Origin of the sequence: Methylobacterium sp. ap11 (assembly GCF_900110515.1) — a bacterium.
In the GTDB taxonomy this organism is placed as follows: Bacteria; Pseudomonadota; Alphaproteobacteria; order Rhizobiales; family Beijerinckiaceae; genus Methylobacterium; species Methylobacterium ajmalii.
This window is the reverse complement of sequence record NZ_FOEB01000010.1, coordinates 1-114,477: the sequence shown is the minus strand read 5'-3', so window position 1 is coordinate 114,477 and position 114,477 is coordinate 1. Positions and strand designations below refer to the sequence as shown.

Genomic DNA, 114,477 nt, shown 5'->3' with positions numbered 1-114,477 from the left:
GGCCGCGGCGATCATCTCGCCGTCGAGTTGCGACAGCCCTGCGAGGAAGAGCACCAGGCAGAAGGCCACCTGCGCCCACAGCGCGGCCGCGATGATGCCGAAGGTGACGAAGGTCTCGTTCGACAGGATCGCTGGCGCTGGCAGGCCGATCGCCCTGAAGGCGATCGCCAGGATGCCGAAGCTTGGATCGTAGAACCACGTGAAGACGACGCCGATGATGACGTGCGCGAGCACCAGCGGCATGAAAAAAAGCGACTTGATCAGCCGCATCTCGGCAAGGTTCTGGTTCAGGAACAGCGCGAGGGCGAGCCCTATCACCGGCGCCAGAAGAAAGAGAATCAACCAGATCACGTTGTTCTTCAGGGAGACGTAGAATTGCGGATCACTGAAGAGTTCGCTGTAATTGCCCAAGCCGACCCACTTTGCCGGACCCGTGCCGTCCCAATCGTAGAGGCTGATCGCGATGCTCTGCACGATCGGCCCGATGATCAGCAGCAGGAAGAGGCCGAACGGCAGGGCGAGCAGGAGGGCGGGCGTGAGCCAGTCGCCGCCCGCAGCCTCCTGTTGCCGGGTCTGGACCGGCAGCCGAACCTTGCGGGCGATCGACTGGATGGCGTTCGATCGGATGCTCATTTGAAGATCCGCGCCCGTGCCGCTTCGAGCCTTTGCAGGATGGCCTCGGACCGATCGGGATTGGCGAGGAATTCCTGGAAGCCCTTCATGCCGACTTGCGCCATCTCCGGATCGGTGTCCCGATCGTAGAACTGAGACGAGCCCTTAGCGGCCTTGGCCAGTTCGACCTGTGAGGCCGAGAACGGATCGTCCAAGGCGACGTCCGTGCGGGCCGGCAGCACTGCGCCGGCTTTGGCGAAGGCCGCGATGTTGTCAGGCTGAGCCAGGAAGGCGAGGAACTGACGGGCGAGCGCCTTGTTCTTGGCTCCGCTCGGAATGGCAACGCCGTTGACGGACAATTCCTCGTAGTTCGGCACCGCGAGATTGACCTTGGGGAATGGGAAGAAGCCGATCTTGTCGTGCAACTCGGCGGGAAGCGACGTCAGGACGTAGGGTCCGAGCAGGTACATCGCCGCCCGGCCCTGGGACAGAAGCGGGATCGCCTCCTGCCAGCCGTAGGAGCTGGCATTCTCCAGAAAATAGCCCTTCGCAACGGGCTCGGCCCAGAGCGAGAAGACCTTCTTGACGCGTGGATCGGTGTAGGATTCCTTCCCGTCCATGAGCCGCATGTGGAAATCGAGCCCGTTCTCGCGCAGGTCGAGATAGTCGAACCAGAGATCATTCGCCCACAGATCACGCGTGCCAATCGTGAACGGGATGAGGCCGGCCGCTTTCAGCTTGGCGGCGGCGGCCATGAGATCGACCCAGGTCTTGGGCGGCTCGACGCCGACTTTCTTGAAGAGCTCCTTGTTGTAGTAGAAACCCCAGGTCGTGAAGTTCGTCGGCATCATCATGCGCTTGTCGCCGTCCGATACGGCGGCGAGAAACGGCTTCATCGGCTCGTTGAGCTTCTGCTCGGCGAAGAACCCGGTCAGGTCATCGAACAGATTGCGCTTGGTGAAAGTGCGCATGCGGGCGCCGGTGAACCAAAAGGCGACATCCGGCGGCGTCGTGACCAGGAAGTTCCGAATCGACGTCTTGTAGGACTCGACGTCGCTGAAATTGATCGCGACCTTGACGCCGGGATTCTTGGCCTCGAACTCGGACGCGATCTTCGTCATCGCCGCCTTCTGGCCGGCGCCGCTGCGATCCGTGTTGATCGTCAACGTCTGAGACTGCGCCGAGGCGGAGTGACTGCCTATCAGGCCGATGGCCGCGGTCAGAGCAAGGGCTGCCGCCAGTCGGCTCAGCCGACGGCCTGCGCCGCGCCGTGTCTCGAACCACTCGCCGGTCATCGTTCCATCCCCTGAGATTTGGTTGCGGCGCGAGGACGGACCGGGCTCCGGATCGGCACTCGCCAGCCTCTAACGAGAACGCTAAACTTACTTGTCGATAAGTCAATAGACCTATCCCTGGAACGCTCCAAGGCGCCGTCCGTTCTCGGCGTCGAACAGGTGGACGAGGGCGGGATCGGCCGAGATGCTGATCCGCTCGCCCGGGCCGGCGCCGATCCGGTCGCGGAACACGCAGGCGATGTCGCGGGCGACCTCGTTGGCGATGGCCTGGGTGCCGCCGCCGGGCGGGCGCACCAGCACCATGGTCTCGGAGCCGGTCGGCTCCACCACCGCCACCTCGACCGGCACGCCGCCCTCGGCCAGGCGGACGTGCTCCGGCCGCAGGCCGTAGACCGCCGGCATGCCGTCGGCGGGGCGCGCGCCGCGGGTCGGCAGCGGCAGGGTCAGGCCGCTGTCGCTGCGGAACGAATCGCCCGCCACCTTGCCCTTCAGGAAGTTCATCGACGGCGAGCCGATGAAGCCGGCGACGAAGATGTTGTCGGGCCGGTCGTAGAGCTCGAGCGGCGCGCCGACCTGCTCGACCACGCCGTCATGCATCACCACGATCTTGTCGGCCATGGTCATGGCCTCGATCTGGTCGTGGGTGACGTAGACGGTGGTGGTGCGAAGCCGCTGGTGCAGTTCCTTGATCTCGGCCCGCATCGCCACGCGCAGCTTGGCGTCGAGGTTGGAGAGCGGCTCGTCGAACAGGAACACCTGCGGGTCGCGCACGATCGCCCGGCCCATCGCGACGCGCTGGCGCTGGCCGCCCGAGAGCTGGCGCGGATAGCGGTCGAGGAGTTTTTCCAGGCCCAGGATCGCCGCGGCGCGCCCGACCCGGCTCTCGATCTCCTCCTTGGCGGCCTTCCTCAGCTTGAGCGAGAAGGCCATGTTGTCCTTCACGGTCATGTGCGGGTAGAGCGCGTAATTCTGGAACACCATGGCGATGTCGCGCTCCTTGGGCGGCACCGCGTTGACGACGCGCGAGCCGATCCGGATCTCGCCCGCCGTGATGTTCTCCAGCCCCGCGATCATGCGCAGCAGGGTCGATTTCCCGCAGCCCGACGGGCCGACCAGGATCACGAACTCCCCGTCCTGAATGTCGATCGAGACGCCGCGGATGATCGGTGTCGCGCCGTACGATTTGCGGACCCCAACGATGCCGACCGTGGCCAAGCGCGCCTCCCTGATGGACGGACGAAGCCGTCCGTTTGTTCGTCGCCCCGTTCGGGGTGTTGCCACCTAAATAGGCGTTGACGCACACGAACGTCAACGCTCTAATTACTGATCGGCAAGTAAGGGAGAAGCGTGATGGAAGCCGCACTCGGGGGTATCGAGGGACGCCGGCTCGCACCGGGCGAGTACGGTTACGACGACCTGTCGCAGGGCGATTGGTACGAGACCGCCGGCGTCACGGTCACGGAGGCACACGTGGTCGGCTTCGCCGGGCTCTCGGGCGACCTGTTCGACGTGCATATGGACGATGAGTTCGCCCGGCGCGAAGGCTTTCCCGGGCGGATCGCGCACGGCCTTCTAGGCCTGTCGCTCGCGGACGGCTTGAAGACACGCTCGCCCGTCCGCCTCCTCGGCGTCGCCACGCTGAGCTGGAACTGGTCGTTTCGGGCCCCCCTCCTCATCGGCGACCGGATGTCCGTCCGGATCGCCGTCGCTGCCGTGCGCGCCACGAAGCGGCCGGAGCGCGGTATCGCCACCCTGGGGATGCGGATCGTCAAGCAGACCGGCGACACCGTGCAGGAGGGCGAGTCGATGCTGTTGATGTCAGGTCGCGCCCTCGCTTGACCGCCCTTCGGCATCGCCTCAAGTCTCCGGTCGAAACGATGGCAACCCGGGGGAAGCGATGCCGTCCACACCCAAGGTGCGAGCGCCGCTCGCCCGCACCGGCATGCGCGACAAGATCAAGAAGGTCGCGACGGAACTGCTGATCAAGCACGGATTCCACGGGATGAGTTTCCGTGACGTTGCCGAGCGCTGCGACATCACGACGACCAACATCCACTATCATTTCGGCAGCAAGCAGCAGCTGGTCGAGGAAATCGTCGCCGACTACGTCGAGGAGACCGGGGCTCGTCACCGGGCCATCTGGCTGGACGAGAACCGGTTGCTGCCGGACAAGCTGCGTAGCGTCGTGGCGTACAATCACGAGCGCTATCGCCGGTTCAACCGGGGAAAGGTGAGCGGGCGCCCATGGAGCCTGATCGGACGCCTTCGCCTCGACAGCGACGTGCTCAGCCCTGCCGCCCGGGCCAGCCTGGCGTCGTTCACCGTCACCGTCCACGCGGCCATCGATCAGGCTTTCGCGCATGCGGCCGCCACGGGCGAACTCGCGAAGGACGCGCCGCGGGAGGACCTCGCCCTGCTCGTGGTCAACCTCGTCAACAGCTCGTCCGTCTTCACCCAGGATGCCGGCAGCTTCGAGCGGCTGGAGCAGTTCTTCGGGGCCTTCGAGCGCGTGATGCTCGATCTCTACCTCGTGAAGCCGACGGCGCCGAACGCCCCACGATCGTTCCAAGCGAGCGCCCCTGCGCCGACGGCACCGACCTAATTCCGATCCTCTTGACTTATTAGTAAGTAAGGGTACCACTGGAGCCGATTGGTTGCGGACGGAAATTCCAGTGAAGGTCATCACGGCAAGCCAGGCCGCCGCGCTCGTTCGCGACGGGGACACGGTACTCATCGGCGGTTCGGGCTCGGGTCATGCCGTCCCGGAAGGCCTGATCGAGGCAGTCGAGCGTCGCTTCCTCGCGGAGCGCGCGCCACGCGACATCACCTCGATCCATCCGGTCGGTCTCGGGGATCGCGGCGAGCGTGGCGCTTCGCGCTTCGCGCATCCGGGCCTCCTCAAGCGGATCGTGTGCGGCACCATCGTCGACGCCCCCCCGGTCGCCGCCATGGCCGCTCGTAACGAAATCGAAGCCTACACGCTGCCGCAGGGCGCGCTGTCTCAGCTCACCCGCGAGATCGCGGCCGGGCGGCCGGGGCTCATCACGCATGTCGGGCTGCACACCTTCGTCGATCCGCGGCAGGCCGGCGGCCGGCAGAGCGCCCGGTCGACGGAGGACCTCGTCGAGCTCGTCGAGATGAAGGGCCGCGAGTGGCTCTACTACAAGCCGTTCCACGTCGACGTCGCGTTCCTGCGCGGCACGACGGCGGACGAGGACGGCAACATCTCGATGGAGCACGAAGCCATCTTCGGCGACATGCTGTCCATGGCGCAGGCAACGCGGGCTTGCGGCGGCTTGGTGATCGTCCAGGTCAAGCGGCTCGCGCGCCGCGGCACCCTGCCGGGCAAGGCCGTCAAGGTCCCGGGCATGCTCGTCGACGCCGTCGTCGTCGTGCCCGATCAGGCGCAGACCTATCAGACCTCGTACGATCCGAGCTTCGCGGGGGAAGTGCGCATCCCCCTCGACTCGTTTCCGAGCTTGCCGCTCGACGAGCGCAAGATCGTGGCTCGCCGCGCGGCAATGGAGCTTGCGCCCGGCGCGATCTGCAACATCGGTTCCGGGATCTGTACCGGCATTGGCCTGGTCGCGGCCGAGGAGGGAATCCTCGACGCCATCGTGCTCACCAACGAGCAGGGCCTGATCGGCGGTGCCCCGGCGAGCGGGCTCGACGCCGGCGCCGGGCGCAACTACTGGGCGATGATCGACCAACCCTACCAGTTCGACTTCTACGACGGCGGCGGGCTCGACATCGCGTTCCTCTCAGCCGTCGAGGTCGATCCGCAGGGCAGCGTGAATATCAGTCGGTTCGCGGGCCGGGTCGTCGGCATCGGCGGCTTCGTCAACATCAGTCAGAACGCCCGCAAGATGGTCTTCGGCGGCACGTTGACGGCGGGCGGCCTCAAGGTCGCGGCCGAGGACGGGCGTCTCGTGATCGTTCAGGAGGGCAAGCACCGCAAATTCGTCCCTGAGCTGGAGCAGGTCTCCTATAACGGCCGCTATGCGCGCGAGCGCGGCCAGACGACGATGTTCGTGACCGAACGAGCGGTGTTCCAGACGGGCGAACGTGGGCTGGAACTTATCGAGATCGCACCGGGCATCGATCTCGAGCGGGATGTTCTCGGCCAGATGAACTTCCGGCCCCATGTCGCGGACGATCTCCGGACGATGGACGCGCGGCTGTTCAGGCCCGGGCCGATGGGGCTCGCCGCGACGCTCGCGGGCCGCACCCGCGCGCCGCATCCGCGGCTGTTGCCGGAGGGCGGGGCCCCGGCGGGAACGGGAGCGGGCCGATGAGCATGGTGAGCAACGCCATGGACGCGCCGACGGTCCTGCTGCCCCGTCCGGATCGCAGCGTCGAGGCCTACCGGCTCTCGGGGCGCCCCGTTGCGCCGGTCCCGCCGCCCCGCGTGTTCAACCGCGTCGTGTACGCGGCGGCCCACGTGGTGGTCGATCCCCTCGCCGAGACCGATCCCTTCAATCGATCGCAGATCGACTGGGAGCGCACGCTCGCGTTCCGCGCATCCCTGTGGGACCTCGGGCTCGGGGTCGCGGAGGCGATGGATACCGCGCAGCGCGGCATGGGGCTCGACTGGCCGGACGCGCTCACCCTCATCCGGCGCTCAGCCGAGATCGCCCGGTCACGCCCGGACGCCCGACTGGCCTCCGGCTGCGGTACCGATCAGCTCGCGGTGCAGGATGTCCGCTCGGTGGACGACGTCGTTCGGGCCTACGAAGAGCAGGCCGAGGCGATCGAGGGCGCCGGCAGCCAGCTGATCGTCATGGCGTCGCGCGCGCTGGTCCGCGTCGCCCGCGGTCCGGACGATTACGCCGCGGTCTACGAGCGGCTGCTGCGGCAGGCCCGTGCACCCGTCGTGCTGCATTGGCTCGGGCCGATGTTCGACCCCGCCCTGGCCGGCTACTGGGGGCACGACGCCGTCGACGACGCGATGCAAGTCGCGCTGGACGTCATCAGCACGCATGCCGACAAGGTCGACGGCATCAAGATCTCGCTGCTCGACAAGGACAAGGAGATCGCCATGCGCCGTCGGCTCCCGGCGGGGGTCCGCATGTACACGGGCGACGACTTTAATTACCCCGAACTCATCGCGGGCGACGACGAGGGCCATTCGGATGCGCTGCTCGGTGCCTTCGCGGCGATCGCGCCGGTCGCGTCCGCCGCGTTCGTCCGGCTCGCCGAGGGTGACCGCGCGGGGTTCCTCGCGCAGCTCGCGCCGACGCTGCCTCTCGCGCGGCACATCTTCCGCAGCCCGACCCAGTATTACAAGACCGGCATCGTCTTCCTTGCCTACCTGAATGGTCATCAGGACCATTTCACTATGCTCGGGGCGCAGGAAGGTGCGCGCTCGACCCTTCACCTCGCCGAGGCGTTCCGCCTCGCCGACCAAGCGGGCCTGCTGCTCGACCCGGCACGGGCCGCGGCCCGGATGAGCGCGATCATGGCGGTCCGCGGTGTCGCCTGAATCCGTCGTGCCGGCAGCGCCCGGCCTGCCCTTGCCCCTCACGGGCGAGACGCGCCTTTTCGCGATCCTGGGCGATCCGATCGCCCAGGCCGGATCCCCAGCGCTGTTCAATGCCGAGTTCCGCCGCCGCAGCGCACCCTGCGTACTCGTTCCGATGCGGGTGCCGCCGGCTGACTTGGAGACGGCGTTCAAAGGACTGTGGACCGTCGCCAACCTCGACGGGCTCGTCCTCACGGTACCGCACAAGATCGATGTTCTGCGGTTCGTCGACGAACTCGGGCCGACTGCCCGTCGTATGGGGGCCATCAACGCCGTCCGCCGCCTGCCCGACGGTCGGCTCCTTGGTGAAAACTTCGATGGGGTCGGCTTCGTCGGCGGGCTGCATGGGCGCGGCTTCTCAATCGCCGGCCGTTCCATTCTGATCGTCGGATGTGGCGGCGCCGGCACCGCCATCGCGTTTGCCGTTGCCGATCAGCGTCCTGACGTACTGCACCTCTTCGACGTCAATCCCTTACGCGCATCGGATCTGGCTCGCCGCATCCGTGAGGCTCACCCAGACCTACCCATCCATGCCGGTGACCGCGATCCGACCGGCATGGATATGGTGGTCAACTGTACATCGCTCGGCATGAAGTCCGGAGATGCTTATCCGGTCGAAATGGACCGGATGGACAGCCGGACCGTCGCTGTTGATATCGTGCTCAAACCGGAAGTAACGCCCTTCCTAGCGCGGGCGGCTGCCCTCGGCTGCGCGACGCATTCCGGATCCCACATGCTGACCGCTCAAGTCGGCGCGATCTGCGACTTTTTCGAGCTCGACTCCATTTCTGTCCCTGACGAGATTCAAGATACGTAGCCACTCTCGACACCGCTCGACCGCTAGTAGAGCTGCGACCGGGAGCTGAAACTGTCGTGCTGGTCTTGTGATGCTCCAGGGCCGACGAGGCATTGAGGCAACGTGCATGAAGCAGGGCTTCCTTGCGCGCGCTGTACGGCGCTTCTAGCGCGTCAGTGCCGGGCGCCCTCCCCTACGCGGGTCATACAGGCACACCGACGCCCTTTGTTGCTGCCCGCTGCGGGCCCTGGACATCTCCTTGCGTTCGCGGCTCATGGTAGCACCATAGCCCTGGAAGGCTCTGAGCTATCGTCCACGTCGGTCAGAGCGCTGTGCAATCGGCTTGCAACGGCCAAGTTGTTTGGGACGTCGGCTGGGTGAAGGAGCCAGCGATGACCTCACCCTTGGTCCTCGATCTGCGTGAGCGTGTGGTGTCCGCTGTCATGGCGGGTGCGTCCTGCCGCCAGGCTTGCGAGCGGTTCGGTGTCAGCGCCGCCAGCGTCAGCCGCTGGCACGCCCGCCATCTACGGGACTGCCACGTCCGGCCCAAGCCGATGGGCGGAGGCCAGCGCTCGCCCGTCATCGAGGCCCACGCCCAGCGGGTCCAGAGGCTGTGTGAGAAGCGCGGCGACATCGTGCTGTCGGAACTGCGCGACGCCTTGGCCGAGCAGGGCGGCGCCTCCAGCACCAGCAGCCTGTCGCGATTCCTGGCCCGCCATCGCATCACCCGCAAAAAGGGGTCCTTCACGCTGCCGAGCAGGATCGTCCGGACGTAGCGGAGGCCCGCTAGGCGTGGTTCGAGGGTCAGCTCGGCCTCGATCTGGACCGTCTGGTGTTCGTCGACGAGACCGCCGCTTCGACCCGGATGGCGCGTCGACTTGGCTGGGCTCCACGCGGGCAACGTTGTCGCCCGCCGATGCCGTGCGGGCACGACAAGACCACCACCGTCACGGCGGCAATGCGCACGAGCAGCCTGACGGCGACGACCATCTTCGATGGAGCCACCAACGGCCGGCGCTTCCTGGACTACGTCACCGGCACCCTGGTCCCGCTGCTCCGACCGGGCGACACGGTGATCCTCGACAACCTCCAACCCATAAGGTGGCGGGCATGCGCGAGTCCATCGCGGCGGCTGGCGCGCGGGTGGTGTACCTGCCGTCATACAACTTTGAGTTTTTAATCCGATCGAGCAGGCCTTCGCCAAGCTCAAGACGTTGCGGTGCATTGCAGCCGCACGAACGGTCAAAGACCTGCATGCTGCGATTCGCCAAGCCTTCACTGCCTTCACCCCACAGGAGTGCTGCTATTACTTCGATATAGCTAGATACAAGACAGACCGCCACGTCTCAGTCTGATCGTGTAAAACTATAGAGTTTTTTCATTCTTGTAACTATTGTATTCGAAAATATTTTTGCCGCTCTTAATCGTCATAGCATGCGGTATCCGACACCTGCGTCCGAGCGCGCCACATGCTCCTGGCAAATTACATCTTGCATCTAAACTTCTGCGTTTGCAATAAAATCAACGTACGATTGTTCTCATCTGTGGGTTGCCTCGAAAATGCTGTGAGACGGGCCTGAGCAGCCGCTCCACCGATGGCATCAGGCGTATGCCCTCGCGGGTGAAAAGATGAACCTCCGATTCTTCGAACAAAGTCGCCTTCATCCTGGCGCAGCCCAGGATGCCGGCGGAGCATTCCTGCTCGACGCTGCGTCGTGCCAACAACGTCACGCCACCACCCGATAGGAGGTAACTTCGCAAAGCGGACAGCGAATTGGTCTCGAAGTTAGGCTCGAGCTTGACGCCCTCCAGGTATTCGGCGCTCTGCACCAGCTTCCTCAACCCATAGCCGGGGTACATCAATCCGACGGGATAAGTCGCGACATCTGCAAGGGTGAGCCCGTCCTGGTGGCGAAGCAGCGGGTGGCCAGCCGGGGCCACCAAGTCAACCGGTACCGGTTGACGGCCCCACAGCTTGAGACCATCCGCGGGCGCGGGATTGAAGGCCAAGCCGATGTCGATGCTTCCGCTCGTCAGGCCGACGATGATGTCGTCGACCGGCAAGGCGTCGACCCGTACGCGCACGCCCGGATGAGCGTCCATGAAGGTGCGTATCGGATGGGATACGAAGTCTGCGAGATAGCCTTCACCCACGCCCATGCGGACGAGGCCTGCCCTCGCACCGCGCATCGCCTCAAGCCGAGAACCGAGAGAGGACGCACTCTGAATACGCTCCTCGAAGTACTCGCTGATGGTCAGGGCCGCGGCCGTGGGAACCATGGATCGTCCGCGCCGCTCGAAGAGCGGCAGGCCAGTCTCGACCCCGGCCCGGGCCAAGTGGCGGCTGATCGCGGCTGGGTCGACCTTCATGATCTCCGCGGCCGCCCGTACGCCACCGTGCTTGACGACGTGGTGAACCGCCTCGGCGCGGAGATCATCGAGCATCGTTGGGTACCATCGTTGACTTCAAGGCAACAAACTAGGCCCGGACGGCCGTTGATTCCACCCAAGTTTGCTCCCTAGCATGCTCCTGTAGTCAGCTAATCGGCAGGGCGCGACGATCGGCAGGTCGTCAGTCCACAGGCGTGAACGGACAATTAGAGAATGCAACGTCGCTCTTTTCTCGCGCTCGCGGCTGCGTCCATGACTAGTTTTACCCGTCCAGCGCTGGCGCAGGCGCGGACCAATACCCTCCGCTTTGTACCTCAGACCGACCTGACGATCGTCGACCCCGTTGTGACCACCGCGTACGTAACGCGCAATCACGCGCTCCTGGTCTGGGATCAGCTCTACGGTCTCGACAGCCAGTTGCGGCCGCAGCCGCAGATGGTGGAGGGCCAGACCACCGAGGCAAACGGTCTTCTCTGGACCTTTACGTTGCGGGCAGGACTCAAGTTCCACGATGGGGAACCGGTGCGCGGTCGGGATTGCGTGGCCTCGATCCGTCGCTGGGCCGAGCGCAACGCCGAGGGCGCCACGCTGATGTCCCGCGTCGTGGAAATGACGGCGCCCACGGACAACAGCTTCGTTATCCGCCTGAGCAAGCCCTATCCCGGCATCCTCGGCACGCTCGCGCGCCTCGGCCCTCCGGCCCTGATGATCATGCCGGAGCGGCTGGCTAAGACGCCGTCCAGCGAGCAGGTCAAGGAGCTGATCGGCTCCGGCCCGTTCCGCTGGAAGCCGGATGAGCGGATCGTCGGCGCCAAGGTCGTCTACGAGCGGAACCGCGACTACCTCCCGCGCCCGGAGGGCGTGACGAGCTGGGCCGCGGGGCCCAAGATCGCGCATGTGGACCGGGTCGAGTGGACGATTATGCCCGATCCCGGTACCGCGCTCGCGGCGCTGCAGAACGGCGAAGTCGATTGGTGGGAAAACCCGCCGAACGACCTCTTGCCCATCATCGAACGTGCTCCGGGCCTGAAGATGGAGCGCGCGAGCCCGCTGGGCATCCTCGGCACCGGCATCTTCAACCACCTGCATCCTCCGTTCAACAACCCCGAGATCCGGCGCGTCGTCATGGAGGCTTTCTCGCAAGAGGACTACATGGCGGCGGCTGCCGGTGAGTCTAACATGTGGCGCGCCGGCGTTGGCGTCTTCCCGCCCGATACGCCGATGGCGAACGATGCTGGCCTGTCCGCGGTCACCGGACCGCGCGATGTGGCCGCCTCCAAGAAAGCGCTGGCAACCGCAGGCTACAAGGGCGAGCGGGTCGTCATTATGGCACCCAGCGACCATGCAGCTCTCGCGGCCATCGGTGAAGTTGCCAACGACGTTCTGCGCCGTCTCGGCATGAATGTCGAGTACGTAGTCTCGGACTGGGGAACACTCGTTCAGCGCCGTGCCAGCAAGGCGGCGCCCGACGCCGGCGGCTGGAGCATGTTCCACACCACATGGTTCGGGCTCGACATGGTCACTCCGGGCGTGAGCCAGATGTTGCGGGCGGGTGGAGGGCAGACCTATTTCGGCTGGCCTGACATTCCGGAACTCGAAACCCTCCGCAATTCCTGGATCGACGCTTCGGATCCCGCAGACCAGTCGAGGCTGGCCCGTGAGATGCAGGCCGTCGCGCTCCGCCGCGCCGCCTATATCCCGACCGGGCAATACTTCAGCAACACGGCCCACTCGTCGAAGCTGACCGACGTGCCCAACGGCCTGATTGCCTTCTGGGGCGCGCGCTTCGCGTAAGCCAGCCGGGCATGCCGGCGACCGGCCTGCCCCCGTCCCACACCTCGTTTCGGCCCCGTGCGGCGAGCGTATCGTCGCGAGAGGATCCCTTATGCGCATCGCCGTCGCACAGGTCTCGCACGAGACCAACACGTTTTCGAGCGAGCTGACTGACGAGACAGCCTTCACCGTCCGTTCCTGGATCGAGGGGGAGGAGATCCTGCGTCGCCACCGCGGCGTGCGCGACTACATCGGCGGCATGATCGACGAGGCGATGGCGACCGGCGGCATTGAGTTGCTTCCGACCTTTGCCGCCATCGCGAGCCCTTCGGGCTTCATCCGGGCCGAGACCTGGTCCGAGATCAAGCGGCGGGTCCTTGCTGGCCTCAAAGCCGTCGCGCCCTTCGACGCCATCTGCCTGGAACTGCATGGTGCCGGCGTCGCGGAGAGCACGGACGACATCGAGGGCGATCTCTTGCGGACCCTGCGCCTCGAATACGGCACCGACATGCCGATCGTCGCGACGCTGGACCTGCACGGGAACATCACCGAGCGGATGATCGACAATGCCGACATGCTGTTTGGCGTGAAGGAATACCCCCATATCGACATGTACGACCGCGGGCGGGACGCGATCAGGAACCTTGCCCTGATGCTGCGCGGCCAGTTGAAGCCGCGCATGACCCTGACGCGCCTGCCGATGATCATCCCGACCACGACGACCTTCCATGGGCCGTTGAAGGCTGTGAACGCCCGCTGCACGGACTGGGAGGCGAAGGCCGGCATGGTGCATTGTGCGGCCTATCACGGCTTTCCCTACGCGGATTCATCCGCCACCTGCGTCTCCGTCATCGCGATCGCTGACGGTGACGACGCCCTGGCCCGGCGCGCCACGCAGGACGTCGCCGACTTCATCTGGAGCCAGCGCGAGGTCTTTTCGGTCGCGCTTCCCGGTGCTGCCGAGGGACTCGAGCTAGCCTTGAGCGGTCCGGATGCCCCGGTCATCGTCAACGAGACCTCTGACAATCCCGGAGCCGGCGCGCCCGGGGACGGCACCGGGCTTCTCGCCGAACTCCTGCACCGCAACGTCGAGGGCACGTGCTTTGCCCACCTGGCGGACCCCGAGGTGGTGGCTATCGCCCACAGGGCCGGCGAGGGCGCGCAGATCCAGGTGCGGCTCGGCGGCAAGGTCGATCGCCTGCACGGCGATCCGCTCGACGTCGAGGCCGAGGTGGTGTTGAACACGCGGTGCCGGTTCGTTGCCAGCACGCCGATGGGACGCGGCGGCGAGAGGGATTACGGCCTGTCGACGCGGCTGCGGATCGGGAAAGTCGACGTCATCGTCACCGAGCTCAAGTCGCAGCTCCTCGACGACGAGATGCTCACGCTGCACGGCATGCCGATGGACCGCTACAAGGTCATCGCGATCAAATCCAGCCAGCACTTCCGGGCCTTCTTCGAGGCGGCGGCGGCCCGAATTGTGACTGTCGACACGCCCGGCATATCGACGTTCAACTTCGACAAGTTCCTGTTCAAGTCGTCGGCGAAGTACGCGTATCCGATCTGCTGAGATCGTTCGCTGAGCTGGGCGGCAGGCGCTGCGGCGAAGCCGCTCGGCCTTCCGCTCACGCAGCAAGATCGACCGCGAGCAGTCATCGACCGAGAACGACGGGTCAGGCGAGACTCCGGTGCCCAGCCCGAGCGCCGGGGCTGTGCATGGCCGCGACGCGACCGAGCGCGCTCTCGCCGCCCACTGGAGTTCCATCATGCTCGGCTACATCGGCAGACGCATCCTCGCCACCATCCCCGTCATGGCGGTGGTCGGGCTGTTCGTCTTCAGCCTCCTCTACTTCGCCCCCGGCGACCCGGCGGCGATGATTGCCGGCGACCAGGCCTCGCCGGCCGATATCGAGCGCATCCGCGCCACGCTGGGCCTCGATCGGCCGTTCTTGGTGCAGTTCAGCGAGTGGTCGTGGCAGATCGTCCACGGCGATCTCGGCACCTCGATCTTCACCAACCTGCCGGTCACCACGATGATCGGGCAGCGGGTGCAGCCCACCGTCTCCCTGATGCTCGTCACCCTGGTCCTCGCCATCGCGGTGGCGGTGCCGCTCGGCGTCGTCGCCGCCTGGAAGGCCGGCAGCCTGATCGACCGCCTGGTCATGGGGCTCGCCGTCACCGGCTTCTCGATGCCGGTCTTCGTGGTGGGCTACGTGCTGGCCTACATCTTTGCCCTCCAGCTCGGGTGGCTGCCCGTGCAGGGCTACACGCCGATCGAGCAGGGGGTGCTGCCCTGGCTGGCGAACCTGATCCTGCCGGCGGTGACCCTGGGCCTCGTCTACGTCGCGCTGATCGCCCGGGTAACCCGGGCTACCATGCTCGACGTGCTGAGCCAGGACTACGTGCGCACCGCCCGGGCCAAAGGGCTGTCGCAGGGCCCGATCCTGTTCGTCCACGCCCTCAAGAACGCCGCGGTGCCGATCGTCACCGTCATCGGCATCGGCATCGCGCTGCTGATCGGCGGCGCGGTGGTGACCGAAACGGTTTTCGCGATCCCCGGTCTTGGGCGCCTCACCGTCGATGCGATCCTGCGGCGCGATTACCCAGTCATCCAGGGCGTCGTGCTGCTGTTCAGCTTCATCTACGTGCTGGTGAACCTCGCCATCGACCTGCTCTACACCTTGCTCGACCCGAGGATACGCTATTGACCGCGACGGTCGCGCCTTTTTCTGATCGTGCCCTGCAGGCGGGCCTCCCGCCAAACGAAGCCGTCCCAGCGCTGCCGCCCGGCCTGGCCGTCGCGGCGTCCCTGCCGGACGTCATCCCGGTCCGAAAGCGCCGGGGCCGGGTCTGGTCCTACGTTCGCCGCAACCCGACCATCGCCGTCGGCGGTGTGCTGCTCCTCATCGTGTTCATGATGGCGCTGCTTGCGCCCGTTCTCGGCACGGTCGACCCGACCGCCCTGGCGCCCGCCAGGCGCACCCGGGTTCCCTCCCCCCAGTACTGGTTCGGCACCGACCTGCTCGGCCGCGACATCTACTCCCGGGTGATCTACGCCGCCCGGGTCTCGCTGCTGGTCGGCTTCTCGGTGGCGCTCCTCGCCTCGGTCGCCGGGCTCGCGGTCGGCGTCGTCTCCGGAATGGTGCGCTGGGCCGACGGGATCATCATGCGGGTGATCGACGGCCTGATGTCGATCCCGCCGATCCTGCTCGCCATCGCCCTGATGGCGCTGACCCGCGGCTCGATCGGGAACGTGATCCTGGCGATCACCATCGCGGAGATCCCCCGCGTCGCGCGGCTGGTGCGCGGCGTGGTGCTGAGCCTTCGCGAGCAGCCATATATCGAGGCGGCGGTGACCACCGGCACGCGGATGCCGATGATCATCTGGCGCCATATCCTGCCCAACACCCTCGCGCCGATGACCGTGCAGGCGACGTACATCTGCGCCTCCGCGATGATCGCCGAGGCAATCCTGTCGTTCATCGGCGCCGGCGTACCGCCCTCGACCCCGTCCTGGGGCAACATCATGGCCGAGGGCCGGGCGCTATGGCAGGTGAAGTTCTACATCGTCCTGTTCCCGTCGATCTTCCTGTCGCTCACCGTGCTCGCCGTGAACCTTGTCGGCGACGGGCTGCGCGACGCCCTCGACCCGCGGATGGCGAAAGATGTCTGAGAAGGAACGCGCGATGAGCACGGGCACGAGCGGCGCCCCCCTTCTGTCGATCGAGGATCTGCAGGTCCATTTCCGCACCCCCGACGGGGTCAACCGCGCGGTCGACGGCGTGTCATTCACCATTGGCTCCGGCGAGACCCTGGCGATCGTCGGCGAATCCGGCTGCGGCAAGTCGGTGACCTCGATGTCGATCCTGCGGCTCCTGCCCGAGCCCCCGGCCCGCATCGCCGGCGCCATCCGGTTCGAGGGGTGCAACCTTCTCGAACTCTCCGAGCGCGAGATCCGCCGCATCCGCGGCAACGCCATCAGCGTGATCTTTCAGGAGCCGATGACCTCGCTCAACCCGGTGCTGACCGTGGGCCGCCAGATCGGCGAGACCCTGCGCCTGCACCAGGGCCTGTCGAGAAAAGAAGCGGAGGAGCGGGCGGTGGAGATGCTGACGCTCGTCGGCATCCCCGAGCCGCGGCGCCGGGTGCGGGAATACCCGCACCAGCTCTCCGGCGGCATGCGACAGCGGGTGATGATCGCCATCGCGCTTGCCTGCTCGCCCAAGCTTCTCATCGCCGACGAGCCGACGACGGCGCTCGATGTCACGATCCAGGCCCAGATCCTCGATCTGATGCGCGACCTCAAGCGACGGGTCGGCGCCGCGATCATGCTGATCACCCACGATCTCGGCGTGGTGGCCGAGGTCGCCGACCGGGTGGTGGTGATGTATGCCGGGCGCAAGGTCGAGGAGACAGCAGTCCGCGATCTGTTCCGCAACCCCCGCCATCCCTATACCCGCGGACTGATGGGGGCGGTGCCGAAGCTCGGCGCCGTCGAGCGCGGCGCCGATGCACGTCTCGCCGAGATCCCCGGCATGGTGCCGAGCCTGAAGGATCGGATCGAGGGTTGCGTCTTCGCCGGGCGCTGCCCGGACGCGACCGACCTGTGCCGCGCCTACGCCCCGGCGCTGGAGCCGAAGGCGCCGGGCCACCTCGCCGCTTGCCACTACGCGCCCAAGGACGTCCTCGCGGCATGAGCCTGTCCCCTGCACCCGCCTCCCGCCCCCTGCTGGAAGTTGCCGATCTAAAAAAGCATTTCGCCCTCGGGGGCGGCCTCATTGGCCGCCAGGCCCGGGTGCTCAAGGCGGTGGATGGCCTGTCCTTCGCTGTGGCCCGGGGCGAGACCCTGTCGCTCGTCGGCGAGTCCGGGTGCGGCAAGTCAACCGTCGCCAAGGTGCTGATGCGCCTCTACACGCCCTCCGCCGGCCAGGTGGTGCTCGACGGCCGGCGCATCGACGACCTCTCGCCCGGAGCGCTCCGGCCCCTGCGCCGCCGCATCCAGATGGTGTTTCAGGACCCGTTCTCGTCCCTCAACCCGCGGATGCGGGTCCGGGCGATCCTGGCCGAGCCGATCCGCAACTTCGGGCTGGCCCGCGATGGCGCCGACCTCGAGAGCCGGCTCGCCGGCCTGATGGAGCGGGTCGGCCTGCCGCGCGAGGCTCTCGGCCGGTACCCGCACGAGTTCTCGGGCGGGCAGCGCCAGCGTATCGGCATCGCCCGGGCGCTCGCCGCCGAGCCGGACCTGATCGTCTGCGACGAGGCGGTCTCGGCGCTCGACGTCTCGGTGAAGGCGCAGATCGTCAACCTGCTGCGCGATCTCCAGCGCGAGCTCGACCTGGCGATGCTGTTCATCTCGCACGACCTCGCCATCGTCGAGCACATGACCCACCGGGTAGCGGTGATGTATCTCGGCAGGATTGTCGAGATCGGTCCACGCCGCAACATCTTCCTGGCCCCGAAGCACCCCTACACTCAGGCCTTGCTCTCGGCGGTGCCAATACCCGAGCCCGGGGCCGGGCGAACCCGGATCGTGCTCAAGGGCGACGTGCCAAGCCCGATCAACCCACCCGCAGGCTGCCGCTTCCATACCCGCTGCCCACACGCCTTCGACCGCTGCCGCGTCGAGGAGCCCCGCCTCGACCGCGTCGGCGTCGGCGTCGACCACTCTGCTGCCTGCCACCTCAACGACATCGCCGCGCCGGCCCGGGTGGCCTGATCCGACCCGATGCGGCGGGGCGCAAGCCGATACCCACCGTGACCAGCTCTTGCAACAGCGCCGCATGAACACGCGCGCATCAGCTTGAAAGTGGATCCTCACCTAATATTATAATGAAATCATGGAAAAACATCAAAAAACGCTCCAGAACGGTTCCCGATCAGCGCCAATCGGAACCCGTCCTGGAGTGATATTTTCGATTTATCTCCGGGGACTCACTTCTGATGCAGCCTGGGGCCCAATTCAACGTCGATCTATAACATACCGGCTGCTGCGCCGGGATGCTCTGCGACCGAAAGGCCGCCGAACCTCTCCCCCGAAGCGGGTGCGTGCTCGTCGAAGCCTGAACCCGGTCGCCAGTGCGACCGGGTCGGGAGCTTGACCGAGCAGCGCAGGCGACTTCCTCCCGAAGTTCCGCCTCGCCTCACGACGCGACCGAGACGAAGCGCTGCTGGCGGAACGCCATCACGCCCTCCTGGCCGCCCTCTAGACCGAAACCGCTGTCCTTCACGCCCCCGAACGGCGTTTCCGGGAACGACGCCGACCAGTGGTTGACCGCCAGAGTTCCCGCCTGGACCTCGCGGCCCAGGCGCTCGGCCGCCGCAAGGCTGCCGGTGAACGCGTAGGCGGCAAGTCCCAGGCTCAGGCGATTCGCCTCAGTGATCGCCGCGTCGAGACCGGCGCATGGCGCGAGGACCGCCAGGGGGCCGAACGGCTCCTCGTGCCAGGCCCGCGCGTCCGGTCCGAGATCCGTCAGCACGGCGGGCGCCTGCCAGAAGCCCGGTCCCTCGGGCGCGTTCCCCTCTCTCAGCGTCGCCCGCGGCCGGGCATCGGCCAGAAGGGCCCGGATCGCAGCGGCGCGGCGGGCATTCTGCACCGGGCCCATCTGCGTGCCCGTTGCGAAAGGATCGCCGACCTTCAGCGCAATCGCCGCGCCCACGAAGGCGTCGGCGAAGCGGCGATAGACGGGCGCCTCAACGAGGAAGCGGGTCGGGGAGGTGCAGACCTGGCCGCCATTGCGGTACTTCGCCGCCGCGCCGGCCCGGGCAACCGCCTCGACGTCGCAATCGGCCAGCACGATCACCGGCGCGTGCCCGCCGAGCTCCATCACCATCCGCTTCATCGTCGCGGCGCAGAGCGCGGCGAGCTCCTTGCCCACCGACGTGCCGCCGGTGAAGGAGAGCATCCGCAGGCGGGAATCCGTGGCGAGCCTCCGCCCGATGGCGGGCGGGTCCCCGAACACCAGGTTGAGGATGCCGGGCGGCAGGCCTGCCTCCGCGAAGGCGCGGGCGAGCATCAGCCCCGAGGCGGGCGTCGCCTCCGACGGCTTGAGGACGATCGAGCACCCAGCGCCGAGCGCACCGGCTATCTTGCGCGCCGGGGTGATCGCTGGCGCGTTCCAGCCCGCGATGGCGCCGACCGGCCCGACCGGCTCGGAGAATGCGGTCAGGCGCAGGCCGGACGTTCTTGGCGGGATGTCGCGGCCGTAGAGGCGGCGGCCCTCCTCGGCGGCCCACTCGATCATCTCGCAGGCCGTCTCGGCCTCCGCCTCGGCTTGCGCGAGCGGCTTGCCGAGTTCGAGCGCGATCAGCCCGGCCCAATCCCGCCTGTGCGCCCGCAGCCAGCCGGCGGCGGCGAGCAGGATGCGGCTGCGCGCGAGGGCCGGCGTGTCGCGCCAGCCCGGAAAGGCGTCGTGCGCGGCCTCGATGGCGCGGTCGAGATCGGCCTCGTCCGCCACCGGCAGATGCCCGAGCACCCGCTCGGTGCCCGGATCGACGACCGGGACGGTCGGGCGCTCCTCCGCCCCGATCCAGCGATCGCCAACGACGAGGGAAAGCGCCGGATAGGCCGCCTCGGCGTCGCGGCGGGCGCCCGGGCCCGGGCCCGGCGCGCCGGTCACGGCCGACGCTCCGACAGGATGCGCTCGAGCACCGGACGCAGATGGCTGAGGAAGCCCTCCGGGTCCTCGCTCATCGGGAAATGGCCGATCCCCGGCATGATCACCGCCTCCGAGCCTCGGATGCTGGCGGCGGCGGCCCGGGTATCGTCGGGGGTGCAACTGTAATCGTATTCCCCGGTCAGGAGGTGGACCGGGCAGCGCGCGGTGTCGATCTCCGACAGTCGCCCCCGGATGTCGCCGTCGACCTTGTAGAAGTAGAGGTCTCCCTTGAACACCCCCGGCCCCCCCTGCATGTAGTGCCAGAGTGTCTCCCAGCGGTTCTCGTCGCTGGCGGCCGGCCCGATCAGGCCCGAGACCACGGCGGCCGAGACCTCGCCGTGGACGTCGGGCCGGTAGAGCCACTGCGTGTCGTAGTAGGGCGCGACGTGGCCGCCCGATTGCAGGCCGATCACCGCCCCGAACCGCTCTGGATGCTCGAGGGCGAGGTGGAGCACGATGCGGCCGCCGATCGAGCAGCCCATTGCCACCGGCCGGTCGAGGCCGAGCGCGTCGGCGACGCCCAGGATGACGTCGGCGTAGTCGCGCGAGGTGAGGCGGTACTCCGTTTCCACATGCCAGCCCGCCGGCGGCGAGGACTTGCCGTGCCAGGGTAGGTCGAAGGCGATGACCCGGAATCGCGACAGGATCCCCGGATCGTTCATGACACCGCGCCACTGCCGGCTGTCGCTGCCCGCCGTATGGAGGCAGAGGAGCGGCACGCCCTCCCCGGCCTCCTCGATGTAGACCCGGTGCGGCTTGCCGAGGAGATCGACGCGCAGGTAACGGCCGGTGATCGGCTCGTAGATGGGCGCGCTCATGCGGGGCTCCTCAGCGCGCCGAGCACGCCCTTGAAGTAGAACAGGTTGGCCATGAAGGGGTGCATGTCGCCCTCGACCGCGAGGCGCCCGAACCGGATCATCGCGAAGAGGTCGTGGAAGCCCGGGGGCGGCGACGACGACCAGAAGGTCCGCCAGCTCTCGGCCGAGGCGCGCAGGGCGAAGGTCCAGCGCGCCATGACGAAGGGCCCTTTGCGCACCTCGTCGACGCGCCCGTCGCGGATGCGCACGAGCCAGCTCTCCTCCCCGATCCCGATGAGGAAGGTCGTATCGACGAAGCGGCCGCGATGGACGAGACGCGCATCCGCGTTCACCCGCTCGGCGAGGTGGTCGATCATGGTGTCTCCCCGGTCATCGGAACTCCGATCCTGGTGTCCTCACGTACCCGCACGACGGCGTCGACCGCGATGACGCCCTCGCCCATGCGCCGCACGACGAGCGGGTTGATCTCGGCCTCGACGATTTCGGGGCCGCAGGCCGAGAGGGCGACGAGTGCGTCCGCGAGGGCGTCGAGGTCGCCCCGCTCCCGGCCGCGATAGCCGGCGAGCGCCCGCAGCGCCTTGACCTCGTCGATCATGGCGACAGCCTCGCGGTGGTCGAGGGGACCGAGGCGCAGGCTGCGGTCCTGATGGATCTCCGCCAGGACCCCGCCGGCCGCCAGCATTACGACGAGGCCCGCATCCGCATCGCGGTGCACGCTCAGCAGTACCTCGCCGAGCCCGGAAGCCATCGTCTGGACCAGCAGCCGCTCGACCGCGAGGCCGGGGCGCGCCCGGGATACCCGCCCGGCGATGCCGGCGGCGGCGTCCCGGAAGGCGACGTCGTCGCGAATGCCGAGGGCGACGCCGCCGAGCTCGGTCTTGTGCAGCACCTCGGCCGAGAGCAGCTTGACCGCCACCGGATAGCCGATCGGCGAAGCCGTCGTCCCGGCCTCCACCACGGCGTGGGCGGCGACCGGGAGGCCGAGGCGGACGAGCACCGCGTAGCCCGCGGCCTCGTCGAGAAGGCGCGGCTCTCCGCTTGCCTGTCCTGCCTGCGGAGGAAGGGCCTTGGCGGGGCGCCGCCCGAACACCGCCGCGATCGCGTCGCCGCAGGCTTCGGGCGTGCGGAAGGACGGGATCCCCGCCTCGGCGAGATGCGCGAGCGCCTGCGGCGCGTCCGGGGCCGCGAAGGCCACGAGCGGGCGCACCGCAGCCGTCGCCGCCGCGGTGATCGCCGGCACCAGCAAGTCGGGCTGGAAGCGGGCCGAGGAGCCGGCCACCGCGACCACGAGGTCGAATTCCGGCGCCGCCAGGACGGTCTCCAGTGCCGCCGACATGACCGCCGGGCGGGTGCCGGCGAGCGTGAGATCGAGGATCCGGCCGCGCGGCGCGACCACGCCGCGATCGGCCAGACGCACCATGGTGGCCTCGCTAGGCACGGCGGCCTCGATGCCGCGCAGGCCGAGCTGGTCGACCACCATCGCGGCACCGCCGCCGGTGGTCGTCACCACCGCCACCTTCGGCCGCAGCGGCCGCTCTGACACGCCGACCCGGCGGATCAGCGGGATGCCCTCGATCAGGCCCTCCAGGGTCTCGACCCGGGCGATGCCGCAATCGCGCAGGAAGGCGTCGGCGATCCCGTCCTCGCCCGCGATGGCGCCAGTATGGGATTGCGACAGCTCCGCCCCCTGCGCCGACCGGCCGAGCTTGTAGGCGATGACCGGCTTGCCCCGCGCCGCCGCGGCGACCGCGAAACGCCGGATGTCGGCGCCATGGACGATCGATTCGAGAAACAGCGCGTAGACCTCGATCGCCGGATCGTCGAGCGTCGCCGCGCAGATCTCGCCCAGGCTGAGATCGACCTCCGAGCCGGTCGAGACGAACCCCGCGAAGCCGAGGCCCCTGGCGAGCCCTCGCGACAGGATCGCGCCGATCATGCTGCCCGAATGCGAGGCGACGAACACGCTCCCGCGCCGGATCTCGGGCTCCGCGAAGGCGCCGTTGGCCGTCAGGCTCAGACCCGTCGCGACGTTGACGATACCGATGCTGTTCGGACCGAGAAGGCGGGTCGGCCCGCCGGCGAGGATGCGGCGCAACTCCGCCTCGCGGGCACGCCCCGCCTCGCCCTCCTCAGCAAAGCCCCCGGCGAGCACCGTGGCGAGCGGCACGCCGCGCGCCGCGCAGGCCGCCACCGCGTCGAGCGCGCCCTCGGTCGGGGTCAGGATGAAGGCGTGGTCGGGCACCTCCGGCAGGGCGTCGAGGGAGGGATAGGCGCGCACATCCTGCACCGTCCCGCGGCGGGGATTGACCGCGTAGACCGCGCCGGAGAACCCCGCCCGGCGCAGGTAGGCGAGCGGACGCCCGCCCGTTTTCGTTGGATCATCCGAGGCGCCGATGAGCGCCACGCTGCGCGGATGCAGCAGGGAGCGGCCGAGGCTCGGGCTCATGCGTCGCCCCCTACTCGGCCGCCTGCGCGGCGGGTCCCGGCCGGGGCGCGCGCTGGTCGAAGCGGCGGTCGAAGACGTGCTCGGCGATGCGGTTCTTCAGCATCTCGATCGAGCCGCCGGCGATCATCCAGCCGCGGGTGCGCCGCATGCAGTACTCGGCCAGCGCCTCGGTCGAGTAGCCGAGGCCGCCCATCACCTGCACGGCCTCGTTCGCCGCCTCGAAGCCGGCCTGGTTGCAGGCGAGCTTCGCCATTGCGGTGTCGGCGGCCGAGGGCAGCGCGCCCTCCCGGGTCGAGGCGGCCCGGTAGAGCAGGAGCTGCGCCGCGTCGAGCTTCACCGCGAGGTCGGCGAACTTCCACTGCAGGCCCTGGAACTCGCAGAGCGGCCGGCCGAACTGGCGCCGCTCCAGGGCGTGGTCGCGCGCCAGGGTGAAGGCGTAGCGGCCGAGCGCCAATGCCCGGGAGGAATTCCCGAGCCGCTCGACGTTGAAGCCGGCGATCTGGCGCTTGAAGCCGCCGGGCCCGAGCAGCACGTTCGCGGCCGGGATACGGCAGTTCTCGAAGTAGAGCTGCGACCATTCCTCCCCGCTCATGAAGGCGGAGGGCTTGCCGATGGTGAAGCCCGGCGTGCCGCGCTCGACGAGCACCGAGCCGATCCCGCCGACCCCAGGCCCGAACCGGACATAGACCAGGAAGACCGACGCATCCGGGCTGTGGGTCGAGAAGACCTTGGCACCGTCGATCACGTAATCGTCGCCGTCCTGGCGGGCGCGGGTCTCGAGGTCGGTCGCCGCCGAGCCGGCACCCGGCTCCGACATGCCAAGGCTGATCACGCTGCGCCCGGCCAGCAGGTCGGGCAGGAACCGCGCCTTCTGCCCGGGCGTGGCGTACTCGACGAAGGTGCGGATCGGCCCGAAATTGCCGGCCTGGATCACGTCGGCGCTGCGCGGGCAGACCGCCGCGACCTGCTCGATGGCGATCACCGCATCCATGAGCGTTCCGCCCTGGCCGCCCTCCTGGGGATCCATCGTGATCCCGAGGAGCCCCTGGCCGGCGAGGAGCTGCGCGACGTCGAACGGGAAACGCGGGTCGTGGGCGCGGGCGAGCGCGCCTGTCCGCAGGTGCTGCTCGGCGAAGCGCCGGACGGAATCTGCGAAGAGCGCCTGCTCTTCGGTCAGGGCGAAATCCATGGAATCCTCGCGTCGGCCCGGCGGGCGGGCGGCCGATGGCTCGGCGCAGTGGCGACGAGAGCCCCCTGCGATCGCGTCGCCATCGAAGGGGCCCCGGGGTCTGTGATCCGTCGGCATCGTCCGACGAAACGGTGCCCGCTTCCTCGGAAATGCTCTCGCGGGCCGCATCATCGCCGGAGCGGTTTGCTCCGCAATTGAGCAGGCGTTAACCTGGCATGAGTTTTACGCGGGCATCCCCGCCGTCCCGAGACCTGAGTTCGTTAAAGCCGCGATGTCGCGCCGCATGCCGCCCCTCAACCCGCTGCACGTCTTCGAGGTCGCGGCCCGGCTCGGCGGCTTCGGCCGCGCAGCCGGTGAGTTGAATGTCACGCAATCGGCGGTCAGCCGGCAGATCGCGGTGCTGGAGGGATTCCTCGGCGTGCGGCTGTTCCACCGCGAGCGGCACGGCGCGACCCTGACCGAGGCCGGCCGGCTCTACGCCGCCGAGATCAACGAGCCCTTCGCCCGGATCGCCGCCGCGACCGCGCGCCTGAGCGACGAGAAGGTGGCCGAGACCCTGCACGTGCGCGCCTATGCCACCTTCGCGACGAGGTGGCTGATCCCGCGCCTGCCCTCGTTCAAGGCCCGCTACCCGCGCCTCGACATCCGGCTCTCCAACATCGTGCGGCCGGTCGACTTCACCCGCGAGACGGTCGACGTCGCGATCCAGCTCGGCACCGGGCAATGGCCGGGGACGCGCTCGGCCCTGCTCCTGCCCGACGTGATCCAGCCGGTCTGCAGCCCGGCCCTCGCGGCCGGCCTCGCCGGGGGCGACCCGGAGCTGCTTCGGACGCGCCAGCTCCTCCACTCGTATTACCGGCGGCGGGACTGGCCGGACTGGCTCGCGGCGGCGGATGTGCGCGACGTCGATACCGGGCGCGGCATGGTGTTCGAGAGCTCGGTCCTCACCTACCAGGCGGCGGCCGAGGGGCTCGGCGTCGCCATGGGTCAGGTTCTTCTGCTCAAGGACGAGATCGCATCCGGCCGGCTGGTGCCGCTGTTCGACCGGCCGGTGCGGCGCGACCTCGGCCTCTACGCGGTCTGGCCGCTCGACCGGCCGCCCTCGCGCAAGCTCGACCTCTTCCTCGCCTGGCTCGAGGCGGAGGCCGGCCACGCCGCCTCCGCCGAGCCCACGGGCGCGACCGGCTGAGCCGCCGCGCCCCGCCGGAGAGGCCCGGGCGATTACTGCGTCGAGACCAGGGGACAGCCGCCCTCGGCGAGGGGCCGGAAAGCCTGCTCGCCGGGCACGGTCTCGAGCAGCTTGTAGTAGTCCCACGGATACTTCGATTCGGCCGGCGTCTTGACCTGGAACAGGTACATGTCCCGAATGACGCGGCCGTCGGCACGCAGGTGCGCGTTCTTGGTGTAGAAGTCGTCGATCGGGATCTCGCGCATCTTCGCCATTACCGTCTTGGCTTCGTCGGTGCCGGCGGCCTGGATCGCCTTGAGGTAGTGGCTCACCGCACCGTAGACTCCGGCCTGGAGGCTGCCGGGGGCGCGGCCGTCGAACCGCGCCATGAAGCGCTTCGACCAGGTCCGGGTCGCGTCGGTCATGTCCCAGTAGAAGCTGTCTGCGAGGAGCAGCCCCTTGGCGCTGTCGAGACCAAGGGCGCGGATGTCGGGCAGGTTGACGAGCAAGGCCGCCAGGCTCTGCCCGCCGCTCGTCAGCCCGAATTCGGCCGCCTGCTTCTGCGCGTTGATCATGTCGGTGCCCGCATTGGCGAGCCCGATCACGTCGGCGCCCGAGGCCTGCGCCTGGAGCAGGAAGGAGGAGAAGTCGGACGAGCCGAGGGGATGGCGCGCCGATCCGATCACCGCGCCGCCATTGGCCTTCACCACCCGGGCGGCCTGCGCCTCGAGCGCGTGGCCGAAGCTGTAATCGGCGGTGAGGAAGAACCACTTCTTCAAGCCGCGCCGCACCACGGCGCCGGCCACCACGTTGCCGAGCGCGTAGTTGTCGTAGGACCAGTGCAAGCCGAAGGGCGAGCAGGCCTTGCCGGTGAGATCCGGGGTGCCCGGGCCGGTCGCCAGGAAGATGCGGTCCTTGTCGCGGGAGATCTGCTGGACCGAGAGGGCGACCGCCGAGGACACGACCTCGGTGATCGCATCGACCTTGTCGACGTCGTACCACCGGCGGGCGATAGCCGAGCCGACATCGGTCTTGTTCTGGTGGTCGGCAGAGACGACCTCGACCGGCACGCCGGCGACGGTACCACCGAAATCCTCGACCGCCATTCGGGCCGCCAGGACGGCCCCGGCCCCGACATTGTCCGAGTACGGACCTCCCATGTCGGTGAGGACCCCGATCCGCACGACGCCATCGGACATGGCGGCGCGGGCCGGTCCGGCCAGTGCCAGGGCGACGAGGGCCGCCAGCGCGCAGCTCCGCATGATGATCACACCTCCCGAGAGGAACGGCCCGCATCGTCCGCGTGCCGGGGAGCTCGCATCTCGCGGGCGGGGCAGCGCGGTCCGGGCTTGGCGAGATGGGGGGCGTTTCGGCCGCGCGAGACAAGTTCGGATTTGGAATGACCGCGTGACCTGCGTTCACGCGGCGGTCTTCTGGTCCCGCGCGGCCGGCAATGGGCATCTGGGCGGGGTCGCCATCTCGGCGACGGACGGCGCCACAGGCCGGCCGATCGCTAGCCTGCCGCGGCACCGCCCCAGCGTTGAGGAGAGCCGCGCCTCATCCCTTCGTCGGGGTGCTGCTCGGCGCGACCCGAAGCTCTACCTGCTCCGGATGACTGATCGGCCCCACGAGGTGGTCCAAGTTCAAAGTTAGTGCAGTGTCGGCGGTTGCTCCGCGGGTAGCTTGGTCGGCGGAGCCGGTCGGGCAAGCGCAGCCGGCCAAGCGGGCAAGTCTTGCACGAACACCTCCGAGGCCGGGGGTCGGTAGCCCAGCGCGCCGTGCAGGCGCACCCCACCGCAGTGCCGTCGCCAGATCTCGATCATGATCTGCGCTTCCCTCAGCATGTAGAAGCTCTCACCCTTCAAGAGATCGCCTCCCAACTGTGCGTTGAAGGTCTTCACATACCCGTTATATTACAGTGAAACAGGCTCGATGTAGACAGTCCTTCTGTCGATCAAATCGATACAGACCTGTGAAGATTTGGAGCTGGACTCCGGACCATTGTGCGAGCGGATGCTCGTTGGCACGCCGCGCACGATGAACAGCTCGCCAGACACGTCGATTACATCGGCATCCTTCAGCTTGCGGGCCACACCAATCGCCAAGCATTCGCGAGCGAAATCGTCAACGACGTTTAGCATGCCGAACTTACGACCGTCATGCGTGCGCGCCTCGACGAAGTCGTAGTCCAAGACGTGGTTGCGATGCTCCGGTTGCAGCCGGAGAAACGACCCGTCTCCGTCCGAGAGCCGTCCGCGTTTGGGCTGCTCGGCTGGAACCTTCGGCCCTTCGCGCCGCCAGATCCGATCGACCCGCTTGTCGTTGACCGACCAGCCGGCAGCCTTCAGCGCTGCCCCGATCTTCCGGTAGCCGTAGCGCCCGTAGCGACGCGCCAGTTCGATCAGATCCGCAATCAGCGCCGCCTCGTCATCCCTGCCCCGCGGCACCATGCGCTGCGTCGAGCGATGTTGGCCGAGCGCCCGGCAGGAGCGGCGCTCGGAGACGTGCAGGACATCGCGCACCAACCTACGCTGGTCGTGGCTGTCTTGAGTCCAATGGATGAACTTGTCGCGGCTACGGTTGAGCTCGCCCTTCTGGATGAAAGGTGACACGCCGGCGAAATGACCATCGGGGCCGGGCTGCACGCGGCGTTGTCCAGGGCGCTCGCCAGCCCCTGGGTGCCACATCCGACATGCAAGACGACCATCTGGGCCACGTCGCTCGCCTGCCAGTAGTCGTGGGCAGCGCTCACGACTGGAGACGAGACGGCGTTAGCCTCCCACGGCCGGCCGGAAGCACGGGACGGGCGTCCCGTTCTGCGAGCGCTCGAACACCAGGGTCACGGCCTGTCCGACCGCTAGGGAACTTGCGTCGCACGAGACGAGGCTCGTCAGCATGATCGGCCCTTCCTCGAGGACCACATACGCTAGTGAGCGCGGAGGAGCCTCTCGAGCGAGCACCGTATAGCTGTACACCGTGCCACGCCCGGATGCCTCCTCCCAGGCGGTCTCGCCGAGGCAGAAGGGGCAGCGCGCCCGCGGATACCAGTGCGCCTTGCCGCAAGCGATGCAGCGTCGCAGCAGGAAGCGGCCCTCGCGCGCCGCCGCCACGAAGGCGGCGCTCTCCGGGCTCTCGGGCGGGTCCGGCCAGAGCCCGTCGCGACGATCGATACTCACCATCGCTCACTCCCTCCCAAGCACCAGGGTCGCGGCGCCGTGACGGCTGCCGAGCAGCCCACCAATCCCGGTCGCAACAGCAAGGTCGCAATTGCCGACCTGCACGGCCGGATGCGCCTCGCCGCGCAACTGGCGCACCGCCTCGATCACCTTGGTCATCCCGCCTCGATTGGCCGGGTGGTTATTGCACAGCCCGCCACCATCGGTGTTGAACGGCAGCCGCCCGCTCCCCGCGATGAGGTTGCCGTCGGCGACGAAGCGGCCGCCCTGCCCCTTCTCGCAGAAGCCCAAATCCTCGATCTGCATCAGCACCGTGATGGTGAAGCTGTCGTAGATCGAAGCGTACTTGATGTCGGCGGGAGTCACCCGCGCCTCGGCGAAGGCGGCCGGGCCGGAGCGGCGCGCCGCCGACCACGTCAGGTCGACCTCGCCGCCGCGCTGCCCCTTGGCGGCCTCCCCCGCGCCCATGACCCGCACCAGCGGGCGTTTCAGGCCCCGGGCGATCTCGGGCCGCACCACCACAAGGGCGCCACCCCCGTCGCTGACCACGCAGCAATCGAGGCGGTGGAGCGGATCGGCGATGACCGGCGAGGCCAGCACGTCGTCCACGCTCACAACGTCGCGCAGCATGGCGTGCGGGTTGTGCTGGGCGTGATGCGAGGCCGCGACCTTGATCCAGGCGAGCTGCTCAGGCGTGGTGCCGAACTCGTACATGTGTCGGCGGGCACACATCGCATAGAGGTTCACCGTCGTCGGGCCGAAAGGCGCCTCCCAGGGGCTGTCCGGCGCGTCGGCGATGACGGGCCGCGCCGCGGTGCCGGAATGGCCGGCGCTGCGGGGCCGGCCGGCGAGCGTGATCAGGGCGACGTTGCACTTGCCCATGGCGATCGCCTGGGCGGCGTGCGCCACGTGAGCGATATAGGAGCCGCCGCCCAGATCGGTGCTGTCGAGGTGGCGCAGGTCGAGGTTGAGGTAGTCGGCCATCGACAGCGGGCCGAGGCCGGGCGCGTCCCCGGCGCAGAAGTAGCCGTCGACGTCGTCCTTGGTGAGCCCCGCGTCAGCGAGTGCGCCGGCGGCGACCTCCGCGTGGAGCTGAGCCACGGACTTGTCAGGGGCCTTGCGGGTCGGGTGCTCGTAGGCCCCGGCGATGTAGGCGCGTCCGTTGATGCTCATGGTCAGACCGGGTCCCAGGAGAACACGTCGGGGCTGCGCTCGAGGGGTGCGAGGTGACCGCGCAGGGCCGGCAGGGCGTGCCCGGCGATCGTCTCCGGCGTCCAGCCTTCGGCCCGGTGCACGCCGCGCACCGGGCGCGGGTGATTGAAGACAAAGAGTTCGTTGTGCCGGGAGGCGAAGATCTGGCCGGTGACGTCCCGCGCCGCCTCCGATGCGAGGAAGACCGCGAGCGGGGCGTTCTTCTCCGGCCCCATCGCCTGGAGCTTGGCGACGCGGGCCTTCTGCTCGTCCGTCCCGGCGGGGATCGCGCTCGTCATCCGGCTCCAGGCGAAGGGAGCGATGCAGTTCGAGCGCACGCCGAAGCGTCCCATGTCGAGGGCGATCGACTTCGACAGGGCGGCGATGCCGAGCTTTGCCGCCGCGTAGTTCGCCTGGCCGGTATTGCCGATCAGCCCGGAGGTCGAGGTCATGTGGACGTAGGCGCCGGATTCCTGGCGCCGGAAATGCTCGGCCGCCGCCCGTGCGACGAAGAAGCTGCCGTTGAGGTGGACGTTGATCACCGAGAGCCACTCGTCCGGCGACATCTTGTGGAAGATCTGGTCGCGCAGGATCCCGGCGTTGTTCACCACGATGTCGATGCGCCCGAAGGCGTCCAGCGCCGTGGCGACGATGCGCTGTGCCGCCGCCCACTCCGCCACCGTCTCGGTGCTGAGGACGGCCTCGCCCCCGCGCTGCTCGATGATCCGGCAGGTCTGCTCGCCGGGCGTGGCGGAGGTCTCGCCGCATCCGCTCAGGCTCGCCCCGACGTCGTTGACCACCACCCGGGCGCCGGCGAGCGCCATGGCGAGCGCGATCTCCCGCCCGATGCCGCCCCCCGCCCCGGTGACGAGCGCGACCTTTCCCTCCAGCATCCCCATCGGGTCCCTCCCTGCCCTAGCGCCCCGTCCAGCGCGGCGGGCGCTTCTCCACGAAGGCACGCGGGCCCTCGCGATAATCCTCGGATGATTGGATCCGCGCGCGCGCCGCAGCGCTCGCCGCCTTGAGCGCGGCCTCGTCCGCGTCGGAGGCGAGACGGGCGACCGCGAGGCTCTCCCGCACTGCGAGCGGCGCATTCGCGGCGATGGTCAGCGCCAGCGCGACCGCCTCCTCCTGCGCGAGGCCTGCGGGCACCACCCGGTTGACGAGGCCGAACGCGTGGGCACGCGGCGCGTCGAGGGTAGCACCGGTCAGGATCATCTCCAGGGCGACGGCGCGCGGCAGCGCCCGCGGCAGGCGGTAGAGGCCGCCCGCCGCCGCGATCAGCCCGCGCCGCACCTCCGGCAGGCCGAAGTCGCTTCCCTCGCCGGCCACGATCAGGTCGCAGGCGAGGGCGATCTCGCAGCCCCCCGCGAGCGCCGCGCCGTCGACCGCGGCAATCCAGGGCTTTGCCCGCCGAGCATGGACGAAGCCGGCAAAGCCGCCCTCCGGCGTCCAGAGATCGTCCGCCCGGCCCGCCGCCACGACCTTGAGGTCGGCGCCGGCGCAGAAGACGCCGCAGGGCGCGCCCGCGAGCACCACCGCGCGGATCGCCACATCGGCCTCCGTGCGGGCGAGGGCCGAGGCGAGGCCGTGGGCCAGGGCCGGGTCGACGGCGTTGCGGGCTTGCGGCCGGTTCAGGGTGACGATCGCGACGTGATCACCGACGCGCTCGGTCAGGACGGGTGCCTCATCCATCAGGCGATCTCCCACTCGGGGAGCCCGTCCGACGCCTGGCGCAAGGTCCCGAGGAGGCCGACGGGGGAGCGGTCGAGGTCGGTGAGAGCTGCGAGCGTGGGGTGGTCGTCGGCCGGCACCCGCGCCAGGAGCCGCGCGCCGCCCTGGCGCAGCACCACCACCCCCTTCTGGGGGGTGCCCTCGCGGTCGAACAGCACGGTATGGGTCTCGACCACCGCACGACCCGCCTGCGTCTCGGCGACGGGCGGGACGGGACCGCGTCGCCGATCCGCCTCGTCTTGGACCGAAGCAGACTCGGTGCACGGGGGCAGCGGCCGGCTCGCGAGCACGAGGGCGTGGTGCTTGGTGACGAACTCGCCCTGGCCGTAGAGCAACCCGGCTTCGCCCGATGCCTCGCGCAGGCGCCGGACCATCGCGCAGGCCGCGTGCGCCATGTAGCCGTTGAGCGGGGCGCCGAAGAAGGTAAGACCGCCCGCGAGGGTGGGCACGGTCTCCGGCGGCAGGCCGAGGCTGCGTCGCGCCATCTTGGGCACGCAGGGAAAGCAGCTGTAGAGTTCGATCGCCGCGAGGTCCGCGGGCGCGAGGCCGGCCCGGTCGAGCACCCCGGCAAGCACCGCATCCTGGGCCGGGGCGTGGTCGAAGGCGTCGCGGGAAAGCCAGTCCCGCGGCTCGCTCGCCGCGGCGCCGGGACCGACATGGACCAGGCGGTGCTCGGGCAGGCCGGCTGCACGCGCACGCGCGAGACTCGCGACGATCACGGCCGCGCCCTGGTTCACCACCGGGTTCGCCACCATGAGCTTATGGTACGGCCAAGCGATGGGCCGGTTGCCGGGCGAGGGTTCGGCGATCCCCTCCGGGGTGATCGGGCGGCGCAGCCAGGCGCCGGAGTTTTGGGCCGCGACCCGGGACATCGCGGACCAGAGGACGGCGGATTCCGCTCGACCCTCCCGCGGGGTCTGGCCCCAGGCGGCCTGGCAAGCAGTCTCGTAGAGCGGGTAGACGAAGACCGGCTGCGACAGGCCGTGACGCAGGGCCTGGGGGTGTAGGTAGTCGCGCACCCGCGGATTGGTCCAGGCGGGGTCCGGCGGGGTCCAAGTCGGGAACGCGTCGCGCTCGGGCCGGAGGCCGTCGCGGCGTGCGGCCGCGGCACTGTACTCTGCTTCGCCGCTGCAGAAAGCTGCGACCTCGGCCTCCCCCCGGGCGATCCGCTGCGCGGCCTCGTGCAGGAAGCGCACGGGCGTCTCGCCCCCGACCGGGCCGTAGGCGAGGCGGGGGGGGCGGTAGCCGATCAGGTCGGCGACGCGGCCTGGCAGGTCGGCGTAGGGCCAAGACACCGCGTTGATCACATCGAGGGAGCCAAGGCGGCCGAGGAAGCCGCCGCCCGCATCGGCATCGGCGCGGCGCAGGGCTTGCGCCATCAGTGCGGCGGGCTCGGGGCCGAGCGGCCCCCGGCCCGGCGCATCCGGCCGATCCACGACCTCACCGATTCCGACGATGACCGGGATGCGCGCGGGGTCGCTCACGTCGCCGCTCCGATCTCGATCACCGCGTCGGCCGCGTAGGCGCCGTCGGGCAGCGCGAGGACCGGGTTGAGGTCGATCGCGGCCAAGTCCGGCCCCGCCGCGACGGCGACGACCGAGAGCCGTGCCAGCATCCGGGCGAGCGCCGCCACGTTACAGGGCGGGCGGCCGCGGGCCCCCAGCAGCAGCGGCGCCGCCCTGATCGAGCGGATCATCGCCTCGGCCACGTCCTCGCCGAACGGGCAGCGCCGGAAGACCACGTCGCGCATCACCTCGACGAAGACGCCGCCGAGGCCGACCATCGCGACCGGGCCGAAGACCGGGTCTCGCTGGATGCCCATGATGCATTCGACCGCGCCTTTGACCTGGCGGGCCACCAGAACGCCCTCGATCCGGGCGGACGGCGCGTGGCGGGCGGCGCGATCGATCAGGGTGGCGTAGCCGCGCCGGACCGTCTCGGCATCGGCGACGTCGAGGAGCACGCCGCCGATCTCGGTCTTGTGCAGGATGTCCGGCGACAGGATCTTCATCACGACCGGAAAGCCGAACGCCTCTGCCGCCGCGACCGCCGCCTCGGCATCGGAGCAGGCGGCCTCGGGCACCACCGCGATGCCCGCCGCCGCGAGCAGGCGCTTGGCCTCGGACTCGCTAGGCGTCGTCTCGGGCAGCGCGATCGCCGGTATCGTCCCGGGGACGGCAGGCTCTGCTTGCGCAAAGCTCGCGCCGAGGCGGCCCATCGCGTCGAGGGCGACCACGGCGCGGGCCGGATCCTCGTAGAGCAGGTAGCCGTCGGCCTCGTATTCGCGGTTGCGCTCCTGCGAGGCGAGGACCGAGAGGGCGTAGAGCCGGTCCGGATGGCGCGCCTTGACGGCGTTGAGCTGGGCGCGGATCGCCGGTGCCATGCTGGGGGCGCCGCCGATCTGGGTGAAGAAGGCGAGAATCGAGGAATAGCCCCCGTCGGCGATCATCGATTCGGTGAACCGGCCGATCAGCGACAGGTCGTTGAAGGCCTGCGCGGTGCAGTCGACCGGGTTGAGCGGCGAGGCGATCGGCAGGATCGCCTTGAGGCGGGCTTGCGCCTCCTCGGGCATCGGAGGCATCGGCAGGCCCACGGCCTCGGCGGCGTCCGAGATCAGGACGCCGGCGCCACCCGAAATGGTGATGACGCCGAGCGTATTGGGCACCGGGTAGATCCGCCGCGTCGCCGCGTAGGCGATGTCGATCAGTTCCTCCGTCGAGCGGGCCCGGATCGCGCCGTGCTCGGCGAGCACCGCGGAGAACACCGCGTCGTTGCCGGCGATCGAGGCGGTGTGCGACTGCGCCGCCGCGCTGCCGACCGCGCTGCGGCCGACCTTCATCACCACCACGGGTTTCTTCGCCCGCCGGGCCTCGGCAAGGGCGTCCGCGAACGCCGGCCCGTCCTTCACGCCCTCGGCGTAGGCCATGATGACGTCAAGGTCGTCGTCCCTTGTCATCCAGCCGATTGCGTCGGCGACCGACAGGTCGGCCTCGTTGCCGGTGGTGATCAGCATCCCGGTGCCGATGCCCCGAGCCCGGCAGGCGGCGAAGAGGTGGGTGCCGTAGGCGCCCGACTGGCTGGCGATGCCGATCCGTCCCGGCAGCGGCAGGCCGCCCTCGAGGGAGGCGGTGAAGATCGGGTAGAAGCCGGCTGCGGCGTTGAACAGGCCGAGGCAGTTGGGGCCGAGCAGCCGCATCCCGTGCCGCCGTGCCGCCGCGACGAGGGCGTCTTGCGCCGCCACCTCCCCGACCTCGGCGTAGCCCGCCGTGAACATCACGGCAAAGCGCGTGCCGCGCTCGGCCAGTTCCTCGACCGCCTTGAGCGCCGCCGGTCCCGGCACCGCGACCACCGCGACGTCGGGCACCTGCGGCAGGGCCGCGACGGACGGGTAGCTGGCAAGCCCCTGCACCTCGGCGCGGTTGGGATTCACCGGCAGGATCGCGCCCTGGAACCCGGCGCGCAGCATGTAGGCGATCGGCCGGCCGCCGATGCGGGTCGGATCGGCGGAGGCGCCGATGATCGCGACCGCGCCGGGCCGGACCAGGGAGGCCAGATCGGCGGGCTCAGTTCCGGACATACGGGCATCCGCCTTCGTTGAGGGGCCGAAAAGCCTCGTCGCCCGGGACCGTGGCGACGAGTTCGTAGAGGTCCCACTTGCCCTTCGACTGGGACGGCTTCTTGAAGCGCATCAGGTACATGTCGTGGACCATGCGGCCGTCGAGCCGGACCTTGCCGCCTTGCGCGAAGAAGTCGTTCACCGGCGTTTCGCGCATCTTCGCCATCACGGCGGCGGAATCGGTGGTGCCGGCGGCCTGCACCGCCTTGAGGTAATGGGTGAGCGCCGAGGTCACGCCAGCTTGATAGGCGGTCGGCATCGCTTTGCGGCGGGCGTAGAACCGCTCGGCATAGGCCCGGGTCTCGGGCGTGCGGTCCCAGTAGAAGCTGTCGGTGAACAGCGCGCCCTGCACCACCTCGAGGCCCAGCGAGGCGGAATCGGTCAGCGTGACCTGCAGGGCCGCCATGATCTTGTCCGACTGGGACAAGCCGAACTCATGCGCCTGCTTGATCGCGTTGGCGAAGTCGCTGCCGGCATTGGCAAGCGCGATCACCTGCGCGGGCGAAGACTGGGCCTGGAGCAGGAAGGACGAGAAGTCGGGATTGCTGAACGGGTGGCGGACCTTGCCGACGATCTTGCCGCCCGCGGCCTCGACCGCCCGGGCTGCGTCACGCTCCAGCGCGTGCCCGAAGGCATAATCGGCGGTGAGAAAGTACCAGGACCTGGCGCCGCGGGCGACCAGCGCCTTGGCGGTGGAATTCGACGAGGCGTAGGTGTCGTAGGTCCACTGCACGCTGGTCGGCGAGCACGACTTGCCGGTGAGATCGGACGAGCCGGCGCCCGAGATCAGGAAGATCTTGTTGCGCTCGCGCGTCACCGCCTGGACCGCGAGCGCGACCGCGGAGTTCACGCCTTCCGCCACCACGTCGACGCCCTTCGTGTCGATCCAGTTGCGCACGATGGTCGAGGCGATGTCGGGCTTGTTCTGGTGGTCGGCCGAGATGATCTCGATGCGCTTGCCGAGCACCGTCGGGCCGAAATCCTCGACCGCGATCTGGGCGGCGGCGACCGAGCCCTCGCCGTTGCCCTCGCTGTACTGGCCGCTCATGTCGGTGATGATGCCGATCCGCAGCACGTCGGTGTCCGCACGGGCCACCTGCACCCCGCCGAGGGCGGCCAGCAGGGGCAGCGTCCAGGTCAGGACGAGACGGGAAACGGCGAGCGATCGTCGTCCCACACCCTCCCGGTGTCTGAACGCATGCCGCGCGGGCGCTGGGGGGACGGGAGACCGGCGCAGGAACGCGGCCCGCGTCACGACGAATGCCCGACCGACGCACCACGGGACGCGACTCCACCGCATGCCTGTCATCGTGTTTCCTCCCTCCGCGTCCGAACCCGTTTCCCGGGCCTCTGCGAAACACCGCTTTTATTCCGTCGGCTGAATGCTATTCTCATCCGTAAATGCTCCTGAGTGCAAGGGGCGACATCGGGACGGGATGCGAGGACGGGCTGAGATGAGCCAGGCCGGCGAGGGAGCGGCGGTGATGGAGGTCGGCCGCGAGGTCGGGGCGGTGACCCAGGCCGTGGCGATCCTGCGGGTGGTCGCCAGTGCCCGCGAGGCGCTCGGGGTCACGGCGATCGCCCGCGCCGCGGGGGTGAGCCCCTCGACCACGCTCAACATCCTGCGCACGCTGGTGGGCGAGGGCTTCGTCACGGTGGCGCCGGACACCAAGACCTACCGCCTCGGGCTCGGTCTTCTCGAGGTGGCGCGCCCCCTCCTCAACCGCTCGGACCTCGAACTGCTTCAGCCCGGGCTGCAGCAGGTCGCGACGGAGTTCGAGGCGACGGCGAGCGTCTGGCAGGTCGCCCCTGACGACAAGGCGCTGCTCCTCGGGCGCATCGTACCGGCCAACGGCATCCACATCGAGTTCCGGCTCGCCACGCGCATCCCGGCCTATGCCGGGGCGATCGGCCGGGCGGTGGCGGCGGCCGGCCACACGCCGCGCGCCGGCCTCGAGGCGCGCTACGGGACGATCCGCTGGCACGTGCCGGTCCCGTTCGCGACCTTCCTGGAGGACGTCGAGGCATGCGCGGCGCGCGGCTACGCCCTCGATATCGGACGGCTGATCCGGGGCGTGACGTCGGTCGCCTCCGCGCTCTGCGACGGTGCCGGGCGCCCTCGCCTCGTGGTGGCCGCGCACCTGTTCCAGGGCCAGCTCGGCGAGGATGGGCTCGACCGCCTCGGCCACGCCCTCGCGGCGCTGGTGCAGGAGGCGAAACCCGCCATGTTCGGCGCCACCCGCACCCCCGCGGCCGAGGTGCCGCGCCGCAGGAGCCCACGATGAGCGCGACCGGAACCGCCCCCGCGCCGCCCGAGGCGTGGACGGACGACATCGCCACGCCGGGCTTGCTGCGCCGGATGGCGGCCCTGCTCGACCGGGACTGGCGAACTGACGCGCGGAGCACCGTGATCCCCCGGGGCTGGCATGTCGGCCTGTTTCCCACCGCCCTGCCGCAATCGGCCCTGCGGCCCGACGGCTATGCCGGGCCGGGCATCGCGCTGCCGGATCTCGGCCTGCCCCGGGTGATGCTGGGCGGACGACGCGCCGCTTACGCGGGCGACATCCCGCTCGGCGCGACGGTGCGGCGGCAGACCACGATCGAGCGCGTGGCAGAGAAGACCGGCCGCAGCGGCCGGATCGCCGTGGTGACGGTGTGCAGCACCCTCGCCGTCGACGGCGAGACGGTGGTGACCGAGCACGAGGATTACGTGCTGCGCGAGGCGGCCAGGGCCGCCCCCGACGACCCCGCGCCCGAACCGGCGCAAGCTCCGCCCCAAGCTGCGCCCCAAGCCACACCGGCACAGATCGCCCGCACGCTCACGCCGGACGAGACGCTGTTGTTCCGGTTCTGCGCCGTCACCTACAACACCCACCGCATCCATTACGACGCGCCCTACGCGACCGGTCGCGAGGGCTATCCGGCCCTTGTCGTCAACGGCCCCCTGACCGCCCTCCTCACCCTGGAACTCGCCCGGGAGGCCGCCGGCCGGGAACCGGCCGCCTTCGGCTATCGCCTGCTGCACCCCCTCCATTGCGGGCGCCCGATGCACCTGAAGGCGCGGGAGGAAACGGGCGCGTGGCGGGCCTGGGCCGAGGACGAGGCGGGTCGCATCTGCCTCGACGCCACCTTCCGATGAGCGCGTCGGCCCCTTCCCCCCTCCCCGCCCCCCGGCCGCTCGCAGGCATCCGGGTCGTCGACCTCACGAGCGTGGTGGTCGGCCCGGCCTGCACGTTGCGGCTGGCCGATTTCGGCGCGAAGGTGATCAAGGTCGAGCCGCCCGCCGGCGACGTTCTGCGGACCTTGGGCGGTCCGTCGCCGGGCGGCCACCATGCCGGCTCCTACCTGCACCTGAACCGGGGCAAGCAGGCGGTCGGCCTCGACCTCAAGGCGCCGGCCGCGCGGGCGGTGCTGGAGCGGTTGGTCGCGTCGAGCGACGTCGTCGTCGCCAACATGCGCCCGGAGGCGCTGGTGCGGCTCGGCCTCGACGCGGACAGCCTGCGGGACCGGTATCCGCGCCTCGTCCATTGCACGATCACGGGTTTCGGCCCGGGCGGGCCCTATCGGGGCCGCCCGGCCTACGACAGCGTGGTTCAGGGCGTGTCCGGCATCGCCGGGCTGGCAGCACGCCGCGACGGCCACCCGCTTTACGTGCCGCTGCTTCTTGCAGACCACGTCACCGGCGAGATCGCCGCCTCGGCGATCCTGGCCGCCCTCCTCGCCCGGGAGCGTACCGGGCTCGGCGCGACGCTCGAGGTGCCGATGCACGAGACCATGGCGGCCTTCGTGCTGCAGGAGCATCTCGGCCCCCGCAGCTTCGACCCGCCCCTCGGGCCGGCGGGCGACGCCCGCGTGCTCAATCCCGACAACCGGCCCCTCGCCACGGCGGATGGCTGGATCAGCCTGACGGCCAACACCGACGTCCAGGTGCAGGCCTTCCTGCGGGCGGTCGGGCGCGCGGAGCTGATCGACGATCCGCGGCTGCGCACCGTCGCCGACCGGTTCCGGCACGTCGAGCTCTGGTTTCGCGTCCGCGCAGAGGCATTGACGAGCCGGACAACCGCGGAGTGGCTCGCGGTCTTCGCCGCCGCCGACGTTCCGGCGATGCCCTGCCACACCCTCGAGACCCTGGAACGGGACCCGCACCTCACCGCCGTCGGGCTGATCGGCACGGATGTGCACCCGACCGAGGGCCGGGTCCGCACCATCCGGCCGACGATCCTGCAGGACGGCGCGCCGGCCCCCGTCGGACGCCCGGCCCCACCACCCGGATTCGATACCAGGACCGTGCTGCGCGACCTCGGGTTCGACGAGGCCGAGTGCGACGCGCTGATCGCGTCCGGCGCCGCCTTCGAGCCCGGTACCGATACCGGCTGACGGACGCTCCGGCCCGACGGCGAAGACGTCGCGGGCCGCCATTTCGCATCAGGGAGGAGACGGACATGGCACGGCAGGGAACGGGGCCCCGGGGATGGTCCGGGCTGGTCGCGGCGTGGCTGGCGGCCTGTCTTGGTCTATCGGTGGCGCAGGCCGCCGACGAGGGGCCGATCCGCATCGGGGTCCTCGTCGACCTCGAAGGCACCTACGCGGATATCGGCGGCCTCGGCGCCGTCGAGGCCGTGCGGATGGCGGTCGAGGATGCGGGCGGCAGCGTGCTCGGCCGGCCGATCGAGGTCGTCTCGGCGGGCGGGCAGAACAAGGCCGACGTCGCTGCCAGCATCGCCCGGCAATGGTACGATTCGGGCGTCGACGTGATCACCGACCTGCCGTCCTCTGCGATGGCGCTCGCGGTCATCAACCTCGCCAACGAGAAGAAGAAGCTTGCCCTCGTCACCAGCGCCGGGTCGTCCGACATCACCGGCAAGTTCTGCTCCCCCTACGCGGCTCACTGGACCTGGGACACCTACGCCATGGCCAAGGGCACCGGTGCCGGCGTGGTCAAGCAGGGCGGCACCGACTGGTACTTCCTCACGGCCGACTACGTGTTCGGCCAGGCGCTCGAGCGGGACACCGCCGCGGTGGTCAAGGCGAGCGGCGGGCGCGTCCTCGGCGCGGTCCGCCATCCGCTCAACACGCAGGATTTCTCGTCCTTCCTGCTCCAGGCGCAGAGTTCGAAGGCGAAGATCCTCGGCCTCGCCAACGGCGGCACCGACACCATCAACGCGATCAAGCAGGCACGGGAATTCGGCCTCACCGACAGCATGCAGCTTGTCGCGCTCATCGCCTTCCTCAGCGACGTCCACTCGCTCGGCCTGAAGGTGGCGCAGGGCCTCCTGCTGACGGAAGCCTTCTACTGGGACCAGAACGAGGAGACCCGGGCATGGTCGCGCCGGTTCTTCGCGCGCATGAAGCGCATGCCGAGCATGACCCAGGCCGGCGCCTATAGCGGCACGCTCCATTACCTGAAGGCGGTGAAGGCGGTCGGCAGCAAGGATCCCGAGGCGGTGATGGCGCAGATGCGTCGCACGCCGATCAACGACTTCATGACCCATGACGGCGTGCTGCGGCCGGACGGGCGGGTGGTTCGCGACATGTACCTGTTCCAGGCCAAGACCCCGGCGGAATCGACCGGCGAATGGGACCTCTACAAGCTCGTGCGCCGCATCCCGGGCAACGAGGCGTTCCGCCCGCTCGGCGAGGGCGGCTGCCCGCTGGTGCAATGAGCCACCCCGCCCTGCCATCGCCCGGTCCCGACCGTCCCACTCCGCGGAGGCCCATCCCATGAGACGCTACGCCGTCACCGAGTTCAGCCGCCCGCTCTGCACGCTGGTGGAGGACGCTCCCGTCCCGCAAGGCACCGAAGTCGTGCTCGACCTGCAGCGCTGCGGCGTCTGCCACACCGACCTCCACCTGCGGGAGGGCCATTACGACCTCGGCGGCGGCAAGCGCCTGAGCCTCGCCGAGCGCGGCGTCGGTCTGCCGGTCACCCTTGGCCACGAGATCCTCGGGCGCATCGCGGCCGTGGGGCCGGAGGCCGGCGAGGCGGCCGACTTCCTCGGCCGCAGCGTGCTTGCCTATCCGTGGATCGGCTGCGGCGCCTGCCATCGCTGCCTGTCGGGCGAGGAGAACCTCTGCGCGGCCGGGCGCTGCCTCGGCGTGCACCGGCCCGGAGGCTACGCCGAGAAGGTGGTCGTGCCCCATCCCCGCTACCTGATCGACGTGGAAGGCCTCGATCCCTCGGCCGCCGCGACGCTCGCCTGCTCGGGGCTCACCGCCTACTCGGCCCTGCGCAAGATCGGCGGCGACCCGGCCCGGGACTGGCTCCTGCTGATCGGGGCGGGCGGCCTCGGGCAGAGTGCGCTGCGTCTCGCGCGGGCGCTGGGCCACGCCCGCATCGTGGTCGCCGACACGGCGCCGGCCAAGCGCGAGCGGGCTCTCTCGCTCGGCGCCGACCGCGTGCTCGATCCGGCCGATCCGGGCGCCCGGGCGGAACTCCTGGCCCTCGAGACCGGGCTCGCGGCGGCGATCGACTTCGTCGGCACCACCGAAACCGCGCGCTTCGCCCTCGACGGCCTGCGGCGCGGCGGCGGCTACGTCGTGGTCGGCATGTTCGGCGGCGAGGTCACCCTCTCGCTGCCGCTCCTGCCGCTTCGTGCCCTCACGCTCACGGGCTCGTATGTCGGCAATCTCGGCGAGTTGCGCGACCTCGTCGATCTTGTGCGTCGGCACGGCTTGACCCTCGTCGAGACCGAGACGGTGCCCCTCGATCAGGCGGAGGCTGCGATGCGACGGCTCGAAGCCGGCGCGGTCGCCGGACGCATCGTTCTGGCGCACCGGGCTTGAGCCGCGCTCTCGCCGCACTTCGCACCCTGACCCTCACCCGCCGCGCATGGCCGAGAGCGCGTCCGCGATCTCGGCCGCCGCCGCCGGCAAGCGCGCGACGAAGCGGGCGACCACGTCGGCCTCGTCGAGGGAGTTGCGCAGGTTCATGCGGTCGAGGCTTCCGACCGCGACCCCGCCGAGCAGCACCGGCACGCCGATCGCCGGGGCGACGCCGTTCTAAGCGATTTCGCCGAAGTGAACATCGGTTCGGCGGCAAAAAATCTGCGGCGAAACAAGAACCTAAGCGGGCAAAGCGTTGGCCTGCCGACGCAAGTCTGCTTAGGACGTGCGCGAGTAGTCCTTGTTCCTGCTGGCGTATGCATTCTCCCGCGGGCTCGCGAGCGGTCCCTCGAGCATCCGGGATCGTGGACGACGGCGTTCCACGGGTCGTCCGACGCGGCGAGCGCCTGGGCGCGGCTCTTCGGGTCGCAGAACGCCAGGAAGGCCATGCCGCGGGAAGTGCCGAGCAGCGGCGCCCGATCGTGCAGCACGACGTGCAACGGCGCCGTTCTCCCCTGCGCCCAGCATCACCGCGAGCGCACGAGCGACACCGACGTTGACCGGCCTCGCCGTCGACCCGCATCTCCCGCGGATCATACCCTCGCGCCGTGGCATCGACCCGTCGATGCAAAGGCGTCCGGCGCATCGGCGCCGACGCCCGCTCTGGGTTGCCTTGCACCTTCGAACGAGTTCGTTCGAAGGTGAGGCGGTATTACTGCGATGCCGGGACGGGCGCATTGTGGACCGCGACCGGCAGGCCCTCGTAGCGGGCCTTCAGTTGCAGGGCGAGGTAGCGCGAGAAGTGGCGCGACTGCTGAAGGTTGCCGCCGTGGAACCAGAGCCCTGCTTGCGTGGTCGGCGTCCACATGTTGCGCAGCTCGCCGTGCCAGGGGCCAGGATCGCGCGCCGTACCCGAGCCGATGCCCCAGCACGGGCCGACCCGGGCGGCGACCTCGGGCGAGATCAGCCGCGCCGCCCAGTCGGTCATCGGGCCGTAGCCGGTGGCGGAGACGACAAGGTCGGCGGGCAGCACCGTGCCGTCGTCGAGCACCACGGCGTCCTCGGTCAGGTGACTCACGCCCCGGCCACTCTCGAGGCGGATCTCGCCCGAGGCGATGAGCCCGGAGGCACCGACATCGATGTAATAGCCCGACGCCCGGCGGGGATACATCATGCCGATGCCGGTCTCGTCCTCACCGAAGGTGAGGAGGAAACCAACCGCCGTGAGCGACGCATAGAAGGCCGCGTCGTCCTCGCGGATGCGGCGCATGACCGGCTTGAGCAGGTCGGGTAGCAGGGCGTAGGGGGTCGAGGCGGCGATGAGGTCCGCCCGGTCGGCATCGATCCCGGCAGCGACCGCCTCCTCGGAGTAGAGCGGGCGGCCGTGGCGCTGGAGGCTCTCGGCGCGCACCACCAGCGTGGGCGAGCGCTGCACCATCGTGACCGCGGCGCCGTGCTCCCACAAATCAGCGGCGATGTCGTGGGCGGAGTTGTTCGCCCCCACCACGACGCAGCGTTTGCCGGCGAACCCGGCGCCGCCCGGGTGCCGGCTCGAATGGTAGTGGGCGCCGCGGAAGCGCTCCATCCCCGGATAGGCCGGCTCGTTCGGCACTCCCGACAGGCCGGTGGCAAGGACGAGGTGTCTTGGGGTCAGAACGTGGGCCTCGCCGTCGCGGTCGACGGTCACCGTCCACTGAGCCCCGGCCTCGTCGTAGGCGGCCGACCGGCACGTAGCCGCGCTCCAGAGGTCGATCTCCATGATCGACGCATAGGCCTCGAGCCAGTCGCCCATCTTGTCCTTTGGCGTGTAGACCGGCCAGTGCTCGGGAAAGGGCAGGTACGGCATGTGGTCGTACCAGACCGGGTCGTGCAGGCAGAGCGAGCGGTAGCGCCGCCGCCAGGCATCGCCCGGCCGCGCTAGGCTGTCGATCACGAGCGTCGGGACGCCGAGGCGCTTGAGCCGGGCGGCAAGCCCGAGCCCGCCCTGGCCGCCGCCGACGATCAGGCAGTAGGGCTGGCGGTCGAGGCCGAGGCGCGCCTCCTCGGCGCGCCTGTCGGCCCAGGTCCGGCGGCCGCGGATCGCGCCGTGCTGCGTTCCCGCCTCGCGGGTCGGCCCGTTGCGTTCCTCGAACCCCTTCAGCTCGCGCAAGGTCGTGAATAGCGTACGGGCGAGGCCGTCGACCAGTCGAACCTGGCCAATGCCGCGCCCGAGCGCGGTCTCGAAGCGGAACCACGCTTCCACCATCCCGCCATTCGCGACCGCCGGGCGTTCGAGGGCGAAGCGGCCGGCCCGCGTGGCCGCCGCGGTCGCCGTCGCCCGAGCCCGGATCGCCGGCCGGCCCTCGGCCGTGGCGATGGTCCAGGTGAAGGCGACGAAGTCGCGCCACCAGCATTCGGGGGCGAACAGGGCCTCGACAGCGGAAGCGTCGCCCGAGGACAGAGCTTGAGCGAAGCGGTCGAGCCAGGCTTGTGCGAGGGCGTCCGGGTCAGTGTCGTGATGCATCGGAGCGTCTTGATGCTTCAGAGAATCCTGCGCCATCGGCTCAAGCCTCCGCCTTGCCCGAGAACCGGTCGAGAGCGTTGCGGGTGACGGCTTGCGTGAAAGGGTCGTGGCGGGTGAGGCCCATGATCCACTCGCATGAGCCGGCGGTCAGCACCTCGCCCTTGCCGCGCGGCATGCCGACCAGCATGCCCGACCCATACTGAAACTTGCGCCGCGCGACCGGATACGCATCGGCCGCGAGTTCGGCGAGGCCGTTGAGGTCGCCGTCGCGCACGTAGTAGCGCGTGCCCTCGCCCTCGTGCTCGTACTCGAACAGCACCGCCGGGCTCATCGCCAGGATCTCGATGTTGTCCGGAACGCCCGGCGCCGGCACCGGGTAGGGCAGGCCCTGGCGGAAGGTGTAGTCGAGCCCGTCGACCTCGTAGCCGAAGATGCCAGCCTCGGCCCCGAACACGTCGGCGTAGCGCAGGTCGGTCCCGGCGAAGGCCCAGTGCTCGGGGCGGTAGACCGTGAAGCCGCGCGAGCCGCGGGGCGCGAACCCGCCCCAGCTGGCATACATCCCATGGCAACCGTTGACGCCGACCGTCGAGGCGCCGGGCCAGGCGACGCCGCCGCTCTCCCACGACGCCGTCAGCAGGTGCCGCGATGCCGGATCGTCGCGCACCGGGTCCATGGTCGGCGCCTTGAACTTCCAGCAGATCTGCCGGGCGCCGTCCTCCTCGAGCCGGATCTGCCACAGGAAGTTGCCGCCGAACCGGGCGAAGCCCCCGCCCCGCTCGACGAAGGCCTCGACGGACCTGCGCATCTCCCACGACCAGTACTCGTCATGGCCGCAGGTCACGAGGCAGGAATAGTCGTCGAGGATCTCAGGCCGGAGATGTAGGTCGGTCTGGGTGACGATATCGAAGGCGTAGCCTTCGCTCTCGGCCCAGACGGCGAAGTGGCGGTCGAACTGGGCCCAGCCGGCAGCGGCGTAGTACTGGCCCCAGCCGCCGGAATAGCCCCACTCCTTCGAGGGATAGCGGGTGACGTCGTTCATGTCCGGAAGCGGCGAGACGGTGATGCGGGCCGCGCCCTTGGGGAGCCAGAGCATGCCGCGGGTCCAGGGCCGCTTCAGGCTCAGGATCGGCGAGCCCTCGTTCCGGTTCGGCCCCCAGGTGCCGAAGTAATGGTTGGCGCCGCCCCAGTCGTTGTAGGCGGTCCAAGTGCCGGTCGCGAGCATCAGGAGGATGCGGCCTGAGCGCGTCGCCTTCGTCGGCCGCACGACCACGAAATGGTGCTGGACGAAGCGCTCGCCGTCCTTGCGCCGGCAGGTCGAGACCACGCGGTAGAGGCCGGACCGGGTGCCGTGGGGGATCGTCCAGGAATGGACCACCGGCCAGTCGACGCCGTCCCGGTAGGCGGTCTCGGAGGTCTTGGTGAAGCTGCCGGGCAGATCGAAGACCTCGTGCACCATCACGGGCTTGAAGCCGTCGCGATAGATCTGGATTGACCAGGTCTCTGCGGTGGTCGATCCGTAGAACGCCACCGTCTCGCCCGGATCGAACGACATCCGGTCGGTGCAGACGAAGACCTCGGCGAGGTCCGGGTCCTCGCGCGGGAACTGGAAGCGGTAGTCCGATAGAAAGTGCTCGTCGGCATGGCCCTTGCGCACCGCCCAGGGCTTGACCGCGTGGGACCCGTTCTCCGGATGGACGAAGGGGGGCTTTGTCATGTCCTGGGCTCCGGTTCGGGGTCGCGTCGTTGTCGGCTCAGGCGGTCCGCGACCGGGCGAGAGCCGCAAAGGCACCCTCCGTCCCTTCGAGCGCCCGGTCGATCACCACCGGCGTGTGGGCGAGGGACAGGAACAGGTTGTGGCGGTGGTGGAGGTAGACGCCGCGCTGCAGGGCCTCCAGGCAGAAGGCTTCGCCGAGGGCCGCCTCGGGATCGTCGCGAAACAGCATCACGGGCATCGCCGGCGGGCCAGTGATGTCGAGAGCCAACCCGTGGCGCGCGGCCTGCTCCAAGAGGCCGTCGCGGAAGCGCGAGCCCGCGGCCTCCAGCACCCGGGGGGCGTCGACACGCGTCAGTTCCTTGAGCGTCGCGATCGCCGCCGCCATCGGTGCGCCGGCATACCAGAACGAGCCGGTGACGAAGACCGTGGAGGCGGCCTCGCGGAACCGCTCGGTGCCGGTCACGGCGGCGAGCGGCTGGCCGTTGGCGATCGCCTTGGAATATCCCGCGAGGTCGGGCCGGACGCCGACCCGCTCCCAGCTGCCGCCGAGGTCGAGCCGGAACCCCGCCCGCACGTCGTCGACGACGAGCGCCGCTCCGGCCCGGTCGCAGGCTGCCCGCGCCGCCGCCGCGAAGGCGCGGGTCGGCAACTCCTGTGCCTGGCCGATATCGTGCCGGAAGGCCGAGACCAGGATCGCCGCGAGGTCGTCGCCGGCTCGGGCCACCGCCTCGTCCAGGCTCGCGACGTCGTTGTAGCGGTAATGAACAAGGTGGACGCGGTCCTCCGCGGTGACGCCGACGAGCGAGGGCGAGCACCACGGTACCGCGCCGTGATAGGCACCGCGGGCGACCAGCACCTTGCGGCGCCCGGTCCCGGCGCGGGCAAGGGTCACGCAGGTCGTCATCGCGTCCGAGCCGTTCTTTTGGAACATCGCCCAGTCGGCGTGCGGGATCGTCGCCACCAGGGTCTCGGCAAGCTCCACCGCATGGGGCGTCGGACCGTCGAGGCAATCGCCGCGCTCCAGCTCGCGCCGGACCGCCTCCGACACCGCCGGATGGCGGTGGCCGAGGATGATCGGACCCCAGGCGCACATGAAGTCGATGAAGCGGCGCCCGTCCGCGTCCTCGACGATGGCGCCCTCCCCGCCGACAAAGAATTGCGGGTAGCCCCGCGGCACCGCCGCCGCGCGCTGATGGCCCCACATCCCGCCCGGGATGACCCGGGCGGCCCGGGCCCGCAGGCCCGCATCGCCCATCGCCCCGGGGGCCTCGACCACGCTCGGCATCGGACAGGATCCTTCGCGCTCGGCGTCGCCGGCATTCCACGACCGCCATCGGAGAGCCGAAGCATCCGCCGAAGCCCGGGGATGTCAAGCGAAACCCACGAAGAAAGTCATATAAAATTCGGTTATGTCCGGGGTCGCGAGGATCGGTAAGGCGGCAGCCCGGCAGGACCGTCCGATGGGAATTCGACCGCCCTCGTACTGAATCGGCGGTCTCACCTGCTCTCGAGGAGGCTGGATCCTCCCTGTCATCCCGGAGCCGCACGACGCAGCCCGGGATTCAGAATTACCGTCAGTGGGGTATCATGCAGAGGGTCTTCGGTTTCGTCCTGCTTCGCCTGAGTTCCGGCTTCTGTGCTGCGCTTTACCCCCCCCCCTGAATAACGTGGAGCGTCGAAGCGTCGTCTCCACGGCGATCGCGTGCTCGGGATCGATCTTTCGCGGTTTTGCCCATCCTACGGGCGCCTTGCCTCAAAAATCATGCTTTGAAATTCGGCTAATTTCGGCTTCAATGCGCTATCGCCTCAGCCGAGAGGACACGGCATGCTCGCCATCGGAGCCATCGCGGGAGGGCCGGGCGTGACCGCAGCGACGACGGGTGCGGCAATCAGCATCCGCGGGCTGACCCGCCGCTTCGGATCGGTCGTCGCCGTCGACGACGTCTCGCTCGAGATCGCCGCGGGCGAGTTCATCGCCCTTCTCGGCCCTTCCGGCTCGGGCAAGTCAACCGTGCTGATGAGCCTCGCCGGGTTCGACCTGCCGGATGCCGGGCGGATCCTGATCGGGGGCGAGGATTGCACGCAGTTGCCGCCGCACAGGCGCAACATCGGCATGGTGTTCCAGCACTACACGCTGTTCCCGCACCTCAGCGTCACCGACAACGTCGCCTTCCCGCTCAAGATGCGCGGCATCGGACGGGCCGAGCGGCGGGCCCGCGCCGAGGCGGCCTTGGAGGTGGTGCGGCTCTCGGGGTTCGGGGCGCGGATGCCGCGCCAGCTCTCGGGCGGCCAGCAGCAGCGCGTCGCGCTCGCCCGCGCCATCGTCTACCGTCCCCGCGTGCTCCTGATGGACGAGCCGCTCTCGGCTCTCGACAAGAACTTGCGCGAGGAGATGCAGATCGAGATCAAGCGGCTGCATGCCGAGCTCGGCATCACCATCGTGTTCGTCACCCACGACCAGGGCGAGGCGCTGACGATGGCCGACCGGGTCGCGATCCTGCGGGCCGGGCGCGTACAACAGATCGCGCCGGCCCGCACGCTCTACGAGCGGCCCGCCAACCTGTTCGCAGCCGGCTTCATCGGCGACATGAACCGGATCCCCACCGCCTGGGACGGGTGCGCGGCGCGCATCGCCGGCCGAGCGCTGGCCCTCGATGCGGAGGCGGCGGTCTCGCCCGTGCCGCCCGGGCCGGCGATCCTCGCGGTGCGGCCGGAGCGCATCGCCGTCGCCGCGCCGGACCGGCCGGACGCCCTGCCGGCCATCGTCACCGACGTGGTCTATGGCGGGGCCGGCACCCTCGTGATCGCAACGCTCGACGACGGCGCACAGGTCAGGGCGCGCGCGCCGAGCGCCGCCTTGCCGCCGCTCGCCCCTGGCGACCGCGTCGGGCTCGTCGTCCCGCCCGGTGCGGCCCTGCTCTATCCGGACGAGGCGCCATGACTGCCGCACCAACCAGCGCCGCACGAACCGGTCCGGTGACGGTGGGCCCCGCGGCAAACGATGTCGTCACCCCCGGCTTCTTCCGAGCCCGCGGGCGACGGATGTCGAAGGCGGCGATCGTCGGCCTGATGCTACCGTTCTTCTCGCTGCTGGTCTTCGCCTTCCTTTACCCGCTGATGAGCCTGATCGCGATCTCGATCACAGAGCCGCAGCCGGGGCTGTCCAACTACGCCCGGGTGTTCCAGAACCCGGTCTACGCCACGGTGCTGCTTCGGACGTTGCGCATCGCACTCCTCGTCAGCCTGCTGTCCCTGGTCCTGGCTTTCCCGGTCGCCACCCTGATGGCCCGGTCCAAGGGGCCGAAGCTCGCGCTGATCACCGCCTGCATCCTCCTGCCGTTCTGGTCCTCGGTGCTAGTGCGCACCGCCGCCTGGGCGGTGCTGCTCCAGCGCAACGGCCTGGTGAACAGCCTCCTTACCGGGCTCGGCGTCACCGATACCCCGGTCAAGCTGCTCTACACGCAAGGGGCCGTGGTGGTGGCGATGACCCACGTGCTGATGCCGTTCATGGTCCTGCCGATCTACGGCGCGCTCCGCAACATCCCGACCGACCTCACCCGGGCCGCCGCGATCTGCGGCGCGGGGCCGGTCCGGGCCTTTCGCGAGGTGACGCTGCCGCTGGCGCTGCCCGGCGTGACCGGCGGGTTCATCCTCGTCTTTCTGTCGGCGCTCGGCTACTTCATCACGCCCTCGCTCCTCGGCTCGCCGCAGGAGATGATGATCGCAACGCTGATCTCGCAGCAGATCCGCGAGACCCTCGACTGGCCGTTCGCCGCAGCCCTCGTCGGCGTCCTGACCCTGTTTGTCACCGGCATCACCCTCGCCTTCGGCCGGCTATTCCGGTTCGACCGGCTGATGGGAGCCCGGGCATGAGGCCGCGGCTCCTCGACGTGGCGGTCGCCGCGATCCTCGCCTTCGTGCTGCTGCCGATTCTGATCGTCCTGCCGATGGCGTTCAGCGAGACTACCTACCTCGCCTTCCCGCCGAAGGGCTTCACCACGCAGTGGTTCCACGAGTTCTTCGACGACCGGCGCTGGATGGAGGCCCTGCGGTTCAGTCTGGAGATCGCTGCCGCGACCGCGCTCCTCGCGACGCTCATCGGCACCATGGCGGCCTACGCCACCTTACGCGGTGCGGGCGCGATCGGCACGGCGTTCCGTGCGCTGCTCGTCGGGCCGATCGTCGTGCCGCACATCGCGCTGGCGGTGGCGCTCTACCTGTTCTTCCAGCAGACCGGTCTCGGCGGCACCCGCCTCGGTTACGTGCTGGCGCACGCGGTCATCGCGATGCCGTTCGTCGTGCTCACCGTGACGGCGGCGCTGGCGAGCGTCGACCCGGGTCTCGAGGACGCGGCGATGATCTGCGGCGCCTCGCGCTTCACCGCCTTCCGGTCGGTGACACTGCCGCTGATCCTACCCAACGTGGTGTCGGGAGGGCTGTTCGCTTTCATCATCTCGTTCGACGAGCCGGTCGTGGCCTTCTTCCTCGCCGGCATCCGCGACAAGACCCTGCCGCGGATGATGTTCGACGACATCGAGCAGAACCTGACGCCGGTCATCCCGGCGATCGCCGTGCTGCTGACCGGACTGTCGGTCACCGTCCTGGTCAGCGCCGCGCTGCTGCGCCGGCTGAGCCGGGCGAACCCGGCACCGGCGGGAGACTGATCCAGCTTCCCGAAGATCGATTCCGGATGCCGGATCACAAGCCCGCGCGACGCCGGATCGAAGTCGTAATCCGCATCGCGAAGCGATCGGCCGAAATTCGCATGAGAGGGATCCGGGCCCCTCGCCCGGCACCGACGGGAGGTCACTCGTGACGCTGAAACGGATTGTCGTCGCCACGCTCGCCGCCACCTTGGCCACGGCGCTGCCGGCTGCCGGCGCCGACGAGGTGGTGATCGCCACCACCGGCGGGCTGATGCGCAACACCCTCGAGAAGCTGGTCTACCGTCCCTTCGCCAAGGCGACCGGCACCGAGATCGTGCCCTTCGACATCGAGGTGCCGGACCAGTGGGCCCGCGCCGAGGGCATGGTGCGGACGAAGCGCATCGAGTTTGACATCGTCACGGCGACCGGGCCCGACCTCGTCAGCCGCGCCGACATGCTGATGGACATCCCCTGTGGCGAGCTCGCCCACGTCAAGGAATTCGGGTTACCCGACGCCTGCCAGCCGAAGGGCGTAGCGCGCACCACGGGCGGCATGGTGCTGACCTACAACAAGACCGCTTTCGGCGGGCGGGTACCGAAGAGCTGGGCCGATTTCTGGAACGTCAAGGATTTCCCCGGGCCTCGCGGCCTGCCCGATACCGGCGATCGCGACTGGTGGGTGCCCGCGGTGGCCCTGCTCGCCGACGGCGTGCCGAAGGACAAGCTGTTCCCCCTCGACCTCGATCGCGCCTACGCCAAGCTCGACCAGATCCGGCCCCACGTCGCCGTGTGGTGGAAGACCGGCAACCAAGTCCAGCAGATCATGCGCGACGGCGAGGTGGTGATGACCATGTCCTATTCCGGGCGGTCGCTCGCCACGATCAAGGACGGGGCCCCCTTCGCCATGGCCTGGGACGGGGCGCTGCGCGACACCGGCTACTTCGCGATCCTCAAGGGCGCCCCGAACCCCAAGGGTGCGCTGCGGTTCATCGACTACTTCTATCAGGTCTCCGAGAGCCACCCCGCCTTCATGCGCGCGGTCGGCTACGCCACGTCGTCGTCGAAGGGGCTCGCCGGCCTGCCCGCGGACGAGCAGACGCTGTTCGCGACCGAGCCGGCGAACTATGCCGGCCTCGTCGACCCGGACTTCAAGTGGATCGGCGACAACCGTGAGCGCTTACGCGCCCGCTGGACGGCTTGGCTGACGAAATAGGCGGCCTCGCCGGAACGCCGATCTGCGCGTCGGGGTCGGCGTCGTTGCCGATCCCGAAGCCCGGACAGCGCGCCGCCAGAGGGATGGTCGACGATGCCCTTGCGTCGATGCAGGATCGATGACCCAATCTGGCCCGGCCGGGGCGTTCCGGCGCAGGGGTGCGATCCAGCCCGCGATGGAACAGGAACCGATGGTCGGACAGGCCGCCCGGCCGATGCGCCGGCGCGGTCAGGCGCGTGCCGCCCTCATCCTCGATGCGACCGAGGGCTTGCTCGCCGAGCGCAGCGCTACGGATATCAGCCTGGCCGACATCGCCGCGGCGTCGGGCGTACCCCTGCCGTCGGTCTACCACTTCTTCCCCAACCGCAACGCGGCCTTCGAGGCGCTGGCGCTCCGCTTCAACGAAGAGATCTACCGGCGCTCGATCGAGGTGCTGACCGATCCCGAACCGCAGACCTGGCAGGAGTTGCTCGACCGCAAGCACCGGCGCGCGGCGGAGTTCCAGAACGGACGGCCGGCGGCCCTGCGGCTGTTCCTCGGCGCCGGCGTCAGCGTCGCGGTGCGCAATGCCGACCTCACCGGCAATGCCCGCATCGCGCTGAGCCGCGCCCGGATGTTCGAGGCCTACTTCCAGATGTCGCCGATCCCCGGTTTCGTGACCTTCCTGGAAATCGCCGCTGCGGCGATGGATGGCATCTGGGCGCTCTCCTACGGCCGGCATGGATGCATCACGGAGCATTACCGCCAGGAGGCGACGGCAGCGACCATCGCCTATCTGAGACGGTTCCTGCCCGAGTTCCTGCCTCGACGGCCGCTCGAGACCGCGATGCTCGCCCGCATCGCGGTCTCGCCGTCAGAGGTCTCCCTCTCCATCACCGGATCGCAAGGAGCCGCGACGGAGCCGACGACTTCGAACACCGGGGCGAGGCCGGCATCCGCATGACGGGAGCCACCCCTGCCGAACGCCGCCGGGATCATGCCCTGTCGCTGCATGGCTGCAGGATTACGAGTTCCATCGCCCAGATACGTCATGAGAGGTCGAAGCTTGAGATCTCTTGCCCTACTGATTGGACATAGCTTCTATGGCTGCCCTTCGGCACGTTAGGATACCGTCCAAGAGCTTCGAGGGCCCCGCCCTTCGCGCAATGGCCAAGCCGACGTGAACACCGCTGGTGGTTTCCCTCTAACCGAAGCCCCGGTGATCGATCATAGAGTGACATACTCTCATTTTTTATGCGGACTATGCGCCATTTCCAGACCTTCGACGATTGCCCTGGGGATGGCTGCTCGACGTTTGATAGCGGATCTCGACAATCGGCCGATCGCGCGCCTCGAGCTCGGATGTTGCCGAGCCTGAGGCGAGATTGCACCGCCGAAACCCGCGACTGTCCCTCGACCGTCGGCCCGGTACCGGTCGTGCAGCGGCGCGGGATTTCAGGATCCCACGCCTCGTTGAGGGCTCGCCGCTCAGGACCTGCCGAAGCCGTAAAGCGTCGCCGGGTTTTCGACGAGGATGCGCCGCCGCGCGGCCTCGCTCGGAGCCCAGTCGGCGAGAAGGTCGAACAGGCCAGCATCGTCCGGCATGTGCTTCTCGCCGCGATGTGGCCAGTCGCTGCCCCAGACCATCCGCTCCGGCGCCGCCTTCGCAAAGAGCCGGGCGACCTCGCTCGCGTCCGCGTAGGCCAGCGGGCCGCTCGTGGTGTTGAGGTAGGCGCCCGACAGCTTCATCCAGGTCTGCCCGTCGTCGAGGAGCTTGCGGACGACCGGGACGGCTCGGTGGCTCAGCCCCTGCCCGGGCAGCAGGCGGGCGAGGTGGTCGATGACGAGCGGGGTCGGCAGGCGCGCCAGCACCTCGGCATGGTCGGCGATCTGGTCGCCGGTCATGTAGACCTGGACGTGCCAGCCGAGGGGATGGACCTTGCGGGCCATCGTCTCCAGCCGCTCCGCCGTCGTGGCGCCCCAGGATTGCGGGGTCACGAAGTTGACCCGGATGCCGACCGCGCCGCGGGCGGCCATATCCTTCAGCTCCGCCTCCGTCACGTCGAGGTCGACGACCACGACGGCGCGGGCGGAGGGCCCGAGCTGCGCCACCCCGTCGAAGGTCGCACGGTTGTCGATGCCGTAGGTCGAGGGGGTTACGACGACGGTGCGGCTCGTCCCGATCCGCTTCTGGAACAGGCGGTAGGCCGGAACGTCGCTGTCGGCGACCGGCTGGCCCTTCCAGTGGGCTGAGGCGGGAAAGCGCGTCGAGAAGATGTGGATGTGCGAGTCGCAGGCGTTCGGCGGCACCTCGGTCTTCGGCGGCTCGGTGCCGGCGGAGAACGGAACGGCGCCCTGCGCGAGGGCGGGACCGCCCCGCAGCCTCATGGCCGCAGCCGCGCCGAATCCAGCGGCTCGCAGGACGGTGCGCCGCGACAGGTCGAAGTTCCTCACGTCAAGTCCTCCCACTGACAATTGGTGGCCGGGCTCAGAAACCGTAGAGCCGGGCCGGGTTCGTAACGAGGATCCTGGCCAGTACGGCCGGATCGGGCGCCCAGTCCGCCAGGAGGTCGAGAAGGCCGGCATCGTCGGGCTTGGCGTCGGCCGGCGCGGTCGGGTGTGGCCAGTCGGAGCCCCAGACCAGCCGCTCGGGCGCGAGCGCGACATAGGCGCGGGCGAGCCGGCCGCGATCGGCGTAAAAGGGCGGGCCGGACTTCGACAGGATGTAGGCGCCGGTGAGCTTGACCCAGGCGCCGCGGTTCCCAATCAGGTCGGCGATCACCCGGAAGGCCGGATGATCGGGCCCGGCGGGCTCGGGCAGGTGGCCCATGTGATCGAACACCACCGGGACCGGCAGTCGCTCCAGCACCTCACGCAGCTCGACGATCTTTTCGCCCTCGGAGACGAGCTGGATGTGCCAGCCGAGATCGGCGATCTTGCGGGCGACCGGTTCGAGATCGGTGATCGGGGCGCCCCCGGGCAGCCGCGTCCCGAAGCGCACGCCGCGGATGCCGGCCTCGTCGAGGCGGCGCAGCTCCTCCGGGGTGACGTTCGCGTCGAGCATCGCGACGCCCCGCGCCCTCGGCCCGAAGGCCTTCACCGATTCGACCAGCAGCCGGTTGTCGGTTCCGTAGGTCGAGGGCTGCACCACGACGTTGCGGGTGAGGCCGAGCCGACGCTGGAGCGCGCGGTAATCCTCGATGCTCGCATCCGGCGGTCGCAGCGTCGCGGCCGGTGCCGGGGGGAAGCGGGCATCGTAGATGTGGTGGTGGCAGTCGGTGGCGTTCGCCGGCACGGCGATCCGGGGCTTGTCGGTGCCCGCAGACCAGCGCCCGGCCTGCGCCGCGGCCGGCGTGCCGCCGAGAGCGAAGCCGGCCGCCAAAGAGCCGGTTGCTAGAAGCGCGAGGTGGTCGCGCCGCGTCATCGTGCTCATCGTCTCGCTCAGGCGTGGGAGAAGAGGGGCTGGCCGGGGGCCGGCATCGGGACCGCGAGGATGCTGCCGGTGGCGGATTCGGTGATGAACAGGGTCTTTCGATCGGGCCCGCCATACGCGACGTTGGTGGTCGAGATGCCGGCCGGCGACCTCACCCGCAGCAGCGGCTCGGCCACCGGCGACAGGCGCCAGATCGAGCCGAAGCCGGTATGGGCGACGATCAGGCAGCCTTCCTCGTCGAGCGCGATTCCGTCCGGCCCACCCATTCCACCATGAAGCTGCGCGAACACCCCGACCTTCGAGACCAGCCCGCTCGTCCCAAGCGGGATGCGCCAGATCTGCTGCGCCCGGGTCACCGCAACGAACAGGTTCTTCATCGCGGTGTCGACCACGATCCCGTTGGGGCTCGGCACGGTGTCGATCAGACAGGTCAGATCGCCGGAGGGGCGCAGGCGGTAGACCCGGCCGGTCGGGTCCTGGAGGCCGGTCTGGCCCTGGTCGGTGAAGTAGAGGTCGCCGTTCTCCGCGAAGGTCAGGTCGTTGACGCCCCGGAAACCCTCCGAGCCCGCGGTCTCAAGGAACGGCGTCACCGATCCCGCATCCGGATCGAGCAGCAGGAGGCCGTTCTTGTAGCAGGTGATGAAGATCCGCCCGTCGCGGTGGATCTTCAGACCGTTCGGCCAGCCGTCATACTCTGCGACGAGGTCCCAGGTTCCGTCCGGTGCGATCCGGAAGATGCGGCCATGCGGGATGTCGGTGACGTAGAGCCGGCCCTGCCGGTCGAAAACCGGACCTTCGAGGAAGGAATCGATCGCCTCGCCGCCCCGGTTGGCGTTGGCCCAGGCCGTGGGTTTCCGCGTGCGGTAGTGGTCCGGCAGGCGGGTGAAGATCTCGGCCGTGACGGCTGGCGGCGAACAGAAGAACATCGGGTGCCTCGAAAAGGTTGGGACCGCGCGATCAGGCCGGGACCGCCTGCGCTCGCACGGAGCGGGCATGCGAGCGGCTGATCACCACGACGCTGACGGCGGCCGCCAGGTCGAGGAGCGCTACCGGGAGAAGGCCCAGCGCGAAGCTGCCGGTCGCGGTCTTCACCAGGCCGACGACGTTCACCATCAGCCCGCCGCCGATCAGGTTGGCGATGGCGTTGATGCCGGCGAGCCCCGCCGCCAGGGTGCCGGCCGAGAGCCAGCCGGCCGAGAGCGCCCAGAACGGCCCCTTGAACGCGTAGGTGCCGACGAGGGCGAACGACACCGCGACGATCGTCATCGTGATGCCGCCCGCGAGGTTGAGGGCGGCGAGGCCGAGGCCAGCGAGCAGCAGCGGGATCGCGGTGTGCCAGGTACGCTCGGCCCGGCGGTCCGAGTGGCGGCCCCACAGGATCATCAGGACAGTGGCGATGCCGTAGGGCACCGAGTTGACGAAGCCGGTCTGGAGGTTGGTGAGCCCGAACGACTTGATGATCTGCGGCTGCCAGACCGAGAGCGTGCTGCCGGTGGCCGAGGCGCCGGCGCAGACCAGCGCCATGGTGAGGAAGTACTTGTTGCGCATCAGCCCCCAGAGCGAGATGTGGCCGACGGGGGTCTTGCCCGCCGCCTCCTCGGCGAGGCGGGAGACCAGCCAATCGCGCTGTGCGGGCTCGAGCCAGGTCGCGTCCTTCGGCTTGTCGGTCAGCACGAACAGGCAGGCGAAGCCGAGCAGCACCGTCGGCAGCCCCTCCAGCACGAACAGCCATTGCCAGCCCTTGAGACCGAACAGGCCGTGCAGCTCCAGCAGCGAGACCGAGAGCGGCGAGCCGAGGAAGGTGGCGAGCGGGATAGAGACCGTGAAGGTGGCGAGCACGCGGGCCCGGTACCGGCTCGGCAGCCAGTAGGTGAGGTAGAGGATCGCCCCCGGGAAGAACCCAGCCTCCGCCGCACCGAGCACGAAGCGCATGACGTACAGCGAGTGCGGCCCGGTCACGAGCGCCATGCCCATGGTGACGAGCCCCCAGGTGATCATGATCCGGGCGATCCAGCGTCGCGCCCCGACGCGCTGGAGCGCCAGGTTGCTCGGCACCTCGACCAGGAAGTACGAGATGAAGAACAGGCTCGCGGCGAAGCCGAACATCGCAGGCGTCAGCCCGAGATCCTGGTTCATCTGGAGGGCGGCGAAGCCCACGTTCACCCGGTCGAGCAGGGCGAAGAAGTAGCAGACCATCAGGAACGGCACGAGCCGGAGGATCACCCGGCGCATGGTCGTTGCTTCGAGGGTCTGCGGCTCGTCTGCTGTGGCGCTCACGTCCCGTCCTCCCGTCTGTCGATTTTTTGCCGTTTGTCTATTCTTGCTTGTCGGTCAGAGGCCTTCGCAGCCAGCCTTCTCGAGCTCGCGCTCGACCCACGAGCGGTCGACGGTGCCGGCCTTGATCGCCGCCATGGTCTTGGCCTCGCCCTGCTGCTTCTTGTCGGCCGCGGCGAAAACCTTTTCCGTGAGGTCGTACGGCACGCAGACGAAGCCGTCGTCGTCGCCGACGATCAGGTCGCCGGGCTCGATCACCATCCCGTCGATGGCGATCGTGCAGTTCACCTCGCCGGGACCGCTCTTGTAGGGCCCACGATGGGTCACGCCGGCGGCGTAGACCGGGAAGGAGTTCGCCTTGATCCAACCGAAGTCGCGGACGGCGCCGTGGACGATCACGCCCGCGCAGCCGACCTGGTGGGCATGCGAGAGCATGAGCTCGCCAAGGATCGCGTTGGTCAGGTCGCCGCCTGCATCGACGACGATGACGTCACCGGGCTTCACGCGGTTGAGGGCGGCATGGACCATCAGGTTGTCGCCCGGGCGCGCCTTGACGGTCAGAGCGACGCCGCAGAGCACGCCGCCGGCATGCATCGGCCGAAGCCGCGGCCCGCCATGCGTCATGCGCCCCATCGAGTCGCTGATGTTGGCGACCGCGATCGCCTTGAACTTCTCGACCGTGGCGGCATCAACCGTGCGGGCGCGGGGATGGATCTTGAAGCCGATAGACATGGAATTACTCCGGATGATGTGATGTTGGGGTCGCGTCGTTCATCCCACCCGCGACCTCATCCTGAGTTGTTGACCGATCAACGATTGGCCGAATTCGAAGGAGGGCTCCACGTATCATCGATAATTCTAGAGCTATCTTTCGATATCAATCCATCAAAGATGGATTTACGTCTCAGGATGAGGTGGAAAATCGGGATAAACTGCACTGGACATTCGGTCTCGCGCCGAGCGGCCGCTTACCCTTTGTCGGCAGACTTCAGGCCCGCCTTCTCGACCATCGCGTCCAGCGCCTCCTGATAGGTGGCGGGTACGATGCCCTTGAAATGGTCCTTCAGCCCCAGGCTCTCCTTCCAGCGCAGGCGCTGGGCGATCGCCCGAGCCATGATCGGCTCGACACCGGAATCGGCGACCGCCTCGGCCGACATCTCCAACTCCTCGGCCCGGCGCTTGGCGTGGATGACGCCCGACGGGGTCAGGCTCTTCACCGTATCCATCCAGGGACGGTCCAGGGTCTTGGAAGCCGAGGCGAGCACCACCTCGTCGATGCCGTACTGGCGGGCGGCGAGCAGCATCTCGTCGTGCAGGGCCTCGATGCCCTTGATCAACACCGAGCGCAGGATCTTGATGCCGGACGCCGTGCCGAGCACCGGACCCATGAAGGCGATCTGCATGCCCCAGGGCACCAGCAGATCGCGCACCGGCTCGCCGGCCGGGCCGCTCGACAGCATGCGCATGGAATAGCCGTGAAGCGGCGTACCCTCGATCGCACCGTCGCCGAGGAGCGCGCCGGTGGCCGACAGCCGCTCGGCGACGCCCTGCTTCACCTTCGGGGTGGCGGAGGCGAAGTCGAGGAAGGTGTGCCGGTTCGTCAGCACCGGCGCGAAAGCCTCGGCGCTCTCGAGCGAGGAGACGCCCGGCGTCACGCTCACGATCAAGTCGGCGGCCTCGGCGAGTTCGGCGTTCGAGCGCACCAGGGTGACGCCGGCCTCCCGCGCCCGGCCCTGGATCAGGTCGGCATAGGGCCCCTCGAAGGCGTACTTGTCGTAGCAGGCGATGTGCTCGAGGCCGGCCCCGCGCAGGCCGGCACCGAGGGTGCTGCCAATCTCGCCGTAGCCGACGAGGCCGAACCGAAATTGCGTGCGCTCCGTCATGTTGGATTCCTGCATGATAAGCTCCTCTGATGTCGGGGTCAGTGCGCCGCTCACCTAAGGCGGGGCACGGGGATCTCGGTCGCGAGGCGGTCGCGCAGGATCTCGACTGGGTGAGGCAGCCGCACGCCGTCGACGATCTTGGCTTGCGAGCGGCAGGAATAGCCGTCGGCGAGGAGGCGGCCGGTCCCGCCCTTCTCGGCCACGGGCTTCGCCCAGCTCAGGGCGTAGATGCGCTCGGAGGTCGCCCGGTTTTCGGCCTCGTGACCGTAGGTGCCGGCCATGCCGCAGCAGCCCGAGGGCAGGACCGCGAGTGTCAACCCAAAGGCCTGGAAGACCCGCGTCCAGGCGGCCACGGCGAGTGGCGCGGTCGCCCGCTCGGTGCAGTGCGGCAAGAGCCCGTAGGGTTCTCCGTCTGGAACAGCCACGCCGGCATCAAGGCGCGCGGCGAGCCATTCCTGCACCAGCACGACCTGCGGCAGGTCGCGTCCCGGCAGAGCCTGCTTGTACTCGGAGCGGTAGGTGAGGGTCATCGACGGATCGAGACCAACGAGGGGCACGCCGGTCGCGGCGATCCGGCAGAGACCCTCGGCGTTCCGTGCCGCGACCCGCTCGAACGCCCCCAGGAAGCCGTGGACGTGCAGTGGCTTACCGTTCGGGCGGAAGGGCGCGAGCCAGGGCCGGATGCCCAAGCCCAACAGCAGGTCGAGGAGCGCCAGCAGGACCGGCGTGTCGTAGTGGCTCGTGAAGGCGTCCTGCACCACGATCACGCTCGATAGCCGCTCGGCCGGCGAGAGCCGCGCCAGGATCTCCGCATCGGCTAAGGCCACGCCGCGCCGCGCCGTCTCGCGCCCGAGATCGAGCCCGGACAGGACCGGTGCGTGAACGAGGCCGACCGCCCTCCCCGCCCCGAGCGCCATCGCGGCATTGACAAGACGCGGGGCCCTGGCGAGCCAGGGCGCGAGCGGCTCCAGCGCCGCGATGGCATGATGGCGAAGTGGCCGCAGGTAGCGGCCGTGATAGAGTTCGAGGAACTTCGCCCGGAAGGTCGGGACGTCGACCTTGATCGGGCACAGGCCCGTGCATGACTTGCAGGCCAGGCACCCGGCCATCGCCTCGTGCACGTCGTGCGAGAAGTCGTTGTCGCGCCGCCGCAGGGTGGCGGCGAGGCGGGCCGGGAACCCGCGCCAGCCCGGGTTAGCGCGGAGCGCGCGCGCCTCCGCCAGCGGATCGATCCCCTGGGCGGCGAGCCGGCGCAGCCACTCGCGCATCAGCTGGGCGCGGCCCTTCGGCGAGTGCCGGCGCTCGCGCGTGCCCTTCCAGGACGGGCACATCGCCTCGTCGGGGTCCCAGGAAAAGCAGGCGCCGTTGCCGTTACAGTGCAGGGCCTCGTCGTAACCCGCCCGCATCTCGGCCGGGATCGTCCGATCGTATCCGCCCTTGGTCGGCACGCCGTCGATGGTGAGCAGCGCAGCCCCCTCCGGCGCCGCGATCTTCCCCGGGTTGAACTGGTTCCTCGGATCGAAGGCGGCCTTCACCGCCTGGAGCACCGGGTAGAGCGGGCCGAATACCTGCGGCGAGAACTCGGAGCGCACGCCCTTGCCATGCTCGCCCCAGAGAAGGCCGCCATGGGCTTGCGTCAGCCCGACGACCTCCTCTGTGACTGCGCGCACCAGGGCTTCGGCTCCAGGCGCCTTCATGTCGATCACCGGGCGGACGTGGAGCACGCCCGCATCGACGTGACCGAACATGCCGTAGTCGAGGCCGTGCCGGTCGAGAACGGCCCGGAACTCGGCGATGAAGTCGGCGAGGTTCTCCGGCGGAACCGCCGTGTCCTCCACGAAGGCGATCGGGCGCGCCTCGCCCTTCTGGTTGCCGAGAAGGCCGACCGCCTTCTTGCGCATGGTCCAGATGCAGCTGACATCGGCTCCAGCCCGCGCCACAGTGTAGCCGCGCCGTCCTACGGCCGGTCCGTTTGCGTCGAGCGTGGCGGTGAGGCGGGCGAGCGCAGTGACGACCTCCTCCTCGCTGCCGCCGACGAACTCGACGAGGTTGACGCCGCGGGCCCGCTCGCCCTCATCTTCGGGGAAGAAGGCGGCGACGCCGTCCCAGATCGGATCGCCCTGAGCCAGCGCCAGCACCTTCGAATCGACGGTCTCGATCGAGGCCGGCGCGAGATCGGCGAGTGTCCGCGCGTCGCGCAAGGCCGCGTCGAAGCTGCTGTAGCGCAGGATGACCAGGGCCACATGGCTCGGCAGCGGCAGGACGTTGAGCGTGGCCTCCGCCAGGAAGCCGAGCGTGCCCTCCGAGCCGCACAGGACCGCGTTGAGGTCGAAACGCCCGTCGGCGCGCCGGATATGGGCGAGATCGTAGCCAGTGAGGCAACGGTTCAGGGGCGGGAAAATCCCGGCGATCAGCGCGGTGTTCTCGCACTCGATCCGGTCGACCTCGCGGTGGATGGCCCCGGCCCGGTCGGGCCGCGCCTGCACCACCGCGAGCTCCGCATCATCGAGAGGCTCGGAGTGCCAGACCGTGCCGTCGGAGAGGATCGTGGTCAGGGCCAGCACGTGGTCGCGGGTCTTGCCGTAGAGGCACGAGCCCTGGCCGCAGGCGTCGGTCGAGATCATGCCGCCGATCGTGGCGCGGTTCGAGGTCGAGAGCTCGGGAGCGAAGAACAGCCCGTGGGGTTTGAGCGCCGCGTTGAGCTGGTCCTTAACCACGCCTGCCTCGACCCGGACCGTGCGGGCTTGCGGATCGATCGCCAGGATCCGGTTCATGTGCCGCGACAGGTCGACCACGATCCCGTCGGTGAGGGACTGGCCGTTGGTGCCGGTGCCCCCACCCCGGGGCGCGATCCGCATCGCGGTGAAGCGGTCCTCGGAGAGCAACCTGGCGATCCGCACGAGGTCGTCGCGGTCTCGCGGGAAGGCGATCGCCTGCGGGACGAGTTGGTAGATCGAGTTGTCGGTCGCCAGCACAGTGCGGTCAGACTGCAAAAGCGACAGGTCTCCGGCAAAGCCCCGCACACGCAATTCGGCACAGAAGGTCGCGTGGAGCGGTGCGGTCTCGGGCCCGGGTGCGAGGCGCGGGATCATGGAGGCCAACCTCTCGGATCAGGCCGCGACCGCGACGGCCAAGTCGGCGCGGCGGCCCCTCCGGCCAAAGGCGAGCATCAGGACCGCACCGGCGAGCAGGCAGGCGCCGACGGCGACGAGCGGCGCGGTGAACCCGCCCGTGAGGTCACGCACGAGACCGATCATGTACGGCCCGGCAAAGCCGCCGAGATTGCCGATCGAGACGATCATGGCGATCCCGCCGGCCGCCGCCCGTCCAGTGAGGAAGCTCGACGGCACAGCCCAGAAGGTGGCGACGAACGCGTTGATGCCCATCACCGCCAAGCAGAGCGCCGCGATGGTAGGGACCGGCATCGGGGTAAAGGCGCTCGCCACCAGCGCCGCCGCACCGACGAAGAGCGAGATCGCCGGGTAGATCGTCCGGTCGCTGCCGCGATCCGACATCCGGCCCCACACCACCATCGCCACCGCGCCGCAGACATAGGGGATCGCGGTCACTACGCCGACGAGGGAGGTGGCCAAGCCCAACTGCTTGATGATCTGCGGCAGCCACAGGCCGATGCCGAGCGAGCCGACGATGGCGCAGAAGTTGATGCAGGCGAGCATCAGGACGCGCCAGTTCCGCAACGCCTGGGCCAGCGTCATCTTGTGCTTCTGCTCGATCGCGGCCTTCTCGGCCGCGAGCTTGGCGACGAGGGCGTCGCGCTCCGCCGGCGACAGCCAGGCCGCCTTCTCGGGCCGGTCGGTCAGAACGTAGAGGCAGGCGATGCCCAGAGCCACCGCCGGCACCGCCTCGAGAACCAAGAGCCACTGCCAGCCCTTGAGACCGAGCCCTTCGAGCTGGATCAGCGCGCCGGAGATCGGCGAGCCGACGATGTTGGCGACCGGGATGCCGAGCAGGAACAGGGCGGTGGCGCGGGCTCGCACCGCGGAGGGGAACCATAGGCTTAGGTACAGGAACACGCCAGGCACGAACCCGGCCTCGCCCAGGCCCAAGAGGAAGCGCGCGATGCCGAACTGCACCGGGCCTGTGACGAAGGCGGTCGCCGCCGAGACCAGCCCCCAGGTGATCATGATCCGGGCGATCCAGAACCGGGCCCCGACGCGCATCATGATCAGATTGCTTGGGATCTCGGCGATAAAATAGCCCAAGAAGAACAGGCCAGCGCCGACGCCGAAGGCCGTCGCCGAGAGACCGATATCCTTGTTCATCGTCAGCGCGGCGAAGCCGACATTCACGCGGTCGAGGTAGCTGATCACGTAGCAGACGAAAAGGAACGGCAGGATGCGCCACATCATCTTGCGATGCAGCACCTGCTCATCGACCAAGTCCGGCGGCGTGAAATCCGGCCGTGCCGGTCCTGCCCGTGTCATGACGCTTGCTCCCTACCGTTTTGCAACGGCGTTTCATTTTGAGTAGCGTTATCGTATGGACGGGTCAAGCGTGCCGAATCCAGCGTGGATGCCGCAGGGGGGAGCGTCAGGGCTGACGGTTTGGCGGCGGCGCGCCGCGCCGCTAAGGGAGGCGACTGCCAGCCCTCGAGACCGGTGAGCGTGAGACGAATGTCGAAAGAGGCCCGACCGAGACCCAAGCTCGAAGGCGTCGCCTCGGCCGAGCGGGTGCTGACCGTCCTGACCGCGTTCCAGCGCGGCGACGACGCGCTCGAACTCAACGAGCTCGCCCGGCGCACGGAGCTCGTGAAGAGCACCATCATGCGGCTGTGCATCTCGCTCGAGAGGTTCGGCCTCATCGAGCGGCTGGACGACGGACGCTATCGTCTTGGCGTCGAGGCGGCGCGGATCGGCTCGGTCTACCAGCAATCCTTCGCGCTGGAGGAACGGGTGGTGCCGGTGCTGGAGCGCCTGGCCGCCGAGTCGATGGAGACGGCCTCGTTCTATATTCGCCGCGGCAATCAGCGGCTGTGCCTGTTCCGGGCCGACTCGCCCTATCCTCTGCGCATGAACGTCCGGCCGGGGGACATGCGGCCGATGGACCAATCGGCCATCGCCCAGGTGCTGGCAACCTTCGGCGATCGGGTGGACCCGGCAGCGGCGCCCGAGCTGCCGCTCTACACCTCAGGGATCACCGATCCGCACGTCGCATCCATGGCGATGCCTATCTTCGGTGCCGGACGCCGGCTGATCGGAGCCCTCGCGCTGTCCGGCCCGTCCTCACGCCTCAGCATCGAGCGGGCCAGTCTCCTGGCGCCGAGGTTACGTGACGCCGCCGAGCGCCTTTCGACCGAACTGGGGGCGCAGATGTAAAGCGAGGTACGGCCGACCGTTAACGTCGCCGCAGCGAAGGTCCGGATTGTGCTGCCTTCCGGACATGGGCGCCAAGGGGGCGGAGGAGCGGCTTCGGATTCAGGCCGTGTGAGAACGCGGTTTTGGTGGTTAAGTAGCTGAGCGAGCGCTTGCATCGAACACGCGTACACGGGTGGGTTACGCCCGGATCGCCGAAATCTGTGTTCCAACCCCAACGATCTGAATCGTCCACTTCATGTTGAAGGCGTACCCTGCAGGCACATCTCGGTTCTGACCTTTGCCAGCGTACGGGTCAGGAAGTGGGTAGCACCCATCCAGGCCTTCGTCGTGACGAACGGATGCTCCACGGTCTGGAGACGGATCGGCACTGCGTCCTGCATCCGGTCGAGCCGCTGCTGCATCGCATTGAGCACGCCCTCGTGCACCCAGCGCTTGACCCGCCTCGTCTTGGCAGATGTGCAGCGTGGTTTCCGGCGTGCAGTCCGCGCAAGCTGCCGGGTTACAATAGTGGTCCATGGCGTCATCATCGGCCCGGCGGTCAGACCGGCCCCTGTAGTCAAGTGCTGGCCGGCGGGGCAAGTGTAATAGTCCTTCTCGGCATCGTAAATAAAATCTTGTCCTGTAAAGAGTCCGAGCTTGTCGCGGCCCGAGTGAGGGTCTTGGCCACGCACGGCGGAAGACCGGTGTCTTCACACGCCGGGACTCGACCCCCGTTGAGGTAGCTCCGGTCAGCCAGCACCGTGAGCGTGGCGCATCCCGTCGCCTCTTGAGCCAGCAGCCCCAGCGGGACGAGCTGGGCGCGGTCGCTGCCGACGTTGGTCACGGCGTGGTTAACCATCAGCTCATGCTCGGCATCGACCGCCGCCTGAACGTTGTAGCCGACAATCCCAGTTCCCCTGCCGCTGGTGGCCATCGAGCGAGCATTGGGGTCGGTCAACGAAACCTGATGACGCATCGCTTGCCGATTCTTCATCTGCTCGCTTAGAGCGGCGATCTTCTCAGTGATCCGTGCCGTTCGTGCCTCGGCAACGTCACTCGGCTGGCGGTCGGCCCGGTCCAGGGCGGCAAGATAGCGCGCGATGCTCGCCTCGACCTGAGCCAAGCGTTCCTCGACCTTTGCGACCGTGAAGTTCTTGTCGCGATTGTTGACAGCCTTGAGCTTGCTGCCGTCGATCGCGACCACCGCCTTGCTGAACAGGTTCAGGCGACGGCACAGGACGACGAACTGTGCGCAGGTGGCCTGGATCGCCGGCCCATTGTTCTTGCGGAAGTCGGCCAAGGTCTTGAAGTCGGGCATCAGCCGGCTGGCCAGCCACATCAACTCGATGTTGTGCTGGGTCTCGCGTTCGAGACGGCGGCTCGAGGGGACGCGGTTGAGGCAGATCTTGAGCAGCGTCGCCGGATCGTAGGCCGGTCGCCTCAGGCACGACTCTGGCAAACCCCAGGGTGGCGAGATCAAGCTCGTCGACGAAGACGTCGACGAGGCGGATCAGGTTGTCCGCCGCCACGTAATCATCGAGGCATTGAGGCAGAAGCGTGCTTTGGCGACGGTCCTCACCGGCCATGAAGCGAGCCATCCCAACTACTAAGATCGGTGACAAGCTTCGCAGATCACGGCGTTTTCCCGCAGCCTTGGTCACAGGCGGTCTTCCGAATGGAGCCGCTGGAATGGCCTCTTAGAGCATCTTCCGACGAAGTGGATGCCGGTTCGTCGACGAAAATGCGGCAAAATCAAAAACCTAGAGAGCTTCGCGATTGCAACGCGATCGTGAAGCGCTCTAGCTTCCAAAAGCTGCCGTCGGCATGGCGTGGCGGGTCCGGGCGGCTACTACATCATCATGAGCAGGTACGTGGCCATGCCTCGGCGGACCTGAGCCACACCTCCAACGAACATGCAGACGGTTGCCAGCTGAAATCTCGACACTGCCCTCTGTCAGCATGCCGCCTTTTTAGTATGCGCAACTTCCGGACCTCCGTTTGGAGTTACTTCTAGAGCCACACATCATCCGGCAGCGGACCTTTCGATCTTACCTGTCCTGCTTTCTCCTCCATCACTCACCCAATCTTGACCTAAGGACCTGCTGAACTCGTAAGAATAGATCCGGCACAGCTCCGGTCGGTCCACCCCCACGACTTTGCATTCGACGTGCCGCAGTCACATCCTGCAGCCATCTGACGTAGGGGCCGACCCGCGCTGGAGTATGGCCCTGATCCGAACTGGCTCTGGCCCGGTTTGTGGCCCCGGGGCCCCGGCAAGCTCTCCCCGCCTGGCCAATACTCTCGGTGGACTACGCGCCCCAGACGTGTACGGAATTCGCCGCTGGCAGCGCATCGCGGCATGAGGCACGGGCTGGAGTAGCTCAAGCTCGCCCGGAAGGGTGACGGCCGGCGCGGTCGATGAGGCATGGCGGCCGGCGCGGCCGGGCTCTCGCTAGATCGTCCGACTCCGTGACGGCTTCGCAGCGACTGATCTGATGCGGCTTCCTTCTCGCGCCCTGCTCAGTCCTCGTCCTGCCATCTCCGCAGATCCGTCTGGTCGTGATAGGCCATGCGGGCGGGTGTGGTGATGAACTCGATCGTCGTGCCCCAGGGCATACGGCAGTAGCAGACCTTGTTCCCCGGACCTTTTTCGGTCGCATAGGGAATGGCTCGTGGCGTGGTCAAGGGCGTGCCGCCCGCCCTCTCGAAGCGCGCGACCGACGCGTCGATATCGTTGGTGTAGAGCGCGAAATGCGTGAGGCCGAAGTCGCTCGCCCGGATCGGCGGGGCCTGTTCGGGACCGTGCATCTCGAACAGCTCGATGTCGGGGCCGGTTCCGAGCTTGACCATCGCCTGGGCGCGAACGACCGTTCCGGGGGATGCCCCGACCGCCCGCTCGAAGTCCGGTCCCTGCCGCGGCGGATCCTGCGGTCCGAAGGACTGGTAGATCACCTGGCCGCCGAAGGCGTCCACCAGGAACGATATTGCCGCTTCGATGTCGGGTACAGTGATGCCGATATGATTGACGCCGCGGATGACGGGTGCGGACATAACAGCCTCCTCTCTCAGCTGGTTCGATCGGCCGCGGCTTCGCGAACGGGCTCTGCTCGGAGGATCGCGGCCGGCTTGGCCCGCATTCTTTCGCGGGCGCCAATTTCAGGTGGCTTTGAGGAAATCGATCAGGGCGGCCGCGACCTCGTGCGGCCGCTCATCGGCGACATAGTGGCTGCACCGTGCGATCGCGCAGCCCGTTACATGGCTGGCGAACTCTCGCAGCATCGGCACCATCTGCGCCCCGAAGCGCCGATCTCCACCGAGGCCTAGCACCGGGATCGCGAGCGGCCGCTTCTTGTACGCGAGGGCAGCCGCGTGATCGGCGGCGAGGGTGCGATACCATTCCATACCGCCGCGGGTGCGGCCAGGCAGCGCCATGGCCTTCGCGTAGATCTCGATATCCGCCGGATCGAAGGTGCTGTGGTCGTAGAACCGCTCAGCCATGAAAGCCGATACGTAGTCATGTTCGCGGCCGTGGATCAGGCGCTCGGGCAGATCACGGTTCATGTGAAAACCGAAGTGCCAGAGTCTCGCGGTCGTCGCCTCCCACCCGCTCCAGCCGGGAAGCGGCACGTCGAGCACGGCCAGGTGCGTGACCGCCTCCCGGTAGAGCGCAGCCTGTGGCAGCGCCACCATACCGCCGATGTCGTGTCCGCACACCGCATAGCGCCCATGCCCAAGGGCGGCCATGACCTCGTGCGCATCGCGCGCCATCGTTGCCTTATCGTAGCCGTCGAGCGGACAGTCGGAGAAGCCCGCCCCGCGCAGGTCGATGGCCACCACGCTGAAATGCTCGGCCAGCAGCGGCATCACGTGATGCCATTCCCACCAGGTTTCGGGCCAGCCGTGAAGTAGAAGGATCGGCGGGCCGGCGCCCCCGCTAACGGCGTTGAGCGTGATGCCGTTCGCCGGCACGAGTTGCTGGGTGAATCCCTGCAAGGTTGCGATCATGATCGCACTCCGGTCGGATGGTGGGGTTGGAGCAGCGCGGACGGGCGGCGCTTAGGGCTGGTCGAAATCCGTAGCGATCGAGATATCGCGCCAGGCGTCGATGTCGCTGCGGAAGGAAGCCAGCTTCCGCTCGGCGATCGCGTGCGCGACCGGGCCGAGCGGCAGATGAAGCGGCGCCTCGTCGGCGTCGACCGCCCGCAGGATCACCGCAACGGCCTTGTCGGGATCGCCGGCCTGGTTGCCGTCGCCGGTCTCGCGATAGTGCCTGCGCGAGCTCGCCGCGTAGTCCGGCATCTCACTCGCGGCCATGGTGATCGAGCGGCCGAGAAAATCGGTGCGGAACGGCCCAGGCTCAACGATCAGCACGCGGATGCCGAAGGGCTTCAACTCGCCCGCGAGCGCCTCAGACACGCCTTCCACCGCGAACTTGGCGGCATTGTAGTAGCCCCCTCCGCCACCGCCCGCGATGCCGGCGGCGGAGGACATATTGACGATCGTCCCGCCCGTGCGCCGCAGGACGGGCAGGGCGGCTCGGGTCGTCTCGATCAGGCCGAAGACGTTCACCTCGAACATCGCTCGATATTCCTCGGGCGTGCTCTCCTCGATCGCGCCGTACAGCCCATAGCCGGCATTGTTCACCAGCACATCGAACCCGCCGAAGGTCTCGACGGCCTTCGCTACCGCTGACCTCGCGGCCGTCGCATCCGTCACGTCGAGCGGCAGCGCGATCATGCGGCTCGCGAAGGGGGCTGCCATCTCTTCGATCGACCGGACGATGCGCGCGGTCGCAACGACCTGATCGCCGCGCTTTGCTGCGGCCAGGGCAAGACACCGACCAAACCCGCTCGAGCAGCCGGTGATGAGCCAAGTTTTCATCGCGTCTTCTCCGTCGTCCTTTCGAGCGACGCCACGCTGCCGCCGCGAACTGTCATCTCGGCGATGATCGACCAGTCCTTCTCACCGAGGCCCGCCGAGACTGCTTTGCCGAGCTCCTCGCGGACGGCTTCCAGCATCGGGAGCGTGCGTCCGACCGCGTTGCCGGCCTCGGCCGCCAGGCGCATGTCCTTAAGGGCGAGCCTGGCTCTGAACCCGGGCTCGAATGACCGCTCCGCAATCTGCGCGCTGTAGCCCTCGTAGGCGCGGCCCGAAAACAGGGTGGCCAGGATGAGTTCGAAGAAGTCCGCACGGTCGAGGCCGACGCTCTCGGTCAGCACGACCCCCTCGGCCATCGCCTCGATGGCCATGGCGATCATCATGTTGCAGGCGAGCTTCGCCGCATTCGCCCGGGCGGGGTCCTCCCCCAGTTTCCAGACCTTCTTGCCGAGGGGGGCAAGCAGCGGCTCGATGGCCGCGACAGCCTCGGTTTTCCCGGCCGCCAAGATGTTGAGCTGGCCCCGCGCCGCAACGTTCGGCCGACCGAGGACCGGTGCAGACACGTAGCCGAGGCCCGCCTCTTCGTGCAGGCGTCCCAGGTCCCGCGCGAAAGCGACCGAGATCGTCGAAGAGACGATGTGCGTCAGCCCTGGTCGCGCGCTCGCCAGCAGGCCGGCATCGAGAATCACCTTCCGGATGGCCGGGTCGTCGGGCAACATCGTGAAGACTGCGTCGGCCTCAAAGGCATTAGCCGGGAGCTCGACCAGCGTCACGCCGGGAATGCTCTCCTTGGCGATCTTGCTCCGGTTCCAGGCCCGCACGTCGTGGCCGGCCTTCACCAGGTTCAGGGCCATCGCCGAGCCCATGCTGCCGAGACCGACGAACCCGATCTGCATGATCTGTCTCCTGTCGTTCGGATGTGAGCCCGAGCCACCAACCCGATGGATCCGGGGATCCGCGGGAGGACGCCTCCCCCCCGGCGGTGACACCAATCTAGATACTTAGATTTGTTCTTTAACTGACATGATTGTACTCTCCGCGTTCATTTTCGTACGGATGGTCGCGATGGAGTGGAGTGACGTCAGAATCTTTCTTGCCATCGCGCGATCCGGCACGCTCGGCGGCGCCGCGCGTTCCCTCCAGACGAGCCACCCGACCGTCGGCAGGCGCCTGCGCGCCCTCGAGCAGGCTATCGGTCACACGCTCTTCCAGCGCACGGCGGACGGTCTCGTTCTGACCGACGAGGGCCACGGGATCATCGCGCTGGCCGAGCAGATGGAAGAAGGCGCGCTCGCCATGCAGCGCCGGCTCGCGGGGCGGGAGCAGAATCTCAAAGGCAGCCTGCGTATTTCGTCGGCGGACTGGTTCGGGGCCTATGTCCTCCCTCCGATCCTGGCGGATTTCGCGAAGGCCTACCCCCATGTCGACGTCGAGATCCTGACAGGCACGCGTCTGTTCAACCTGGCCCAGCGAGAGGCGGACGTCGCTTTTCGCATCGTTCCGTTCGACACGGCGGATGTCGTTCAGCGGCGGCTCTTCAGGCTCGAATACGGTGTCTACATCGCCGAGGAGACGCCTGATCCCACTTTTGGCGATGGGACCGGCTTCCGGCTGATCACCCACGACACATCGACGGGTCAGTTTCCCGACATCGCGTGGCTCATCGAGTGCTTCCCGAACGCGAGACCGGTCCTGCGATCGAACAACCGCAACGTCCAGGGGCGCATGTGCAGGCAGGGCGTCGGCATCGCCGTCCTGCCGCGCGTAGTCGGCGATCAGATCCCGGGTATCCGCAACCTTGACATGCCGACGCCGCCGCCGGCGCGAGACATCTGGATGGGGTATCACCGGGACCTACGGCGCCTGCAGCGTCTTCGTGCATTCATCGCGACCGTGTCGGACCATCTGGTGAATGCGACCGCGTGATGGCGACATAGTGCGCGCCACCACTTCGGGACCACTGGCTCGCGACAGGAATGGCCCATCGACGCTGTGAAAAAGATAAGGGTACGGACGACAACGCTGGTTCGAGAGCGCCGCCGGCGCCGCGCAGGATCATGCGGTGCGTTCCGTCGTTCCCTTCCGCGCTCGCACGACGGTCAACCACACGGCCGAGACCAGGAAGTAGAAGGCACCGAACGCGGCGTAGGGCGCAATGTCCATGATCTCGGGCGTCACGGCACCGTTCGCCTTTACGATGAAATGGGTACCCGCGAGGGCTGATTGCGCGCCGCTCAGCGCCATCGCCCATTGGGCACCGGCCTGCCAGCGCCGCACGCCGGTCGCGAGCTGGAGCAGGCCGGAGAGGATCGCCCAGACCCCGAACACCGCCAGCACCGCGTGCAGACCCCATCCGAGCGCGACCGCGACCGCGACCGCGACCGCGACGACGGTGCTGGCCGCCGCGTTGAGGACCTGGCTGGGATTGGCGATGAAGCCGCCGCTGCGGCGCGCATCGATGACGTTGGCGACGGCGTCCCAGGCGGGATAGGCGACCAGGAGCGCCGCCGCGGCCGGCGGCACGGTCCTGCCGATGGTGAACGCCGCCGCGACCCAGCCGACTGACACCCCGGCACGGAGGAAGTAATAGGAGCTCAGCCAGCGCGAAGCGTCACGGCCGGATTGTTGGATGGTCGTCATCGGCTTTCCCTTCGGGTGCGCGGCGCGGCGGAGGATGCGGAACTTGGGCAAACCCAAGTTCCGTGGGGGATCGGGGCGACGGACCATCACGCGGCGGACCCGGCGCTTCGCACGCCGGGCTTCGTGATAGCGGCGTCTTTTCAGAGAGATGCGCGGCGCTTCGGAAGGCAGGTTTACGATCGGACGCCGATGGCACCCATGACCGGATCACTGGAAAACTTGACCGTTCTTCCGGACGGAGGACCGGGCGGCGCCTCCGGCGACCTGCTCTCGCACGTTCTGGCGCAGATCCGGCTCACCGGGGACCATGTCCGGTCGTACGCCGTCGCGCGGTCGGCGAGCCTGGACCTGGAAGCCGGGGCCGCCCACGTCCTCGTGGTCGCCGACGGCTCGCTCGACGTCGAGGACGAGGGTGGGGAGCGTGTCGTGATCGACACGGGCGACCTCGTGCTTCTGCCCCGCGGGCTCGGAGGATCCAGGCTGGTGGCATCCGCCTCGCACGCATCGGTGATCGTCTGCCGGTTCTGGTTCGATCCCCACAGTCTTCGCGGCATGATCTCGGCCCTTCCCGGACGCATCCATATCCGGAGCGCCGAGGGAGCCGGGTGGCTCGACGGCATCGTGCCTTTCCTGATGGTCGAGGTGACCGACGACGAGCCCGGCGCGGCCCTGATGATCTCACGGATCATCGACGTCATCGTCATCCGCACCCTGCGGACCTGGGTGCAGCGGGGGGGCACCACCGGATGGCTGGGAGGGCTGTCCGACGCCCGCATCGCCAGAGCGCTGAAGGCCATGCACGAGCGTCCGCTGCCGCGCTGGGGCGTCGAGGCCCTGGCCGACGTAAGTGGCATGTCCCGGTCGAGCTTCTGCGAGCGGTTCACCGCCCTCGTCGGACGCTCGCCCCTGCGCTACCAGAACGAGTGGCGGCTCACGCTCGCCCGGGACATGCTGGTCGCCCGCGAGGCCCGTGTCGGCGAGGTCGCGCTTCGCGTTGGCTACGAGTCCGAAGCCGCGTTCAGCCGTGCTTACAAGGCGATGTTCGGCCATCCACCGAGGGACGAGCCTGCACCGTCGAGCGAGACATGATCGCAGAAGCGAATCGTCTTCTCGGGATGGCAGTAGCGTGACGGGCCACCACACTTTGGTATCGTGATCGATGCAGGAAGGTCCGCTTCTTGCCACCAAACGGGCGCGTGAGCCAGCAGACTTGAAGGTTTGCAAGGGGTCAGCTGCGTGGCTCGTCAAACAGCATCAACCTAAGATTTTCCTGCCGGTACGATGCTCACGGTTGGAGCCGCTCCGTTGAACTCCCTGGGCGCAACCTGATCCGCCTCGACCGGAATTGCGGTACCGGATTGCCCGAAGGACCCTGATCCGAAGGCCCAGCGCCGAAGGTGCGGCAGAAGGTGGATCGCTGCAGCGTCCATGCGAATTCGCGCGCATCGCGCCTTTACAGAGGCGCTTACATGATCGATGATTAATGAAAGATCATTTCATAGAATGAAATAAACATGACGGAAACGCCCGTACGTGCTCGTCGCCTCGGCGGAGGGCGGGCTCGGCCAGCTTGCCGGCTTACGAATCCCGAACGAGGGCGCCGCCGTGCTGGCTCGGACCGGCGCTTTCCGGCAGCCTCCCTATGACGGGGGTCGAGAGTTCGAGGCGCGGCCCCTACGCGTGCGAGGAGATGAGGCGGCTCGTCGCCCCTGAGAGCGTCGCCGTTGTCGGCGTCTCCGAGCGGGCGAACGCCTTCGGCAGCCGCACGGTCGCCAACCTGAAAGACTTCGACGGCCGCCTCTACCAGATCAACGCCAGGCACGCCGAGCTGGCCGGCCGGCCCTGTTACCCAACCATCGCCGCTCTGCCCGAGACACCGGACTGCGTCGTCATCGCGACGCCGCGCGAGGCAGTCGAACCGGTCGTTCGCGAATGCGCGGCGAAGGGCGTCGGCGCCGTCCTGGTGCTGGCGGCCGGCTTCGCGGAGACGGGCAAGCCCGAGCATGCCGCGCACCAGCGTCGCCTCGTGGAGATCGCGCGGGGCGCGAACATGCGCCTGGTCGGGCCGAACACGATCGGCCTCGTCAACTATGCGACGGGTGCAGGCCTCACCTTCTCGGCGATGCCCGAGTGCCGGACGATCCAGTCGCACGCGATCGGGATCGTGAGCCAATCGGGCTCCCTCGGCTTCTCGCTGGCACAGGGGATCGAACGCGGCGTCTCGGTGAGCCACGTGCTGACCGCAGGCAATTCCTGCGACGTCGACGTGGCCGATTACGTCGCCTACCTGGCGCAGGACCCGCATTGCCGGGCGATCGCCTGCCTGTTCGAGGGCATGGCCGATCCGGGCCGGATGCTGCGGGCTGCTGCACTTGCCTGGGAGGCCGACAAGCCGCTCGTCCTCTACAAGATCGCGACCGGCCAGGAAGGCGCCCGGGCGGCCCTGTCGCATACAGGCTCGCTCGCCGGATCCGAGGCGGCCTACGCGGCGGGTTTCGCGCGCGCCGGCGTGATCCAGGTCGACAAGCTAGAGGCGCTGATCGAGGCGGCCGCCTTCTTCGCCAAGGCAGGCGTACCGCGGGCACGGGGCGTCGCCGTGATCGCGACCTCCGGCGGCGCCACCATCATCGCCGCCGACAAGGCGGAGGCGCACAGCGTCGCCCTGCCGCAGCCGGGTCCCGAGGCGGCCGGGGTCCTTGCGGCGCAAGTGCCGGAATACGGCTCGACCCGTAACCCGTGCGACGTGACCGCCCAGGTCATCGGCTCGGCCGACAGCCTCGCGGCCTGTGCCGGAGCGCTGCTGGCCGATCCGCTCTACGGGATCATGGTGACCTCGCACGCCTACGCCTACGACTCCGCAACGCTCCGGCTGCCGGTGTTCAGCCGGGCAGCCGCCGCGAACGGGAAGCTCGTCTGCAATGTCTGGGCGCCGGAATGGCTCGGGGGGCCGGGCGCGCGCGAGACCGAGAGCGACCCGCACCTCGCGCTGTTCCACTCGATGGACCGCTGCTTTGCGGCCATCGCCGCCTGGCACCGGCGCGACGCCCTGCGGCGGGCCGGCCGGACCACCGATGGCCGAATCTCGGATCCGGCCGAGAAGGAGCGGATGGACGCCCTGCTCGCGCAGGCAGGCGGATCCTCGTTGACCGAACGGCAAGCCAAGAGCGTCATGGCGCTCTACGGCATCCCGGTCGTGGAAGATCGACTGGTCGGATCCGCCGCGGCGGCGCGAGAGGCCGCGCAGACGCTCGGCTTTCCGGTGGTGCTCAAGGGCGAGAGCCCGGACATCCTGCACAAGACGGAGGCCGGGCTGGTCAAGCTCGACGTGGCGAGCGCGGCCGAGGTCGAGCGTGCCTACGCGGAAATCCTGACGGCGGTCGACGCGATGACCCCTCGCCCGGACTTCCGGGGCGTCGTCGTCCAGCCGATGGTCCCGCGGGGGGTCGAGGTCATGGTCGGCGCCCGGTATGACGCCCAATTCGGCCCGCTCATCGTCGTCGGGCTCGGCGGCGTCCTCGTCGAGATCCTGCGCGACACCGCACTCTCCCTCGCGCCGGTCGGCCGCGCAGAGGCCGAATCGATGCTGCGCAACCTCGAGGGGGCGGCCCTGCTCGACGGCTTTCGCGGTGCGCCGGCCGTGGACGTCGCGCGGCTCTCCGAGATCGTGTGCCGCTTCTCCGAACTCGCGGCCGATGCGGGCGGTGCGGTCGCCGAGATGGAGATCAACCCGCTCATCTGCACGGCCGACCGGATCGTCGCCGCCGACGCCCTGATCGTGAAGGGCGGACCCCACTGATGCGCTGCTGGGTCGTCGAGGCGATCACCGACGAGGGGCGGATGGTCCTGGCCGAGTGCCCGGACCCGGTCCCGGGGCCGGGCGAGCTGGTGGTGCGCGTCGAGGCCGCCGGGGTCAACTTCGCCGATACGCTGATGGTGCGCGGCCGCTACCAGCGGAAGCCCGCCCTGCCCTTCGTGCCCGGGATCGAGGTGTCGGGCGAGGTCGTGGCCGCGGGGCCCGGCTGCGCCCGCGTGCCCGGCGATCGCGTCTGCGCCAGCGTCCCGACCGGGGGATTCGCGGAGCTGGCGCTGGTGCCGGATGCGGCTGCGACCGTGATTCCGGCCGGCGTGCCGTCGGATGCGGGCCTGGTGCTGCTCGGGGTGAACTACCCGACGGCCTGGTACGCCCTGCACCGCCGTGCCGCGATCCGGCCCGGCGAGACGGTCCTGGTGCATGCCGCGGCCGGCGGCGTCGGCAGCGCGTCGGTGCAGATCGCGCTGGCTGCGGGCTGCCGGGTGATCGCCACAGCCGGCTCGCCGGCGAAGCTGGACGTGTGCCGGAGGCTCGGCGCCGAGGTCGCGGTCTCCTACGCGGATCCGGGCTGGGTCGAGGCGATCAGGGCGGCAACGGGCGGCGCTGGCGCGGACGTGATCGTCGATCCGGTCGGCGGCCGGGTCGGCGTCGACAGCCTGCGCGCCCTGACTTGGCACGGCCGGCTCCTCGTCGTGGGCTTCGCCGGCGGCGCCGCGCCGGAGCTGCCGGCGAACCGCCTCCTCCTCAAGGAGGGAACGGTGCTCGGCGTCTTCTGGGGCGAGGTGAAAAATCGCGATCCCGGCCTCCTGCGCGAGGTCCAGGACGCAATCCTGGCGCTTCACGCGGAGGCTCGCCTCGATCCCCTGATCGGCGCCCGCCTGCCGCTCGAGGACGCACCGGCGGCGCTCGCGCAACTCGCGGGGCGGCAAAGCGTGGGCAAGCTCCTGCTGACGCCGCGCCGCCGCGATCGCCGGACCCCGTGACACTCACTTCCCGTTCTTCGAGAGGACACGCGATGGACTTCCACCACGCGCCGAAGGTGACCGCCCTGCAAGAGCGGCTTCAGGCCTTCATGGACGAGCACATCTATCCCAATGAGGCGACCTACAAGGCCGAGCAGGCCGCGATGACGGATCGCTGGCAGCCCGTCCCGGTGGTCGAGCGGTTGAAGCCCGTGGCGCGCGAGGCCGGGCTGTGGAACCTGTTCCTGCCCGCGAGCGGCGCGGGCGCCGGACTCACCAACCTCGAATACGCGCCGCTCGCCGAGATGATGGGCCGGGTGCAGTGGTCCTCCGAGGTATTCAACTGCTCTGCGCCCGACACCGGCAACATGGAGACCCTGGAGCGCTACGGGACACAAGAACAGAAGGCGCGCTGGCTGAAGCCGCTGCTCGCCGGCGAGATCCGCTCCTGCTTCGCCATGACCGAGCCCGACGTCGCCTCGTCGGACGCCACCAATATCGCCTGCACGATCACCCGCGACGGCGGCGAGTACATCATCAATGGGCGCAAGTGGTGGTCGTCCGGCTCGGGCGACCCGCGCTGCAGGCTCCTCATCGTGATGGGCAAGACCGACCCGTACGGGGAGGACAAGTATCGCCAGCAATCGATGATCCTGGTGCCGACCGACACCCCCGGTGTCACGATCGAGCGGATGCTGCCGGTCTTCGGCTTCGACGACGCGCCGCACGGGCATGGCGAGATCGTGTTCGAGAACGCGCGGGTGCCGGCCGAGAACATCCTGCTCGGCGAGGGCCGCGGCTTCGAGATCGCGCAGGGTCGGCTCGGGCCCGGACGCATCCACCACTGCATGCGCGCCGTCGGGCTGGCGGAGCGGGCGCTGGAGATGATGTGCCGCCGGCTCAGCGCGCGGACCGCCTTCGGCAAGCCGCTGGCCCAGCAGGGCGTGATGATCGAGCGCATCGCCCAGAGCCGGATCGAGATCGACCAGGTGCGCCTACTCGTCCTGCACGCCGCCTGGAAGATGGACCAGGTCGGCAACAAGGCGGCGCGGGCCGAGATCGCCGGCATCAAGGTGGCGGCGGCCAATATGGCCTGCGCGGTGGTGGACCGGGCGATCCAGGCCTTCGGCGGCGCCGGCGTCACGACGGATTTCGGCTTGAGCTACATGTACAAGTACGCCCGCACCCTGCGCATCGTCGACGGGCCGGACGAGGTCCACCGCCACCAGATCGGGCGCCTCGAACTCGCCAAGTATCCGACAACGTATCCCGCAGCGCACCGCCCGGCGCGCGCCGATGGCTGAGCCGCCCGCGATCGGCGGGCCGGCCCTGGTCCCGGTACTGCCGAACCATCGCTTCGACGAAGCGGCCTTGCGGCGCACCCTCGCCCCGCTCCTACCGGGGGCGGCGGACGGGCTCGTGGTGCGACAGTTCCAGGGGGGTCAGTCCAACCCGACCTTCCATCTCGCCACCCCGGGCGGGGCCTACGTGCTGCGCAAGAAGCCGGGCGGCACGCTCCTGCCCTCCGCTCACGCGGTCGACCGCGAGTACCGGGTGCTCGGCGCGCTGAGCGCAACCGACGTGCCGGTCCCCCGCGTCCGGCTCTACTGCGACGACCCAGGTGTCATCGGCACGCCGTTCTACGTGATGGATTACCTCGCCGGGCGCATCTACGCGGAGCGCGACATGCCGGGGGTCGATGCGGACCATCGCCGTGCGGCCTTCCTCGACGCGGCGCGGGTGCTCGGGCGCCTTCACCGCCTCGACCCCGCCGCCGTGGGGCTCGGCGATTACGGTCGGCCCGGCAACTACGTCGGGCGGCAGGTCGCGCGCTGGACGAAGCAGTACCGGGCCGCCGACCTCGCGCCGGAGCCGGCCATGGACCGGCTGATCGCCTGGCTCGAGCGCCACACCGCCGTCCCCGACGAGACCGCGATCGCGCATGGCGACTACCGCCTCGGCAACCTGATGCTCCATCCGGACGAGCCGCGGGTGATCGCTGTGCTCGACTGGGAGCTCTCGACCCTCGGCCACCCGCTCGCCGACCTCGCCTACTGCCTGCTGCCCTGGCGCACCACGCCCGCCGAGCAGGGGCTCGTCGGGCTCGCCGTGCCGGGCTTGCCGGACGAGGCGGAGTTCGTTGCCGCCTACGCGGATGCGGCCGGGCGGCCGGTGCCGGCCGACCTCGACGTCTTCGTCGTGTTCTCGCTGTTCCGCTGGGCGGCGATCGTCGCCGGGGTGTACCGGCGCGCCCTCAACGGAAACGCCTCGGACGCGCGGGCCGTCGACGTCGCCGGCGAGAAATTCCGCCGGCTCGCCCGCCGCGGAGAGGAGATCGCCCATGGCCGCTGAGACGACCACCGAAGTCCTGTCCGAGCTCGACGACGGGGTGCTAACGATCACGCTCAACCGACCGGACAAGCTGAACGCCTTCACGGCCACCATGCGGGACGTGATGGTCGCCTGCCTCGACCGGGCTGACCGCGACGACACCGTGCGGGCGGTGATCGTGACCGGCAGCGGCCGCGGCTTCTGCGCTGGCGCCGACATGTCGGCCGGCGCCGCCCGCTTCGACGTCGCCGGCCGGGCCGAAGCCTCCGCCGACAGCGAGGAATTGCGCGACTCCGGCGGGCGCCTGACGCTTCGCATCTTCGAGTGCACGAAGCCCGTCATCGCGGCGGTGAACGGGGCGGCGGTCGGGGTCGGCGCCACCATGCTGCTGCCGATGGACATCCGGCTTGCCGCCACCGGTGCGCGCTTCGCCTTCCCGTTCACCCGGCGCGGGCTCGTGCCCGAGGCGTGCTCGTCCTGGTTCCTGCCCCGGGCCGTGGGCATGCAGCGGGCGATGGAGTGGGTCGCGACCGGCCGGCTGATCCCGGCCGAGGAGGCGCTGGCGAGCGGCCTCGTGCGCAGCCTGCACGCGCCCGACGACCTCCTCCCAGCGGCCCGCGCCATCGCGCGCGAGATCGCCGACGCTGCCTCGCCGGTCTCCGTCGCGCTCGCCCGGCAGATGCTGTGGCGGATGCTCGGGGCCGACCACCCGATGGAGGCGCACCGGATCGAGAGCCGGCTGCTGGTCGAGCGGGGCCGCAGCCCCGACGTGAAGGAGGGTGTGACCTCCTTCTTCGAGAAGCGGGCTCCGGCCTTCTCAGGAAGGGTCTCGGCCGACATGCCCGCCTCCTATCCGTGGTGGCGAGAGCGCCCCTACGGCAAGGACTAAGTGTCTCTCACAAAACTCCCGATCACCGCCTCGGCTCGCAGTGGTGGCGACATCGCGGCGGGAGTTTTGTGAGGTGCACTAAGACCACGGCGCGATCAAATAAGAAGCGGGGGAACGAGATGACGGACATCACCGTGATGGCGACGGGTTTGCGCTTCCCGGAAGGGCCGGTCGTCCTCGAGGACGGGTCCATCGCACTCGTCGAGATCACCCGCGGGACGGTCTCGCGGGTCGCGCTCGACGGAACCGTTTCGGTCATCGCCAAGCCGGGCGGCGGGCCGAACGGCCTCGCCCTCGGGCCGGACGGAATGCTCTACGTCTGCAACAACGGCGGCTTCGCCTGGCACGAGGAGCCGGGGATGATCCGGCCGATCGGGACCCCGGAGACCTACTCGGGTGGACGCATCGAGCGGATCGACCCACGCACGGGTGCCTGCATGGTGCTCTACGAAAGCTGCGGCGACACGCGTCTCAAGGGCCCCAACGACATCGTCTTCGATCGGGCAGGCGGCTTCTACTTCACCGATCTCGGCAAGGCACGCCATCGCGACCGCGATCAGGGCAGCGTCTACTACGCCAGGGCCGACGGCTCGTTCATCACCGAGGTGGTGCACCCGATCCTGACTCCGAACGGCATCGGGCTCTCGCCGGACGAGACGGTGCTCTACGTCGCCGAGACCGAGGGCGGGCGGCTCTGGGGGTTCGACCTTGCCGAACCGGGCAAGATCCGGAGCCGTCCGTTCCCCTCGCCGCATCGCGGCCGCTTCCTGTTCAACCAGGCGGGCTACCAGCGCTACGACAGCCTCGCGGTCGAAGCCTCCGGCAACATCTGCGTCGCGACCCTGATGACGGGGGCGATCACCGTGATCTCGCCCGAGGGGGAGCTGGTGGAGAGCGTGCCGATGCCGGACGTTTACACCACCAACATCTGCTTCGGCGGGGCGGATCTTCAGACCGCCTACGTGACCCTGTCGGGGATCGGACAGCTGGTGCGGGTGCCATGGAGGCGGCCGGGGTTGAGGCTCAACTTCGCCCCCTGACCGTCACCCGCCCCGCATCGCCGAGAGCGCGTCCGCGATCTCGGCCGCCGCCGCCCGCAGCGGCGCGACGAAGCGGGCGACGACGTCGGCCTCGCCGAGGGAGTTGCGCAGGTACATGAGGTTGAGGCTGCCGACTGCGATCCCGCCGATCAGCACCGGCACGCCGATCGCCGAGGCGACGCCGTTGTAGGACGTGCGCGAGTAGTCCTTGTTCATGCTGGCGTATCCATTCTCTCGCACGCCCTCGAGCAGCCGCTCGAGCATCTCGGGATCGTGGACGACGGCGTTCCACGGGTCGTCCGATGCCGCAAGAGCTGCCAGCGCCAGGGCGCGGGTCTTCGGGTCACAGAACGCCAGGAAGGCCATGCCGAGGGACGTGCCGAGCAACGGCGCCCGGTAGCCGGGGCGGCGGTTGAAGTGCAGCACGCCCTCGCTGCGGCTGGTGCGCGCCACCACCATCGCGTCGCCGTCGAAGACCGAGACGTCGGAGGGCCATTGCAGCGCATTGTGCAGCCGCGCGAGGATCGGGGCGGCGGCGAGCGCCATCTCCTCGTGCTTCTGGTAGCCGCTGCTGAGTTCGAGCGTGCGCCCGGTGGTGACGTAAACGGGCTTTGAGGGGTGGCGCGCCACCAGCCCGGCATGAATCAGCGTCTCCAGCATCCTGACGATCGTCGGCCGGTTGAGGCCGGTCTCGCGAAAGAGGTCGCCGACGCTCGCCTCCTTTAGGCGGTTGAGAGCGAACAGGACCTCCAGCACCCGCAGGGCCGCAGTGACGGGCTCGAAGGACGGCATGCGAAAAAACTCTCTCGGTCGGCGCATTCGGAATCGATGTCGGCGTTGCATCCGCCACCAATCGGCCTACACTGTTTTGAACACGCATTTCAACTAGTGAAATGAACGTGAGTGTGGACGGGAGGAGTGCGGCTTTGGCGGGCGCGGAACAGACACGAGCGGCGGTAGGACAGGAAGCGGAGCCTGCGAGCGCCCTGCGGGGACCGTTGCACGGCCTGACGGTCCTCGATCTCTCCCGCGTGCTCGCCGGGCCCTGGGCCTCGCAAATCCTCGGCGATCTCGGGGCCGAGGTATGGAAGATCGAGCGGCCGGAGACGGGCGACGACACGCGCCTGTGGGGGCCCCCCTTCATGCAAGGGCCGGATGGGCCGTCGGACGCTGCCTATTATCTCTGCGCCAACCGCAACAAGCGCAGCGTCGCGATCGATTTCAGTACGCCGGAGGGCGCCACGCTGGTGCGGCGGCTCGCCGAGCGGGCGGACATCGTGGTCGAGAACTTCAAGACCGGGGCGCTCGCCCGCTACGGCCTCGACTACGCCTCGCTTTCGGCCGACAAGCCGGGCCTGATCTACTGCTCGGTGACCGGCTTCGGCCAGACCGGGCCCTATGCGTCGCGGGGCGGCTACGACTTCCTGATCCAGGGCATGAGCGGCCTGATGAGCGTCACCGGCCGGCCCGACGACGAGCCGGGCGCCGGCCCGATCAAGGTCGGGCTGCCGGTGAGCGACCTGTTCACCGGCCTCTACGCCGCAACCGCGATCCTCGCCGCGCTCCACCACCGCACCGCGACCGGCGAGGGCCAGCACATCGATTGCGCCCTCCTCGACAGCCAAGTCGCGGTCCTGGTCAACCAGGGCATGAACCACATCGTCGGCGGGTTGACCCCCGGCCGCCTCGGCAACTCGCATCCGAACGTGGTGCCCTATCGCGAGTTCCAGACCGCCGACGGCCACGTCCTCGTCGCCTGCGGCAATGACGGGCAATTCCGCAACCTGTGCGACCTCCTGAACCTTCCGGACCTCGCAGCCGACCCGCGCTTTCGCGACAATGTCGGGCGCCTGCGTGACCGCAGGGAACTGGAGGCGACGCTCGGGGCGGCGATCCGGCAATGGACCTCTGGCGACTTCTTCGCCGCCATGGAGGCGCGCGGGGTGCCCGGCGGCCCGATCAACCGCATCGACCAGATCCTCGCCGACCCACAGGTCGCCGCCCGCGGCCTGCTCAAGCGCATGGAGCGCAGCGACGGCACGCCCGTCACGGTGATCGGCTATCCGAGCCAGCTGTCGCGCACCCCTGCCACATACCGGATCGCCCCGCAGTCCCTCGGCGCGTCCACCGCCGAGGTGCTGGCGTTGCTCGGAGTCGACGAGGCGGAGCGTGCGGCGTTGCGGGACAAGGGGATCATCCGTGACGGACGCTGATCCCCTCCCCGGCCTCGGATCGACGCCGATCGCCTCAGGCCGGCAGCACCCGCCTCTCCTGCAGGTTTGCCAGCCACCAGGCCAACGACGCCTCTGTATCGATGCACTCGCCGAATCCCGCCTGGCGGATCTTGATCGTGCTGAGCAGCGAGGAGGTCGAGTGGGTCCGCGAGAAGGCAAAGTCGGCGAATTGCCACGAGGCGCCCACCAGCCGGTCGAGCGGCAGGGGCCGCAGCCCGTGGCGCGCGACGATCGCCTGCCAGGTCGCGGCCCGCCCCGGCATGATGCGGGAGAGCGGCATCGGGTGCGGCAGGCCGACATCCATCCGGAACGCCCGGGCGATCACCGGCCAGAGGTTGTCCCAGGTGAAGACGTCGCCGTTCGTCACGTTGAAGGTCTGGTTCGCGGCGGCCTCCGAGCGGCCGGCCCAGGCGATGGCGCGGGCGAGCAGGCGGGCATCGGTCGCTTCGGTCACACGGGTGCCGATGCCGGGATAGACCAGCGGAAGCCCGAGCTCCCGGCTGATCGCCGCGTAGGCGCCCGCTGCCGCGACCATGTTCATGGCGCTCCCCTCCGCGGAGCCGAACACCACCTGCGGCCGGAAGATCGTCCAGCTCCATCCCTTCCCGGCCTGCCTGTCCGCCAGAAAGTCCTCCTGCGCCCAGTAGAAGTTCGGGTGGATGTGGCGGGGCGCGCTCTCGCGGGCCGGGACCGGGATCTGGCCGAGATGGACCCCGTAGGCCTTGGCGCCCTGGAGCAGGGCGACGTGGCACAGGCCGGGATTCTGCGGCTCCACCGCGTCGAGGAGATTCTCCAGCATCGCCAGGTTGGTGGCGATCTGGTCGTCGTCGAGCCAGCCGCCGGTCAGGTCCGGCTTCTCGTAGAGCGCCGTGTAGACCACGTGGGTGAGGTTGCGGACCTGCGAGAGCCGCGCCCGGCTTTGCGCACCGTCCGCGAGATCGACCGCCAGGTGCGCCGCTCCCGTCGCCGGCTCTGGCGGGCGTCGCGACAGGGCGATCACTTCCCATCCGTCGCTCAAGTAATGCTCGATCGCTGCCCGCCCGACCAGGCCACCAGCACCCGCGACCAACACTGTTCCTTTTCGACTCATTGCGTCCTCCGCGCTGCGAACGACGATATATACATATAGACGACTCCGAAAAACAATGTTATAACTTGTGAAACTAGCAAATAACGCCAATAAATATTTGCTTGATTCTGGGAGGAACGAACGTGTTATCGAGACGCAGCGTTCTGGCTGGGCTCGCCGCGGCCCCGCTCGTGCCGGCCTTCGCGCGGGCGGCGGATCCGATCAAGGTCGGGCTCATCATCCCGCTTAGCGGCGGCGCCGGCCGGCAGGGGCAGGACGTCACCCACGCCGTCCAGGGCATGGCGTCGCTGATCAACGAGAGCGGCGGCGTGCTCGGCCGGCCGATCGAGATCCTGGTGCGCGACGACGAGAGCACGCCGGCGATCGGTGTCGCCAAGGCCAACGAGTTGACGGCGGCCGGCGTCGCGGTGGTGCTCGAGGGCTGGAACAGCCCGGTGACGCTCGCGATGCAGTCGGTGCTCGCACGGGCCGGCATCCTCGACATCACGATGATCTCGAAGGCCGACGCAATCCTCGCCAGTGCCTCGAACCCGCTGGCGATCCGCCTCAACAGCGCCAACGTCCAGGACGCAGCCATCATCGCGCAGTATCTCGGCAGCAAGACGAGACGAGCCCGCATCGTCTTCGTCACCGAGAACGACGCTTACGGCAACGGCGCCCAGCAGGGCATCGAAGCCGAGTTCAAGAAAGCCGGCCTCGAGTACACCATCGCCCAAACGCTCAAGTTCCCGTTCCCGCAGACCGATTTCCGGGTCGAGGTCACCAGCATTCGGGACGCCAAGCCCGATTACGTCATCAGCATCAACGCCAACGAGGGCGCCGGGCTACCGGCCTTCCTGCAGCAATACGCGCAAGGGCAGGTCGGCGCGCCGGTGATCTGCACCGTCGGCACGGTGGGCCCGAGCGTGGTCGAGACCACCGGCAGGGCTGCCAACGGGCTCCACAGCGCCGACATCTATTTCCCCGAGACCGAGCCGTTCGCGAGCAACCCGGAGAACAAACGCTTCGTCGCGCAGATGCAGAAGCAGTTCAAGACCATGCCGGACAAGTTCATGGCGCTCGGCGCCGCATCGCTCGAAGTCTGGGCCAAGGCGGCGGCCAAGGCTGGCACCCTCGAGCGCAAGGCGGTCGCGGGGGCGATCCGCGGCCAGGAGATCCCCGGCACGATCTTCGGCACCGTGCGGTTCGAGCCCAACGGCCAGATGCAGCACCGGCACTTCGTGTTCACGGTCAAGGATGGCAAGATTGTCGTCGAGAGCTGACGTCCCGCCCGTGCTGGCCGTCCGGGACCTGTCTGTCCGCTTCGGCGGCTTCCAGGCCCTGAAGGCGATGTCGTGGTCCGTCGCCGCCGGGCGGATCCTCGGCATCATCGGGCCGAACGGGGCCGGCAAGAGCACCTGCTTCATGGCGGCCACCAATATGGTGTCGCATGGCGGCCGCATCCGGCTCGACGGAACGGACGTGACGGACAAGCCGGCCCACGCGCTGCCGCGGGCGGGCCTGCGCCGCACCTTCCAGCAGAACGCATTCTTCGGCGGCATGAGCGTGCTGGAGAACATGGCGGCGGCCCTCGTGGAGAGCCGCCCGAGCCCGCTGGTGCAATCGGTGTTCCTGCCCTGGATCGAGGCGCGGCGGTGCCGTGCGATCGAGGCGCAGGCGCGGGCCCATCTTATGGCCTACCACGTGCCCGAGAGTGCCTACGGGCGGCTGCCGGGGGAACTCTCCTACGGCACGCAGCGCATGCTCTCGATCGCGCTCGCCGCCGCCCCCGGCGCCCGCGTCGTGCTCCTCGACGAGCCGGCGGCGGGCCTCGGTGGCCCGGACATGATCGCGCTCAGGAGCGTGCTCGAGCGGATGCGCGACGACGGCCTCGCGGTGGTCCTGATCGAACATCACATGGACCTCGTGATGGCCATCGCCGACGAGGTCGTCGTCCTCGAACTCGGGCAACCGATCGCGGCTGGCCGGCCGGCCGAGATCCAGGCCGATCCGCGCGTGCTCGAAGCCTATCTCGGGAGGGCGGCGTGAGCGCGAGGCTCCAGATCGGCGGCCTGCGGGTCGCCTACGGCCAGGCCGAGGCCGTCGCGGTCGACACCCTCGTCGTCGAGCCCGGCACACTTGCCGGGGTGATCGGCGCCAACGGGGCCGGCAAGTCGACGCTCATCAACGCGGTCGCCAACTGGTCGCGGGTGGAGCCCCGGATCAGCGGCTCCGTCCGGCTCGACGGGGAGGAGCTGACGGGGCTCTCCGCCGACCAGCACGTGCGCCGCGGCGTCCAGCTCGTCCCCGAAGGGCGCGGCGTGTTCATGGGTCTCTCGGTCGAGGAGAACCTGAAGGCGGTGGCCCGCCCGGGCGGAAGCCACGGCGGACGCTCCTATGCGGTCGATGACGTCTACGCCCTCTTCCCGCGCCTGCGCGAGCGGCGGACGAACCTCGCCGCCTCGCTCTCCGGCGGCGAGCGGCAGATGCTGGCGGTCGGCCGGGCGCTCCGCATGGCGCCGAAGCTCCTTCTCCTCGACGAGCCCTCGATCGGGCTCGCGCCCCGGCTTGTCTCGACGCTGCTCGCCACCATCCGCGAACTGGTCGAGGGCGGGCTGACGGTGCTCCTCGTCGAGCAGAACGTGCACGCGGCGGCCGAGGTCACCGACGTGCTGCATCTCCTGGAGCGCGGCCGCGTGGTCGCCACCGGCACGGTGGCCGAGATGCGGAACGACCCGCGCATCGTCGAGGCCTATCTCGGAGCGAGTCACGGATGAACGTCGCCCAGCAACTCGTCAACGGCGTCATCATCGGCCACGCCTACGCGCTCGTCGCAGTCGGCTGGACGCTGCTTCTCGGCGCCGCGCGGCTCGTGAACTTCGGTCACGGCCAGATGTACATGATCGGCGCCTTCGTGGCCTGGTGGGCCATGGCGGCGACCGGCCTGCCCTACCCGTTGGCGGTCGCCGCCGCGGTGCTGCTCGGCGCCGTCCTCGGCGCGGTGATGCAGCGCCTGTTCCTGCGGCTCACGCTCTCGCAGGATCTCGTCAGCCTGATGATCGTCACCCTCGGCTTCGGCCAGGCGCTCGAGGGCGCAGCCGGCCTCGCCTTCGGGCCGAAGCCCCAGATCCTGGCGAGCCCGTTCCAGGAGATGAGCGTCCACCTCGGGACCGTCTGGTTCACCGTGCAGGACGCGATCCTGGTCGGTGCCACGATCCTGGTCTTTGCCGGCCTCTACCTGGCGCTCCACCGCAGCTGGCTCGGCGCCGCGGTCCGGATGGTGGCGGAGGACCCGCGGCTGACGACGCTCGGGGGCTTGCGGGTCTCGCGCATCTACATGGGCATCTTCGCCTTCGAGGGCGCAGCGGTCGCCTTCGCGGCGGCGCTCGTCGCGCCGCGCACGCCGATCCTCACCTCGATGGGCTTCGACCAGGTGGTGATGACCTTCGTGGTGGTGGTGCTCGGCGGCATCGGCAGCGTGCTCGGCAGCTACGTCGCCGGGCTCGGCATCGGCCTGTTCACCGCGCTGTTCGGCGCCATCGTCTCGCCGGCCTACACGACGGCGGCGGTCTTCGCGCTCCTCATCGCCGCGATGGTGCTGCGGCCCGGCGCGCTGTCGGCCTCCGGGAGCTTCGCTCGATGACCCGTCCCCTGACCCGCCTCGCCCTCGCGGCCCTGCTCGCCGTCGCAGGCTTCCTCCTGCCCACGCTGCTCGGCGGCTCGACGCTCGTCTACGACACGCTGGTGGCGATCGCGATCTTTTCGGCGATGTCCTACGGCCTCGACGTGATCCTGTCGGACCTCGGCGAGATCAGCCTCGTCCACACTGCCTTCTTCGCCACCGGCGCCTACGCGGCGGCAATCCTGACCGTCACCTACGGGTTCGGGGCTTGGACTGCACTCGCGGGGGCGGTGCTGGCGGCCTTGTCGCTCGCCCTGGTGCTCGGGTTGATCACCCTGCGCACGCGGGAATTCGCCTTCTCGCTCGTCACCTACGCGGCGGCGGTGGTGTGCATGAACATCGCATCCAACTGGGACTTTCTCGGCGGCTCGGACGGCATCGTGGGCATCCCGCCCCTCGATCTGTCGATCGGCCCGCTGGAACTGACGGCCGGGCGCAGCGTGGAGTTCTGGCCCTTCGCCTACGTTCTGCTGCTCCTCACCCTCTACGTCGTCCATCGCTTCCGGCGCTCGCGCCTCGGCCAGGCGGCACTGATGGTGCATATGAATCCGCGGCTGGCCACGATGTGTGGCCTCGACGGCAATCGCATTCGGCTGCAGGTCTTCCTGCTCTCGGCGGTGATCAGCGCCGCGGCCGGCTGGCTCTACGCGTTCCAGCGCGCCTATGTCGGCACCGATCTGTTCGAGACCTATTTCCTCGTGCTGATGCTGACCGGGGTGATCCTCGCCGGGCGGCGCATCCTGCTCGGGCCGCTCCTCGGCACGACCCTGCTCCTGTCCCAGAAGAGCTTCGCGTCGCTCGGCGCCTACGGCGACAAGCTCGTCCTCGGGGTCATCCTCGTCGCGGTGCTCTGCCTCTGCCCGCGGGGGCTGGCGAGCCTGGGCCGGAAGGTCCGCGGGTTCAAGCGCCGCCCCGCCCACGCCCAAGCCCATGCACAAGCCGCGGCCGACGCCGCGACGGCCAAGATCCCCGCTGCGAGCACCCGCCATGCGTGACGCCACAGACGCCCGACCCGGACCGGAAGCCCAGTTCAAGGCCTTCCTCGCCGAGGGACGGTTCATGATCCAGAGGAGCCGTTCGACGGGCCGCCACGTCTTCTACCCGCGGGGCGCCGTCCCGGGGACCGGAGAGACCGACCTCGAATGGGTTCCCGCCTCGGGCGAGGGCACCGTCTACAGCATCACGGTGAACCGCGCCCGCGAGGGCGCCACCAACCTCGCGCTCGTCGACCTCGCCGAGGGGCCGCGGATGCTGTCACGGATCGAGGGTGTCGAAACCGTGCCAATCGGCACCCGCGTGACGGCCCGCATCGCCACGATCGACGGCGCGCCCGCGATCGTCTTCGCCGTCGCCAGCCAGGGTTCTGTCTGAGATGGCTCATCCTCTTCGCGGCCGCGCGGCGGTCGTCGGCATCGGCACGGCGGGCCTCGGAGAGGCGCCCGGCCGCAGCTCCATCGAGCTCCTCGGCGAGGCCGCCCTCGCGGCGCTCGCGGATGCGGGCCTGCGCCTTGACGAGGTCGACGGCATCTTCGCGGCCACCGGGGTGCACGGGCTACCGGCGCTCTCGGCGGCGGAATATCTCGGGATCCGGCCGCGGGTGATCGAGGGCACCAATGTCGGAGGATCCTCCTTCGAGATCCACCTGCTTCAGGCCGCGCTCGCCCTGGACGCGGGCCTCTGCGACGTCGCGCTGATCGCCTACGGGTCGAACCAGCGCACGGCGGGCGGCCGCCTCGTCTCGATGAGCGAGCCGCAATGGCACGAGGCGCCCTACCGGCCGCGCCATCCGATCACCGGCTACGCGATGGCGGCGGCCCGGCACATGCACGAATTTGGCACGACGCGCGAACAGCTCGCCGCCGTCGCCGTCTCGGCCCGGGCCTGGGCGAACCGCAACCCCGACGCCTTCGCCCGCGGGCCGCTCACCGTCGAGGACGTGCTGGCAGGCCGCATCGTCAGCGATCCGCTGGGCGTGCTCGACTGCTGCCTCGTCACCGACGGGGCCGCCGCCTGCGTGATGGTCCGCTCCGAGCGCGCCCGGGACCTAGCCCGAGCGCCGGCCTACCTGCTCGGGGCGGGCATGGCCGCCTCGCACCGGTCCTTCGCGCAGATGCCGGACCTCACGACGACGGCGGCGCGCGAGAGCGGGCCGCGTGCCTTCGCGATGGCCGGCGTGGATCCCCGGGAGATCGACCTCCTGATGCTCTACGACGCCTTCACCATCAACACGATCCTGTTCCTGGAGGATCTCGGCTACTGCCCGAAGGGCGAGGGCGGCCGTTTTGTCGAGGGCGGCGCCATCGCGCCCGGCGGGTCGCTCGCGGTCAACACCAACGGCGGTGGGCTCTCCTGCGTGCATCCCGGGATGTACGGGCTGTTCCTCGTCGTCGAGGCGGTGACCCAACTCCGCGGCGAGGCCGGCGAGCGGCAGGTGCCGACGCAGCTCGCCCTCTGCCACGGCAATGGCGGCACCCTCTCCAGCCAGGCGACCGCGATCCTCGGCAGCCGAGACACCCTCTGAGACTCTGTCCGGAAGACTGCTCCGGACAGAGTCCCACACGCCCGAGACGGCGGAGCTTCGGCCCGCACACTTGAGCGAGTCAGAAATCCGCATCGCGAGGGCGATCACGCAGGGATCGCCGGAAGCAATCGATTAGATTTCATATGACGGGACACCTCGACATGGCCTTCACGTACGAGTCCCTGATGAGCCACCATATTCCGGAGGTGCGCCAGCGGCTGACAAAGGGCGACAGCGTGCTGTACGCGCTCTCGGTCGGGTTCGGGCAGGACCCGCTCGATACAAGCCAGCTCGACTTCGTCGACGCTCACCGGCATCTCAAGGCGGTGCCGACGATGTCGGTGGTGCTGGCCCATCCGGGCTTCTGGATGGCCGATCCGGCGACCGGCATCAACGCGGTCCGGGTAGTCCACGGCGAGCAGCGCATCGCGATGCACCGGCCGCTCCCGGTCGAGGGCGAGGTGATCGGAATCACCCGCATCACCGGGCTCGTCGACAAGGGCGAGGGACGCGGCGCCCTGATGTACTCGCAGAAAGAGGTGCGGGACGCCGAGACCGGCACTCTCCTGGCGACGACGAAGAGCACCACTTTCCTGCGCGGCAATGGTGGCTTCGGCGGTCCCCCCGGACCTGTGGCGGAGCCCCATAGCCCACCCGAGACCCCGCCCGACAGCGTGGTCGAGATGCCGACCCGGCCCGAGCAGGCGCTCTACTACCGCCTCAACGGCGACGACAACCCACTCCACGCCGATCCGGCGGTGGCGGCGCGGGCGGGCTTTCCGCGCCCCATCCTGCACGGGCTCTGCACGCTCGGCATCGTCGGCCACGCCCTGCTGCGGGTGCTCGGGGACTACGATTCCGCCCGCTTCCGCGAGCTCGCCATGCGCTTCTCCGCGCCGGTCTATCCGGGCGAGACCATCCGGGTGGAGATCTGGCGCGACGGCTCGTTCCGGGCGCGCGTGCCCGAGCGCGACGTGGTGGTGATCAACAACGGGCGCGCCGTCTTCGCTGCGCCTGAGGAAGGAGCGGTACGGTGAGCGGGACGAACCCTTCCGACGAGGCCGTGCTTCTGGAGCGCCGCGACGGCGCGGTCGCGATCCTGACGCTCAACGAGTTGGCGAAGCGAAACGCGCTCACACCGGCGATCCGGATCGCGCTCGCTGAGGCGATCGACCGCATTGAGCGCGACCCCGCCATCCGGGCGGTCGTAATCACCGGCGGCCCTCAGGTTTTCAGCGCCGGCGGCGATCTCACGGCGATGCAGGCTGACGGGCTCGCCGGCGGGCGCGACCGCTTCCGGCTGCTCCACTCCATCGTCCGGGCGATCGTGAAGTCGGGCAAGCCCTATATCGCTGCCGTCGAGGGCTGGGCCGCCGGGGCCGGCTTCAGCTTCGCGCTCCTGTGCGACACAATCGTCGCCGGCGAGGGCGCGCGCTTCGTCGCCTCGTTCCCGAAAGTCGGGCTGGTGGCCGATGCCGGCCTGCTCCACACTCTGCCGGCGCGGGTCGGCCAGGGCCGCGCCCGCCAGATCCTTCTCCAGGCAACCCCCATCGGAGCCCGGGCCGGCCTCGCGATCGGCCTCGTTGACGAGGTCGTACCGGACGGCACCGCCCTCGATCGGGCGGTTGCGCTCGCCCGTACCTATGACGGGCTGGCCCCGCTTTCGACCGCAATGGCCAAGGAGTGGCTGGCCCGCGGGATCGACGAGGTCCTCGACTGGGAGCGCAGTGCCCAGGCCGCCCTGTTCCAGACCGCCGACCACCACGAGGGCAAGACCGCCTTCCTCGAGAAGCGCCGGCCCACCTTCCAGGGACGCTGACATGATGGATTCTTCCACCGACATCCTGGCGGACGATGCCGGCGCAATGCTGCGCGAGACCGCCGACCGCCTGCTCGCCGACCGCTTCACCCCCCAGGCCCGGGCTCAGGTGGCCGCTGGCGAGTGGCCCAACGACGTGTGGACGGCCCTCGACGAGGTCGGCCTGCTGACCGCGATCCTTCCGGAGGAGGCCGGCGGCTTCGGTGTGCCGATCGCCGACGCCCTGTCGCTCCTGAGGGTCGCAGGGAGCCACGCCCTGCCGCTGCCGCTCGCCGATACGATGCTGGCCGGCCTCGTTTTGGCTCGCGTCGGGATCGAGGTTCCGGCCGGGCCGCTCGCCGTCGCGCAAGGGTCGGACGTCAGGCTCGATGATGCCGGCCGCGCGACCGGCCACGCCTGGGGCGTGCCGTGGGGCCGGCACGCCCAGGCGGTCGTGGTCCTGGCGGAGCGCAAAGGCGGGCCAGCCCTGGTCGTGCTGCCGCAAGCCGCACTCACGGTCGAGCCCGGCGCCGACATCGCCGGCGATCCGAGCGATGCCGTGCGCTTCGAGGCCATCGCCGCGGAAAGCGCCCCGGCTTCCTTCGGTGCGGCCGAATTGCGGGCCGTGGGCGCTGCCACCCGCACCCTGATGATGGCGGGCGCGCTCGGCGCCGTCAGCACCATGACAGCGGCTTATGCCAACGAACGCCGCCAGTTCGGCCGCGCCATCGGCCAGTTCCAGGCCGTGCAGCAGAACCTCGCCGTACTCGCCGGCCAAGCGGCCTCGGCGGCGGCGGCCGCCGGCCTCGCGGCGGAGGCGGTGGCGGCCTGGGCGGGGGAATCGGGGCCGGGCCTACTGCCGGCGGTCGCCGCCGCCAAGGTCCGCACCGGCGAGGCGGCGGGCCAGGCTGCGGCCATCGCCCATCAGGTCCACGGTGCGATCGGCTTCACGGCGGAGCACCGGCTGCACCACTACACCGCCCGCCTCCGGGCCTGGCGGGACGCGTTCGGGCGCGAGGCCGAGTGGGCGCAAGTGCTCGGCCGCTACCTGATCGCCGCCGGCCCCGACGGGCTGTGGCCCGCGATCACGGCTGCCTGAGGATTTTTGCCATGTCGCAATTCACCTTCCCGCCGCCGCCGCCCTCCCCCGAGGCGGAGCTCCTCCGGGACGAGGTCCGGGCCTTCTTGGCGAGCGAACTGAAACATCGCGCGCCGCTCGACCGGGCCCAGAGCTGGAACGGCCTCGATCCCGCCTTCTCGCGCAGGCTCGGGCAGCAGGGCTGGCTCGGGCTCACCTGGCCGAAGCGCTATGGCGGGCAGGAGCGCTCGTCGCTTGAACGCTACGTGCTGCTCGAAGAACTGCTCGCCGCCGGCGCCCCGGTCGGCGCTCACTGGATCGCCGAGCGCCAGAGCGGCCCGAGCCTGCTCCGCTACGGCACGGAAACGCAAAAAGCCGTGATCCTGCCCCGGATCGCCGCCGGCGAGTGCTTCTTCTGCATCGGCATGAGCGAGCCCGATTCCGGTTCCGACCTCGCTTCGGTCCGCACCAAGGCGGTGCGGGAGGGGGACGGCTGGCGGGTCAACGGCACCAAGCTGTGGACCACCAACGCCACCCACTGCCGCTTCATGATCCTGTTCTGCCGCACCGGGCCGCTCGACCGCGAGCACCGGCATGCCGGCACGAGCCAGTTCATCGTCGATCTGAGCCTGCCCGGGATCACCATCCGGCCGGTCCGCAACCTGCTCGGCGAACACCATTTCAACGAGGTGGTGTTCGAGGACGTGCATCTGCCGGAGGACGCGCTCCTCGGGCGTGAGGGCGAGGGCTGGAGCCAGGTCACCGGCGAGCTCGCCTACGAGCGCAGCGGGCCGGAGCGCTTCCTGTCGTCGTTCTGGCTCCTCGTCGAGCTGGTGCGGGCGTTGCAGCCGGCGGCCGATACGCGGGCCGAGATCGCGCTTGGCCGGCTGGGCGCACAGCTCATCACGCTGCGGCGCATGTCGCGCTCGGTCGCGGGCTTGCTCCAGGCCGGCGCCGATCCGGCGCTGGAAGCCGCGATGGTCAAGGATCTCGGTGCGCTGGTCGAGCAGGAGATTCCCGAGATCGCCCGCGACCTCGTCGCCGAGGGCCCGCCGACGCCGCAGAGCCGGACCTTCGCCGAGGTGCTGGCCTACACCACGCTGCACGCGCCGTCCTTCTCGCTGCGCGGCGGCACCCGCGAGATCCTACGCGGCATCATTGCCCGCGGACTTGGCCTCAGATGATCGGAGAACAATCATGACCGACGCGGTGCTCTACGAGCAGGATGGCGGGATCGTCACCCTGACGCTCAACCGGCCGGAGAAGCGCAACCCGATCTCTGAGCGCGACGTGGTCGACGGGCTCGTGGCAGGGCTCGGCCGGATCGGCGCAGACCCCTCCGTGCGGGTGGCGATCCTGACAGGTGCCGGTTCGGCCTTCTCGTCGGGTGGGGATTTGCGGGCGATGCAGGACGCGCTGGAGGAGCGCGCTAGGGATCCGAGTTCCACCATGGCCTACTACACGCAGGGCATCCAGCGCATCCCGCTCGCCTTCGAGGCCCTCGACGTGCCGGTGATCGCCGCCGTCAACGGCCCGGCGATCGGCGCAGGCACGGACCTCGCCTGCATGTGCGACCTGCGCATCGCCGCGGATACGGCGCGCTTCGCCGAGAGCTTCGTCAAGATCGGCATCATCCCGGGTGATGGCGGCGCCTGGCTGCTGCCGCGGGTTGTCGGCTGGTCGAAGGCCTGCGAGATGGCGCTCACCGGCGACATCGTCTCGGCCGAGGAGGCCCTGGCCTGCGGCCTCGTCTCGCAGGTGGTGCCGGAGCCTGAGCTGATGGCGGCGAGCCGGCGGCTCGCCGAACGGATCGCCGTCAACCCGCCCCAGGCGGTCCGGGCGACGAAGCGCCTGCTGCGCGAGGGACGTTTCGCGACCCTTCCCTCGCTCCTGCAGCTTTCGGCCACGGCGCAGGCGATCGCGCATACCACCGCGGAGCACCGGGAAGCGCTGGCTCGGGCGCTGGCGCGGACGAAGGGGTAGCCGAACCGTAGGGCACTCCCCGTTTCTCGGGTCTCGTCTCGCTTCGTTTCAGCCGTCCGGGAAAGGGCGGCAATCGACGATCAATTGCGAAATCGCCGGCATCGGGCATGCCGGCGCTATTCATCGTATGATAGATCAAGAAATTAATTGAAATACTCAGAGCTTGAAGGTCTGTATCAGCTTACTCTGCAAATATTAAAAAATCGGTCAAAATGCGTCCAGTCTGCCATAGCATGATGGATTTCAGCTCGAGTGTCACATGCGATGACCGACATGAAGACCATCGGTCCTGTCACGTACGCTTCGCCACGAAGGTCAATTCGTGCAGAATTCACTCTCTCAGAGTAGAAAGGTACTAGCGATGACTACCAGAAACCCTATGTCCCTCACCGGCCGCACGGTGCTCATCACCGGGGCCAGCCAGGGCATCGGCCTCGGGGTCGCGACGCTCGCGGCGGAGCTCGGAGCGAACGTCGTCCTGGCCGACATGAACGTCTCCGGGCTCGAGACGACCAGCGCCGCCTTCGCCCCGGACCGCATCCTCACCGGGGCGGGCGACGTCGCCGATCCGGACTTCGTCGAGGATCTCGTCGCGCAGGCCTCGTCGCGCTTCGGCGTGATCGACGGGCTGGTGAACACCGCCGGCATCACCCGCCCGGCGATGATCGACAGGATGACGCTCGCGCAGTGGGACCAGGTCCTGCGGGTCCACCTCACGGGCGCGTTCCTGTGCATGCAGGCCGTCGGACGTCGTCTGATCGCCCGGCACAAGGCCGGCGAGCCCGTATCTGCGGCGATCGTCAACGTGTCGTCGGATGCAGGGCGCCAGGGAACGATCGGCCAGATCAACTACAGCGCGGCGAAGGCCGGCATCCTCGGCGCCACGATGAGCGCGGCCCGGGAATGGGCCCGCTACGGGATCCGGACGAACACGGTGTCGTTCGGTGTCGTCGAGACACCGATGACGGAGGTAGTCCGCAGCGAGAAGTTCCGCGATACCTACCTGGCCAAGATCCCGCTCGGCCGCTGGAGCACGCCCGAGGAGGTCGCGCCGCCGGTCTGCTTCCTCCTGTCCGAGGCCGCCTCCTTCATCACCGGCCAGTCGTTGTCCGTGAACGGCGGCAGCGAGATGAACGCCTAGAGCGCAGTCCGATCGAGGTACAATCGGGCAGCGCTCTGGGTCTTTGATCTTGACGCATCTTCTTCGACGAACCGGCACCCACTTCGTCGGACATTGTCCTGGCTGAGGGCCCGGACCGCCGGCAGCGGGCCGCAGCCGAAACAAGATCCACCACAATAAGATCCAGGGAGGACCCTCATGAGAACGACCGTCAATCTCGCGCTGCTGCTCGGCTTGCTGGCAGCACCGGCGGCGGCGCAGACCGAGAAGCCGATCAGGATTGGCGTCTTGAGCGACCTCGGCGGCGCGTTCGCGGATGTGAGCGGGCCGGGATCCATCCTCGCGGCGAAGATGGCGGCGGAGGATTACCGGGCCCAGCACCCGGGCCGGCCGGTCGAGGTCATCTCGGGCGACCACCAGAACAAGGCCGATATCGGCTCGACCATCGCCCGGCGCTGGACCGACACCGAGGGCGTCGACCTGATCATCGACGTCCCGAACTCGGCCGTCGCCCTCGCGGTGAGCGAGATCGTCAAGACGCGCAACCGCACCTTCCTGGTCACGGGCGGAGTTTCGAGCGCGCTCACTGGCACGCAATGCTCGCCGAACACCGTCCACTACTCACTCGACACCTGGACGATGGCGAACGTGCCGACCCAGACCCTCGTCGCCCAGGGCGGTAAGACCTGGTACTACGTCACGGCGGATTACGCCTTCGGTCACGACATGCAGCGGCAGTCGACGAAGGCCTTGGAGAAGTCCGGCGGCAGGGTTTTCGGCAGCGTCAACTATCCGTCGAGCACGATGGATTACTCGTCGTTCCTGCTCCAGGCTCAGGCCTCCAATGCCGACGTGATTGCGCTCGCCGCCGCCAACGGCGACTTCGTCAACGCGATGAAGCAGGCGGTCGAGTTCAATCTGATGGGCGGCAAGCAGAAGGTGGTGGGCCTCGCTGTTTACATCTCGGACATCATCTTCCTGACCTCCCGCGTCGCTAAGGGCGCGGTCGTGACCAACAACTGGTACTGGGACCTCAACGACCAGACGCGGGCGTTCAGCGCCCGGTTCGCCAAGCGGTTCAACGGCAAGGTGCCGACGGATCTCCAGGCCGGAGCTTACGCGGCCGTCACCAACTTCCTCGCCGCCGCCGACGAGGTCGGGGCTTCGTCCGACGGCCGCGCGGTCGTGGCGAAGATGAAGTCGCGCCCGAACCACGATCCGCTCTACGGCGAATCGACGATCCGCCAGGACGGTCGGCGCACGACCCCGGTCTACGTCTGGACCGTGAAGGATCCGACGCCCGGCAAGAGCTACGACCTGTTCGAACCGCTGCGCACCGTGCCGATGAGCGAGGCCTATCGGCCGCTCACCGACGGCGGCTGCCCCCTGGTGACGGCCGCGAACTAGGCGACGCGCCCGGGCACGCGCAGAGACTTGCGCATCAAAATTATACTCCGTAGTATGTTTCATCACGTCGATCGGAAGCCATGCGCCAAGCTCTCGAAGGGGCGGACATCGTCCCGCTCACGATGTCGCTGATCCAGCTGACGGGCGACCTCACGCTGCTCGACGCGGTCAGGCCCCATGTCCGGGGTCCATGGGACTATTCGCACTCGGTGCCCGACGACCTCGCCGCCGTGATCCGGTCCCGCCTCGACGCGGAGCTCGACCGGCTCGCTGCGGGTGGAACCCCTGCGCTGGAGATGCCCGCGCCGGACCGGATCCGCGCGATGATGTCGGCGGCCGTCGGCGAGGAGGTGCCGGCGGAGTACGTCCCGATGCTGCTGCAGCAGATGGGCCTGCAGCCGGAAGCCCCGTCCGAACCTTCCCTCCCCGCTGGTGCCGGCGGGTTCCGGGTCGTGATCGTCGGGGCCGGCGTCTCAGGGATAGCCGCTGCGATCAGGCTGCGGAAGGCCGGGATTTCCTTCGTTGTCGTCGAGAAAAATCCGGAGGTCGGCGGCACCTGGTACGAGAACCGCTACCCGGGCTGCGCCGTCGACACGCCCAATCACTTCTACCAATTCTCGTTCGAGCCGAACAACGACTGGCCGCGGTACTATTCCCATCGCAAAAGCATCTGGGACTACCTGAACCGTTGCGCGGACAAGTACGGCATCCGCGACGCGATCCGCTTCAGATGCGAGGTCGTCTCCGCTCATTTCGACGAGGCGGCGCACCGGTGGCGGGTGACCTGCCGCGACGAGGCCGGCCACGAGACGGTCGAGGTTGCCAACGTCCTGATCTGCGCGGTCGGTCAGCTCAACCGGCCAGCCATCCCGGCCCTCGCCGGGCTCCAGGATTTCAAGGGCCAGACCTGCCACACGGCGACCTGGTCAGAGGGCACCGACCTCTCGGGCAAGCGTGTCGCGCTCGTCGGGACCGGGGCGAGCGGCGTCCAGATCGGCCCGCGGATCGCCGGCGAGGCGACGTCGCTCCACGTCCTCCAGCGCTCCGGCGCCTGGATCGTCCGCAGCCCGAACATCCATCGCGAGGTCTCGCCCGCCAAGACCCGGGCCCTCGACACCATCCCGTTCTACGCCGCCTGGTACCGGTTCCAGCTGTTCTGGGGCTTCGCCGACGGCCTGTTCCAGGCCCTGCGGATCGACCCTGCCTGGCAGGGTGCGCCCGGCTCGATCAGCGCGCTCAACGAGCAGTACCGGACGCGCATGCTCCGCTACATCGAGCGTGAACTCCAAGGCCGCCCGGATCTCCTGGCCAAAGCCGTTCCCGACTACCCGCCGTTCGGCAAGCGCGTGCTCGCCGATCCGGGCTGGTTCTCGATGCTGCGGCGGGACAACGTCTCGCTCGAGACTACCGGCATCGCGCGCGTCGAGCCGGAAGGGATCCGCCTCGTGGACGGCCGGCTGATCGTGGTCGACGCCATCGTCTTTGCCACCGGGTTCCAGGCGGGACGGATGCTCTGGCCGATGGATATCCGCGGGCGTGGCGGGCAAAGCATCCGGGACATCTGGGGCGACGACGACCCGCGTGCCTATCTCGGCATCACGGTGCCGGGCTTCCCGAACATGTTCGTGATGTACGGCCCGAACACCAATCTTGGCCATGGCGGCAGCGCGATGTTCCTGGCCGAGTGCCAGATCCGCTACACCCTATCGTGCCTCACGGGGATGATCGCGCAAGGATGGGCCGAGATCGAGTGCCGGCCCGACGTCCACGACGCCTACAACCGACAAGTCGACGACGAGTTGTCGACCCTGGTCTGGACCCATCCGAGCGTAAATAGCTGGTACAAGAACGCGAAGGGCCGGATCACGACCAACCAACCCTGGCGATTGGTCGACTATTGGCGGATGACAAAGGACGTCGATTTTTCCGACTACCACACGATGGCGGGTTAACCGCCGATCCGGGGAGGAAACCCATGACCGACAGGCCTCTTTTCGGCGAGGGCGCGGCCTTCGTCATCGGCGGCAGCGGCGGCGTCGGCCAGGCGATATGCCAGGCGCTGGCGGAAGCGGGGGCGAACGTCGCCCTCACCTACCGGAGCAACGAGGAGAAGGCGCGCGGCGTCGTGCGCGCGATCGAGGGGCAGGGCCGGCGGGCAGCGGCCTTGGCCCTCGATCTCACGGACCGGGCGGGCACCGCCGCCGCCGTCGCGCGGGTCGCGTCCGAGTTCGAGGGCATCCACTCGCTGGTACTGGCGACGGGCGCCGACATCAGCATGTCATACACGGCCGAGATCGACCCGGACGAGTGGGACCGGACGATCGCCGGCGACCTCACCGGCAGCTTCAACGTCCTGCGCGCCGCGATCCCTCATCTGCGCGCGGCGCGCGGCGCGGTGGTAGCGATCACCTCCGCCGGCCTCGTCCGGCACCCGCCGAAGGACATCCTGTCCGTCGTCCCGAAGGCCGGAATCGAGGCGATGATGCGCGGCATCGCCCGGGAGGAGGGCCGCTGGGGCGTGCGGGCGAACGCCATCGCTCTCGGGGTGATCGATACCGGCCTTTTCCACCGGCTGGAGCAGCGGCTTAGCCCGGATTTCGTCGAGGCGATGCGGCGCAACACGGCCCTGCGCCGGTTCGGAACCGCCGATGAGGTCGCCGATCTGGCGGTGTTCCTGGCCTCGGCGCGGTCCGGCTTCATCACCGGCCAGAGCATCGCGCTCGACGGCGGCTACTCGGTCTGAGCCGCCTTCGCGGCTCCCCCCTCCCTCGTGGTCGCGGCGGTCCTTCGCGACGAACCATGCACCGGGAACGACGGCTATGGCGGAACAACGGCCCACGATCGGACGGCTCCTGCGGGACTCGGCCCGCCTGCACGGCGAGACGGCCTTCGTCGACGAGGCCGGCGCGATCACGTTCGAGGCGTTCGACCGGGACGTGGACCGCTTCGCGGCCGGCCTGCTCCGCCTGGGAATCGGGCGCGGGGACCACGTCGCGGTCTGGCTGCCGAATGGGCGCGACTGGATCCTGGCGTTCTGCGCGGCGGCGCGGATCGGCGCGGTGATCGTGCCGGTGAACACGCGCTATAAGCTCGACGAGGTGCGCTACGTTCTCAAGGAATCGGACGCCAAGGCCCTCGTCATGCTGCCGCGCCTGTGGCGGACCAATTCCTACGCGATGCTGCGCGAGATCGCGCCGGGCCTCGCCGGGGCGGCGCCCGCCGGCCTTGCGGTTCCCGAACTCCCGGCCCTGCGGACCGTGATCCTCTCCGACGAGGCCCCGCTGCCGGGCACCGTCACGATGGGCTCGGTGATGGACGGGGACATCGTCGGGGTCGCGGAAGCGGAAAGCGCCGTCATCCCGTCCGACCTGCTCCTGATCTGCTACACGTCGGGGACGACCGGCAAGCCGAAGGGCGTGATGCATAGCCATCACGTGATCCGCCAAGCGACGCGGGTCGGGACCGCGATGCATGTCGAGCCCGCCGACCGGGTCATGGCGCACATGCCGTTCTACCACTCCGCCGGCCTGTTCATGGCGCTCATCCCCGCCCTGGCGCTCGGCGCGACGTTGGTGCCGATGGTGCAGTGGGACACGCGCGGCGCCCTCTCTCTCATCGAGGCCAAGCGCGTCACGATGTTCGGCGGCATCCCGACGCACTACTACGACATGGTCGAGGCGATAAGGCAGCACCCGACCGATACGTCGAGCCTGAAGGCGGCGTGGATCGGCGGTTCCGCCGTGATGCAGGAGACGTTCGAGGGCATCAAGCGGACGCTTGGCATCGACAGGCTCCTCTCGACCTACGGGATGACAGAGAATACGATCTCGACCTCGTTCAATGCCTGGGACGATCCCGCCGAGATCTGCTGCCGCAATCAGGCGCCACTCCTGTCGGACTGCGAGGTCAGGATCGTCGATCCGGAGACCGGAGCCGAGAGGCCTCCCGGGCAGGACGGCGAAATCTGGTGTCGCGGCGACACCGTAATGATCGGCTACTACAAGGATCCCGCGGCGACGGAAGTCACGATCACGCCGGACGGCTGGCTCCGCACTGGGGACATCGGCAACCTCGACGCCCGCCGCTACCTCACGATCACCAGTCGCCTTAAGGAGATGCTGAAGATCGGCGGCACCAACGCATCGCCGATCGAGATCGAGCAACACCTCGCGGCACATCCCGCCATCCGCTCGTCGGTCGTTGTCGGGGCGCCCGATGCCCGGCTCGGGCAGGTCGCCTACGCCTTCGTGGAGCTGCATGCCGGGGCCGATGCGACGGGTGCGGAGATCGTCCGCTTCTGCGCCGACCGGATGGCGGACTACAAGGTTCCGCGCCACGTCGCGTTTGTAGAGGAGTTCCCCCGCACCGCGACAGGCAAGATCCAGCGGGCCGTCCTCGCCCGGCAGGCCGAGGCGAATCTCGCGGGCGGGCAGACCGCCTAACGGATTGGCGGAAAGAACGCACGATGATAGCCCGCTCGGCCGCCCGTGTCGGCGACGGTGCGGGCGAACCGGACGAGGGCTCATGCGAGGACCCATGGCGGCAGGCACGAGGACGCGCGCCCGTGCGGGATCGGCGGAGCGCGACGGCGCGCCCCACGGCGCGGACGAGAACAGGGCCGAGGTCCTGCGCGCTGCAGCAATCGCCTTCATGGCGCACGGCTATGCCGCAACGTCGATCGACACGGTCGCCGACGCGCTCGGCGCCACGAAGGGACGGGTCTACTACTATTACCGCAGCAAGACGGACCTATTCTTCGACATCCACCGGCAGGCGATGACGATGAACCTGTCGGTGATGCGCCCGCTCGCCTCGAGCGCCCGTCCGCCCCGCGACCGGCTGGTTGCGATGGCGCGGGCGCACGCCACACTGGTGATGGACCATCTGCCGACCCAGCGGGTCCTTAACCAGGGCGTCGAGCTCCACCTGTCCGGGCGGACGACCGCACCCCAGCGCGACGTGCTGGACGAGCTGATGGCCATGCGGAGCCAGTTCGAGCGCCTCTACGTCGACGTGCTGGCGGAGGGGGTCGCCTCCGGGGATTTCCGCGTGCTCGATCCGCGCCTCGGCGCGAAATCCGTGCTCGGCGCACTCAACTGGATGACCGTGTGGTACAGCCCGCGCCCGGACGAGTCGCCGGAGACGCGCGACCGCATCGCAGACGAGCTCGCGACGTTCGTCCTCCACGCCGTACAGGCCGCGCTATGACCGGGTACGACCTGTATTTCGAAGACGTCGTCGTCGGCAGCGAATTCGTGAGCGGCGAGCGCCTCGTGACCGAGCACGACCTCACAGCGTTCGCGGAGATCTCGGGCGACCACCATCCGATACACGTCGATCCGGATTTTGCGGCCGGGAGTGTCTTCGGCCAGCGGATCCTGCACGGGCCGTTCGGCATCGCGGTCGTGCTCGGCCTGTTCGGCCAGTTCCGGTCGTTCGGCACCGCCGCGGTCGCACTCACTGACATCCGGGACTGGCGGTTTCGCGCACCGATCTTCGTCGGCGACCGGTTGACCCTGCGCATGCGGATCGGCGCCAAATCCGCCGGCAAGGCGGGTCGCCGCGGGATCGTCCAGCGCGACATGAGCCTCGTTAAGCAGGACGGAGGCGTGGTCCAGGACGGCCAGATGGGGCTCCTGATGGCCTGCCGGGCGGCAACGCCGGAGATGTAGGATCCAGGCCGGGGTTAGTAACGTCGAGCGGGACCGCCCGAGGGTTCATTGCGCCAGCGGCGAGACGACGTCGCTGTAGACAGTCGTGAGCGAGGTCTCGACGTAGATGACGGTTGGCAGGCCGTCTGCCAGGGCCTCGTCGAGCGCCGCGCCCAGCATATCGGGATCGGTCACCTTGCTGCCGTAGCATCCCATCGCCCGCGCTATCGCGGCGTGGTCGAAATCGTCGAACCGGGTCGCGAAGTCGCCCCGGGAATGCTTGGACCAGCCAAGCGCGTGGTTGTTTAGGATCAGCGTAACGATCGGGACGTCGTTTTCCAGGACCGTCTTCAACCCGTCTATGGTCATGGCAAAGCCGCCGTCGTGGCAGACGGCAACGACGGGCCGGTGGGGATGGACGATCTTTGCGGCGACCGCCGAGGGGATGGCGTAGCCCATCGGCCCAGCTCAGCGGACTGCAGGAACGAACCCGCCCGCTTCGATTGGAAGTAATGAGTCATGAAGATGCGGCTCTCGCCGGCGTCGCAGGCCACGAGACTGTCCTCCGGCAGCACCTCGTTCAGCGCGGCGATGATGCGCTGGGGGGGGCGATCGGCGAGCCCCCGGCGCCGCGTTCCGGGCCGTCGAAGTAGCCGTGGGCCGGGCGGAGGGCCGCGACGCGGCCGGCGGCAGCGTCGCGGCGCCGCCCGAGGGCCTCGCGGAGCTACTCCATCACCGTGCCGGCCTCGCCGAGCAGGGGATGTTTGACGGGGAAGGTCCAGGACAGCTTGCGCGGCTCGACGTCGATCTGGATGAAGGCCTGGCGCTTGGGATCGAGGAGGGCCGGGTTCTCGCGGGCGGTGTCGGAGGCGGTCAGCTTGGAGCCGACGACGAGGACGCAGTCGGCCTCCTGCACGCAGGCATTCGCGGCGTCGAGCCCGAACGTGCCGAAGACGCCGAGCGCCAGAGGATGCGTCTCGGCGATCGCGCTCTTGCCCGACGGCGTCGACGCCACCGGGATCCCGGCCGCCTCCGCCAGGGCCCGCAACGGCTCGAACTCCTGGGCGATGCGCAAGCCGTTGCCGACGACGATCACCGGACGCTCGGCCCGTACCAGCGCCTCGGCCGCGGCCGCGACTGCCACCTCCGAGGCGCGCGGCAGCGCCCCCGGCAAGTAGGCCCCCGTTGGGTAAAGGCGGGGCATCGTCCCGGGGCCGACGCGCCCCGCCAGGGCGGCGACGCTGTAGAGGACCGCCACCGGCCCGCGCTGGCCAGCCAGCGCGTGCTTGATCGCGAGCTGGGTGCTGTGCACCGCGGATGCCGGGCACAGAGCCGGAAACACCTCCTTTGTAACGGTCCGGCAGGCCGACCAGGCGTCCCAGTTGCCGTAGTCGCCGGTGCCCGACTGGTAGGGCCCGTGGAGCGAGAAGGCGGGCGTGTCACTCAGATCGGTCAGGAGCAGCATCGGCGAGGAGGAGAGCAGCGCCTCGATCGTCCCGAGAGGCCCGTTGCCGAGCACCCAGGGCCACCGGCCGAGAAGCACGCCGGGGCGCCCCGTCAGCCGGCCGTAGGTCTCAGCCATCACGGCGCCCAGGGGTTTCTCGCGCACGAGCACGGTCCGGATGCTGTTCTGCCGCTTCTCCAGGGCGGTGAATACGTGGCCGGTATGGCCGCCGGAGATGCCGAACACGGTGTCGACTCAGGCCTGTTCGAGCACGAGGGCGATGGCGCCGCCCGTCGGCATCCCGTCGTCGAGGAGGCGGTGGATGGGCATGGGGTCCGTCCGTAGTAAGGGGCCTGGAGCGGGAATGCGCGGGCGGGGTCAGCCCATGAAGAAGCCGCCATTCACGTCGAGCGTGGCATCGGTGATGAAGGCCGCCTCCTCAGAGGCGAGGAACGCGACCGTGGCGGCGATGTCGCCGGCGGTGCCGATGCGACCGACGGGGATGCGCTGGACGTAGTCGCGGTCGGCCTCCGCGCCGGCAATTGCGGCCATCGGGCTCTCGATGCGGCCGGGCGCAATGCAGTTCACCGTTACCCCGTCGCGCCCGACCTCGGAGGCGCGCACCCGGGAGAGGCCGATCATACCGGATTTCGAGACTAGGGGGCCGAGATGGCCGAGCATGCGCGCTTGCGGATCGACGCGGGTCTACAGGTATACTTCTGCGATCCACGCTCACCCTGGCAGCGGGGGACGAACGGAAATACGAACGGGTTGCTGCGACAGTACCTCCCGAAAGGAACGGATCTGAGCGCTCACGGCGTGGACGATCTTGCTGTTGTGGCCGCGGCCGTCAACAGCAAACCGCGCAAGCCGCTGGACTGAAAGACGCCGGCGGAGGCACTCGACGCTGTTGTCGCAGCCGGGTAAAATGTTGTTGCGACTACTGCTTGAACTCAATCAGTACTTGGCTCTACGGTACACAGAGCGCCTGGTCGGTGCGGGCATCAAGCCATCGGTCGGCAACGTCGGCGACACTTACAACACGCCCTGGCGGAGACAATCGATGGTCTGTTCAAGCCAGAGGTCATCCACCAACGCAGACCCTGGTGTTCCTCCGAGGCCGTCGAGTACGCCACCCGAGAGTGGGTCGGCTGGTACAACCACCAACGCCTGCTCGCGCCAATCGGCAACGTCCCTCCCGCCGAGACCGAAGCGCGCTACTATGCTCTCGTCAGCGACCAAGCTCTGGCCGCCTGAACCCAAGCCAATCAGCCTCGAAAAATCCGAAGCGGTTCATCTGCTGCGCCCGCCGACGTGATCCCGTATGGCCGCGTGCTGTCGCGGGGCTCCGCACCCGACTTTCCGCCGCCTGCATCCAGCTCTGTCAGGCGCATAGTGCGACCAATCCTCGGACAGCCTGTCGAGGCCGCGTCAACAAGCGGTTCTAGTTGGCCCCGGTCACGAAATCGAAACAGTGGAAGCGATTGCAACTTCGCTGGTCGCGCCGCCGATCGACTTTGGTACCATGCGCTTTAGCCTAAGAATTCCAGTAAAAATATAAAGTTGTTACTTAGGAAAAATTGTGAATAATAAATCATAACCTATCCAATGCATCATCACTTGTGTGTCCTTCATTGACCAGCTATCACGACGATAATCGTAAGAGAACATCAGTGGCTACCAAAAACACTCCGCAACGCGACGCCGTCGCAACTAAGGCGCGCATCCTAGACGCCGCGACGTCAGAATTTGCCCACAAGGGATATGACGGCGCGAGGGTACAGTCGATTGCACTAAATGCAAAAGTAAATATAAACCTTATTTATCACTATTTTCAAGACAAAGAGAATCTTTTTGTCGCAGTTATGGAGGCAGCTTATAGTATCGTAAGATCTCATCATGGAGATCTCGAGCTAAGAAGCCTTCCTCCCGACGAGGCTATGCGCAGGCTTATCATAGCAACCTTTCGAATGGCTATAGAATTTCCGGAAATCATCGGACTCCTAACAGCCGAAAACATGCAGCTTGGGCGCCACGTTCGGGGGTCGAGCCTAATATCCAGTCTATATGATACGCTTCTGGATTTTATCAAAGATACTCTTGATCGTGGCAGCGCTCGAGGCATGTTTCGGGGCGACGTAGACCCGGCGCAGCTGTTCATATCAATCAATGCTGAGGGATATTTCTATCTTTCAAATCGATACACATTGGGTGCAATATTGCGAAGGAACCTTGATTCTAAGGAAAATCTTGCCCAAAGAGAAAATTTTATTTGTGATATAATCATGGGTTATCTTAGACCTATTTAGTGAGCAGATATGACTGCCAGCCAGCTTATCTATTTAGCATTCTGCATAGATTTATAATCATCTATCGGCACTGACGATCGAGTCGATGGCCTTCGTCGCTCAGCCCCTGCGGCGCCGTGACGCAGACCGATCGCGATGCCTGCTTCAATCGGCAATTGACCGCATGGAAGAGGCTGTTAAGTAATTACTTAATTAATCAGGAGGAAACGATGAGCTCGATCCTGCAAGCGGACCGCCTTCCGTCGACGATTGAGGACGAGGACGCGCTGGAGGAGCTGCTGTCGAAGCCGACCGCCTGGCTCCCGGCGCTCCTGGAAAAGACACCGGGCGATATCATGGTCCTGGGCGTTGGCGGCAAGGTCGGGCCGACCCTGGCACGCATGGCCAAGCGAGCTGCCCCGGAGAAGCGCGTCATAGGCGTCGCCCGCTTTTCCGAGCCAGGATTGCGCGAGAGGCTCGAGAGCTGGGGCATCGATGCCATCAGCTGCGACCTGCTGGACCGCGACTCCGTCGCCGCGTTGCCTGACGTACCCAATATCATCTACATGGCTGGCAAGAAATTCGGCACCGATGAGGATCCGAGCTTTAGCTGGGCCATGAACACCCATGTCCCGGCACTGGTGGCCGAGCGCTTCCGGTCATCCCGCATTGTCGCCTTCTCAACACTGTGCGTGTATCCGTTCGCGCCCATCGCAGGCGGCGGCTGGGACGAGACCGTCGAGCCGGGACCGACCGGCGACTACGCCACGAGTTGTGCGGGGCGTGAGCGCATCTTCTCGTTCTTCTCCCGCCGACACGGCACGCCGGGGCGGCTGATCCGGCTGAACTACGCGATCGACATGCGCTACGGCGTGCTCCACGACATCGCGACCTGGGTCCGCGACGGAACGCCGATCCCGATCGCCACGGCCTACGCCTCGGTGATCTGGCAGGGCGACAGCAACGCGCAGATCCTGGGGGCCCTGGCGCATTGCACGACACCGACGACGCCTTTGAACGTCGGCGGCCCGGAGCATATGAGCGTCCGCCTCGTCGCGCATGAATTCGGCCGCCGGCTGGGCCGCGATCCGGTCTTCAGCGGCGAGGAAGCACAGACCGGGTGGTACAACACCACCCTGGCCGCGCAGCGGCTCTACGGCTACCCGACCGTGGCCCTGGCGCAGATGATCGACTGGGTGGCGGACTGGATCGCCCGCGACATGCCCTCCCACCACAAGCCGACGCATTACGAGGAGCGCGCCGGGCAGTTCTGAGATCGACATCACGCGCTTACGCCGTGCGCGGCGTCCAGAGTTCGGAGCCATCACATGACGGATACGCACGCCACCACGACCGGAGGCCTGATGGCCTTCTGGGCCAGCATCGATCCCGATTACGTGCTCCGCTACCAGCAATGGCACAATTGCGAGCACATCATCGAGCGCGTCTCCATACCGGGGTTTCGCGAGGGGCGCCGGTACCGTGTCATCGGAGACTCGCCGCAATTTCTGATGTTCTACGAAACCGATGGGCCGGCGGTCCTTGGCTCGGAGCCTTACCTCGCTGCCCTGAACGCCCCAACGGACTGGACGCGGGAGGCACTCCAGCACTTCCGCGAACCGGTGAGGAATGTCTACACGACCATCGCCGGGATCGGCCTTTCAAGCGCTTTCGCCTCGCCCTACATCACGGCATTACAGTTCGATCTCGCGCCGGACGATGAAGATCTTTACGCCACCGACTGGATCGCAGCCGCGTGCCGCATCCGCGGCGTGACGCGCGTCCGATTGTTCCGCTCGAACGCAGCGATTGCCAACATCACGACTTCTGAGCGCGCGATCTATGGCGGTGGCCCCGGATCGCAGACCTACCTCGTGTTCATCGAGCACGATCGTCCGCCAGACGCCATCCACGATCCAGTCGCGGCGGGCGACAAGGGCCTCGCGCGGCCGGCCCCACGGCACCATGAGACCCGCGGACATTACTGGCTCGAGATGGCGCACCGAGCGCCGGCTGCACGCGAGGGAGGGGCGGCATGAAGCTCGTCAGATACGGTGAGGATGGCCAGGAAATCCCGGGCATCATCGACACCGAGGGCCGGATCCGCAGCCTGCTCGGCGTCGTTGACGAGATCGACGGCCGCGCTCTCTCGCCAGCGGGCCTCGACCGCCTTCGCAAGCTCGACCCGTCACTCCTGCCCTTCGCTCCCACCGGCGCCCGGCTCGGGCCATGCGTGGGCCGCGTCGGCAAGCTGATTGGCATCGGCCTTAACTATTCCGATCACGCCGAGGAATCCGGTCTGCCGGTCCCCACGGAGCCGATCGTGTTCATGAAGGCGACCAGTGCGATCTCGGGGCCCTGCGATCCCGTGCGCCTGCCCGCTGGGGCGACGAAGGCCGATTGGGAAGTCGAGCTCGCCTTTGTGATCGGCACGCGGGCCAAGAATGTTCCGGAGGCGCAGGCGTTGGATCACGTCGCCGGCTACCTCATCGTCAACGATGTCTCGGAACGAGCGTGGCAGACCGAGCGTCAGGGCCAGTGGACCAAGGGCAAGAGCCACGACAGCTTCGCGCCCATGGGCCCTTGGCTGGTGACGCGCGAAGATGTTCCCGATCCCGGCGCGCTAGCCATGACCCTCGATGTCAACGGTGTGCGCCGCCAGACCGGATCGACGCGGACGATGATCTTCGGGGTCGCCACGCTGGTGAGCTACCTGAGTTCCTTCATGACGCTCCACCCCGGCGACGTCGTCACGACCGGCACCCCACCGGGCGTCGGCCTGGGCATGAAGCCGCCCGTCTACCTGAAGCCGGGCGACGTGATGCACCTCGCGATTGAGGGGCTTGGCCACCAGCGGCAGGAGGTCGTGGTTGACGACACTTAAGCATTGCCGATCAGTGATGAGGGGCGTGTTGCGTCATCTTGACCGGTAGTCGCGATCTGTATTGATGATATTGATCAAAATTGCTTTCAATTATCAGCTCTTTCAATCATATATAACACTCCTCGATTCGAGATTTGTACTTGACACGCTAATCGTGATGCAAATTCAAAATCAACGACAAGAGGGGAGGATCGCACCATGGATACCGGACACGGGGTGCTCGCGGAGGCGCCATCGGCGCGCTCGACTATGTTTTCTTGGTTCGGAGGCATGACGAAGGGCGAACGACGGACATTCTGGGGATCGTTCGGCGGCTTCGGCCTCGATGCAATGGACATCGTTCTCTACAGCTTCGCGATTCCCACGCTGATGACGCTCTGGAGCATGTCGCGCTCCGAAGCGGGGACGATCGCGACGACCACGCTGCTTGTCTCGGCCCTCGGCGGCTGGCTCGGAGGCATCCTGTCGGACCGCTTCGGGCGGCTCGTGACCCTGCAGGTCACGATCGTCTGGTTCTCCGTCTTCACGGCCCTGTGCGGGCTCACCAGCTCCTTCGAATCCTTGCTCGTCGTGCGGGCGCTGCAGGGGCTTGGCTTCGGTGCCGAATGGGCCGTCGGCGCCGCGTTGATCGGCGAGATGGTCAGGCCGCAGCACCGCGGCAAGGCCCTCGGCTTCGTTCAGAGCGCCTACGCCGTCGGATGGGGAGCTGCCGTCCTCGTCTACACCATCTGCTTCCAACTCCTGCCGGAGCATCTGGCCTGGCGAGCTCTCTTCTTCGTCGGGTTCCTGCCGGCGGGCTTCGTCCTCTACCTGCGCAAATACGTTCCCGCGGATACGCCCTCCCCCACCGCCCGATCGGCCCATGGGAAGCGCCATGACGAGCGCTTCGCAGCGATCTTCGCCCCCGACCTGCTTCGCACGACGATCTTCGCCTCGCTGCTCTCGACCGGCGTGCAGGGCGGGTACTACGCCGTCATCACGTGGCTGCCCACCTACCTTCAGACCGAGCGCCACCTGTCCGTACTCAATTCCTCGGGCTACCTCGCCGTCGTGATCGGTGCAGCCTGGCTTGGTTACGCCGCCGGGGCCTATTGCACCGACCTGATCGGGCGCCGCCCCACCTTCGTGCTCTTCTCGGTCTGCACGATCATCGCGACCATCAGCTACACGGTTCTGCCGATTGGCAATACATGGACGTTGTTTCTCGGATTTCCGCTAGGGTTCTTCAGTTCCGGAACCTATAGCGGCCTCGGCGCCTATTTCACGGAACTGTTTCCGACCCGCGTGCGGGGATCTGGAATGGGATTCTCCTACAACTTCGGACGGGCGGTCGGGGCGACCTTTCCATTCATCGTCGGGCAACTGAGCACCCATATCTCCCTCGCGATGGCGATCGGCATCTTCACGACCTCGGCTTACGCCATCGTCTTTCTCTGCACCTGCATCCTGCCGGAAACCAACGGCAAAGCCCTTGAAGAGGCATGATACCAACGGTCGTTGAAAACGACTGTTGGTTCCGTTCTCGAGTCATCGCCAAGCCCAAGGCCCCGGACTTCTGGGCTTGGCATCAACTATCAAAGAGTGGTCGACGGTCTGATGCGTCAGCTTCCGAGGCCGCCGGTATGAAGCGCATCCGCTCGACGTGGCATCGTAGTCGTACGACGCCTGTCATCGCTGCGGCAGCCCAACAGGCCGACGGGGATCGGCCGGCCGCGGCAGATGCAACGGCAATCACATGATCCAGATTGAGAATTGGAAGAGCATCGCGCGCGGTTCGAGGCCCATCACGATCGTCGATGGGCCGGTGCAGCGCCGATCGGGGGAAGTTCGATGAGCCATCAGATCACGCTGCCGCGCATCATCCGTATCGGCCGGGGCGCCCTCGCCGAGACGGCGGACATCTTGAGCACCTTGCGACTCTCGAAGCCGCTGATTGTGACGGATGCGACTATGGTGAGAAACGGGACTGCCGATCGCCTCCAGGCCACGCTCGCCTCCGCAGACATCGAGTCGGACGTCTTCTCCGACACGATCCCGGAACCTGATACTCGAACGGTCGCCTCCGTTTTGGCCGCGGTCGAAGCGGGCCGCTTCGACTGCTTGATTGGCCTTGGCGGCGGCAGCCCGATCGACACCGCTAAGGCGGTCGCCGTCCTCCGCGTCCAGGGGCGCGAAATGCGCGACTACAAGGCTCCCCACCAGGAAAACGGCCCCGCGCTTCCGATCATCGGCATCCCTACGACGGCGGGCACCGGCTCTGAGGTCACACGGTTCACCGTCGTGACCGACAACGACAGCTGCGAGAAGATGCTGTGCGCCGGATTGTCGTTTCTTCCCATTGCCGCGATCGTCGATTACGAGCTAACACTGAGCAAACCTCCGCGGTTGACCGCCGATACCGGGATCGATGCGCTGACGCATGCTATCGAGGCCTATGTCTCGCGTCGCGCCAACGCCTTCTCGGACGGCTTTGCACTGGCGGCGATACGGAACATCGCTCCACATCTGCGGCGCGCCCATGTCGATGGAACCGATCTTAGCGCCCGAGAAGCCTTGATGCTGGGCGCGACGCAGGCCGGCATCGCGTTTTCCAACAGTTCTGTCGCTCTCGTGCACGGAATGAGCCGGCCGGTCGGCGCGCACTTTCACGTCCCGCACGGACTGTCCAATGCCATGCTCCTGCCTGCGATCACCGCCTACAGCATTCCGGGTGCCGAGGCGCGGTATGCCGATTGTGCCCGTGCGATGGGGCTCGCCGCCGGCCTGGACGATGATGCGGCAGCCCGGGCCCTCGTGGCCGAATTGCGTGCTCTAAACGCCGATCTCGCCGTCCCGACCCCGGAAGCCTACGGCGTCGACCCGGCAACCTGGACGACGCTGCTCCCTACGATGGCTCAGCAGGCTCTCGCCTCGGGATCACCGGCGAACAATCCAATCGTACCAGACGTTGAAGCAATTATTGCTCTCTATAAAGAGGTTTGGCATGTTTAGATGTTACGATCTATTCTCATTTGATAGACAGCAGAGCGCAGTCGAGGCAAATGACGCCACTCGAACGCGTTGTATGACGCCCCTGAACGTCTCCGTGCCGGCCGCCTTGCTCTAACATGGTCATCTAGCGTCTGCGCAGCAGGATGCTCATCGAACGCGCTGTATGCCGTGTCAAACGGCATCAGAACGGGACCCCTGATCGGCGTCCAAACGGGGCTCTGACGCACTCTCGGTGCAGATGAGTTCACGCTGCGCCAACCAGCCGAGCTTCGAGCAGGTCAAGATTGGCACGGCCGAACATCTGCCGCTTCACCAGCTTCAAGCGGGTGATCTGGCCTTCGGTCTGTCCGTTCGACCACGGCTCCGTCAACGCGGCAGCGACGGCTGCCTTGTCCTTCACGAGCCCCGCCGCAAAGGATCCCAGCAGGCTGGCAGCCGCCCTCTCGATCCAGCCATCGAGGTCAGCGTGACGCCGCTCCCGAACCATCGCCTGGAAGGCGCTGACGAGGGAGCGAGCCTCCACGAGCCCCGTCACCTCGGTCTCGACACTCGCCACGACCACCGCGTCGGCTTTCGTCAGGCCATCCCGCGCGATCGTCAGCAGACGCGCGAG

97 protein-coding genes and 5 pseudogenes (1 of these 102 only partly in view) are annotated in these 114,477 nt (G+C 68.5%); 60 read left to right on the top strand and 42 right to left on the bottom strand.

The features are described from left to right. The 3 genes from BMX97_RS16610 to ugpC form a co-directional block, all read right to left on the bottom strand. Window positions 1-633, bottom strand: partial view of a carbohydrate ABC transporter permease gene (locus BMX97_RS16610; protein ID WP_091752380.1) — the 5' portion only. It extends 312 nt beyond the left edge of the window; 633 of the gene's 945 nt are visible here — the first part of the coding sequence; it begins with the start codon at window positions 631-633; its stop codon lies beyond the left edge, outside the window. Next, the gene (locus tag BMX97_RS16605; protein ID WP_091752377.1) at window positions 630-1,907 is read right to left on the bottom strand and encodes an ABC transporter substrate-binding protein; all 1,278 of its coding nucleotides are present in this window, start codon (window positions 1,905-1,907) and stop codon (window positions 630-632) included. Before BMX97_RS16605 ends, BMX97_RS16610 begins: the two co-directional genes overlap by 4 nt. A 111-nt stretch (window positions 1,908-2,018) precedes the next feature. Then, the gene (gene ugpC / locus BMX97_RS16600; RefSeq protein WP_091752374.1) at window positions 2,019-3,122 is read right to left on the bottom strand and encodes an ABC transporter ATP-binding protein; all 1,104 of its coding nucleotides are present in this window, start codon (window positions 3,120-3,122) and stop codon (window positions 2,019-2,021) included. A 135-nt stretch (window positions 3,123-3,257) separates the two neighbouring features. Between ugpC and BMX97_RS16595 the strand changes: the two genes are divergently transcribed. The 6 genes and pseudogenes from BMX97_RS16595 to BMX97_RS16570 all read left to right on the top strand — a co-directional run bounded on the left by BMX97_RS16595 (window position 3,258) and on the right by BMX97_RS16570 (window position 9,579). Then, complete coding sequence (locus BMX97_RS16595; RefSeq protein ID WP_091752371.1) at window positions 3,258-3,746, top strand: MaoC/PaaZ C-terminal domain-containing protein; 489 nt, start codon at window positions 3,258-3,260, stop codon at window positions 3,744-3,746. Between the two features lie 58 nt (window positions 3,747-3,804). After that, window positions 3,805-4,509 (top strand): TetR/AcrR family transcriptional regulator, encoded by a 705-nt coding sequence (locus tag BMX97_RS16590; protein ID WP_210187643.1) that lies wholly within the window; start codon window positions 3,805-3,807, stop codon window positions 4,507-4,509. Window positions 4,510-4,579: 70 nt separating this feature from the next. After that, entirely contained in the window at window positions 4,580-6,202 is a 1,623-nt protein-coding gene (locus BMX97_RS16585) for an acyl CoA:acetate/3-ketoacid CoA transferase (RefSeq protein WP_091752368.1), read from the top strand. A 17-nt stretch (window positions 6,203-6,219) separates the two neighbouring features. Next, entirely contained in the window at window positions 6,220-7,389 is a 1,170-nt protein-coding gene (locus tag BMX97_RS16580) for a dihydrodipicolinate synthase family protein (RefSeq protein WP_244538480.1), read from the top strand. Then, on the top strand, window positions 7,379-8,245 hold the full coding sequence (locus BMX97_RS16575; protein WP_091752362.1) for a shikimate dehydrogenase family protein: 867 nt from the start codon (window positions 7,379-7,381) through the stop codon (window positions 8,243-8,245). Before BMX97_RS16580 ends, BMX97_RS16575 begins: the two co-directional genes overlap by 11 nt. Window positions 8,246-8,616: 371 nt before the next feature. Continuing rightward, window positions 8,617-9,579, top strand: a pseudogene (locus BMX97_RS16570) (IS630 family transposase). 166 nt (window positions 9,580-9,745) lie between these two features. Here the strand turns inward: BMX97_RS16570 and BMX97_RS16565 are convergent. Continuing rightward, the gene (locus tag BMX97_RS16565; RefSeq protein ID WP_091752359.1) at window positions 9,746-10,669 is read right to left on the bottom strand and encodes a LysR family transcriptional regulator; all 924 of its coding nucleotides are present in this window, start codon (window positions 10,667-10,669) and stop codon (window positions 9,746-9,748) included. 159 nt (window positions 10,670-10,828) lie between these two features. Between BMX97_RS16565 and BMX97_RS16560 the strand changes: the two genes are divergently transcribed. The 6 genes from BMX97_RS16560 (at window position 10,829) to BMX97_RS16535 (ending at window position 18,104) form a co-directional block, all read left to right on the top strand. Further along, window positions 10,829-12,409, top strand: coding sequence for an ABC transporter substrate-binding protein (locus BMX97_RS16560; RefSeq protein ID WP_091752356.1), 1,581 nt, complete (start codon window positions 10,829-10,831; stop codon window positions 12,407-12,409). A gap of 91 nt (window positions 12,410-12,500) precedes the next feature. Then, a complete protein-coding gene (locus BMX97_RS16555; protein WP_091752353.1) occupies window positions 12,501-13,958 on the top strand; it encodes a M81 family metallopeptidase in 1,458 nt (485 codons plus the stop codon). A 196-nt stretch (window positions 13,959-14,154) separates the two neighbouring features. Next, complete coding sequence (locus BMX97_RS16550; protein ID WP_091752349.1) at window positions 14,155-15,096, top strand: ABC transporter permease; 942 nt, start codon at window positions 14,155-14,157, stop codon at window positions 15,094-15,096. Between the two features lie 32 nt (window positions 15,097-15,128). Next, a complete protein-coding gene (locus BMX97_RS16545; protein WP_244538479.1) occupies window positions 15,129-16,061 on the top strand; it encodes an ABC transporter permease in 933 nt (310 codons plus the stop codon). A 13-nt stretch (window positions 16,062-16,074) separates the two neighbouring features. Continuing rightward, the gene (locus BMX97_RS16540) at window positions 16,075-17,085 is read left to right on the top strand and encodes an ABC transporter ATP-binding protein (protein ID WP_091752343.1); all 1,011 of its coding nucleotides are present in this window, start codon (window positions 16,075-16,077) and stop codon (window positions 17,083-17,085) included. Next, entirely contained in the window at window positions 17,082-18,104 is a 1,023-nt protein-coding gene (locus BMX97_RS16535) for an ABC transporter ATP-binding protein (protein ID WP_091752340.1), read from the top strand. The genes BMX97_RS16540 and BMX97_RS16535 overlap by 4 nt, the downstream gene beginning before the upstream one ends. Before the next feature lie 424 nt (window positions 18,105-18,528). On the opposite strand, the gene BMX97_RS16530 is transcribed toward BMX97_RS16535, so the two are convergent. Genes BMX97_RS16530 through BMX97_RS16510 form a run of 5 tightly spaced genes read right to left on the bottom strand, consistent with a single transcriptional unit; the run spans window position 18,529 to window position 24,496 of the window. Then, window positions 18,529-20,004: an aldehyde dehydrogenase family protein gene (locus tag BMX97_RS16530; protein WP_091752336.1), complete on the bottom strand. Its 1,476-nt coding sequence runs from the start codon at window positions 20,002-20,004 to the stop codon at window positions 18,529-18,531. Then, window positions 20,001-20,861: an alpha/beta fold hydrolase gene (locus BMX97_RS16525; protein WP_091752333.1), complete on the bottom strand. Its 861-nt coding sequence runs from the start codon at window positions 20,859-20,861 to the stop codon at window positions 20,001-20,003. The genes BMX97_RS16530 and BMX97_RS16525 overlap by 4 nt, the downstream gene beginning before the upstream one ends. Next, complete coding sequence (locus BMX97_RS16520) at window positions 20,858-21,217, bottom strand: hypothetical protein (RefSeq protein WP_091752330.1); 360 nt, start codon at window positions 21,215-21,217, stop codon at window positions 20,858-20,860. Before BMX97_RS16520 ends, BMX97_RS16525 begins: the two co-directional genes overlap by 4 nt. Further along, window positions 21,214-23,307, bottom strand: a complete 2,094-nt coding sequence (locus BMX97_RS16515; RefSeq protein ID WP_091752328.1) for an acetate--CoA ligase family protein — start codon at window positions 23,305-23,307, stop codon at window positions 21,214-21,216. The genes BMX97_RS16520 and BMX97_RS16515 overlap by 4 nt, the downstream gene beginning before the upstream one ends. A 10-nt stretch (window positions 23,308-23,317) precedes the next feature. Further along, entirely contained in the window at window positions 23,318-24,496 is a 1,179-nt protein-coding gene (locus BMX97_RS16510) for an acyl-CoA dehydrogenase family protein (RefSeq protein WP_091752325.1), read from the bottom strand. A 283-nt stretch (window positions 24,497-24,779) separates the two neighbouring features. On the opposite strand from BMX97_RS16510, the gene BMX97_RS16505 reads away from it, so the two are divergent. Continuing rightward, window positions 24,780-25,685: a LysR substrate-binding domain-containing protein gene (locus BMX97_RS16505; RefSeq protein WP_177202257.1), complete on the top strand. Its 906-nt coding sequence runs from the start codon at window positions 24,780-24,782 to the stop codon at window positions 25,683-25,685. A gap of 32 nt (window positions 25,686-25,717) precedes the next feature. On the opposite strand, the gene BMX97_RS16500 is transcribed toward BMX97_RS16505, so the two are convergent. From BMX97_RS16500 to BMX97_RS16460, 9 genes and pseudogenes are all read right to left on the bottom strand, one after another. Further along, window positions 25,718-26,926, bottom strand: coding sequence for an ABC transporter substrate-binding protein (locus BMX97_RS16500; RefSeq protein ID WP_091752565.1), 1,209 nt, complete (start codon window positions 26,924-26,926; stop codon window positions 25,718-25,720). Between the two features lie 387 nt (window positions 26,927-27,313). Further along, a pseudogene (locus BMX97_RS16495) lies at window positions 27,314-28,180 on the bottom strand (IS3 family transposase); the annotation flags it as partial. Window positions 28,181-28,435: 255 nt separating this feature from the next. Beyond that, window positions 28,436-28,843: a Zn-ribbon domain-containing OB-fold protein gene (locus BMX97_RS16490; RefSeq protein ID WP_091752319.1), complete on the bottom strand. Its 408-nt coding sequence runs from the start codon at window positions 28,841-28,843 to the stop codon at window positions 28,436-28,438. Between the two features lie 3 nt (window positions 28,844-28,846). Beyond that, entirely contained in the window at window positions 28,847-30,013 is a 1,167-nt protein-coding gene (locus tag BMX97_RS16485; RefSeq protein ID WP_091752315.1) for a thiolase domain-containing protein, read from the bottom strand. Window positions 30,014-30,015: 2 nt separating this feature from the next. Continuing rightward, on the bottom strand, window positions 30,016-30,924 hold the full coding sequence (locus BMX97_RS16480) for an SDR family NAD(P)-dependent oxidoreductase (RefSeq protein WP_244538465.1): 909 nt from the start codon (window positions 30,922-30,924) through the stop codon (window positions 30,016-30,018). A gap of 22 nt (window positions 30,925-30,946) precedes the next feature. After that, entirely contained in the window at window positions 30,947-31,726 is a 780-nt protein-coding gene (locus BMX97_RS16475; protein ID WP_091752309.1) for an enoyl-CoA hydratase-related protein, read from the bottom strand. Further along, window positions 31,726-33,249 carry an acetyl-CoA acetyltransferase gene (locus BMX97_RS16470; protein WP_091752306.1) on the bottom strand — a complete coding sequence of 508 codons (1,524 nt, stop codon included), beginning with the start codon at window positions 33,247-33,249 and terminating at the stop codon, window positions 31,726-31,728. The genes BMX97_RS16475 and BMX97_RS16470 overlap by 1 nt, the downstream gene beginning before the upstream one ends. Further along, window positions 33,246-35,342 (bottom strand): acetate--CoA ligase family protein, encoded by a 2,097-nt coding sequence (locus BMX97_RS16465; protein WP_091752303.1) that lies wholly within the window; start codon window positions 35,340-35,342, stop codon window positions 33,246-33,248. The genes BMX97_RS16470 and BMX97_RS16465 overlap by 4 nt, the downstream gene beginning before the upstream one ends. Next, complete coding sequence (locus tag BMX97_RS16460; RefSeq protein ID WP_244538464.1) at window positions 35,329-36,558, bottom strand: ABC transporter substrate-binding protein; 1,230 nt, start codon at window positions 36,556-36,558, stop codon at window positions 35,329-35,331. Before BMX97_RS16460 ends, BMX97_RS16465 begins: the two co-directional genes overlap by 14 nt. 277 nt (window positions 36,559-36,835) lie before the next feature. Here BMX97_RS16460 and BMX97_RS16455 point away from each other — a divergent pair, with 277 nt between their 5' ends. From BMX97_RS16455 to BMX97_RS16435, 5 genes are all read left to right on the top strand, one after another. Next, window positions 36,836-37,666 carry an IclR family transcriptional regulator gene (locus BMX97_RS16455; RefSeq protein WP_177202256.1) on the top strand — a complete coding sequence of 277 codons (831 nt, stop codon included), beginning with the start codon at window positions 36,836-36,838 and terminating at the stop codon, window positions 37,664-37,666. Beyond that, the gene (locus BMX97_RS16450; RefSeq protein ID WP_091752292.1) at window positions 37,663-38,520 is read left to right on the top strand and encodes an FAS1-like dehydratase domain-containing protein; all 858 of its coding nucleotides are present in this window, start codon (window positions 37,663-37,665) and stop codon (window positions 38,518-38,520) included. The genes BMX97_RS16455 and BMX97_RS16450 overlap by 4 nt, the downstream gene beginning before the upstream one ends. Next, entirely contained in the window at window positions 38,517-39,758 is a 1,242-nt protein-coding gene (locus BMX97_RS16445; protein ID WP_091752289.1) for a CaiB/BaiF CoA transferase family protein, read from the top strand. The genes BMX97_RS16450 and BMX97_RS16445 overlap by 4 nt, the downstream gene beginning before the upstream one ends. Window positions 39,759-39,823: 65 nt before the next feature. Beyond that, window positions 39,824-41,044 carry an ABC transporter substrate-binding protein gene (locus BMX97_RS16440; protein ID WP_091752285.1) on the top strand — a complete coding sequence of 407 codons (1,221 nt, stop codon included), beginning with the start codon at window positions 39,824-39,826 and terminating at the stop codon, window positions 41,042-41,044. A 58-nt stretch (window positions 41,045-41,102) separates the two neighbouring features. Further along, on the top strand, window positions 41,103-42,164 hold the full coding sequence (locus tag BMX97_RS16435; protein WP_091752278.1) for an alcohol dehydrogenase: 1,062 nt from the start codon (window positions 41,103-41,105) through the stop codon (window positions 42,162-42,164). A 33-nt stretch (window positions 42,165-42,197) separates the two neighbouring features. On the opposite strand, the gene BMX97_RS32915 is transcribed toward BMX97_RS16435, so the two are convergent. The 4 genes from BMX97_RS32915 to BMX97_RS16420 form a co-directional block, all read right to left on the bottom strand. Beyond that, entirely contained in the window at window positions 42,198-42,356 is a 159-nt protein-coding gene (locus BMX97_RS32915; protein ID WP_177202255.1) for a hypothetical protein, read from the bottom strand. A gap of 559 nt (window positions 42,357-42,915) precedes the next feature. Further along, window positions 42,916-44,706 carry an NAD(P)/FAD-dependent oxidoreductase gene (locus tag BMX97_RS16430; protein ID WP_091752272.1) on the bottom strand — a complete coding sequence of 597 codons (1,791 nt, stop codon included), beginning with the start codon at window positions 44,704-44,706 and terminating at the stop codon, window positions 42,916-42,918. A gap of 40 nt (window positions 44,707-44,746) precedes the next feature. Further along, entirely contained in the window at window positions 44,747-46,420 is a 1,674-nt protein-coding gene (locus BMX97_RS16425; protein ID WP_091752265.1) for a N,N-dimethylformamidase beta subunit family domain-containing protein, read from the bottom strand. A 37-nt stretch (window positions 46,421-46,457) separates the two neighbouring features. Next, entirely contained in the window at window positions 46,458-47,705 is a 1,248-nt protein-coding gene (locus BMX97_RS16420) for an aminotransferase class III-fold pyridoxal phosphate-dependent enzyme (protein ID WP_091752259.1), read from the bottom strand. A gap of 576 nt (window positions 47,706-48,281) precedes the next feature. Between BMX97_RS16420 and BMX97_RS16415 the strand changes: the two genes are divergently transcribed. The 5 genes from BMX97_RS16415 to BMX97_RS16395 all read left to right on the top strand — a co-directional run bounded on the left by BMX97_RS16415 (window position 48,282) and on the right by BMX97_RS16395 (window position 53,222). Further along, the gene (locus tag BMX97_RS16415) at window positions 48,282-49,361 is read left to right on the top strand and encodes an ABC transporter ATP-binding protein (RefSeq protein WP_244538463.1); all 1,080 of its coding nucleotides are present in this window, start codon (window positions 48,282-48,284) and stop codon (window positions 49,359-49,361) included. A 101-nt stretch (window positions 49,362-49,462) separates the two neighbouring features. Continuing rightward, window positions 49,463-50,293, top strand: a complete 831-nt coding sequence (locus BMX97_RS16410; RefSeq protein ID WP_244538462.1) for an ABC transporter permease — start codon at window positions 49,463-49,465, stop codon at window positions 50,291-50,293. Then, a complete protein-coding gene (locus BMX97_RS16405; RefSeq protein WP_091752242.1) occupies window positions 50,290-51,084 on the top strand; it encodes an ABC transporter permease in 795 nt (264 codons plus the stop codon). The genes BMX97_RS16410 and BMX97_RS16405 overlap by 4 nt, the downstream gene beginning before the upstream one ends. Window positions 51,085-51,232: 148 nt before the next feature. Then, a complete protein-coding gene (locus BMX97_RS16400) occupies window positions 51,233-52,279 on the top strand; it encodes an extracellular solute-binding protein (protein WP_244538461.1) in 1,047 nt (348 codons plus the stop codon). A 175-nt stretch (window positions 52,280-52,454) separates the two neighbouring features. Continuing rightward, a complete protein-coding gene (locus BMX97_RS16395; RefSeq protein WP_177202254.1) occupies window positions 52,455-53,222 on the top strand; it encodes a TetR/AcrR family transcriptional regulator in 768 nt (255 codons plus the stop codon). A gap of 524 nt (window positions 53,223-53,746) precedes the next feature. On the opposite strand, the gene BMX97_RS16390 is transcribed toward BMX97_RS16395, so the two are convergent. From BMX97_RS16390 to BMX97_RS16355, 8 genes are all read right to left on the bottom strand, one after another. Then, complete coding sequence (locus BMX97_RS16390; RefSeq protein WP_091752227.1) at window positions 53,747-54,712, bottom strand: amidohydrolase family protein; 966 nt, start codon at window positions 54,710-54,712, stop codon at window positions 53,747-53,749. A gap of 34 nt (window positions 54,713-54,746) precedes the next feature. After that, on the bottom strand, window positions 54,747-55,691 hold the full coding sequence (locus BMX97_RS16385) for an amidohydrolase family protein (protein ID WP_210187642.1): 945 nt from the start codon (window positions 55,689-55,691) through the stop codon (window positions 54,747-54,749). Between the two features lie 8 nt (window positions 55,692-55,699). After that, window positions 55,700-56,617, bottom strand: a complete 918-nt coding sequence (locus BMX97_RS16380) for an SMP-30/gluconolactonase/LRE family protein (protein ID WP_091752221.1) — start codon at window positions 56,615-56,617, stop codon at window positions 55,700-55,702. Window positions 56,618-56,648: 31 nt separating this feature from the next. Next, a complete protein-coding gene (locus BMX97_RS16375) occupies window positions 56,649-57,923 on the bottom strand; it encodes an MFS transporter (RefSeq protein ID WP_091752218.1) in 1,275 nt (424 codons plus the stop codon). 99 nt (window positions 57,924-58,022) lie between these two features. Beyond that, complete coding sequence (locus tag BMX97_RS16370) at window positions 58,023-58,697, bottom strand: RraA family protein (protein ID WP_091752215.1); 675 nt, start codon at window positions 58,695-58,697, stop codon at window positions 58,023-58,025. A gap of 236 nt (window positions 58,698-58,933) precedes the next feature. Continuing rightward, the gene (locus tag BMX97_RS16365) at window positions 58,934-59,848 is read right to left on the bottom strand and encodes a DUF1932 domain-containing protein (RefSeq protein WP_091752563.1); all 915 of its coding nucleotides are present in this window, start codon (window positions 59,846-59,848) and stop codon (window positions 58,934-58,936) included. 50 nt (window positions 59,849-59,898) lie between these two features. Next, window positions 59,899-62,940, bottom strand: a complete 3,042-nt coding sequence (locus BMX97_RS16360; protein ID WP_091752213.1) for a D-2-hydroxyglutarate dehydrogenase YdiJ — start codon at window positions 62,938-62,940, stop codon at window positions 59,899-59,901. Between the two features lie 18 nt (window positions 62,941-62,958). Continuing rightward, a complete protein-coding gene (locus BMX97_RS16355; protein WP_091752210.1) occupies window positions 62,959-64,293 on the bottom strand; it encodes an MFS transporter in 1,335 nt (444 codons plus the stop codon). Between the two features lie 189 nt (window positions 64,294-64,482). On the opposite strand from BMX97_RS16355, the gene BMX97_RS16350 reads away from it, so the two are divergent. After that, the gene (locus BMX97_RS16350; protein ID WP_091752207.1) at window positions 64,483-65,184 is read left to right on the top strand and encodes an IclR family transcriptional regulator; all 702 of its coding nucleotides are present in this window, start codon (window positions 64,483-64,485) and stop codon (window positions 65,182-65,184) included. A 177-nt stretch (window positions 65,185-65,361) separates the two neighbouring features. On the opposite strand, the pseudogene BMX97_RS16345 reads toward BMX97_RS16350, so the two are convergent. From BMX97_RS16345 to BMX97_RS16325, 5 genes and pseudogenes are all read right to left on the bottom strand, one after another. After that, window positions 65,362-66,761, bottom strand: a pseudogene (locus tag BMX97_RS16345) (IS1182 family transposase). Between the two features lie 922 nt (window positions 66,762-67,683). Continuing rightward, complete coding sequence (locus BMX97_RS16340) at window positions 67,684-68,214, bottom strand: VOC family protein (RefSeq protein ID WP_091752205.1); 531 nt, start codon at window positions 68,212-68,214, stop codon at window positions 67,684-67,686. A 105-nt stretch (window positions 68,215-68,319) separates the two neighbouring features. Then, complete coding sequence (locus BMX97_RS16335) at window positions 68,320-69,168, bottom strand: alpha/beta fold hydrolase (protein ID WP_091752202.1); 849 nt, start codon at window positions 69,166-69,168, stop codon at window positions 68,320-68,322. 51 nt (window positions 69,169-69,219) lie between these two features. After that, complete coding sequence (locus tag BMX97_RS16330) at window positions 69,220-70,044, bottom strand: oxidoreductase (protein WP_091752199.1); 825 nt, start codon at window positions 70,042-70,044, stop codon at window positions 69,220-69,222. Then, complete coding sequence (locus tag BMX97_RS16325) at window positions 70,041-70,937, bottom strand: NAD(P)-dependent oxidoreductase (RefSeq protein WP_091752196.1); 897 nt, start codon at window positions 70,935-70,937, stop codon at window positions 70,041-70,043. Before BMX97_RS16325 ends, BMX97_RS16330 begins: the two co-directional genes overlap by 4 nt. A 169-nt stretch (window positions 70,938-71,106) precedes the next feature. On the opposite strand from BMX97_RS16325, the gene BMX97_RS16320 reads away from it, so the two are divergent. Further along, complete coding sequence (locus BMX97_RS16320) at window positions 71,107-71,967, top strand: LysR family transcriptional regulator (protein ID WP_091752562.1); 861 nt, start codon at window positions 71,107-71,109, stop codon at window positions 71,965-71,967. 129 nt (window positions 71,968-72,096) lie between these two features. On the opposite strand, the gene BMX97_RS16315 is transcribed toward BMX97_RS16320, so the two are convergent. Beyond that, window positions 72,097-72,681: a DUF308 domain-containing protein gene (locus BMX97_RS16315; RefSeq protein ID WP_091752561.1), complete on the bottom strand. Its 585-nt coding sequence runs from the start codon at window positions 72,679-72,681 to the stop codon at window positions 72,097-72,099. 198 nt (window positions 72,682-72,879) lie between these two features. Here BMX97_RS16315 and BMX97_RS16310 point away from each other — a divergent pair, with 198 nt between their 5' ends. The 7 genes from BMX97_RS16310 to BMX97_RS16280 all read left to right on the top strand — a co-directional run bounded on the left by BMX97_RS16310 (window position 72,880) and on the right by BMX97_RS16280 (window position 81,714). Further along, window positions 72,880-73,770, top strand: a complete 891-nt coding sequence (locus tag BMX97_RS16310) for an AraC family transcriptional regulator (protein WP_091752560.1) — start codon at window positions 72,880-72,882, stop codon at window positions 73,768-73,770. 601 nt (window positions 73,771-74,371) lie between these two features. After that, window positions 74,372-76,477 carry an acetate--CoA ligase family protein gene (locus BMX97_RS16305; RefSeq protein ID WP_210187641.1) on the top strand — a complete coding sequence of 702 codons (2,106 nt, stop codon included), beginning with the start codon at window positions 74,372-74,374 and terminating at the stop codon, window positions 76,475-76,477. Then, window positions 76,477-77,475 (top strand): NADPH:quinone oxidoreductase family protein, encoded by a 999-nt coding sequence (locus BMX97_RS16300; protein WP_091752190.1) that lies wholly within the window; start codon window positions 76,477-76,479, stop codon window positions 77,473-77,475. The genes BMX97_RS16305 and BMX97_RS16300 overlap by 1 nt, the downstream gene beginning before the upstream one ends. A gap of 32 nt (window positions 77,476-77,507) precedes the next feature. Further along, window positions 77,508-78,758 carry an acyl-CoA dehydrogenase family protein gene (locus BMX97_RS16295; RefSeq protein ID WP_091752187.1) on the top strand — a complete coding sequence of 417 codons (1,251 nt, stop codon included), beginning with the start codon at window positions 77,508-77,510 and terminating at the stop codon, window positions 78,756-78,758. Continuing rightward, on the top strand, window positions 78,751-79,806 hold the full coding sequence (locus BMX97_RS16290) for a phosphotransferase (protein ID WP_091752184.1): 1,056 nt from the start codon (window positions 78,751-78,753) through the stop codon (window positions 79,804-79,806). Before BMX97_RS16295 ends, BMX97_RS16290 begins: the two co-directional genes overlap by 8 nt. Beyond that, a complete protein-coding gene (locus BMX97_RS16285; protein ID WP_091752181.1) occupies window positions 79,796-80,674 on the top strand; it encodes a crotonase/enoyl-CoA hydratase family protein in 879 nt (292 codons plus the stop codon). Before BMX97_RS16290 ends, BMX97_RS16285 begins: the two co-directional genes overlap by 11 nt. Before the next feature lie 119 nt (window positions 80,675-80,793). After that, on the top strand, window positions 80,794-81,714 hold the full coding sequence (locus BMX97_RS16280) for an SMP-30/gluconolactonase/LRE family protein (protein WP_091752178.1): 921 nt from the start codon (window positions 80,794-80,796) through the stop codon (window positions 81,712-81,714). A 3-nt stretch (window positions 81,715-81,717) separates the two neighbouring features. Here BMX97_RS16280 and BMX97_RS16275 read toward each other — a convergent pair whose 3' ends face one another. Beyond that, window positions 81,718-82,506 carry an IclR family transcriptional regulator domain-containing protein gene (locus BMX97_RS16275; protein WP_177202253.1) on the bottom strand — a complete coding sequence of 263 codons (789 nt, stop codon included), beginning with the start codon at window positions 82,504-82,506 and terminating at the stop codon, window positions 81,718-81,720. A 206-nt stretch (window positions 82,507-82,712) separates the two neighbouring features. Here BMX97_RS16275 and BMX97_RS16270 point away from each other — a divergent pair, with 206 nt between their 5' ends. Continuing rightward, window positions 82,713-83,927, top strand: coding sequence for a CaiB/BaiF CoA transferase family protein (locus BMX97_RS16270; RefSeq protein ID WP_244538459.1), 1,215 nt, complete (start codon window positions 82,713-82,715; stop codon window positions 83,925-83,927). A 34-nt stretch (window positions 83,928-83,961) separates the two neighbouring features. Here the strand turns inward: BMX97_RS16270 and BMX97_RS16265 are convergent, their stop codons facing one another. After that, the gene (locus tag BMX97_RS16265) at window positions 83,962-85,038 is read right to left on the bottom strand and encodes an SDR family oxidoreductase (protein WP_091752169.1); all 1,077 of its coding nucleotides are present in this window, start codon (window positions 85,036-85,038) and stop codon (window positions 83,962-83,964) included. A 122-nt stretch (window positions 85,039-85,160) separates the two neighbouring features. On the opposite strand from BMX97_RS16265, the gene BMX97_RS16260 reads away from it, so the two are divergent. From BMX97_RS16260 to BMX97_RS16170, 19 genes are all read left to right on the top strand, one after another. After that, a complete protein-coding gene (locus BMX97_RS16260) occupies window positions 85,161-86,300 on the top strand; it encodes an ABC transporter substrate-binding protein (RefSeq protein WP_091752166.1) in 1,140 nt (379 codons plus the stop codon). Continuing rightward, entirely contained in the window at window positions 86,284-87,066 is a 783-nt protein-coding gene (locus BMX97_RS16255; protein WP_244538457.1) for an ABC transporter ATP-binding protein, read from the top strand. The genes BMX97_RS16260 and BMX97_RS16255 overlap by 17 nt, the downstream gene beginning before the upstream one ends. Then, window positions 87,063-87,794, top strand: coding sequence for an ABC transporter ATP-binding protein (locus BMX97_RS16250; protein WP_091752160.1), 732 nt, complete (start codon window positions 87,063-87,065; stop codon window positions 87,792-87,794). Before BMX97_RS16255 ends, BMX97_RS16250 begins: the two co-directional genes overlap by 4 nt. Further along, entirely contained in the window at window positions 87,791-88,660 is an 870-nt protein-coding gene (locus BMX97_RS16245) for a branched-chain amino acid ABC transporter permease (protein ID WP_091752157.1), read from the top strand. Before BMX97_RS16250 ends, BMX97_RS16245 begins: the two co-directional genes overlap by 4 nt. Then, window positions 88,657-89,694, top strand: coding sequence for a branched-chain amino acid ABC transporter permease (locus BMX97_RS16240; protein ID WP_091752154.1), 1,038 nt, complete (start codon window positions 88,657-88,659; stop codon window positions 89,692-89,694). The genes BMX97_RS16245 and BMX97_RS16240 overlap by 4 nt, the downstream gene beginning before the upstream one ends. Next, complete coding sequence (locus BMX97_RS16235) at window positions 89,687-90,070, top strand: Zn-ribbon domain-containing OB-fold protein (RefSeq protein WP_091752151.1); 384 nt, start codon at window positions 89,687-89,689, stop codon at window positions 90,068-90,070. Before BMX97_RS16240 ends, BMX97_RS16235 begins: the two co-directional genes overlap by 8 nt. Window position 90,071: 1 nt before the next feature. After that, complete coding sequence (locus tag BMX97_RS16230; protein WP_091752148.1) at window positions 90,072-91,220, top strand: acetyl-CoA acetyltransferase; 1,149 nt, start codon at window positions 90,072-90,074, stop codon at window positions 91,218-91,220. Window positions 91,221-91,381: 161 nt separating this feature from the next. Next, window positions 91,382-92,257, top strand: a complete 876-nt coding sequence (locus tag BMX97_RS16225; protein WP_091752559.1) for a MaoC family dehydratase — start codon at window positions 91,382-91,384, stop codon at window positions 92,255-92,257. Next, a complete protein-coding gene (locus BMX97_RS16220; RefSeq protein WP_210187640.1) occupies window positions 92,254-93,039 on the top strand; it encodes an enoyl-CoA hydratase/isomerase family protein in 786 nt (261 codons plus the stop codon). The genes BMX97_RS16225 and BMX97_RS16220 overlap by 4 nt, the downstream gene beginning before the upstream one ends. Before the next feature lies 1 nt (window position 93,040). Then, window positions 93,041-94,117, top strand: coding sequence for an acyl-CoA dehydrogenase family protein (locus BMX97_RS16215; protein WP_091752145.1), 1,077 nt, complete (start codon window positions 93,041-93,043; stop codon window positions 94,115-94,117). An 11-nt stretch (window positions 94,118-94,128) separates the two neighbouring features. Continuing rightward, window positions 94,129-95,280 carry an acyl-CoA dehydrogenase family protein gene (locus BMX97_RS16210; protein ID WP_091752142.1) on the top strand — a complete coding sequence of 384 codons (1,152 nt, stop codon included), beginning with the start codon at window positions 94,129-94,131 and terminating at the stop codon, window positions 95,278-95,280. A gap of 13 nt (window positions 95,281-95,293) precedes the next feature. Continuing rightward, window positions 95,294-96,079 carry a crotonase/enoyl-CoA hydratase family protein gene (locus tag BMX97_RS16205; RefSeq protein WP_091752139.1) on the top strand — a complete coding sequence of 262 codons (786 nt, stop codon included), beginning with the start codon at window positions 95,294-95,296 and terminating at the stop codon, window positions 96,077-96,079. A gap of 379 nt (window positions 96,080-96,458) precedes the next feature. Continuing rightward, entirely contained in the window at window positions 96,459-97,220 is a 762-nt protein-coding gene (locus BMX97_RS16200; protein WP_244538456.1) for an SDR family oxidoreductase, read from the top strand. Between the two features lie 177 nt (window positions 97,221-97,397). Beyond that, window positions 97,398-98,606 carry an ABC transporter substrate-binding protein gene (locus BMX97_RS16195; protein WP_091752133.1) on the top strand — a complete coding sequence of 403 codons (1,209 nt, stop codon included), beginning with the start codon at window positions 97,398-97,400 and terminating at the stop codon, window positions 98,604-98,606. A gap of 80 nt (window positions 98,607-98,686) precedes the next feature. Then, a complete protein-coding gene (locus tag BMX97_RS16190) occupies window positions 98,687-100,558 on the top strand; it encodes a flavin-containing monooxygenase (protein ID WP_091752130.1) in 1,872 nt (623 codons plus the stop codon). A 23-nt stretch (window positions 100,559-100,581) separates the two neighbouring features. After that, window positions 100,582-101,349, top strand: coding sequence for an SDR family NAD(P)-dependent oxidoreductase (locus BMX97_RS16185; RefSeq protein ID WP_091752127.1), 768 nt, complete (start codon window positions 100,582-100,584; stop codon window positions 101,347-101,349). A 76-nt stretch (window positions 101,350-101,425) separates the two neighbouring features. Further along, window positions 101,426-103,048: a class I adenylate-forming enzyme family protein gene (locus BMX97_RS16180; RefSeq protein WP_177202252.1), complete on the top strand. Its 1,623-nt coding sequence runs from the start codon at window positions 101,426-101,428 to the stop codon at window positions 103,046-103,048. Window positions 103,049-103,142: 94 nt separating this feature from the next. Then, the gene (locus BMX97_RS16175; RefSeq protein WP_091752122.1) at window positions 103,143-103,814 is read left to right on the top strand and encodes a TetR/AcrR family transcriptional regulator; all 672 of its coding nucleotides are present in this window, start codon (window positions 103,143-103,145) and stop codon (window positions 103,812-103,814) included. Continuing rightward, a complete protein-coding gene (locus BMX97_RS16170; RefSeq protein WP_091752119.1) occupies window positions 103,811-104,278 on the top strand; it encodes a MaoC/PaaZ C-terminal domain-containing protein in 468 nt (155 codons plus the stop codon). The genes BMX97_RS16175 and BMX97_RS16170 overlap by 4 nt, the downstream gene beginning before the upstream one ends. Before the next feature lie 45 nt (window positions 104,279-104,323). Here BMX97_RS16170 and BMX97_RS16165 read toward each other — a convergent pair whose 3' ends face one another. From BMX97_RS16165 to BMX97_RS16155, 3 genes are all read right to left on the bottom strand, one after another. After that, a complete protein-coding gene (locus tag BMX97_RS16165; protein ID WP_091752116.1) occupies window positions 104,324-104,716 on the bottom strand; it encodes a thiamine pyrophosphate-dependent enzyme in 393 nt (130 codons plus the stop codon). A gap of 265 nt (window positions 104,717-104,981) precedes the next feature. Next, window positions 104,982-105,947, bottom strand: a complete 966-nt coding sequence (locus tag BMX97_RS16160; protein WP_091752113.1) for a thiamine pyrophosphate-binding protein — start codon at window positions 105,945-105,947, stop codon at window positions 104,982-104,984. A gap of 132 nt (window positions 105,948-106,079) precedes the next feature. After that, window positions 106,080-106,343 (bottom strand): SDR family oxidoreductase, encoded by a 264-nt coding sequence (locus tag BMX97_RS16155; RefSeq protein ID WP_210187639.1) that lies wholly within the window; start codon window positions 106,341-106,343, stop codon window positions 106,080-106,082. A gap of 24 nt (window positions 106,344-106,367) precedes the next feature. On the opposite strand from BMX97_RS16155, the pseudogene BMX97_RS16150 reads away from it, so the two are divergent. The 8 genes and pseudogenes from BMX97_RS16150 to BMX97_RS16120 all read left to right on the top strand — a co-directional run. After that, a pseudogene (locus BMX97_RS16150) lies at window positions 106,368-106,628 on the top strand (IS30 family transposase); the annotation flags it as partial. Between the two features lie 31 nt (window positions 106,629-106,659). Further along, window positions 106,660-106,958, top strand: a pseudogene (locus BMX97_RS32120) (integrase core domain-containing protein); the annotation flags it as partial. Window positions 106,959-107,374: 416 nt separating this feature from the next. Then, the gene (locus BMX97_RS16145) at window positions 107,375-108,010 is read left to right on the top strand and encodes a TetR family transcriptional regulator (RefSeq protein WP_177202251.1); all 636 of its coding nucleotides are present in this window, start codon (window positions 107,375-107,377) and stop codon (window positions 108,008-108,010) included. Window positions 108,011-108,219: 209 nt separating this feature from the next. Continuing rightward, entirely contained in the window at window positions 108,220-109,263 is a 1,044-nt protein-coding gene (locus BMX97_RS16140) for an NAD-dependent epimerase/dehydratase family protein (RefSeq protein WP_091752106.1), read from the top strand. Window positions 109,264-109,317: 54 nt separating this feature from the next. Then, on the top strand, window positions 109,318-110,028 hold the full coding sequence (locus tag BMX97_RS16135; RefSeq protein WP_091752103.1) for a hypothetical protein: 711 nt from the start codon (window positions 109,318-109,320) through the stop codon (window positions 110,026-110,028). Then, window positions 110,025-110,873, top strand: coding sequence for a fumarylacetoacetate hydrolase family protein (locus BMX97_RS16130; RefSeq protein ID WP_091752100.1), 849 nt, complete (start codon window positions 110,025-110,027; stop codon window positions 110,871-110,873). The genes BMX97_RS16135 and BMX97_RS16130 overlap by 4 nt, the downstream gene beginning before the upstream one ends. 198 nt (window positions 110,874-111,071) lie before the next feature. Then, window positions 111,072-112,358, top strand: a complete 1,287-nt coding sequence (locus BMX97_RS16125; protein WP_091752098.1) for an MFS transporter — start codon at window positions 111,072-111,074, stop codon at window positions 112,356-112,358. A 345-nt stretch (window positions 112,359-112,703) separates the two neighbouring features. Then, complete coding sequence (locus tag BMX97_RS16120) at window positions 112,704-113,864, top strand: iron-containing alcohol dehydrogenase (RefSeq protein WP_091752093.1); 1,161 nt, start codon at window positions 112,704-112,706, stop codon at window positions 113,862-113,864. A gap of 244 nt (window positions 113,865-114,108) precedes the next feature. Here the strand turns inward: BMX97_RS16120 and BMX97_RS16115 are convergent. Further along, window positions 114,109-114,477 (bottom strand): transposase (locus BMX97_RS16115; protein ID WP_143074634.1); only part of this gene is annotated, 369 nt, incomplete at its 5' end.

What these genes read in the sequence shown, in the direction of transcription:
- BMX97_RS16605 (WP_091752377.1), bottom strand. Translation starts at nt 1,907, where the DNA reads ATGACCGGCGAGTGGTTCGAGACACGGCGCGGCGCAGGCCGTCGGCTG.
- BMX97_RS16595 (WP_091752371.1), top strand. Translation starts at nt 3,258, where the DNA reads ATGGAAGCCGCACTCGGGGGTATCGAGGGACGCCGGCTCGCACCGGGC.
- BMX97_RS16590 (WP_210187643.1), top strand. Translation starts at nt 3,805, where the DNA reads ATGCCGTCCACACCCAAGGTGCGAGCGCCGCTCGCCCGCACCGGCATG.
- BMX97_RS16580 (WP_244538480.1), top strand. Translation starts at nt 6,220, where the DNA reads ATGGACGCGCCGACGGTCCTGCTGCCCCGTCCGGATCGCAGCGTCGAG.
- BMX97_RS16565 (WP_091752359.1), bottom strand. Translation starts at nt 10,669, where the DNA reads ATGCTCGATGATCTCCGCGCCGAGGCGGTTCACCACGTCGTCAAGCAC.
- BMX97_RS16560 (WP_091752356.1), top strand. Translation starts at nt 10,829, where the DNA reads ATGCAACGTCGCTCTTTTCTCGCGCTCGCGGCTGCGTCCATGACTAGT.
- BMX97_RS16555 (WP_091752353.1), top strand. Translation starts at nt 12,501, where the DNA reads ATGCGCATCGCCGTCGCACAGGTCTCGCACGAGACCAACACGTTTTCG.
- BMX97_RS16550 (WP_091752349.1), top strand. Translation starts at nt 14,155, where the DNA reads ATGCTCGGCTACATCGGCAGACGCATCCTCGCCACCATCCCCGTCATG.
- BMX97_RS16540 (WP_091752343.1), top strand. Translation starts at nt 16,075, where the DNA reads ATGAGCACGGGCACGAGCGGCGCCCCCCTTCTGTCGATCGAGGATCTG.
- BMX97_RS16535 (WP_091752340.1), top strand. Translation starts at nt 17,082, where the DNA reads ATGAGCCTGTCCCCTGCACCCGCCTCCCGCCCCCTGCTGGAAGTTGCC.
- BMX97_RS16525 (WP_091752333.1), bottom strand. Translation starts at nt 20,861, where the DNA reads ATGAGCGCGCCCATCTACGAGCCGATCACCGGCCGTTACCTGCGCGTC.
- BMX97_RS16520 (WP_091752330.1), bottom strand. Translation starts at nt 21,217, where the DNA reads ATGATCGACCACCTCGCCGAGCGGGTGAACGCGGATGCGCGTCTCGTC.
- BMX97_RS16515 (WP_091752328.1), bottom strand. Translation starts at nt 23,307, where the DNA reads ATGAGCCCGAGCCTCGGCCGCTCCCTGCTGCATCCGCGCAGCGTGGCG.
- BMX97_RS16510 (WP_091752325.1), bottom strand. Translation starts at nt 24,496, where the DNA reads ATGGATTTCGCCCTGACCGAAGAGCAGGCGCTCTTCGCAGATTCCGTC.
- BMX97_RS16505 (WP_177202257.1), top strand. Translation starts at nt 24,780, where the DNA reads ATGCCGCCCCTCAACCCGCTGCACGTCTTCGAGGTCGCGGCCCGGCTC.
- BMX97_RS16500 (WP_091752565.1), bottom strand. Translation starts at nt 26,926, where the DNA reads ATGCGGAGCTGCGCGCTGGCGGCCCTCGTCGCCCTGGCACTGGCCGGA.
- BMX97_RS16490 (WP_091752319.1), bottom strand. Translation starts at nt 28,843, where the DNA reads ATGGTGAGTATCGATCGTCGCGACGGGCTCTGGCCGGACCCGCCCGAG.
- BMX97_RS16485 (WP_091752315.1), bottom strand. Translation starts at nt 30,013, where the DNA reads ATGAGCATCAACGGACGCGCCTACATCGCCGGGGCCTACGAGCACCCG.
- BMX97_RS16480 (WP_244538465.1), bottom strand. Translation starts at nt 30,924, where the DNA reads ATGCTGGAGGGAAAGGTCGCGCTCGTCACCGGGGCGGGGGGCGGCATC.
- BMX97_RS16475 (WP_091752309.1), bottom strand. Translation starts at nt 31,726, where the DNA reads ATGGATGAGGCACCCGTCCTGACCGAGCGCGTCGGTGATCACGTCGCG.
- BMX97_RS16465 (WP_091752303.1), bottom strand. Translation starts at nt 35,342, where the DNA reads ATGTCCGGAACTGAGCCCGCCGATCTGGCCTCCCTGGTCCGGCCCGGC.
- BMX97_RS16455 (WP_177202256.1), top strand. Translation starts at nt 36,836, where the DNA reads ATGAGCCAGGCCGGCGAGGGAGCGGCGGTGATGGAGGTCGGCCGCGAG.
- BMX97_RS16450 (WP_091752292.1), top strand. Translation starts at nt 37,663, where the DNA reads ATGAGCGCGACCGGAACCGCCCCCGCGCCGCCCGAGGCGTGGACGGAC.
- BMX97_RS16445 (WP_091752289.1), top strand. Translation starts at nt 38,517, where the DNA reads ATGAGCGCGTCGGCCCCTTCCCCCCTCCCCGCCCCCCGGCCGCTCGCA.
- BMX97_RS16440 (WP_091752285.1), top strand. Translation starts at nt 39,824, where the DNA reads ATGGCACGGCAGGGAACGGGGCCCCGGGGATGGTCCGGGCTGGTCGCG.
- BMX97_RS16435 (WP_091752278.1), top strand. Translation starts at nt 41,103, where the DNA reads ATGAGACGCTACGCCGTCACCGAGTTCAGCCGCCCGCTCTGCACGCTG.
- BMX97_RS16430 (WP_091752272.1), bottom strand. Translation starts at nt 44,706, where the DNA reads ATGCATCACGACACTGACCCGGACGCCCTCGCACAAGCCTGGCTCGAC.
- BMX97_RS16425 (WP_091752265.1), bottom strand. Translation starts at nt 46,420, where the DNA reads ATGACAAAGCCCCCCTTCGTCCATCCGGAGAACGGGTCCCACGCGGTC.
- BMX97_RS16420 (WP_091752259.1), bottom strand. Translation starts at nt 47,705, where the DNA reads ATGCCGAGCGTGGTCGAGGCCCCCGGGGCGATGGGCGATGCGGGCCTG.
- BMX97_RS16410 (WP_244538462.1), top strand. Translation starts at nt 49,463, where the DNA reads ATGTCGAAGGCGGCGATCGTCGGCCTGATGCTACCGTTCTTCTCGCTG.
- BMX97_RS16405 (WP_091752242.1), top strand. Translation starts at nt 50,290, where the DNA reads ATGAGGCCGCGGCTCCTCGACGTGGCGGTCGCCGCGATCCTCGCCTTC.
- BMX97_RS16395 (WP_177202254.1), top strand. Translation starts at nt 52,455, where the DNA reads ATGGAACAGGAACCGATGGTCGGACAGGCCGCCCGGCCGATGCGCCGG.
- BMX97_RS16385 (WP_210187642.1), bottom strand. Translation starts at nt 55,691, where the DNA reads ATGAGCACGATGACGCGGCGCGACCACCTCGCGCTTCTAGCAACCGGC.
- BMX97_RS16380 (WP_091752221.1), bottom strand. Translation starts at nt 56,617, where the DNA reads ATGTTCTTCTGTTCGCCGCCAGCCGTCACGGCCGAGATCTTCACCCGC.
- BMX97_RS16375 (WP_091752218.1), bottom strand. Translation starts at nt 57,923, where the DNA reads ATGCGCCGGGTGATCCTCCGGCTCGTGCCGTTCCTGATGGTCTGCTAC.
- BMX97_RS16370 (WP_091752215.1), bottom strand. Translation starts at nt 58,697, where the DNA reads ATGTCTATCGGCTTCAAGATCCATCCCCGCGCCCGCACGGTTGATGCC.
- BMX97_RS16365 (WP_091752563.1), bottom strand. Translation starts at nt 59,848, where the DNA reads ATGACGGAGCGCACGCAATTTCGGTTCGGCCTCGTCGGCTACGGCGAG.
- BMX97_RS16360 (WP_091752213.1), bottom strand. Translation starts at nt 62,940, where the DNA reads ATGATCCCGCGCCTCGCACCCGGGCCCGAGACCGCACCGCTCCACGCG.
- BMX97_RS16355 (WP_091752210.1), bottom strand. Translation starts at nt 64,293, where the DNA reads ATGACACGGGCAGGACCGGCACGGCCGGATTTCACGCCGCCGGACTTG.
- BMX97_RS16350 (WP_091752207.1), top strand. Translation starts at nt 64,483, where the DNA reads ATGTCGAAAGAGGCCCGACCGAGACCCAAGCTCGAAGGCGTCGCCTCG.
- BMX97_RS16340 (WP_091752205.1), bottom strand. Translation starts at nt 68,214, where the DNA reads ATGTCCGCACCCGTCATCCGCGGCGTCAATCATATCGGCATCACTGTA.
- BMX97_RS16335 (WP_091752202.1), bottom strand. Translation starts at nt 69,168, where the DNA reads ATGATCGCAACCTTGCAGGGATTCACCCAGCAACTCGTGCCGGCGAAC.
- BMX97_RS16330 (WP_091752199.1), bottom strand. Translation starts at nt 70,044, where the DNA reads ATGAAAACTTGGCTCATCACCGGCTGCTCGAGCGGGTTTGGTCGGTGT.
- BMX97_RS16325 (WP_091752196.1), bottom strand. Translation starts at nt 70,937, where the DNA reads ATGCAGATCGGGTTCGTCGGTCTCGGCAGCATGGGCTCGGCGATGGCC.
- BMX97_RS16320 (WP_091752562.1), top strand. Translation starts at nt 71,107, where the DNA reads ATGGAGTGGAGTGACGTCAGAATCTTTCTTGCCATCGCGCGATCCGGC.
- BMX97_RS16315 (WP_091752561.1), bottom strand. Translation starts at nt 72,681, where the DNA reads ATGACGACCATCCAACAATCCGGCCGTGACGCTTCGCGCTGGCTGAGC.
- BMX97_RS16310 (WP_091752560.1), top strand. Translation starts at nt 72,880, where the DNA reads ATGACCGGATCACTGGAAAACTTGACCGTTCTTCCGGACGGAGGACCG.
- BMX97_RS16305 (WP_210187641.1), top strand. Translation starts at nt 74,372, where the DNA reads ATGAGGCGGCTCGTCGCCCCTGAGAGCGTCGCCGTTGTCGGCGTCTCC.
- BMX97_RS16300 (WP_091752190.1), top strand. Translation starts at nt 76,477, where the DNA reads ATGCGCTGCTGGGTCGTCGAGGCGATCACCGACGAGGGGCGGATGGTC.
- BMX97_RS16295 (WP_091752187.1), top strand. Translation starts at nt 77,508, where the DNA reads ATGGACTTCCACCACGCGCCGAAGGTGACCGCCCTGCAAGAGCGGCTT.
- BMX97_RS16290 (WP_091752184.1), top strand. Translation starts at nt 78,751, where the DNA reads ATGGCTGAGCCGCCCGCGATCGGCGGGCCGGCCCTGGTCCCGGTACTG.
- BMX97_RS16285 (WP_091752181.1), top strand. Translation starts at nt 79,796, where the DNA reads ATGGCCGCTGAGACGACCACCGAAGTCCTGTCCGAGCTCGACGACGGG.
- BMX97_RS16280 (WP_091752178.1), top strand. Translation starts at nt 80,794, where the DNA reads ATGACGGACATCACCGTGATGGCGACGGGTTTGCGCTTCCCGGAAGGG.
- BMX97_RS16275 (WP_177202253.1), bottom strand. Translation starts at nt 82,506, where the DNA reads ATGCCGTCCTTCGAGCCCGTCACTGCGGCCCTGCGGGTGCTGGAGGTC.
- BMX97_RS16265 (WP_091752169.1), bottom strand. Translation starts at nt 85,038, where the DNA reads ATGAGTCGAAAAGGAACAGTGTTGGTCGCGGGTGCTGGTGGCCTGGTC.
- BMX97_RS16245 (WP_091752157.1), top strand. Translation starts at nt 87,791, where the DNA reads ATGAACGTCGCCCAGCAACTCGTCAACGGCGTCATCATCGGCCACGCC.
- BMX97_RS16240 (WP_091752154.1), top strand. Translation starts at nt 88,657, where the DNA reads ATGACCCGTCCCCTGACCCGCCTCGCCCTCGCGGCCCTGCTCGCCGTC.
- BMX97_RS16235 (WP_091752151.1), top strand. Translation starts at nt 89,687, where the DNA reads ATGCGTGACGCCACAGACGCCCGACCCGGACCGGAAGCCCAGTTCAAG.
- BMX97_RS16230 (WP_091752148.1), top strand. Translation starts at nt 90,072, where the DNA reads ATGGCTCATCCTCTTCGCGGCCGCGCGGCGGTCGTCGGCATCGGCACG.
- BMX97_RS16225 (WP_091752559.1), top strand. Translation starts at nt 91,382, where the DNA reads ATGGCCTTCACGTACGAGTCCCTGATGAGCCACCATATTCCGGAGGTG.
- BMX97_RS16215 (WP_091752145.1), top strand. Translation starts at nt 93,041, where the DNA reads ATGATGGATTCTTCCACCGACATCCTGGCGGACGATGCCGGCGCAATG.
- BMX97_RS16210 (WP_091752142.1), top strand. Translation starts at nt 94,129, where the DNA reads ATGTCGCAATTCACCTTCCCGCCGCCGCCGCCCTCCCCCGAGGCGGAG.
- BMX97_RS16205 (WP_091752139.1), top strand. Translation starts at nt 95,294, where the DNA reads ATGACCGACGCGGTGCTCTACGAGCAGGATGGCGGGATCGTCACCCTG.
- BMX97_RS16200 (WP_244538456.1), top strand. Translation starts at nt 96,459, where the DNA reads ATGTCCCTCACCGGCCGCACGGTGCTCATCACCGGGGCCAGCCAGGGC.
- BMX97_RS16195 (WP_091752133.1), top strand. Translation starts at nt 97,398, where the DNA reads ATGAGAACGACCGTCAATCTCGCGCTGCTGCTCGGCTTGCTGGCAGCA.
- BMX97_RS16190 (WP_091752130.1), top strand. Translation starts at nt 98,687, where the DNA reads ATGCGCCAAGCTCTCGAAGGGGCGGACATCGTCCCGCTCACGATGTCG.
- BMX97_RS16185 (WP_091752127.1), top strand. Translation starts at nt 100,582, where the DNA reads ATGACCGACAGGCCTCTTTTCGGCGAGGGCGCGGCCTTCGTCATCGGC.
- BMX97_RS16180 (WP_177202252.1), top strand. Translation starts at nt 101,426, where the DNA reads ATGGCGGAACAACGGCCCACGATCGGACGGCTCCTGCGGGACTCGGCC.
- BMX97_RS16175 (WP_091752122.1), top strand. Translation starts at nt 103,143, where the DNA reads ATGGCGGCAGGCACGAGGACGCGCGCCCGTGCGGGATCGGCGGAGCGC.
- BMX97_RS16170 (WP_091752119.1), top strand. Translation starts at nt 103,811, where the DNA reads ATGACCGGGTACGACCTGTATTTCGAAGACGTCGTCGTCGGCAGCGAA.
- BMX97_RS16165 (WP_091752116.1), bottom strand. Translation starts at nt 104,716, where the DNA reads ATGGGCTACGCCATCCCCTCGGCGGTCGCCGCAAAGATCGTCCATCCC.
- BMX97_RS16155 (WP_210187639.1), bottom strand. Translation starts at nt 106,343, where the DNA reads ATGATCGGCCTCTCCCGGGTGCGCGCCTCCGAGGTCGGGCGCGACGGG.
- BMX97_RS16140 (WP_091752106.1), top strand. Translation starts at nt 108,220, where the DNA reads ATGAGCTCGATCCTGCAAGCGGACCGCCTTCCGTCGACGATTGAGGAC.
- BMX97_RS16135 (WP_091752103.1), top strand. Translation starts at nt 109,318, where the DNA reads ATGACGGATACGCACGCCACCACGACCGGAGGCCTGATGGCCTTCTGG.
- BMX97_RS16130 (WP_091752100.1), top strand. Translation starts at nt 110,025, where the DNA reads ATGAAGCTCGTCAGATACGGTGAGGATGGCCAGGAAATCCCGGGCATC.
- BMX97_RS16125 (WP_091752098.1), top strand. Translation starts at nt 111,072, where the DNA reads ATGGATACCGGACACGGGGTGCTCGCGGAGGCGCCATCGGCGCGCTCG.
- BMX97_RS16120 (WP_091752093.1), top strand. Translation starts at nt 112,704, where the DNA reads ATGAGCCATCAGATCACGCTGCCGCGCATCATCCGTATCGGCCGGGGC.